Origin of the sequence: Pseudomonas sp. RA_5y_Pfl1_P24 (genome assembly GCF_963970945.1) — a bacterium.
In the GTDB taxonomy this organism is placed as follows: Bacteria; Pseudomonadota; Gammaproteobacteria; order Pseudomonadales; family Pseudomonadaceae; genus Aquipseudomonas; species Aquipseudomonas tritici.
In genome coordinates this window covers 1-114,533 of the sequence record NZ_CAXAOJ010000014.1, presented here as the reverse complement: position 1 = coordinate 114,533, position 114,533 = coordinate 1, and the positions used below count along the sequence as shown (strand labels likewise).

104 protein-coding genes and 1 pseudogene (1 of these 105 running past the window's edge) are annotated in these 114,533 nt (G+C 57.9%); 56 read left to right on the top strand and 49 right to left on the bottom strand.

The features are described 5' to 3' along the window. A protein-coding gene (znuB, locus tag AACY30_RS22285) for a zinc ABC transporter permease subunit ZnuB (RefSeq protein ID WP_339427756.1) crosses the window boundary here: on the top strand, positions 1–131 show its 3' end. Its footprint begins 658 nt before the window's first position; the window shows 131 of its 789 coding nt (coding positions 659–789); its start codon lies beyond the left edge, outside the window; it ends in the stop codon at positions 129–131. 37 nt (positions 132–168) lie between these two features. Continuing rightward, positions 169–888, top strand: a complete 720-nt coding sequence (locus AACY30_RS22280) for a PA5502 family lipoprotein (protein ID WP_339419193.1) — start codon at positions 169–171, stop codon at positions 886–888. Positions 889–987: 99 nt separating this feature from the next. On the opposite strand, the gene katE is transcribed toward AACY30_RS22280, so the two are convergent. Beyond that, positions 988–3,150 (bottom strand): catalase HPII, encoded by a 2,163-nt coding sequence (gene katE, locus AACY30_RS22275; protein WP_445261451.1) that lies wholly within the window; start codon positions 3,148–3,150, stop codon positions 988–990. 245 nt (positions 3,151–3,395) lie between these two features. On the opposite strand from katE, the gene AACY30_RS22270 reads away from it, so the two are divergent. Genes AACY30_RS22270 through AACY30_RS22260 form a run of 3 tightly spaced genes read left to right on the top strand, consistent with a single transcriptional unit; the run spans position 3,396 to position 5,897 of the window. Continuing rightward, on the top strand, positions 3,396–4,403 hold the full coding sequence (locus AACY30_RS22270) for a methionine ABC transporter ATP-binding protein (RefSeq protein WP_339541135.1): 1,008 nt from the start codon (positions 3,396–3,398) through the stop codon (positions 4,401–4,403). Further along, the gene (locus AACY30_RS22265) at positions 4,403–5,077 is read left to right on the top strand and encodes a methionine ABC transporter permease (protein ID WP_065875631.1); all 675 of its coding nucleotides are present in this window, start codon (positions 4,403–4,405) and stop codon (positions 5,075–5,077) included. The genes AACY30_RS22270 and AACY30_RS22265 overlap by 1 nt, the downstream gene beginning before the upstream one ends. A 49-nt stretch (positions 5,078–5,126) precedes the next feature. Continuing rightward, on the top strand, positions 5,127–5,897 hold the full coding sequence (locus AACY30_RS22260; RefSeq protein ID WP_339419198.1) for a MetQ/NlpA family ABC transporter substrate-binding protein: 771 nt from the start codon (positions 5,127–5,129) through the stop codon (positions 5,895–5,897). A gap of 161 nt (positions 5,898–6,058) precedes the next feature. Here the strand turns inward: AACY30_RS22260 and AACY30_RS22255 are convergent, their stop codons facing one another. From AACY30_RS22255 to AACY30_RS22235, 5 genes are read right to left on the bottom strand one after another with little or no spacing between them, the layout of a single operon-like run. After that, on the bottom strand, positions 6,059–6,694 hold the full coding sequence (locus AACY30_RS22255; RefSeq protein ID WP_339419199.1) for an SCO family protein: 636 nt from the start codon (positions 6,692–6,694) through the stop codon (positions 6,059–6,061). Beyond that, positions 6,691–7,590, bottom strand: coding sequence for a heme o synthase (gene cyoE, locus AACY30_RS22250; RefSeq protein ID WP_339419201.1), 900 nt, complete (start codon positions 7,588–7,590; stop codon positions 6,691–6,693). Before cyoE ends, AACY30_RS22255 begins: the two co-directional genes overlap by 4 nt. Then, positions 7,578–8,657, bottom strand: coding sequence for a COX15/CtaA family protein (locus AACY30_RS22245; protein WP_339470484.1), 1,080 nt, complete (start codon positions 8,655–8,657; stop codon positions 7,578–7,580). Before AACY30_RS22245 ends, cyoE begins: the two co-directional genes overlap by 13 nt. Before the next feature lie 10 nt (positions 8,658–8,667). Continuing rightward, positions 8,668–9,252 (bottom strand): hypothetical protein, encoded by a 585-nt coding sequence (locus tag AACY30_RS22240; RefSeq protein ID WP_339470485.1) that lies wholly within the window; start codon positions 9,250–9,252, stop codon positions 8,668–8,670. Next, entirely contained in the window at positions 9,218–9,982 is a 765-nt protein-coding gene (locus tag AACY30_RS22235; protein ID WP_339470486.1) for an SURF1 family protein, read from the bottom strand. Before AACY30_RS22235 ends, AACY30_RS22240 begins: the two co-directional genes overlap by 35 nt. A gap of 28 nt (positions 9,983–10,010) precedes the next feature. Between AACY30_RS22235 and AACY30_RS22230 the strand changes: the two genes are divergently transcribed. Then, complete coding sequence (locus AACY30_RS22230; protein ID WP_016978774.1) at positions 10,011–10,214, top strand: twin transmembrane helix small protein; 204 nt, start codon at positions 10,011–10,013, stop codon at positions 10,212–10,214. Between the two features lie 6 nt (positions 10,215–10,220). On the opposite strand, the gene AACY30_RS22225 is transcribed toward AACY30_RS22230, so the two are convergent. The 4 genes from AACY30_RS22225 to coxB all read right to left on the bottom strand — a co-directional run bounded on the left by AACY30_RS22225 (position 10,221) and on the right by coxB (position 14,612). Then, positions 10,221–11,108: a cytochrome c oxidase subunit 3 gene (locus AACY30_RS22225; RefSeq protein WP_339438458.1), complete on the bottom strand. Its 888-nt coding sequence runs from the start codon at positions 11,106–11,108 to the stop codon at positions 10,221–10,223. Positions 11,109–11,143: 35 nt separating this feature from the next. Beyond that, positions 11,144–11,695 (bottom strand): cytochrome c oxidase assembly protein, encoded by a 552-nt coding sequence (locus tag AACY30_RS22220; RefSeq protein WP_339470487.1) that lies wholly within the window; start codon positions 11,693–11,695, stop codon positions 11,144–11,146. A gap of 144 nt (positions 11,696–11,839) precedes the next feature. Continuing rightward, complete coding sequence (ctaD, locus tag AACY30_RS22215; protein WP_065875623.1) at positions 11,840–13,426, bottom strand: cytochrome c oxidase subunit I; 1,587 nt, start codon at positions 13,424–13,426, stop codon at positions 11,840–11,842. 58 nt (positions 13,427–13,484) lie between these two features. Then, positions 13,485–14,612, bottom strand: a complete 1,128-nt coding sequence (gene coxB, locus AACY30_RS22210) for a cytochrome c oxidase subunit II (RefSeq protein WP_339470488.1) — start codon at positions 14,610–14,612, stop codon at positions 13,485–13,487. A 368-nt stretch (positions 14,613–14,980) separates the two neighbouring features. On the opposite strand from coxB, the gene AACY30_RS22205 reads away from it, so the two are divergent. Beyond that, positions 14,981–15,628 carry a hypothetical protein gene (locus tag AACY30_RS22205; protein ID WP_339470490.1) on the top strand — a complete coding sequence of 216 codons (648 nt, stop codon included), beginning with the start codon at positions 14,981–14,983 and terminating at the stop codon, positions 15,626–15,628. Positions 15,629–15,756: 128 nt separating this feature from the next. Here the strand turns inward: AACY30_RS22205 and AACY30_RS22200 are convergent, their stop codons facing one another. From AACY30_RS22200 to prlC, 8 genes are all read right to left on the bottom strand, one after another. Beyond that, positions 15,757–17,304, bottom strand: a complete 1,548-nt coding sequence (locus AACY30_RS22200; protein WP_339470492.1) for a SulP family inorganic anion transporter — start codon at positions 17,302–17,304, stop codon at positions 15,757–15,759. An 85-nt stretch (positions 17,305–17,389) separates the two neighbouring features. After that, positions 17,390–18,121: a carbonic anhydrase gene (locus AACY30_RS22195; RefSeq protein ID WP_339419217.1), complete on the bottom strand. Its 732-nt coding sequence runs from the start codon at positions 18,119–18,121 to the stop codon at positions 17,390–17,392. Positions 18,122–18,348: 227 nt separating this feature from the next. Beyond that, positions 18,349–19,407: a PA0069 family radical SAM protein gene (locus tag AACY30_RS22190; RefSeq protein ID WP_339470493.1), complete on the bottom strand. Its 1,059-nt coding sequence runs from the start codon at positions 19,405–19,407 to the stop codon at positions 18,349–18,351. Positions 19,408–19,488: 81 nt separating this feature from the next. Next, on the bottom strand, positions 19,489–20,787 hold the full coding sequence (locus AACY30_RS22185; RefSeq protein WP_339470495.1) for a cytochrome c: 1,299 nt from the start codon (positions 20,785–20,787) through the stop codon (positions 19,489–19,491). Positions 20,788–20,799: 12 nt separating this feature from the next. Continuing rightward, positions 20,800–22,584 carry a GMC family oxidoreductase gene (locus AACY30_RS22180; RefSeq protein WP_339419223.1) on the bottom strand — a complete coding sequence of 595 codons (1,785 nt, stop codon included), beginning with the start codon at positions 22,582–22,584 and terminating at the stop codon, positions 20,800–20,802. Between the two features lie 2 nt (positions 22,585–22,586). After that, on the bottom strand, positions 22,587–23,339 hold the full coding sequence (locus tag AACY30_RS22175; RefSeq protein ID WP_339470497.1) for a gluconate 2-dehydrogenase subunit 3 family protein: 753 nt from the start codon (positions 23,337–23,339) through the stop codon (positions 22,587–22,589). A 276-nt stretch (positions 23,340–23,615) separates the two neighbouring features. Continuing rightward, the gene (locus AACY30_RS22170) at positions 23,616–23,891 is read right to left on the bottom strand and encodes a YheV family putative zinc ribbon protein (RefSeq protein WP_339470499.1); all 276 of its coding nucleotides are present in this window, start codon (positions 23,889–23,891) and stop codon (positions 23,616–23,618) included. Next, the gene (gene prlC / locus AACY30_RS22165) at positions 23,888–25,939 is read right to left on the bottom strand and encodes an oligopeptidase A (protein WP_339470501.1); all 2,052 of its coding nucleotides are present in this window, start codon (positions 25,937–25,939) and stop codon (positions 23,888–23,890) included. Before prlC ends, AACY30_RS22170 begins: the two co-directional genes overlap by 4 nt. 101 nt (positions 25,940–26,040) lie before the next feature. Between prlC and AACY30_RS22160 the strand changes: the two genes are divergently transcribed. Both AACY30_RS22160 and AACY30_RS22155 read left to right on the top strand, forming a co-directional pair. Next, positions 26,041–26,583, top strand: a complete 543-nt coding sequence (locus AACY30_RS22160) for a gamma carbonic anhydrase family protein (protein WP_339470503.1) — start codon at positions 26,041–26,043, stop codon at positions 26,581–26,583. Next, a complete protein-coding gene (locus tag AACY30_RS22155) occupies positions 26,580–27,239 on the top strand; it encodes an HAD family hydrolase (RefSeq protein WP_339470505.1) in 660 nt (219 codons plus the stop codon). The genes AACY30_RS22160 and AACY30_RS22155 overlap by 4 nt, the downstream gene beginning before the upstream one ends. Positions 27,240–27,325: 86 nt before the next feature. Here AACY30_RS22155 and AACY30_RS22150 read toward each other — a convergent pair whose 3' ends face one another. Beyond that, entirely contained in the window at positions 27,326–28,369 is a 1,044-nt protein-coding gene (locus AACY30_RS22150) for an aminopeptidase (protein ID WP_339470506.1), read from the bottom strand. Positions 28,370–28,511: 142 nt separating this feature from the next. Between AACY30_RS22150 and AACY30_RS22145 the strand changes: the two genes are divergently transcribed. Continuing rightward, positions 28,512–28,934, top strand: a complete 423-nt coding sequence (locus tag AACY30_RS22145; protein ID WP_339419235.1) for a PA0061/PA0062 family lipoprotein — start codon at positions 28,512–28,514, stop codon at positions 28,932–28,934. On the opposite strand, the gene AACY30_RS22140 is transcribed toward AACY30_RS22145, so the two are convergent. Together AACY30_RS22140 and AACY30_RS22135 are read right to left on the bottom strand one after the other, a co-directional pair. Continuing rightward, positions 28,935–29,174, bottom strand: a complete 240-nt coding sequence (locus AACY30_RS22140) for a DUF1161 domain-containing protein (protein ID WP_339419237.1) — start codon at positions 29,172–29,174, stop codon at positions 28,935–28,937. It lies immediately after the preceding gene. Between the two features lie 168 nt (positions 29,175–29,342). Beyond that, entirely contained in the window at positions 29,343–29,774 is a 432-nt protein-coding gene (locus AACY30_RS22135) for an OsmC family protein (RefSeq protein WP_065875609.1), read from the bottom strand. Between the two features lie 217 nt (positions 29,775–29,991). Between AACY30_RS22135 and AACY30_RS22130 the strand changes: the two genes are divergently transcribed. After that, positions 29,992–30,993, top strand: a complete 1,002-nt coding sequence (locus AACY30_RS22130; RefSeq protein WP_339470508.1) for an LLM class flavin-dependent oxidoreductase — start codon at positions 29,992–29,994, stop codon at positions 30,991–30,993. A gap of 58 nt (positions 30,994–31,051) precedes the next feature. Here the strand turns inward: AACY30_RS22130 and AACY30_RS22125 are convergent, their stop codons facing one another. Both AACY30_RS22125 and AACY30_RS22120 read right to left on the bottom strand, forming a co-directional pair. After that, positions 31,052–31,276 (bottom strand): DUF1161 domain-containing protein, encoded by a 225-nt coding sequence (locus AACY30_RS22125; protein WP_049710777.1) that lies wholly within the window; start codon positions 31,274–31,276, stop codon positions 31,052–31,054. Positions 31,277–31,389: 113 nt separating this feature from the next. Then, on the bottom strand, positions 31,390–31,605 hold the full coding sequence (locus AACY30_RS22120) for a dodecin (RefSeq protein ID WP_049710778.1): 216 nt from the start codon (positions 31,603–31,605) through the stop codon (positions 31,390–31,392). Between the two features lie 155 nt (positions 31,606–31,760). On the opposite strand from AACY30_RS22120, the gene AACY30_RS22115 reads away from it, so the two are divergent. Next, on the top strand, positions 31,761–32,087 hold the full coding sequence (locus AACY30_RS22115) for a DUF883 family protein (RefSeq protein ID WP_032885107.1): 327 nt from the start codon (positions 31,761–31,763) through the stop codon (positions 32,085–32,087). On the opposite strand, the gene AACY30_RS22110 is transcribed toward AACY30_RS22115, so the two are convergent. Continuing rightward, a complete protein-coding gene (locus AACY30_RS22110) occupies positions 32,084–32,980 on the bottom strand; it encodes a LysR family transcriptional regulator (RefSeq protein WP_339470509.1) in 897 nt (298 codons plus the stop codon). The genes AACY30_RS22115 and AACY30_RS22110 overlap by 4 nt on opposite strands. 111 nt (positions 32,981–33,091) lie before the next feature. Between AACY30_RS22110 and trpB the strand changes: the two genes are divergently transcribed. The 3 genes from trpB (at position 33,092) to AACY30_RS22095 (ending at position 35,704) form a co-directional block, all read left to right on the top strand. Beyond that, the gene (trpB, locus tag AACY30_RS22105) at positions 33,092–34,318 is read left to right on the top strand and encodes a tryptophan synthase subunit beta (protein WP_339419243.1); all 1,227 of its coding nucleotides are present in this window, start codon (positions 33,092–33,094) and stop codon (positions 34,316–34,318) included. Further along, positions 34,318–35,127 (top strand): tryptophan synthase subunit alpha, encoded by an 810-nt coding sequence (gene trpA, locus AACY30_RS22100; RefSeq protein WP_339470510.1) that lies wholly within the window; start codon positions 34,318–34,320, stop codon positions 35,125–35,127. The genes trpB and trpA overlap by 1 nt, the downstream gene beginning before the upstream one ends. A gap of 136 nt (positions 35,128–35,263) precedes the next feature. After that, entirely contained in the window at positions 35,264–35,704 is a 441-nt protein-coding gene (locus tag AACY30_RS22095; protein WP_339470511.1) for an anti-virulence regulator CigR family protein, read from the top strand. 146 nt (positions 35,705–35,850) lie between these two features. Here AACY30_RS22095 and AACY30_RS22090 read toward each other — a convergent pair whose 3' ends face one another. The 6 genes from AACY30_RS22090 to AACY30_RS22065 form a co-directional block, all read right to left on the bottom strand. Beyond that, positions 35,851–37,161 carry an MFS transporter gene (locus AACY30_RS22090; protein ID WP_339470512.1) on the bottom strand — a complete coding sequence of 437 codons (1,311 nt, stop codon included), beginning with the start codon at positions 37,159–37,161 and terminating at the stop codon, positions 35,851–35,853. A gap of 124 nt (positions 37,162–37,285) precedes the next feature. Next, positions 37,286–38,434 (bottom strand): galactonate dehydratase, encoded by a 1,149-nt coding sequence (gene dgoD / locus AACY30_RS22085; protein WP_012721479.1) that lies wholly within the window; start codon positions 38,432–38,434, stop codon positions 37,286–37,288. 48 nt (positions 38,435–38,482) lie between these two features. Beyond that, the gene (locus tag AACY30_RS22080; RefSeq protein WP_339470513.1) at positions 38,483–39,103 is read right to left on the bottom strand and encodes a 2-dehydro-3-deoxy-6-phosphogalactonate aldolase; all 621 of its coding nucleotides are present in this window, start codon (positions 39,101–39,103) and stop codon (positions 38,483–38,485) included. Position 39,104: 1 nt separating this feature from the next. Then, positions 39,105–40,064 carry a 2-dehydro-3-deoxygalactonokinase gene (locus AACY30_RS22075; protein ID WP_339470514.1) on the bottom strand — a complete coding sequence of 320 codons (960 nt, stop codon included), beginning with the start codon at positions 40,062–40,064 and terminating at the stop codon, positions 39,105–39,107. Positions 40,065–40,228: 164 nt separating this feature from the next. After that, the gene (locus tag AACY30_RS22070) at positions 40,229–40,555 is read right to left on the bottom strand and encodes a DOPA 4,5-dioxygenase family protein (RefSeq protein WP_339470516.1); all 327 of its coding nucleotides are present in this window, start codon (positions 40,553–40,555) and stop codon (positions 40,229–40,231) included. Positions 40,556–40,586: 31 nt separating this feature from the next. Further along, a complete protein-coding gene (locus AACY30_RS22065; RefSeq protein WP_339470517.1) occupies positions 40,587–41,537 on the bottom strand; it encodes a choline sulfate utilization transcriptional regulator in 951 nt (316 codons plus the stop codon). 103 nt (positions 41,538–41,640) lie between these two features. Here AACY30_RS22065 and betC point away from each other — a divergent pair, with 103 nt between their 5' ends. The 3 genes from betC (at position 41,641) to AACY30_RS22050 (ending at position 45,755) form a co-directional block, all read left to right on the top strand. Beyond that, on the top strand, positions 41,641–43,155 hold the full coding sequence (betC, locus tag AACY30_RS22060; RefSeq protein WP_339470518.1) for a choline-sulfatase: 1,515 nt from the start codon (positions 41,641–41,643) through the stop codon (positions 43,153–43,155). Positions 43,156–43,173: 18 nt separating this feature from the next. Continuing rightward, positions 43,174–44,088, top strand: a complete 915-nt coding sequence (gene choX, locus AACY30_RS22055; protein WP_339541134.1) for a choline ABC transporter substrate-binding protein — start codon at positions 43,174–43,176, stop codon at positions 44,086–44,088. Positions 44,089–44,186: 98 nt separating this feature from the next. Continuing rightward, entirely contained in the window at positions 44,187–45,755 is a 1,569-nt protein-coding gene (locus AACY30_RS22050; RefSeq protein ID WP_339470520.1) for a SulP family inorganic anion transporter, read from the top strand. A 39-nt stretch (positions 45,756–45,794) separates the two neighbouring features. Here the strand turns inward: AACY30_RS22050 and aroE are convergent, their stop codons facing one another. Continuing rightward, entirely contained in the window at positions 45,795–46,613 is an 819-nt protein-coding gene (aroE, locus tag AACY30_RS22045) for a shikimate dehydrogenase (protein WP_339541133.1), read from the bottom strand. After that, positions 46,613–47,545 carry an oxygen-dependent coproporphyrinogen oxidase gene (gene hemF / locus AACY30_RS22040; protein WP_339470522.1) on the bottom strand — a complete coding sequence of 311 codons (933 nt, stop codon included), beginning with the start codon at positions 47,543–47,545 and terminating at the stop codon, positions 46,613–46,615. Before hemF ends, aroE begins: the two co-directional genes overlap by 1 nt. A gap of 159 nt (positions 47,546–47,704) precedes the next feature. On the opposite strand from hemF, the gene AACY30_RS22035 reads away from it, so the two are divergent. Then, on the top strand, positions 47,705–48,682 hold the full coding sequence (locus AACY30_RS22035; protein ID WP_339470524.1) for a quinone oxidoreductase family protein: 978 nt from the start codon (positions 47,705–47,707) through the stop codon (positions 48,680–48,682). Positions 48,683–48,749: 67 nt separating this feature from the next. Here the strand turns inward: AACY30_RS22035 and AACY30_RS22030 are convergent, their stop codons facing one another. The 3 genes from AACY30_RS22030 to AACY30_RS22020 form a co-directional block, all read right to left on the bottom strand. Further along, the gene (locus AACY30_RS22030) at positions 48,750–49,307 is read right to left on the bottom strand and encodes an L-threonylcarbamoyladenylate synthase (protein ID WP_012721468.1); all 558 of its coding nucleotides are present in this window, start codon (positions 49,305–49,307) and stop codon (positions 48,750–48,752) included. A 54-nt stretch (positions 49,308–49,361) separates the two neighbouring features. After that, positions 49,362–50,456: a DNA-processing protein DprA gene (dprA, locus tag AACY30_RS22025; RefSeq protein ID WP_339470525.1), complete on the bottom strand. Its 1,095-nt coding sequence runs from the start codon at positions 50,454–50,456 to the stop codon at positions 49,362–49,364. 63 nt (positions 50,457–50,519) lie between these two features. Further along, positions 50,520–51,296, bottom strand: a complete 777-nt coding sequence (locus tag AACY30_RS22020; protein WP_339470527.1) for a peptidoglycan-binding protein — start codon at positions 51,294–51,296, stop codon at positions 50,520–50,522. Positions 51,297–51,431: 135 nt separating this feature from the next. Here AACY30_RS22020 and def point away from each other — a divergent pair, with 135 nt between their 5' ends. The 5 genes from def to AACY30_RS21995 all read left to right on the top strand — a co-directional run bounded on the left by def (position 51,432) and on the right by AACY30_RS21995 (position 55,993). After that, positions 51,432–51,938, top strand: a complete 507-nt coding sequence (def, locus tag AACY30_RS22015) for a peptide deformylase (RefSeq protein WP_339427736.1) — start codon at positions 51,432–51,434, stop codon at positions 51,936–51,938. A 69-nt stretch (positions 51,939–52,007) separates the two neighbouring features. Next, the gene (fmt, locus tag AACY30_RS22010) at positions 52,008–52,961 is read left to right on the top strand and encodes a methionyl-tRNA formyltransferase (RefSeq protein ID WP_339470529.1); all 954 of its coding nucleotides are present in this window, start codon (positions 52,008–52,010) and stop codon (positions 52,959–52,961) included. Then, positions 52,958–54,268: a 16S rRNA (cytosine(967)-C(5))-methyltransferase RsmB gene (gene rsmB / locus AACY30_RS22005; RefSeq protein WP_339470530.1), complete on the top strand. Its 1,311-nt coding sequence runs from the start codon at positions 52,958–52,960 to the stop codon at positions 54,266–54,268. Before fmt ends, rsmB begins: the two co-directional genes overlap by 4 nt. Positions 54,269–54,289: 21 nt before the next feature. After that, entirely contained in the window at positions 54,290–55,663 is a 1,374-nt protein-coding gene (trkA, locus tag AACY30_RS22000; RefSeq protein WP_339470531.1) for a Trk system potassium transporter TrkA, read from the top strand. Between the two features lie 18 nt (positions 55,664–55,681). Continuing rightward, on the top strand, positions 55,682–55,993 hold the full coding sequence (locus AACY30_RS21995) for a tetratricopeptide repeat protein (protein WP_339470532.1): 312 nt from the start codon (positions 55,682–55,684) through the stop codon (positions 55,991–55,993). Positions 55,994–56,123: 130 nt separating this feature from the next. Here AACY30_RS21995 and AACY30_RS21990 read toward each other — a convergent pair whose 3' ends face one another. Both AACY30_RS21990 and AACY30_RS21985 read right to left on the bottom strand, forming a co-directional pair. Then, on the bottom strand, positions 56,124–57,011 hold the full coding sequence (locus AACY30_RS21990; RefSeq protein WP_339470534.1) for a lysophospholipid acyltransferase: 888 nt from the start codon (positions 57,009–57,011) through the stop codon (positions 56,124–56,126). A 40-nt stretch (positions 57,012–57,051) separates the two neighbouring features. Further along, positions 57,052–57,609, bottom strand: a complete 558-nt coding sequence (locus AACY30_RS21985) for a DNA-3-methyladenine glycosylase I (RefSeq protein WP_339470536.1) — start codon at positions 57,607–57,609, stop codon at positions 57,052–57,054. Between the two features lie 81 nt (positions 57,610–57,690). On the opposite strand from AACY30_RS21985, the gene glyQ reads away from it, so the two are divergent. The 4 genes from glyQ to AACY30_RS21965 all read left to right on the top strand — a co-directional run bounded on the left by glyQ (position 57,691) and on the right by AACY30_RS21965 (position 62,086). Next, on the top strand, positions 57,691–58,644 hold the full coding sequence (glyQ, locus tag AACY30_RS21980; RefSeq protein WP_003170711.1) for a glycine--tRNA ligase subunit alpha: 954 nt from the start codon (positions 57,691–57,693) through the stop codon (positions 58,642–58,644). Beyond that, positions 58,641–60,695, top strand: coding sequence for a glycine--tRNA ligase subunit beta (glyS, locus tag AACY30_RS21975; protein WP_339470537.1), 2,055 nt, complete (start codon positions 58,641–58,643; stop codon positions 60,693–60,695). Before glyQ ends, glyS begins: the two co-directional genes overlap by 4 nt. Positions 60,696–60,700: 5 nt before the next feature. Beyond that, positions 60,701–61,234: a D-glycero-beta-D-manno-heptose 1,7-bisphosphate 7-phosphatase gene (gmhB, locus tag AACY30_RS21970; protein ID WP_339419284.1), complete on the top strand. Its 534-nt coding sequence runs from the start codon at positions 60,701–60,703 to the stop codon at positions 61,232–61,234. 81 nt (positions 61,235–61,315) lie between these two features. Then, positions 61,316–62,086, top strand: a complete 771-nt coding sequence (locus tag AACY30_RS21965) for a lysophospholipid acyltransferase family protein (RefSeq protein WP_339470538.1) — start codon at positions 61,316–61,318, stop codon at positions 62,084–62,086. 182 nt (positions 62,087–62,268) lie between these two features. On the opposite strand, the gene AACY30_RS21960 is transcribed toward AACY30_RS21965, so the two are convergent. After that, entirely contained in the window at positions 62,269–64,548 is a 2,280-nt protein-coding gene (locus AACY30_RS21960) for a CHASE2 domain-containing protein (protein ID WP_339470539.1), read from the bottom strand. Beyond that, entirely contained in the window at positions 64,545–65,486 is a 942-nt protein-coding gene (locus AACY30_RS21955) for a FecR family protein (RefSeq protein WP_445261450.1), read from the bottom strand. Before AACY30_RS21955 ends, AACY30_RS21960 begins: the two co-directional genes overlap by 4 nt. A gap of 283 nt (positions 65,487–65,769) precedes the next feature. Between AACY30_RS21955 and AACY30_RS21950 the strand changes: the two genes are divergently transcribed. After that, positions 65,770–66,492, top strand: coding sequence for a response regulator transcription factor (locus AACY30_RS21950; protein ID WP_339470541.1), 723 nt, complete (start codon positions 65,770–65,772; stop codon positions 66,490–66,492). A gap of 105 nt (positions 66,493–66,597) precedes the next feature. Here AACY30_RS21950 and gyrB read toward each other — a convergent pair whose 3' ends face one another. From gyrB to dnaA, 4 genes are read right to left on the bottom strand one after another with little or no spacing between them, the layout of a single operon-like run. Then, positions 66,598–69,015, bottom strand: a complete 2,418-nt coding sequence (gene gyrB / locus AACY30_RS21945; RefSeq protein WP_339418515.1) for a DNA topoisomerase (ATP-hydrolyzing) subunit B — start codon at positions 69,013–69,015, stop codon at positions 66,598–66,600. A gap of 4 nt (positions 69,016–69,019) precedes the next feature. After that, on the bottom strand, positions 69,020–70,123 hold the full coding sequence (gene recF, locus AACY30_RS21940; protein ID WP_339470544.1) for a DNA replication/repair protein RecF: 1,104 nt from the start codon (positions 70,121–70,123) through the stop codon (positions 69,020–69,022). A 20-nt stretch (positions 70,124–70,143) separates the two neighbouring features. Continuing rightward, complete coding sequence (gene dnaN / locus AACY30_RS21935) at positions 70,144–71,247, bottom strand: DNA polymerase III subunit beta (RefSeq protein WP_049710809.1); 1,104 nt, start codon at positions 71,245–71,247, stop codon at positions 70,144–70,146. A gap of 38 nt (positions 71,248–71,285) precedes the next feature. After that, positions 71,286–72,797 (bottom strand): chromosomal replication initiator protein DnaA, encoded by a 1,512-nt coding sequence (gene dnaA, locus AACY30_RS21930; RefSeq protein WP_339418519.1) that lies wholly within the window; start codon positions 72,795–72,797, stop codon positions 71,286–71,288. A 585-nt stretch (positions 72,798–73,382) separates the two neighbouring features. Between dnaA and rpmH the strand changes: the two genes are divergently transcribed. From rpmH to mnmE, 5 genes are all read left to right on the top strand, one after another. Next, positions 73,383–73,517 (top strand): 50S ribosomal protein L34, encoded by a 135-nt coding sequence (gene rpmH / locus AACY30_RS21925; protein WP_003213577.1) that lies wholly within the window; start codon positions 73,383–73,385, stop codon positions 73,515–73,517. Positions 73,518–73,533: 16 nt separating this feature from the next. Further along, positions 73,534–73,938 (top strand): ribonuclease P protein component, encoded by a 405-nt coding sequence (rnpA, locus tag AACY30_RS21920; protein ID WP_339470605.1) that lies wholly within the window; start codon positions 73,534–73,536, stop codon positions 73,936–73,938. Beyond that, positions 73,931–74,176, top strand: a complete 246-nt coding sequence (yidD, locus tag AACY30_RS21915) for a membrane protein insertion efficiency factor YidD (protein ID WP_083207160.1) — start codon at positions 73,931–73,933, stop codon at positions 74,174–74,176. Before rnpA ends, yidD begins: the two co-directional genes overlap by 8 nt. A 2-nt stretch (positions 74,177–74,178) precedes the next feature. Further along, complete coding sequence (gene yidC, locus AACY30_RS21910; RefSeq protein ID WP_339418520.1) at positions 74,179–75,882, top strand: membrane protein insertase YidC; 1,704 nt, start codon at positions 74,179–74,181, stop codon at positions 75,880–75,882. A gap of 79 nt (positions 75,883–75,961) precedes the next feature. After that, complete coding sequence (mnmE, locus tag AACY30_RS21905) at positions 75,962–77,332, top strand: tRNA uridine-5-carboxymethylaminomethyl(34) synthesis GTPase MnmE (RefSeq protein ID WP_339470545.1); 1,371 nt, start codon at positions 75,962–75,964, stop codon at positions 77,330–77,332. A gap of 17 nt (positions 77,333–77,349) precedes the next feature. Here mnmE and AACY30_RS21900 read toward each other — a convergent pair whose 3' ends face one another. The 3 genes from AACY30_RS21900 to AACY30_RS21890 form a co-directional block, all read right to left on the bottom strand. Beyond that, the gene (locus tag AACY30_RS21900) at positions 77,350–79,788 is read right to left on the bottom strand and encodes a TonB-dependent siderophore receptor (RefSeq protein WP_339470547.1); all 2,439 of its coding nucleotides are present in this window, start codon (positions 79,786–79,788) and stop codon (positions 77,350–77,352) included. Between the two features lie 91 nt (positions 79,789–79,879). Beyond that, a complete protein-coding gene (locus AACY30_RS21895; protein ID WP_339470548.1) occupies positions 79,880–80,824 on the bottom strand; it encodes a FecR domain-containing protein in 945 nt (314 codons plus the stop codon). Next, entirely contained in the window at positions 80,824–81,330 is a 507-nt protein-coding gene (locus tag AACY30_RS21890; protein ID WP_339470550.1) for a sigma-70 family RNA polymerase sigma factor, read from the bottom strand. The genes AACY30_RS21895 and AACY30_RS21890 overlap by 1 nt, the downstream gene beginning before the upstream one ends. A gap of 563 nt (positions 81,331–81,893) precedes the next feature. Between AACY30_RS21890 and mnmG the strand changes: the two genes are divergently transcribed. From mnmG to AACY30_RS21805, 17 genes are all read left to right on the top strand, one after another. After that, positions 81,894–83,786, top strand: coding sequence for a tRNA uridine-5-carboxymethylaminomethyl(34) synthesis enzyme MnmG (gene mnmG / locus AACY30_RS21885; RefSeq protein ID WP_339470551.1), 1,893 nt, complete (start codon positions 81,894–81,896; stop codon positions 83,784–83,786). Beyond that, on the top strand, positions 83,783–84,427 hold the full coding sequence (gene rsmG, locus AACY30_RS21880) for a 16S rRNA (guanine(527)-N(7))-methyltransferase RsmG (protein WP_339470552.1): 645 nt from the start codon (positions 83,783–83,785) through the stop codon (positions 84,425–84,427). Before mnmG ends, rsmG begins: the two co-directional genes overlap by 4 nt. A gap of 18 nt (positions 84,428–84,445) precedes the next feature. Then, the gene (locus AACY30_RS21875; RefSeq protein ID WP_339470553.1) at positions 84,446–85,243 is read left to right on the top strand and encodes a ParA family protein; all 798 of its coding nucleotides are present in this window, start codon (positions 84,446–84,448) and stop codon (positions 85,241–85,243) included. 9 nt (positions 85,244–85,252) lie between these two features. Continuing rightward, entirely contained in the window at positions 85,253–86,125 is an 873-nt protein-coding gene (locus AACY30_RS21870; protein ID WP_339470554.1) for a ParB/RepB/Spo0J family partition protein, read from the top strand. A 148-nt stretch (positions 86,126–86,273) separates the two neighbouring features. Then, complete coding sequence (locus tag AACY30_RS21865; RefSeq protein WP_003177069.1) at positions 86,274–86,681, top strand: F0F1 ATP synthase subunit I; 408 nt, start codon at positions 86,274–86,276, stop codon at positions 86,679–86,681. A 16-nt stretch (positions 86,682–86,697) separates the two neighbouring features. Continuing rightward, a complete protein-coding gene (atpB, locus tag AACY30_RS21860) occupies positions 86,698–87,567 on the top strand; it encodes a F0F1 ATP synthase subunit A (protein WP_339470555.1) in 870 nt (289 codons plus the stop codon). A gap of 133 nt (positions 87,568–87,700) precedes the next feature. Continuing rightward, entirely contained in the window at positions 87,701–87,958 is a 258-nt protein-coding gene (gene atpE, locus AACY30_RS21855; protein ID WP_002555987.1) for a F0F1 ATP synthase subunit C, read from the top strand. A 55-nt stretch (positions 87,959–88,013) separates the two neighbouring features. Next, the gene (locus AACY30_RS21850; protein ID WP_008439543.1) at positions 88,014–88,484 is read left to right on the top strand and encodes a F0F1 ATP synthase subunit B; all 471 of its coding nucleotides are present in this window, start codon (positions 88,014–88,016) and stop codon (positions 88,482–88,484) included. Between the two features lie 12 nt (positions 88,485–88,496). Continuing rightward, a complete protein-coding gene (locus tag AACY30_RS21845) occupies positions 88,497–89,033 on the top strand; it encodes a F0F1 ATP synthase subunit delta (protein ID WP_049710821.1) in 537 nt (178 codons plus the stop codon). A 21-nt stretch (positions 89,034–89,054) separates the two neighbouring features. Further along, the gene (atpA, locus tag AACY30_RS21840) at positions 89,055–90,599 is read left to right on the top strand and encodes a F0F1 ATP synthase subunit alpha (protein ID WP_003195831.1); all 1,545 of its coding nucleotides are present in this window, start codon (positions 89,055–89,057) and stop codon (positions 90,597–90,599) included. A gap of 50 nt (positions 90,600–90,649) precedes the next feature. Then, positions 90,650–91,510 carry a F0F1 ATP synthase subunit gamma gene (gene atpG / locus AACY30_RS21835; RefSeq protein WP_028618578.1) on the top strand — a complete coding sequence of 287 codons (861 nt, stop codon included), beginning with the start codon at positions 90,650–90,652 and terminating at the stop codon, positions 91,508–91,510. 27 nt (positions 91,511–91,537) lie between these two features. After that, on the top strand, positions 91,538–92,914 hold the full coding sequence (atpD, locus tag AACY30_RS21830; protein WP_003233564.1) for a F0F1 ATP synthase subunit beta: 1,377 nt from the start codon (positions 91,538–91,540) through the stop codon (positions 92,912–92,914). Between the two features lie 44 nt (positions 92,915–92,958). After that, entirely contained in the window at positions 92,959–93,375 is a 417-nt protein-coding gene (locus AACY30_RS21825) for a F0F1 ATP synthase subunit epsilon (RefSeq protein ID WP_003195825.1), read from the top strand. Between the two features lie 123 nt (positions 93,376–93,498). Beyond that, entirely contained in the window at positions 93,499–94,866 is a 1,368-nt protein-coding gene (gene glmU, locus AACY30_RS21820; protein ID WP_339541132.1) for a bifunctional UDP-N-acetylglucosamine diphosphorylase/glucosamine-1-phosphate N-acetyltransferase GlmU, read from the top strand. Positions 94,867–95,093: 227 nt separating this feature from the next. Beyond that, complete coding sequence (locus tag AACY30_RS21815; protein ID WP_314562196.1) at positions 95,094–95,861, top strand: DeoR/GlpR family DNA-binding transcription regulator; 768 nt, start codon at positions 95,094–95,096, stop codon at positions 95,859–95,861. A 10-nt stretch (positions 95,862–95,871) separates the two neighbouring features. Beyond that, positions 95,872–97,704 (top strand): glutamine--fructose-6-phosphate transaminase (isomerizing), encoded by a 1,833-nt coding sequence (gene glmS, locus AACY30_RS21810; protein WP_339470557.1) that lies wholly within the window; start codon positions 95,872–95,874, stop codon positions 97,702–97,704. Between the two features lie 235 nt (positions 97,705–97,939). Beyond that, positions 97,940–98,746, top strand: a complete 807-nt coding sequence (locus tag AACY30_RS21805; protein ID WP_339541131.1) for a TolC family protein — start codon at positions 97,940–97,942, stop codon at positions 98,744–98,746. A 16-nt stretch (positions 98,747–98,762) separates the two neighbouring features. Here the strand turns inward: AACY30_RS21805 and AACY30_RS21800 are convergent, their stop codons facing one another. Further along, on the bottom strand, positions 98,763–99,386 hold the full coding sequence (locus tag AACY30_RS21800) for a response regulator transcription factor (RefSeq protein ID WP_339418564.1): 624 nt from the start codon (positions 99,384–99,386) through the stop codon (positions 98,763–98,765). Positions 99,387–99,678: 292 nt separating this feature from the next. Between AACY30_RS21800 and AACY30_RS21795 the strand changes: the two genes are divergently transcribed. Next, positions 99,679–101,292, top strand: coding sequence for an ATP-binding response regulator (locus AACY30_RS21795; RefSeq protein WP_339470559.1), 1,614 nt, complete (start codon positions 99,679–99,681; stop codon positions 101,290–101,292). Between the two features lie 375 nt (positions 101,293–101,667). On the opposite strand, the pseudogene AACY30_RS21790 reads toward AACY30_RS21795, so the two are convergent. Continuing rightward, positions 101,668–102,438, bottom strand: a pseudogene (locus AACY30_RS21790) (IS630 family transposase). 456 nt (positions 102,439–102,894) lie between these two features. Between AACY30_RS21790 and AACY30_RS21785 the strand changes: the two are divergent. Further along, on the top strand, positions 102,895–103,320 hold the full coding sequence (locus tag AACY30_RS21785) for a hypothetical protein (protein WP_339418566.1): 426 nt from the start codon (positions 102,895–102,897) through the stop codon (positions 103,318–103,320). Positions 103,321–103,817: 497 nt separating this feature from the next. Here AACY30_RS21785 and AACY30_RS21780 read toward each other — a convergent pair whose 3' ends face one another. Next, on the bottom strand, positions 103,818–104,870 hold the full coding sequence (locus tag AACY30_RS21780) for a GGDEF domain-containing protein (RefSeq protein WP_339470560.1): 1,053 nt from the start codon (positions 104,868–104,870) through the stop codon (positions 103,818–103,820). A gap of 622 nt (positions 104,871–105,492) precedes the next feature. Here AACY30_RS21780 and AACY30_RS21775 point away from each other — a divergent pair. The 3 genes from AACY30_RS21775 to AACY30_RS21765 all read left to right on the top strand — a co-directional run bounded on the left by AACY30_RS21775 (position 105,493) and on the right by AACY30_RS21765 (position 114,263). Next, positions 105,493–107,955: a GGDEF/EAL domain-containing response regulator gene (locus tag AACY30_RS21775; protein ID WP_339470561.1), complete on the top strand. Its 2,463-nt coding sequence runs from the start codon at positions 105,493–105,495 to the stop codon at positions 107,953–107,955. A 78-nt stretch (positions 107,956–108,033) separates the two neighbouring features. After that, positions 108,034–113,325, top strand: coding sequence for a PAS domain S-box protein (locus AACY30_RS21770; protein ID WP_339541130.1), 5,292 nt, complete (start codon positions 108,034–108,036; stop codon positions 113,323–113,325). Next, complete coding sequence (locus AACY30_RS21765) at positions 113,322–114,263, top strand: diguanylate cyclase (RefSeq protein WP_339470563.1); 942 nt, start codon at positions 113,322–113,324, stop codon at positions 114,261–114,263. The genes AACY30_RS21770 and AACY30_RS21765 overlap by 4 nt, the downstream gene beginning before the upstream one ends. Positions 114,264–114,533: the final 270 nt, after the last annotated feature.

The following is a 114,533-nucleotide window of genomic DNA, read 5'->3' as shown; positions in this document are numbered from 1 at the left end:
TGGGGGTGTTTGCAGTGTGCGGGGGCTTGGCGCTGTCCTGGTTCAAGGACACGCCTGCCGGGCCATCGATTGTGGTCACGGCCGCCGCCCTGTTTCTGCTGAGTTTTGTCCTGCCCCGTCGAGGGGTGTAGACTTGCTCGCTTTTTGCGCAAATAGAGAGTCGCAGGAATGAAGCCGTTCACCGCCCGATATCTGCTCCTTGCCGCATTTTCCCTGCTGCTGGGCGCCTGTCAAAGCACACCGCCCGCCGCCCCACAGGCACAGGACGCACGTGCTGTGGCCATCACGCAACTGGAGCAAAACCTGGCCAGCAGCGAGCTGGCTACCGCCGAAGATCAGTTGGCCACTCTGCAAGCCCAGTCGCCCAACGACCCGACGCTTGAGGGCTACCAACGCCAATTGGCCGAGGCCTACCTGCAGCGCAGCCAGATAGTGTTGCAAAAAGGTGACGTCAACGCAGCTGCCACTGCGCTAAGCCGGGCGCGTGCGCTGATGCCAAAGGCACCGGCACTCACTGGCGGCGTTAACAGCGCCATCAGCCACGCCCGCAAAGCCGAGCTGGATAAAGCCGAAGCCGCCCTGAAAGCCGCTGAAACTCAGCCCGCCGCCAAGGTCATCGACCCGGCAGCGCCAAGCACCACCGTGGCACTGAACCTCACCGACATCGAAGCACTGCGCCATCAGCTGGATGCAATCGCCACCGACGTCGTGAATTACCAGTGCGACGTGAGCATCCAGGCGCCGCGCACCGAGGATTACCCGTGGCTGGCCACGTTACTGACCAAACGGGTGAAGCGTATTGATTCGGGGTATGACCTGAAGATTCACCGGCAGATTCTGAAGCACATTCCGGCGCAAGTTGTGTTGATTCCGCGCAAAGCGGACTAAAAGCATCGCGGGCAAGCCCGCTCCCACATTTGAACGGTGAACACTTCAAGTGGGGGAGCGGGCTTGCCCGCGATAGCGATCTAACAAACAACAGATGACTTAAGCCGGAATCGCCTTCGCCTTCACCTCACGATCCCAAACCCGATGCTGGCCAATCGCAGCAAAGAATGCCTTGAACGCTTTGGCATCCGACCCCACGATCAACCCCGCATCCGCCTCCAGCTTCAGCAGATCCAGCAAAGGCTTCACGTCACTGGCCACCGCAATCGCCTTCAGGTGCTTGTACGCCTCCAGCACGTAATGCAGTGCCACGCCGTCGCCGCTCAGCGCCTTCACCGACTCTTTCCCACCCGGGATAAACACCGCATCAAACGCAATGGACGGCATACCCTCCATCGACGCGTCGACTGGCAGGCTCTTGCCGTCAGCCGTCTTCACCGGCGCTGACGTCGGCCCCAGCAGCTTGGCATGTGCGCCTTCCGCTGCCAGTGCCTTCTTCAACGCGGCAATCGCCACGCCGTCCACACCATTCGCCGCCAGGATCGCCACCTTGCGGGTTTTGATATCACCCGGCAGCAAGTTCGCCTGGCTCAACGCTGGCGAACGTTCCGGCTTGGTTTGGTGCTCAGGCACAGTACCTTTGGTCGGTGCTGGCAGCCCCAGGTTATGCGCCACGCGCTTGGCCAGTTCCAAGTCGATGTTGGCCAGGATCTCATTGACCTGGCGCGCACGAATAAACTCACGCTCAACCTTACCCAGCTCAAAGCTGTAGGCCGCAATGATGTGCTCCTGCTCGTGCTTGCTCATGCTGCGGAAGAACAGGCGGGCCTGAGAGAAGTGATCGCCGAACGACTCGCTGCGCTCACGGATCTTGTGGGCGTCGATGCGCTCTGGGTACGTCTCGAAGCCGCCATCCTGCGCCGCTGGCGGGGTTTCTTTCGGCCAGCCGCCATCAATCGAGTTTGGCTCGTAAGCCGCACGACCTTTATCAATGGTGGTGCGGTGCATGGCATCGCGCTGGTTGTTATGGAACGGCACGACCGGCTGGTTGATCGGCAACTGGTGAAAGTTCGGGCCACCCAGTCGGCTGATTTGTGTATCGGTGTACGAAAACAGCCGACCTTGCAGCAATGGATCATTGGAGAAGTCGATACCCGGCACGATATGGCCGGGGCAGAACGCGACCTGCTCGACTTCAGCGAAGAAGTTGTCCGGATTACGGTTCAGCACCATTTTGCCCAGCGGGGTGATCGGCACCAGCTCCTCAGGAATCAGCTTGGTCGGGTCGAGAATGTCGAAGTCAAACGCATGCTCCTTATCCTCAGGAATCACCTGCACGCCCAATTCCCACTCAGGGTAATCGCCCATCTCAATGGCTTCCCAGAGATCGCGGCGATGGTAGTCGGTGTCTTTACCGGCGAGCTTTTGCGCTTCATCCCACACCAGCGAGCAAGTACCCGCGGTAGGACGCCAGTGGAATTTGACGAAGTTGGATTTACCCTCGGCATTCACCAAGCGGAAGGTGTGCACACCAAAACCCTGCATGCTGCGCAGGCTTTTTGGAATGGCGCGGTCAGACATTGCCCAGATCACCATGTGGGCAGATTCAGGCTGCAACGAGACGAAGTCCCAGAACGTATCGTGAGCCGAGCCGCCTGTAGGAATCTCGTTGTGAGGCTCTGGCTTAACGGCGTGCACAAAGTCAGGGAACTTGATCGCGTCCTGAATGAAAAACACCGGCATGTTGTTGCCCACCAGGTCGAAGTTGCCTTCTTCGGTGAAGAACTTCACGGCAAAACCCCGTACATCTCGCACCGTATCGCCAGAGCCGCGCGGCCCCTGCACAGTCGAAAACCGGGTAAATACCGGCGTCTTGTGGCCTGGGTCACGCAGGAACCCGGCCTTGGTCAGCGCCGAATGGTTCTCATACGTCTGGAAATAGCCATGAGCGCCAGTGCCACGGGCATGCACGATGCGCTCCGGGATGCGCTCATGGTCAAAGTGCGTGATTTTTTCACGCATGATGAAGTCTTCCAGCAGCGACGGGCCACGGGAGCCGACTTTCAACGTGTTCTGGTTATCGGAAATCTTGACGCCTTGGTTGGTGCGCAGGGCCTGGCCGGTCGCATCGGAACGGAATTCCTCCAAGGCCTGCAGCTTGGCGTTGGTGTTGCCACGGTCCAGGGTATCGGTGCCCGCGAGCTCACTCTTCGACGGGGTGGCTGGCTTCTTGGTACTCATCAGACAAAACTCCTTATTCAAAGTGGCCAGAGCGATCCCCGGCTCGTTTGAGCAAAAACCCCAGGCACGGCACCTGGGATATCGCGTTGCTTAAGTAGTGACTGATGAGGTTTTGGGCCGTTCCTTTTTTATGACCTTTGATCGCGTTATTGCCAAATCGCTGGTTGAATGCGAAATAAATGCTAAGAAACGCTATACGGACAGGCTAAAATGCGCGCCCGGCTAACCGCTGATCCCTTTTCCATGCGCCCCACAAGGTTCGCTACGTGATCGAGTTTCATAACGTCCATAAAACCTACCGCGTTGCCGGTAAGGATATTCCCGCACTGCATGCCACCAGCCTGAGTGTCGAAAACGGCCAGGTGTTCGGCCTGATTGGCCACTCCGGTGCAGGCAAAAGCACACTGCTGCGCCTGATCAACCGCCTCGAAGAACCGAGTGGCGGCCAGATCACGGTTGATGGCGAGGAAGTCACCGCCCTGGACGCCAACGGCCTGCGCCGTTTCCGCCAGCAGGTCGGGATGATCTTCCAGCACTTCAACCTGCTCGCGTCCAAGACCGTTGCCGACAACGTGGCGCTGCCTCTGACCCTGGCCGGCGAATTGTCGCGCAAGGAAATCGACCAGCGCGTCGCCGAATTGCTCGCACGTGTCGGCCTGTCAGACCACGCCAAGAAGTACCCGGCGCAGTTGTCCGGCGGCCAGAAGCAACGCGTCGGCATCGCTCGTGCCTTGGCGACCAAGCCAAAGATCCTGCTGTGCGACGAAGCCACCAGCGCCCTCGACCCGCAAACCACCGCTTCGGTGTTGCAACTGTTGGCCGAGATCAACCGCGAGTTGAAGCTGACCATCGTGCTGATCACCCATGAAATGGACGTGATCCGCCGCGTCTGCGACCACGTGGCGGTAATGGACGCCGGCGTGATCGTCGAGCAAGGCTCGGTCGCCGATGTGTTCCTGCACCCCAAGCACCCGACCACCAAGCGCTTCGTACAAGAATCCGAGCAGGTCGACGAAGGTGAACAGCGCGATGATTTCGCCCACGTCCCAGGCCGCATCGTACACCTGACGTTCCAGGGTGAATCGACCTACGCGCCGTTGCTGGGTACCGTCGCCCGCGAAACGGGTGTGGACTACAGCATCCTTGCCGGTCGTATCGACCGCATCAAAGACATTCCCTACGGGCAATTGACCCTGGCCATTACCGGCGGTGACATGGAAGCGGCCTTCGCCCGCTTTACCGCAGCCGATGTGCACATGGAGGTCCTGCGTTAATGGACGTTTTACTGCATTACTTCGACAAAGTTGACTGGGCTGACATCTGGGTTGCCACCGGCGACACCATGCTGATGCTCAGTACATCGCTGCTGTTCACCGTGCTGGTGGGCCTGCCGCTGGGCGTTCTGCTGTTTCTCTTCAGCCCTCGACAGTTGCTGGAGCAGAAGACCACCTACGCAGTACTGGCATTCGTGGTCAACGCCATACGCTCTCTGCCATTTATCATTCTGCTGATTGTGATGATCCCTACGACGATCTTTATCACAGGCACATCGCTTGGCGTGGCCGGGGCCATTCCACCGCTGGTGGTAGGAGCTTCGACGTTCTTCGCACGGCTGGTGGAAACCGCCCTACGCGAAGTGGACCGCGGCATCATCGAGGCGACTCAAGCAATGGGCGCCACCACCCGGCAGATCATCATCAAGGCGCTTTTGCCGGAGGCTAAGCCCGGTATCATTGCTGCAATCACAGTCACTGCGATCGCACTGGTAGGCTACACCGCGATGGCCGGTGTAGTGGGCGCCGGAGGCTTGGGTGACCTGGCCATTCGTTATGGATACCAGCGTTTTCAGGACGACGTCATGGTCGTCACCGTGGTGATGTTGATTGTGCTGGTACAAATTCTGCAGACCATCGGCGATAAGCTGGTGACGCACTATTCTCGAAAATAACGGCCATTGCCGGCCCCCGCCGGCTATGCCCGAACAAGGAGCTTGCTGGATGAAAAAACTACTGGTTGCTTTCGCCGCCGTTGCCGCGTTTTCCGCCCACGCCGAGACCATTACGGTCGCCGCTTCGCCGGTCCCGCACGCGGAAATCCTGGAATTCGTGAAACCTGCCCTCGCCAAAGAAGGCGTGGACCTGCAGGTCAAAGTCTTCACCGACTACGTGCAGCCGAACGTACAGGTCGCTGAAAAGCGCCTGGACGCCAACTTCTTCCAGCATCAGCCGTACCTGGATGAGTTCAACAAAACCAAGGGCACTCACCTGGTGAGCGTAGCCGGTGTACACCTGGAACCCCTCGGCGCTTACTCCAGCAAATACAAGAAACTGGACGAGTTGCCTGATGGTGCCAACGTGGTGATCCCGAACGACGCCACCAACGGCGGCCGTGCGCTGTTGCTGCTGGCCAAGCACAACCTGATCACCCTGAAGGATCCGACAGACATCCTGTCGACCATCAAAGACATCACCGCCAACCCGAAAAACCTGAAGTTTCGCGAACTCGAAGCCGCCACCCTGCCGCGCGTGCTGACACAGGTTGACCTGGCGCTGATCAACACGAACTACGCGCTGGAAGCCAAGCTGGACCCGTCCAAGGACGCGCTGGTCATCGAAGGCAGCGACTCGCCTTACGTGAACATCCTCGTCACCCGCGAAGACAACAAAGACTCGGACGCCGTGAAGAAGCTGGTCGCAGCCCTGCACACGCCTGAAGTGAAGAAATTCATCGAAGAGAAGTACAAAGGCGCGATCAAGCCGGCGTTCTGACCTGACTCGATCTCCCAAACACTGGAGATCAAAAAATGTGGGAGCGGGCTTTCTCGCGAATGCGGTGGACCAGTCAACATCTTCGTCGACTGATACACCGCATTCGCGGGCAAGCCCACTCCCACATTTGTTTTGTGGTGTTGGCTGGGTTGGCGTCCGGCCTATTTACGCTGTAGCAACACCGGCAGTTGCACCACCAGCTTCTGATTGTTCAACGGCGCCCGGATAAACCCACGCTGCGTCCCATCCGGCCCGATCAGCGCCAGGTTGCCGCTGTGGTCGACGGTGTAGTTCGGCTTGCTGGTATCCGCCGGAATGAACGGAATGCTCACCGCATTTGAAACCTTTTGCACATCCTCCACATTCGCGCCGGTCAGGCCCTGGAACTGCGGGTCGAAGTAGCCCAGGTACTGCTTGAGCTGAGTCGGCGTGTCGCGGTGCGGGTCGACGCTGACCAGGATCACCTGCAACTTATCCACAACGTCCTTGGGCAGTTCGCTTTTGATCTGGCGCAGCTGGGCGAGGGTCGTCGGACAGATGTCCGGGCAAAAGGTGTAGCCGAAGAACAGCAGGCTCCACTTGCCTTTCAACTCATTAACCTGCACCGGTTGGCCTTCCTGATTAGTCATGGTCACCGGCGGTAGCTGACGGCTTTGCGGCAGCAGGATGATACCGGCGTCGATCAAAGCGGTGGGGTCGCCCTGGCCTTTGCCCGAGAGCACTTTGTTGACGGTCAGGCCCATGATCAATGCCACCAGGGCCACCAGGATGAAGACAGTTTTTTGAGTTCGAGTCATAGATTCAACAGTAGGTAGTGGTCTACGAGCAGGGCGATGAACAGCAGCAGCAAGTACCAAATAGAGTACTTGAACGTGTTGATCGCCGCGTGCGGCCGAGCGCCACGGTACAACACCCAGGCCCATTGCAGAAAGCGCCCGCCCAATATCAGCGCGCACGCAAGGTACAACACGCCGCTCATATGGATCACATAGGGCATCAGGCTCACCGCCAGCAGGGCGAAGGTATAGAGCAGGATGTGCACCTTGGTGTAGTGCTCTCCATGGGTGACCGGCAGCATGGGGATATCGGCCTTGGCGTATTCCTCCTTGCGGTGGATGGCCAGCGCCCAGAAGTGCGGCGGGGTCCAGGCGAAGATGATCAGCACCAGCAGCAGCGGTTCGGCACTGACATGGCCGGTGACGGCGACCCAGCCCAATAATGGCGGCGCAGCACCGGCGAGGCCGCCGATGACGATATTTTGAGGCGTCGCACGCTTCAGGAAACCGGTGTAAATCACTGCGTACCCCAGCAGCGAAGCCAAGGTCAGCCATGCCGCCAATGGGTTGGTAAAGGCCAGCAATAGCGCCAATCCCGCAACAGCCAGGAACAATGCAAAGGCCAACGCAGCCAACGGCGACACACGCCCCTGCGCCAGCGGCCGCTTATGGGTGCGCGCCATCACCGCATCAATCCGCCGGTCCACCACGTGGTTCACCACCGCCGCGCCACCGGCACACAGGGCAATGCCCAGGTTGCCGAACACCAGCACTGTCCACGGCACACCCGCGCGCGTTGCGAGAAACATCCCCACCAGCGAGGTGATAAGCATCAGCACCACCACTTTCGGCTTGGTCAGCTCCAGGTAGTCACGCCAGATCGCCTGGCCGTGACGCGCGCCGCTCAAGGTCGCCATGGCATCTCTCCTTTAAGGGTGATGAGGCCCGATACGTGTTTGCGCGGGATAAAACGCCAGCCGAACGGCCGTTGATTACGCACCCGGACCAGGCTGGTGCGGGCGTGGTAATTGACCAGCACCAGGCTCAGCAACAACACGGCGCCTCCTGCGTTATGGCCTGCAGCTATTGCCAGCGGCAGCCCGAACGCCACATTGCTCAGGCCCAGGCAGATTTGCGCAGCCAGGGCGATCAGCAACAAACCCGCTAGCCGCGTCATGCCGACCGCGCGCAGTTGCCAGGCCAGGCCAAGCAATACCAGGCTGACGATCACGGCGCCGATGCGGTGGGTCAAGTGAATGGCCGTGCGCGCTTCGCTGTCCAACTGCCCGCCAAGGTAATTAGGGCCAATATGCTGGGTAAGATGAAAGCCATTGGCAAAATCCGCCGCCGGCCACCATTCGCCATGGCACGTTGGCAGATCAACACAGGCCACCGCCGCGTAGTTGGAGCTGACCCAGCCGCCCAGCGCAATCTGCCCGATCACCAGCACCAAGCCTGCCGTCGCCCAATACTGCAGGCGCTTGGGCACAATCAACGCAGGCAGCACGCCCGACAAGCGCAGGGTCAGCAGAAACAGCAGGCTCAAGGTCGCAAAGCCGCCGAGCAAATGCCCCGTCACCACCTGCGGCCACAGCTTCAACGTGACCGTCCACATGCCAAACGCCGCCTGTGCAAACACTACCGCCAATAGAAACAGCGGCAATTTCACCGGCTGACCGGGATCACGCCGATGGCTCCACGAGCGCGCCGCGAGCAACAAGATCAGTAGGCCCAAAGTGCCTGCGAAGTAGCGGTGAATCATCTCGCTCCAGCCCTTGTCCGCCTCAACCGGTGTAGCGGGGAAATGCAGTTCGGCATGGGCCAGCTGAGTTTCGCTTTGCGGCACGCTGATAAAACCGTAACAGCCGGGCCAGTCCGGGCACCCCAGTCCAGCATGGGTCAGGCGGGTATAAGCGCCCAGCAGCACGACGATCAGCGCCAGCAAGGTGGCAAACAACGCGAGGCGAAATCCAGGTTTGGCCATGACGATGCCCTTATCCGATATTCGACAGTTTCAGCAGATGGCGCAGGTCGTTGAGCACGTCCTTGCCCTTGACCTTGGCGTCGTAGCGCAGCACCAGGTTGCCGTGGGGATCGACGATCCACAGCTGTGCATCGCCCGGCGCGCCGGCGTCCTTGGTGAAGGTCGCCAGGTTCAGCGGGTAACGCTGCAGTTGCGGATATTGCGCCTTGAGCTTGGCCTCGTAGTCGGTGGTGACCGGCTGCGCACTGGCCAAGGCGTGGCTGGCACGGGAGGCGTCGCGGCCGAGGCCGATCTGCAACTGGCGCGCGAGGTACACCAGTTGCTGGCAATCTGCGGCACAGGCAGCGGGCGCGGTGACCAGCAGTTGCCAACGCTGTTCATCGGCTTGCACGCCAATATCGGCGCGGGTCTGGCCGTTGCCGATTATCTCGCCATGGTAGCTGCGGCTTTCCGGCACCCAGAACTGCAATTTGTACATGAAGGTCGCCAGCGCCATCGGGCCGATTACCATCATCAGGATCAGCAACAGCTGCCAACGGCCTTTGCGCCGATCAGGCACGTCAGACATGTTGAGTGGATTCATGGCCGCTCCCATGGGGCTTCTCCTTTTTGTTGTGCCATCCGAGGTAGAGGTAAAGCGCCAGCAGGGCCAGCGACATGGCGAACCACTGCACGGCATAAGCCAGGTGTTTTTCCGGCCCCATGGCCACGATGGCCCAGGTGGTTTCGTAGGTGCCGGGGCCTGCTTCGGCCCGTAGCTCGTAGGCGAAACCGCTGCGCCCCAGTTCAGCCCACAGCGCGGCCGGATGCAGGGCGGTCAGCAAGCGCGGCCATTGCGCGCTCGTCGGGTCAGCATGCAGTTGGAAGGTTTCGCCGGGGGCGACGTAAACCCAGGCATCCAGGTTCAAGGGCTGCTCAGGGGTGGCAAAGACGGGCGGCGTGCGCCGATCCGGCCAAGGCAGCCAGCCGCGATTGAGCAAGAGCCACAGGCCGCTGGCCTGGTCGTGGAAGGGTTGCAGCAGCTCTACGCCGGCCTTGCCGTCACGCAGGCGGTTATCGAGAAACACACTGTGTTCGGCGTCGAATTGCCCGCGCAGGCGCACACGACGAAAAGCCGGGTCAGCCAGTTCGTTAAGCTGTGCACTGCTGATCGGATCAGCCGCACGCCGCTCGGCATAACTGTCCACCATCAGCTGTTTTTCATGGCCGCGGGACAATTGCCAGAACCCCAGGCCCACCATCAACGGCAGCAGCACCAACACCACCAGCGTCGGCGCAATCCCAGGGCGAAAGCTTTTTATGGCGCTGGCTATACTTGTTTTCATTGCCCGCCCATCCAATTGGAGCCAGACCATGCTCAAAGCCGCTATTGCCCTGATGCTGATCGCGACTGTCGTGAGCCTGTTCAGTGGCTTGTTCTTTCTGGTCAAGGACGAGGGCAACTCCAACCGCCTCGTCACTGCCCTGACCGTGCGCGTGGTACTGGCCGTGATCACCGTGGCGCTGATCGCCTGGGGCTTTTTTAGCGGCCAGCTGGTTTCTCATGCGCCGTGGTAAGGCGCCTCACAGCACATAGACGAAGAAAAACAGCCCGATCCACACCACGTCCACAAAGTGCCAATACCAACTCGCCGCTTCGAAGCCGAACTGGTGCTCGGCATTGAAATGCCCCTTCAGGATGCGCATCAGCATCACGAACAGAATGATGGTGCCGATGGTGACGTGCGCACCATGAAAGCCGGTGAGCATGAAGAAGGTCGCGCCGTACACGCCCGAACCGAGCGTGAGCCCCAACTCTTTATAAGCGTGGATATATTCCTCGGCCTGGAACCCAAGAAATGCCAGGCCCAGCAGCACGGTGATCGCCAGCCAAATCTTCAGCGCGCCGCGATGGCCTTTGCGCAAGGCATGGTGGGCGATGGTGATGGTCACGCTGGAACTCACGAGCAGAATGGTATTGACCAGTGGCAGGCCCCAAGGACTGATGGTGCCTTCTGGCGCCGGATACAGTTTTGGATCAGGGTTGTTAAGCAACGGCCAGGCAAACTCGAAGTTCGGCCACAGCATATGCGCGATGCCCTTGTGGCCTTCCCCTCCCAGCCACGGGCCGGACATGTGCCGCACGTAAAACAGCGCACCGAAGAACGCGATAAAAAACATCACTTCGGAAAAGATGAACCAGCTCATGCCCCATCGGAACGAGCGGTCCATCTGCGAACTGTACAAACCGGCGCGGCTTTCCTTGATCACCGCGCCGAACCAGCCAAACATCATGTAGGCCAACAGTAGGCCACCGACGAAAAAGATCCACGGGCCGTGGGATTCCGGGCGCGCCGCCTTCAAGTCGTTAAACCACACACCCAAGCCATACACAGTGATCAACAGGCCAAAGGTGGCAATTATCGGCCATTTGCTTTGCGCTGGTACGTAGTACGTATCATGAGTCGACATGTATTCGCTCTCCTGATTGAGCGGGCAAACAGTAGCTAGCCGCCGGTATGGACAGCCACGGGCGGTTGGCGCGCAGTGATGTCAAACAGCGTGTACGCCAGGGTCAAATGCTTCACATCCTTGGGCATGTCGCGGTCGACAATGAACCGCACCGGCATCTCAATGCGCTGGCCTGGCTGCAGCACTTGCTGGGTGAAGCAAAAGCACTCGGTCTTGTGGAAGTACATCGCCGCTTCAGCCGGCGAAATACTCGGCACGGCTTGGGCAGTCATCGGTTTGTCGGTAGGGTTGTAGGCCACGAACAGCATCTCGGTCACCGCACCCGGGTTGACCACCACTTCGTCAGCCTTGGCATAAAAATCCCAAACCATGTCGATGGCATTGGTGGACAAGAACTGCACCCGCACCTGGCGTGAGGCGTCCACCACCTGCGAGCCCTCGTACTGTCCGGCCGTCTTGCCGTTAATGCCGAACGCCTTGCACATCACGTCATAGATCGGCACCAGCGCAAAGCCAAAGGCGAACATCGCCACCACCAGGATCAGCAGGCGGGTGACCAGGCGTTTGAGTGGAACTGACTCAGCCATCACACCACCCTCGCTTTTGACTTTCTGTGGGAGCTGGCTTGCCTGCGATGAGGGCTTGGCAGCCAACATATTCGGCGCCTGATACACCGCTATCGCAGGCAAGCCAGCTCCCACAGGAGTTCGGGGCCATGGCCACCAGCGTGTTCATTTGACCTCCGGCGGCGTAGTGAACGTGTGGTACGGCGCAGGCGAAGGGATGCTCCACTCCAGGCCTTCGGCGCCATCCCAAGGCTTGGCCGGTGCGGGTGTACCGCCACGGATGCACTTGATCACAATGAACAGGAAGAAGATCTGCGTGGCGCCGAACATGAAGGCACCAATCGACGAGACCATGTTGAAGTCGGCGAACTGCAGGTTGTAGTCCGGCACCCGCCGCGGCATGCCCGCCAGCCCGACGAAGTGCATCGGGAAGAACGCCAGGTTCATGCCCACGAAGGACAGCCAGAAGTGCAGCTTGCCCAGGGTTTCGTCGTACATGTGGCCGGTCCATTTCGGCAGCCAGTAGTAGGCCGAGGCAAAAATGCCGAAGATCGCGCCGGGCACCAGTACGTAATGGAAGTGCGCCACCACGAAGTAGGTGTCGTGGTACTGGAAGTCGGCCGGGGCAATCGCCAGCATCAGCCCGGAAAACCCGCCGATGGTGAACAAGATTACGAAGGCCACCGCAAACAGCATGGGCGTCTCAAACGTCAGAGAGCCTTGCCACATGGTGCTGACCCAGTTGAACACCTTCACCCCGGTCGGCACGGCGATCAGCAGCGTGGCGTACATGAAGAACAGCTCGCCCACCAACGGAATACCGACCACGAACATGTGGTGCGCCCATACGATGAACGACAGGAATGCGATGCTCGCCGTGGCGTAGACCATCGAGGTGTAGCCAAACAGTGGCTTGCGAGAAAAGGTCGGGATGATCGAGCTCACGGCACCAAACGCCGGCAGGATCATGATGTACACCTCGGGATGGCCGAAGAACCAGAACACATGCTGGAACAGCACTGGGTCACCGCCACCGGCCGCACTGAAGAAGCTGGTGCCGAAGTGGATATCCATCAGCATCATGGTCACGCAGCCTGCCAGCACCGGCATTACCGCGATCAACAGGAACGCGGTGATCAGCCAGGTCCAGACGAACAGCGGCATTTTCATCAACGTCATGCCTGGAGCGCGCAGATTGAGGATGGTGGCGACCACGTTGATGGCGCCCATGATCGAACTGATGCCCATCAGGTGAATGGCGAAGATAAAGAACGTCACGCTTTCCGGTGCATAGGTGGTGGAGAGCGGCGCGTAGAAGGTCCAGCCGAAATTCGGCCCACCACCGGGGGCGAATAGGGTCGATACCAGCAGCAGGAATGCCGCCGGCAGCAGCCAGAAGCTGAAGTTGTTCATGCGCGGCAGGGCCATGTCGGGCGCGCCGATCATCAGCGGAATCATCCAATTGGCCAGGCCGACAAACGCCGGCATGACCGCGCCGAACACCATGATCAGCCCGTGCATGGTGGTCATCTGGTTGAAAAACGCCGGCTCCACGATCTGCAAGCCGGGCTGGAACAGTTCGGCACGGATCACCATGGCGAACGAACCGCCGAGCAGAAACATGGTGAAGGCGAACCACAGGTACAGTGTGCCAATGTCTTTATGGTTGGTGGTCAGCACCCAGCGCATCAAACCCTTGGCGGGGCCGTGGGCATGGTCAGCGTGACCATGGTCATCAATCACAGCGCTCATGGCCGTTCTCCTGAGAGCAAGTGGGCAGGGCAGGTCGAGGTAAACGCCATGAAAGAGTTCATGGGCTTTCCGCCTGCTTGATGGCCAGCACGTCTTTAGGCGTGACCATGTCGCCTTTGTTGTTGCCCCACGCGTTGCGCTCGTAGGTCACCACGGCGGCGATATCCACTTCAGAGAGCTGCTTGCCGAACGCCGCCATCGCGGTGCCGGGCTTGCCGTGATAGACGATGCTCAGGTGGCCGTCTTTCGGGCCGGTGGCGATTTTCGAGCCTTTGAGCGCCGGGAACATCGGCGGCAGGCCTTGGCCTTCAGCCTGGTGACACGCCACGCAGGTGGTGTGGTAGACCTTGTCGCCACGCGCCACGAGCTCTTCCAGGGTCCACTCTTTGGAGGTCAGCTCCTTGAGCTTGGCGGCCTCTGCCTTGCGCTCGCCGAGCCAGGTTTCGTAATCGGCCTTGGACTTGACCTCGACCACGATGGGCATGAAGCCGTGGTCCTTGCCGCACAGTTCGGCGCACTGGCCACGGTAGATGCCGGGCTTCTCGACACGCGTCCAGGCCTCGTTGACGAAGCCAGGAATGGCGTCGCGCTTGACCGCAAAGGCCGGCACCCACCACGAGTGGATCACGTCCGCGGCCGTCACCAGGAAGCGCACCTTGGCCCCCACCGGTAACACCAGCGGCTGGTCGACTTCCAGCAGGTAATGTTCGCCCTTGGTCGCCTGGTTGTGGATCTGTTCGGCGGGCGTGGCCAGGTTGCTGAAGAACTCCACGTCCTGGCCCAGGTATTTGTAATGCCACTTCCACTGGTAGCCGGTGACCTGGATATCGATATCCGATTCACTGCTGTCGTAGATATTGATCAGGGTCTTGGTCGCAGGAATGGCCATCGCGATCAGGATCAGCAAGGGCACTACGGTCCAGAGGATCTCCACGGTGGTGCTCTCGTGGAACTTCGCCGCGACCTGGCCCGTGGACCGGCGATGAACGATCATCGACCAGAACATCGCGCCAAACACGATGATGCCGATCACCACACATATCCAGAAAATGGTCATGTGCAGGTCGAACACAGCGTGACTGACTTCTGTCGCCCCTGGCGCCATATTCGTTGTCCAGGCGGCATGTGCCTGGCCGAATACTGACCACAACAGGAGGCCCATCCAAACGTGTGGATGTCGCATCATTGCGGGTTCCCCTTATCGTTCTTGTTATCCCGCCGGTTTGCACCTGCGTCGAAGGGAGCGGCTTCCATACTGCTTACAACCGCTTAGCCTTGCCTGCTTATGCAGTCTGGCGTCATCAGCTAATCGCGTACAAATCCGAGTATAGACAGGCTCTGCAACCCCGCAATGTGTAGGGGTAAATGAGCTGAAATGAGGCACTTGGGCTTAATGAAACAGGCTGCGGAATCGTTTATGCGGTGCGCTATCGCGATTCGATATAACGCCTGCGCATAACCATGAAATAATTATGACAAATGCGTCTGAGGCGCTCGTATAAACGAGCTACCTTATCCTCTCCCTTTTCCTACGCCTGCATCACTGGAGCCTTCATGAACACCGCCGCATTGCGCGAGCAGATTTCCCGTGCCCACCAACACGAAACCAGCACGGGCCAGCTTGCCCAGCAACTGGAAAAACAATTGCCGCACCTGCATTCGGCCATTTCCCTGGCTGACGGTGATCGCAACGTTGTCATGACCCGCTTTGTCACCGCCTACATCGACCTCGTCCCGGATTTGCTCGACGCTGCCAACGACGTAGCCCGCGAGGCCGGTATCGAAAGCCAGATCAAGCCGGTGCTGAAGATCGCCGAGCATTTCTTCCTGCAGCCGCCTGCGATCCTGGCAGGCCACGAGGGGCTCGACGGCCTGCTGGATGAGGCTTACCTGGCCCATCGCCTGGTGGAAGAGGTCAACGATCTGTATATCAAGCATTTCGGTCAGCCGTTGATTCCGGCGGATACCACTGTGGCTAACGTGATTGCCCACCAACTGATTGGCGAAACATTCGCTAATCAACTGGATGAGGCGGTGCATCAAGCAGTGGATGAAATGCTGAACGAAGAGAGCTTTGCGCTGGAGTCGGTGGAGGCTTACCGCGAAACGCTCAAGAGCCCGAACACCGAGGCCGCGTGGAAGCGCTGGCCGTGCCTGTCGCGGCAGTTGGGGGTTGAGTTGGCGTTGGATCAGCCGGCCTAGATCTTAGATCTAATACAAAACCCATGTGGGAGCGGGCTTGCTCGCGAATGCTATGGTTCAGTCAACACTTCCGGTGACTGACACGCCGCCTTCGCGAGCAAGCCCGCCCACATTTTGATCCGGTTTCGTCAGCTTACAGATGGCGCCGAACCTATCCCCGTCGTCATTCGCACCCGCCCTTCCAACCGGCGCTTCAACCCACGCGCCTCGATCACCAGCGTCGAACCCTTCGCCGCATTGGCTCGCCCCCATTCTTCCAGTAACTCCAAGCAAGAATGGTCAATATAATTCAGGTTGTTCAGCGGTACGTGCAAGGTCGTCCCAGCGGGCACTGTCGCCAGCACTTGGGTCAATGCCGGCACTTTCAGGAAGGTCGCAGCCCCCGTCAGGCGCAGCTCCATCTCACCGACCTGGGGCAAGTCGATCAGGCTGACTTTAAGCCGTGACGCCTTGAACGCCAGCTTGACCAACGTCAACCCAAAGCCCACCAGCACGCCGGTCAGCAGGTCGGTAAAGATGATCGCCAACGCCGTGGCCGCATAGGTAAACATTGGCATCCGCCCATAGCGCCCCAGCGCCTTGAACGCCTTGATGTCCACCAGCTTGATCCCGGTATACACCAGCACACCCGCCAGGCTCGCCACCGGAATGCTCTGCAGCACACTCGACAACAACAGTACGAACCCCAGCAGCCAGAGGCCATGGAACATCGCCGACAAGCGCGTAGTTGCACCGGCCTGCACATTGGCCGAGCTGCGTACGATCACGCCAGTCATCGGCAAGGCGCCGACCAAGCCGCAGAGCATGTTGCCTACACCTTGAGCGGACAATTCCCTGTCAAAATCAGAACGCTGACCGCTGTGCATGCGGTCGACCGCCGCAGCGGAGAGCAGGGTCTCGGCACTCGCGATAAACGCCACGGCGAACGCGGCGATCAACAGTTGCGGATCAGCGAGGTTCAGCAAGTCGCTGGGACGCAGCCAGTCGATGGCATCGGCGAGATTTTCCGGCACCTCCACACGTTTGACCTGCAACGCCAGCACCAAACTGACAACGGTGGTCAGGCCCACGCCCAACAAGGCGCCCGGCACAAAGCGCAGGCGTTGCGGGCGTAATTTGTCCCAGGTGTACATCACCAGCATTGTCGATAAACCGAGCAACCCCGCCTGCCAGCCCAGGCCGCCGCCCAGGGTCGGGATCGCTTCAGCCAACGCCGCAGGGAAGCCTGCCAGGTTATCCAGCCCCGAAGGTTTGGGCGCGCCGTCGAGCATCACGTGGATCTGCGACAGCACGATCAGCACGCCAATCCCTGCCAGCATGCCGTACACCACCGCCGGCGCCGTAACACGGAACCAGCAGCCCAGACGCAAACGCCCGGCGACCAGTTGCAGAAAGCCTGCCAGCAACAGGATTGGCCCAAGCATCAGCATGCCGTGCTGGCGTACCAGTTCGAACACCAACACCGCCAAACCCGCCGCCGGGCCACTGACCTGCAACGGTGAACCCGCCAACCAACCCACCACCAAGCCACCGATGATCCCGGTAATCAGGCCTTTGGCCGGCGGCATGCCGGAGGCGATCGCAATACCCATGCACAAGGGCAGGGCGACCAGAAACACAACCACCGAAGCGAGCAGCTCCCGTGGCAAAACAGCTTTCAATTGAGCAGCACGCATGATGACTCTCCCGAGGCATTGGCCGGGCGCGGTAAAGCCTGGCTGCATCCATGGCAGCCACCGCTAAACCCGGCAGGGAAGTGTTTTAGAAGCGCGCTTTAGGCGTCGCTGAAGGAATCGGCCCTTCGCCGCCCAACGGCAGGAACGTCGACTGGTCCGCATCGTAGGCACGGATTTCGCTGGTCTCGATGTTGTAGATCCAACCATGGATAAACAAATGACCATTGGCCATGCGCGAAGCCACGGAAGGGTGGGTGCGCAAATGTTGCAGCTGGGCGATGACGTTTTCTTCGGTCAGCACCTTCATGCTCTCGCCTTCGTTGGCGCAGTCGCAGTTGTCATGGACCATGGCCTTGGCGACCTCGGCGTGCCGCAGCCAGGCCCTGACCGTCGGCATCTTCTCCAGGCTATCGGGGTTGAGTACCGCGCGCATGGCGCCGCAATCAGAGTGCCCGCAGACAATGATGTGCTGCACGCCCAGGGCGAGTACGGCGTACTCGATGGCAGTAGAAACGCCGCCATTCATCTGGCCGTAAGGCGGAACCACGTTACCGACGTTACGCGTCACGAACAGGTCGCCCGGAGAGCTTTGGGTGATCAGCTCGGGCACGATGCGCGAGTCGGCGCACGTAATGAACATCGCTCGTGGGCTTTGGGCCGTGGCGAGTTTCTTGAAGAGTTCTTCCTGTTGGGGAAAGACGTCGTGATGGAAATGCAAAAAGCCGTCAACAATATGTTTAAGCGCTGCATCGGCGGTTTCCGCCACCTGAGGGGCTGAAGCCGACGCAGCCAACGGCTGTTTATCCTGGTCACTCATGATTCATCCTCTTGATTAAATACAGGGGAGCTTTCAGGTCAGTTCGACGCCGGGCGTGTGGAACAGTTGCAAAAGCCACAAAGCGGGACGCCGACTCATCAGTCACTCGCAGAACACGTTAACCGCCGAAACTTAACTCAAACTGAATGAACCGCTCTAGTCCGCGGGTTTCAGTGATGTCAAAAAGCGACTATTCCTACACGGACTTCGCAAATCGCCTCTTCAGTCTACAACAAAGCCATCTGCCTGCCTGGCGGACAGAACGCCGTGCAATCCAGATTGAAGCCCTCCCGCTGGTTGAGCCCCAAGCGCTTGATCGCCTTGCTGAAGCGCTGCGCCAGCAGATCGGCAAATGGCCCTTCACCACGCATGCGCACGCCGAAGCGGCTGTCGTATACCTCACCGCCGCGCACCTGGCGTACCAGGCTCATCACATGGGCCGCACGCTGCGGGTAATGCGCCGCCAGCCACTCCTCGAACAGCGGCGCCACCTCCAACGGCAGGCGCAGCATCATGTACGCCGCACTCTGCGCGCCAGCGGCGTGGGCTTCGGTCAGCAGGCTTTCCAGCTCACTGTCATTGATCATCGGAATCATGGGCGAACACAGCACGCCCACCGGGATCCCCGCCTCGCGCATTACCCGAATCGCTCGCAACCGCGCCTTCGGCGCCGCCGTGCGCGGCTCCAGGATGCGCTTGAGCTCGTCGTCCAGGCTGGTGAGGCTGATCATCACCGCCACCAGCCGCTGACGCGCCAACTCAGTGAGCAAATCCAGATCGCGCAGAATCAATGAGCCCTTAGTGATGATGGTCACCGGATGCCGGTAGCGCAGCAACACTTCAAGGGTTTGCCGAGTGATCGTGTACTCGCGCTCGATCGGCTGGTACGGGTCGGTGTTGGAACCCAGGTTGATCGGCGCGCACACATAGCCCGGTTTCGACAGTTGCTGCTCCAGCACATAGGCGGCGTTGGTCTTGGCAATCAATTTGGTTTCGAAATCGAGCCCCGGCGACATGTCCCAATAAGCATGGCTGGGCCGCGCATAGCAGTAAATGCAGCCATGCTCGCAGCCACGGTACGGGTTGATCGAACGGTCGAACGGCAAGTCCGGCGAGTTGTTGCGGGTGATGAGGGTCTTGGCCGTTTCGATACGCACTTCGGTGCCCTGGGTCGGCGGCACTTCCTGATACCAGCCGTCGTCCTCGACCACGCTGACGGTGGGCGCAAAGCGGTTATGCAGGTTAGTGGCCGTGCCACGGCCACGGGGCGGCAGCGGAGTAGACATGAAAACGCCTCGATGCTGTTTTTATATACAGTATCGAGGCGCAAGGTTTCTGACCAGTGCCGTTTGGCGGTCAGGGAAGGATCAGTGCTTTTGCGTGACCTGTCCCAAGTCATCGCCTGAAGTGGTGCGCAGATCTTTCTCGCGCAGGTCCGCCACATCGCTGGCGTTGACCGGCGCGCCCTTATTGCCCCAACTGCCGCGGATGAAACTGACCACATCCGCCACTTCCTGGTCCGACAGGCGCCAGGCAAATGCTGGCATGGTGAAGGTCGACGGCGCCGCGTGCGTGGCCGGCAACGTGCCGCCGTTCAACACGATGTTGATCAGCGACGTGGCATCCGCCGTCTGCAACACCGGGTTGCCCGCCAGCGCCGGGAACACCCGCGTATAGCCATGGCCGTCAGTACGGTGGCAGGCCGCACAGTTGTCGATGTACACCGACGCACCTGGCTTGCTGTCATCACCTTTCCACAGGGCATCAGCTACCTGCTTGTCGTACTGATGCGGCTGGTCCTTGGGGTCCACCGCCGGCAGGCTCTTGAGGTAGCGGGCGATAGCCGTCAGGTCATTTTCCGACATGTACTGCATGCTGTGGACCACAACATCGCTCATGCCACCAAACACCGCACTGCGATCACTGCGGCCGGTCTTGAGGAATTGCACCAGTTGCGCCTCGCTCCAACTGCCGAGGCCGTCCTTGTGGTCGCCGCGCAGGCTCTTGGCGATCCAGCCCTCCAACGGCGCGCTGCCAGACAGGAACGCGTTGCCATCAGTGGCACTCAGGGCTTTTTCCTGCATGGTCAAAGCCCGTGGCGTATGGCAAGCGCCGCAGTGGCCAAGGCCTTCCACCAAATAAGCACCCCGGCTGATCACCGGATCAGCATTAGCCGGCGCCTGGTAGTCTGCCACCTCGGGCGCAAACATCCAGCGCCATGCCGCCAACGGCCAGCGCATGCTCAGTGGCCAGGGAATATCGCTGTCCTTGTTCTCCTGGGCGACCGGTTCAACACCCTTCATGAAATACGCATACAACGCCTGCATATCGTTTTCGCTGACACGTGCGTAAGACGGGTAGGGCATCGCCGGGTAAAGCGTACTACCGTTCTTGGCGACGCCATGGCGCACGGCCTTGTCGAAGTCTTCAAAGCTGTAGTCGCCCAGGCCGGTCTTGTCCGGGGTGATGTTGGTGGAATAGATCACGCCGATGGGGGTTTCCATCGGCAGGCCACCGGCAAACGGCTTACCGCCCTTGGCGGTGTGGCAGGCCACGCAGTCACCGGCGCGGGCCAGGTACTCGCCCTGCTTGACCAGGTCGGTTTCAGCCGCGCTGATCGAGCAACTGCTCAATAGGGCAAACGTCGCGATAACAAGTGCTTTCATGGTCATCGCTCCTTATGCCTGAACCAGTGGGCCGGGGTTTTTCAGGTACTGCTCGCGGATCGCCCGGGCCGACCAATAGGTCAGCGCCGCCACCAGACCGGTAGGGTTGTAGCCCAAACCTTGTGGGAACGCGGATGCGCCTGGCACAAACACGTTGTGTACATCCCAGCACTGCAGGTAACGATTCAAGGCACTGGTTTTCGGGTCGGTGCCCATGATCGCGCCGCCGTTGAGGTGGGTGGTCTGGTACGACGCGGTGTTGAAGTGCTCACCGACCTTTTTGCCCAGCACGGCAATTGCCTTGGGGTTCATCGCTTCGGCGACTTTGCCCATTTTCTCTACCATGAAGCGGTTCATCTTGATGTCGTTTTCTTGCCAATCGAATGTCATCCGCAGCAGCGGCTGGCCGTAGGCATCACGATAAACCGGGTCCAGATCCAGGTAGTTGCCCCGGTAGGATTGATGAGCGCCATGGGCATCCATCGACACCTGGTGGGTGTAGTAATCGGCGGTCGCGCGCTTCCACGCGCTGCCCCAGGCCGGGGTTCCCGGCGGATTCGAGGTGCCCGCAATAGGCCGACTTCCCGCCTGGTTGACCCACATCGGCGAGCCGCCCACAAAGCCGTGAGGCCCATGGTCGAAGTTGTCGGCATTGAAGTCATCAATGGCCACGCCATTGCCGCCCGCACCGATGAAGTTGTTGGTGTGGGTGTCCTTGTCGAAGAACGCCTTGATGGTCGCCATGTTCTGGTAGGCGAAGTTCCTGCCCACCACACCTTCATTGGTAATCGGGTCGTAAGGCTTGCCGATACCGGACAGCAGCATCAAACGCACATTGTGGAACTGGAACGCGCCGAGGATCACCAGGTCCGCCGGCTGCTCGCATTCCCGGCCCTGGGCGTCGATATAAGTCACGCCGGTGGCCTTGCTCTTGGTGCTGTCGAGGTTGACCTTGAGCACGTGAGAATTAGGCCGCAGTTCGAAATTCGGCACCTGGCGCAACGCTGGCAGGATGTTCACGTTCGGCGAGGCTTTGGAATACATGTAGCAAACATAGCCACTGCAAAACCCGCAGAAATTGCACGGGCCCATCTGCGCACCATAGGGGTTAGTGTAAGGCCCCGAGGTATTGGCCGACGGCAGGTTGTAGGGTTTGTAACCCACATCGCTAGCAGCTTTCTGAAACAGCTGTGCGGAAACGGTGATTTTCTGTGCTTCCAACGGGAACGGATTGGAACGGTCCGGTGCATATGGGTTGCCGCCACGGCCCTCACCAACGACTTGACCTTTCACCGTCCAGGCCTGGCCGGAGGTGCCGAAGACTTTTTCCGCGTAGTCGAAAAACGGCTCCAGCTCTTCATAGCTCACGCCGAAGTCCTGGATTGTCATGTCCTTGGGGATAAAGTTTTTGCCGTAACGCTCTTCGTAATGGCTACGGATGCGCAACTCCATCGGGTCGACGCGAAAATGCACGCCGGACCAGTGCAGGCCTGCACCGCCGACGCCATTGCCCGGCAAGAACGCACCCAACTGACGGTTAGGCAGGGCCACGTCATTCACGCTATGGCGAATGGTCACCGTCTCTTTGGAAATGTCCTGGAAGAGTTTTTTACGCACGCTGTAGGTCAATTCGTCGATGACCTGCGGATAGTTGCCGTCTGGGTAAGTGTCCTGCATCGGGCCGCGTTCCAGCGCGACCACGTTTAGACCCGCTTCCGTCAGCTCCTTGGCCATGATCGCGCCGGTCCAGCCGAAGCCGACGATCACTGCATCTACTTTTTTCATGATGGTCGCCACGTTTATGCCCTCTCGCCGCGGATGGAAACTGCCGGGAAGGGGTATTGCTCGTTGCGTTCAACCCAGTCCATGAAGTCGGCGCGAGCGCCGGGGAAGCCAATCATGGTCCAGCCGACCATGCCTTTGTTGCCGCCGTGGATCGGGTCGCAGAAGAAGCCTTCCTTGGTGTTTTGCAACAGCAGGTTGAAGAACATCTTCGGCGGCACCGTCTCGAAATGCGCAGCAACTTCGCTACCGCCAGCCTCGAGGCGGCGCAGCATATCGTCTTGGGTAGCGCTGTCTTGCGCAGCAAAAGCTTTACCGTTGAACGCCTTCGACCATGCATCCGTCGCGGCAATGCCCAGACGATAGATTTCTTTGGGTACCAATTTGCTCTGCCAGCCCATCTCAGGCGGTGCGTCAGCGTTGAAAGGGCCTTGCATGAACCACAGGGCACCACTGGCGTAAGGCGTGTTCATCTGCCGGTCGATGTATTCCGGTGCACCCGCTTCCAGGGCACCTGGGCCTTGGGCATCGGCGGGAATCAGGCGCTCGACGGCGGCATTGATAAACGACCATTCCTCGGCGGTGAAATACGTAGGCTCATAGGCTTTGTCGCTGGCCGCAGACTTGGCGGGCGCGGCCTGCGCTGGCTCTGGCGTAGCCATCAGCATCGAGCCGCCGAGGCCGGTGCTGGCAACCGTGACCACCGGGATCAAGGTCAAGGATTTGCGCAGAAAGTCACGCCGGGGGTTGTCTTGATCTTGATCAGACATGGTGGCACCTCATCATGTGGTCACGGGTTATCAGCTTCTAGTGAGCTTTTTTTGGCAATCAATAGTTACAAAGGATAGCAGGCTAAGGATGAGGGGAATCGATTCAGCGACCTAAGTCGAGTAAATGCGGGCAAAAAAAGTGGGCGCTGCTTGTTTGGGGGGCTGGCTTGCCTGCGATGCAAACACCTTAATCGTCCTATCAGGCCGAGGTGATGCTATCGCAGGCAAGCCAGCTCCCCAAACAAGCAGCGCCCACACTAGATCAGCGAATAACGCCTAGTCTTTTTTCAGCTTCGGGTTGGGGAAAAACTGTACGGCTTGAATGTTAGGATCAGCCGGCGCTTTCAGCGCTGAGGTGTTGACCCGCGTACCCAATTCCTTGGGCACCGACAGACCCTGGTCATTCAGTGTGTCGGTATAACCGCAGGCCACGCACTCGCGATGCGGCACGTTGTCCTCGGTCCACATTTTCAACTTGTCCGGCTCGCTGCACGCCGGGCAGACCGCCCCGGCGATGAATTGCTTTTTGGTCATCACAGGCCCTTCGCTCATGCTGCCGCGTCCTCACTCAGGCCGCTGTGGCGCAAGAGTGCGTCAATCGACGGCGCACGTCCGCGGAAGTCGACGAACAGCACCATCGGCGCCTGGGAACCGCCACGGGCCAGGATCGCCTCGCGGAAAGCACGGCCGGTTTCGGCATTGAGTACGCCGTCTTCTTCAAACTTGGAGAAGGCATCCGCCGAGAGCACTTCAGCCCATTTGTAGCTGTAGTAACCCGCCGCATAACCACCAGCGAAGATGTGCGCAAAGCTGTTGGGGAAGCGGTTGTAGGCCGGCGGACGCATCACCGAGACTTCATCGCGCACGCCTTCCAGTACTTGCGCCACGCTGCGGCCATCACCGTGGGTGGCGTGCAGTTCGAAGTCGAACAGCGAGAATTCCAGCTGGCGCACCATCATCAGGCCGGACTGGAAGTTCTTCGCCGCGAGCATTTTTTCCAGCAGGTCTTGGGGCAGCGGCTCGCCGGTTTCGTAATGGCCAGAGATCAGCGCCAGGCCTTCCGGCTCCCAGCACCAGTTCTCCATGAACTGGCTAGGCAATTCCACCGCATCCCAGGCCACGCCGTTGATGCCGGACACACCGGCATGCTCGACGCGGGTCAGCAAGTGATGCAGGCCGTGGCCGAATTCGTGGAACAGCGTGGTGACTTCATCATGGGTCAGCAGGGCAGGCTTGCCGCTGTCGGCCGGGGTGAAATTGCACACCAGGTTGGCCACCGGGCTTTGCAGCACGCCATCAACCGTGCGGCGACGGTCGCGCGCGCCGTCCATCCAGGCACCGCCACGCTTGTTGGCGCGGGCGTACAGGTCGAAGAAGAAGCGACCGACGTGCTGGCCGCTTTCCTTGATTTCAAACAGGCGGACATCCGGGTGCCAGGTGTCGAAGCCTTTTTGCTCGGCGATCTCGATGCCGTACAGGCGCTGGACGATGGCGAACAGACCACCGAGCACTTTGTCGATGGGGAAGTAGGCGCGCAGGGCTTCCTGGGACACGCTATAGCGCTGCTCACGCAGTTTCTCGCCATAGAAGCCGCTGTCCCAACTTTGCAGGTCGGCGCAGCCTTGTTCAGCGGCGTAAGCCTTGAGCTGTTGCAGGTCTTGGGCGGCAAACGGTTTGCTGCGCTTGGCCAGGTCACGCAGGAAGCTGAGCACCTGGTCGCTGGACTCGGCCATTTTGGTGGCCAGGCTCAGTTCGGAGAAGGACGCGTAGCCCAGCAGTTGAGCCAGTTCCTGACGCAAGTCGAGGATCTGTTCCATCACCGGGCCGTTATCGTTCTGACTGGCATTCGGGCCTTGGTCCGACGCGCGGGTGCAGTAAGCCGCGTAGACTTCTTCTCGCAGCGCGCGATCCTCGGCGTACGTCATTACCGCGTAGTAGCTGGGGAATTCCAGGGTGATCAACCAACCGTCGAGGCCCTTGGCCTGGGCAGCGGCAGCCATTTGCGCCTTGGCCGAGTCGGTCAGGCCGGCGAGGGTGGCTTCCTCGGCAACGTGCTTGGTCCACGCCTGGGTAGCATCCAGCAACTGGTTGGAGAACTTGCTGCCCAACTCGGACAGTTTGCTTTGCACTTGCGCGTAGCGCTTTTGCTGTTCCGGCGGCAAATCGATGCCCGACAGGCGGAAATCACGCAGGGCGTGTTCCAGGATGGTTTTTTGCGCCACGTCGAAACCGGCGGCTTCCGGGCTATTGGCGAGGGCTTCAAAAGCCTGGAACAGCGCGCGGTTCTGGCCCATCTCTGTGGAATAGGCGCTCAACGCGGGCAGGCAGCCTTCGTAGGCTTCGCGCAGTTCAGCGCTGTTGCACACGGCGTTGAGGTGGCTGACCGGGCTCCAGGCGGCACCCAGGCGGTCATTCAGTTCATCCATCGCCAGGACCAGGCCGGCCCATGTCGGATTTTTCCCCTGGCTTTGCAGGATGCCTTCGATGGCAACGCGGTTATCGGCAAGGATCTGTTCGATGGCCGGCTGGACGTGCTCGGCACGGATCGCCGAGAACGGCGGCAGGTCGTAGGACTGCAGAAGAGGGTTGTTCGCGCTCACGGTTGGCACCTTGGCTGAAGAAACTGATAAGACAAAGATGGGGCCATCTTAATTACAATCAACACCCACCGCAGCTATCAGCAGAAGAGAGAGAGGCTATCGTGACCCTTCGCACCTATCAGAACCACACGCCAACCCTGTGCGCCGGGGCTTTTGTCGATGTTTCGGCGGTGGTGATCGGCGATGTCGAAATCGGCGCCGACAGCTCGGTTTGGCCGCTGACCGTGATTCGTGGCGACATGCACCGCATCCGCATCGGTGCACGCACCAGCGTGCAGGATGGCTGCGTATTGCACATTACTCACGCCGGGCCGTTCAACCCGGACGGCTTCCCGCTGTTGATCGGCGACGATGTAACCATCGCCCACAAAGTCATGTTGCACGGCTGCACCGTGGGCAACCGCATCCTGATCGGCATGGGCAGCATCGTGATGGACGGCGCGGTGGTGGAAGATGACGTGATCATCGGCGCCGGCAGCCTGGTGCCACCGGGCAAGAAGCTCGAAAGCGGTTTTTTGTATGTTGGCAGCCCGGTTAAACAAGTCCGCGCATTGACTGACAAGGAGCGCGCCTTTTTCACCTACAGCGCCGCGAACTACGTGAAGCTCAAAGACCTGCACCTGGCTGAAGGATTCGACCGATGAGCCTGCCCTACCAAACCGTCCTGTTCGACTTGGACGGCACCCTCACCGACCCGCGCGAGGGCATCACCCGTTCGATCCAGTACGCCCTCGGCAAGCTGGGTATCGACGAGCCGGACCTGACAAAGCTGGAACATTTTATCGGCCCGCCGTTGCTGCAAGCCTTTATGCAGTTCTACGACTTCGATGAAGCCAAGGCCTGGGAGGCGGTGAATTTCTATCGCGAGCGTTTCAAAGTGACCGGTTTGTATGAGAACCGCGTGTTCGACGGCGTGATGCCGCTATTGGATGACCTGAATAGCCAGGGCCGCCAACTGTATGTGGCGACGTCCAAGCCTTGGGTGTTTGCCCGCGAGATCGCCCGGCACTTCGATTTTGCCAGGCATTTTAACGTGATCTACGGCAGCGAGCTGGACGGCACGCGCACCAATAAAGTCGAGTTGATCGCCCACCTGATCAGTGAGGAAGGCCTGGACCCGGCCACCACCTTGATGATTGGTGATCGCAAGCATGACCTGATCGGCGCGCGCAGCAACGGGCTGGATTCGGCGGCGGTGGGGTACGGGTTTGGCAGTTTTGAGGAGTTGAATGCCGAGGCGCCGACTTGGCATTTTGAGACATTGGCCGAGATGCATCAGGCGTTTATGCAGCGTTCTTGAGATAGCGTTCGCAGGCAAGCCAGCTCGCACATTTTGACCGGTGTACAGAGGACCCATGTGGGAGCTGGCTTGCCTGCGATGAGGCCCTAAAGCCCAACACCTTCCAACTGTTGCAACGCCGCTCTACGCTGCTCCACCGGCAACCCGCCCATCTTCTCCACCGCCGCATAAAACCTCACCCAATCCCCACCCTCCTGCGCAAACAACGCCGCAAACGCCGGTACCCACCTGTCATACAACCCAAACGGCAACAGCCGCGCATTGTTCATCGGCTGGTTGATCCAGGCGTCATACCGCTTATCACCGCCCCACTGGCTATCGCGCAATTGTCGGTAATCACTGCGCAAGCGCTCGAACTGCGCGGCCTTGGCCTGGCGCATCACGGCGGCCGCCAAGGGCTTGGCGTAGAGCGCTTCCAGGCGTTTACGGGTATCGAGAATCAGGCGGATAAATTGGTCGCGCTGCTGCAGTATTGCACTGCTGAGCGGTGCCAAACCTCGCACGGCTCGCCACTGGCGAGTGCCTTCCTGCTCAACGAAGTTGGCAAATGATTCATTGAACTCGGTGTCGTCCTTCACATAGAAGCGCTGGTGCGCCAGCTCATGAAAAATCAGCGTGGCCAGGCGTTCATCCCCCCAGTTCAACATCGAATTCATGATCGGGTCATTAAACCAACCCAATGTGGAGTAAGCCTCGACGCCGCCAATCGACACATCCATGCCACGCTGCCTCAACAACGCCGCTTCGCCCCGCGCCGCGCCCTGGTTGTAGTAACCGCGATAGGCCACGCAACCGGCAATAGGGAAGCAATGGGTTTCAGGTGAAAGGGAAAATTCTTGCGTGGCGAAGACATTCCAGACCACATAAGGCCGGCCGATATCGGCGTACAGCCTGTAACTCTGGTTGTCAGGCAGGTGCAGATGTTCACTGGCGAACGTTCGCGCTTTTTGTGATTGCGCCAGGTGCTCGCGCAGCAGCAGTGGGCGGGAAGGGTCAGCGATGACCTGCGCCACCGGCTCCCGGGCCCGCAGCAATTGCCACTGGCCACTCGCCAATTGGCTGTAATAGCTCACGCTCGAGCAGCCGCTGAGCACCACCACCATCAGCCCTGGAAGAAAACGCCTGACCATGCCCCGACCGCTCCTGGGAAATTTGCTCGCCAGACTATCGTGCCGGCGTGGAGTTTTTCCATGGCATGACGTGTTTATACTCACAGGGTGTCTGTTGCCGTCGGCGCCAGGCTTAGTTCTTTCATCCTGTTGAGTGCCTGCCATGCGTCAGCTCTTGCTTCCCGTCGCCGCCCTATTCCTCAGTGCCTGCACCACAACCCCTGTGCCACCGGCAGACCCGCAACAGGCCTGGGTCGATTTCACTACGCCGACGCCGGGATCCAGGCTGGTGATGGCACAGCGTTTGGACGGTAAGAACCTCAATGATGGGCGTTACTTCCAAATGCCGCCCGGCAGTCACGAATTAATGGTGCGCTTCGATTTTGAAGTGCCGGCAGGCGGTGGTCTGGGCGGACTCAGCTCGATGATGTATCGCACCTGCTTCATGACCCTGCAATACGACCACTTCCAGGCTGGCCAGCGCTATGTGCTGGAAGGGCGCTCGCTGGCCTTCACACCTAATATCCGGCTGTATGACTCGGCGCGTCAGTTGCTCGCGCAAGAACGTAGCGTCAACTGCATCTGATCAGTCGTTGTTCTTCTGGTAGAGGATACGCTTGGTACCGTTTTCGCACGAACCGACAAGCATCGCCCTGTCGTGATTCTTGGCTTCTTCGGCGGTAATGATTTCCAGGGTGTAGGAGGGGATAGCCTTGGCCTGGATCTTTACCTCGATCTCTTTCCTGAGCTCTTCACAATCTTTCGGAGCGGCCACAGCCGATGTGGCCAATACACCGCAGAAGATCGCCAAGGCAAAACGTTTCATGTGTGAAGCTCCCTGAATGCATTGCGCACGAGTATGTGGCTAAGGCTGCAATGGCTATAGGACCACATTTGTGAAACACGAGTTCTGATTTAACGCATAACTAAGTGTGGGAGCTGACTTGTCGGATCGACGATTCGACAAGCCAGCTCCCACATTGGATCTGCTGTGTCAGTTAACCAGCGTGCCATCCAGGGTGATGGTTGCATTCAACACCTTGGACACCGGGCATCCTTCCTTGGCCTTCTTGCTCAGCTCATCGAACTGCGCCTGGCTCGCGCCAGGGATCTTGGCCTTGAGGGTCAAGTGCACGGCGGTGATCGCAAAACCACCCTCGACCTGATCCAGAGTGACGTCAGCCTGGGTGTCGATGCTGTCAGCCTTGAGCCCGGCGTCGCCGAGAATCATGGAAAACGCCATGGAGAAACAGCCAGCGTGGGCCGCGCCAATCAATTCTTCAGGGTTGGTGCCTTTGCCGCCTTCGAAACGGGCCTTGAAGCCGTAGGGCGCTTCACGCAATACCCCGGTCTCCGTAGAAATGGAACCCAGGCCAGTCTTCAGGTCACCTTCCCAATGCGCGGATGCTTTTTTAACAATACTCATAGCGGTCTCCTCGAACGGTGGTTTTGCTTCAGTAAGGGTTCTGAGGATAGTTGGCGTGGCAAAGTTCATCTTGTCGGAGAAACCTAGCAATTTAGTAGGAAATTTCCATTCCGCTATTGAATCTCGGGTATATGCCCTCATTGCATAGACCATGCACATGAAGCGGCAGGTTTTGGTTCGTCTAAGAAGCCTGCGCCCCCATTGGAGAAGCAGGCTTATGAAATCGCTGTCCGACGTAAAATTCTCGACCCTTGACCTCGTGCCCGTGCGCGCCAACGGCAGCCCGGCGCAGGCGCTGCGTAATTCCCTGGACCTGGCCCAGCATGTGGAGAAGTTTGGCTATAACCGTTTCTGGGTGGCCGAACACCACAACATGGACGGCATCGCCAGCTCTGCCACCTCGGTATTGCTGGGTTACCTGGCCGGCGGCACCTCGACCATTCGCGTCGGCTCCGGCGGCATCATGCTGCCCAACCACGCGCCATTGGTGATCGCCGAACAGTTCGGCACCCTGGAAAGCCTCTACCCCGGGCGTATCGACCTGGGCCTGGGCCGCGCGCCCGGCTCTGACCAGATGACCGCCCGCGCGCTGCGCCGTGAACGCTCCGGCAGCGCAGATGATTTCCCGGACGATGTGGCCGAACTGATGGCCTACCTGGGCCCACGTACGCCCGACCAACGGGTTATTGCGGTGCCCGGCAGCGGTACCAATGTGCCGGTCTGGCTGCTCGGTTCCAGCCTGTTCAGCGCACAACTGGCTGGCGAACGCGGTTTGCCCTACGCATTCGCCTCGCATTTCGCACCGCGCTTGATGCATGAAGCGATTCGCGTCTACCGCAACCACTTCAAGCCTTCAGCCGTGCTGGACAAACCCTACGTGATGCTCGGCATTCCGCTGGTCGCCGCAGACACTGATGAGCAGGCCGACTACCTGGCCACTTCGGTGTACCAACGCATCCTTGCACTGATGCGCGGCCAGAGCCTGGTGCAGCGCCCACCGGTGAACACCATGGATGGCCTGTGGCTCCCTCACGAGAAAGACGCGGTCGGCAGCTTCCTGGGCCTGGCGATGGTCGGCGGCCCGGCGAAGATTCGCGCCAAGCTGGAGGTGTTGATCGAGCAGACCGGCGCCGATGAGCTGATTTTCACCAGCGACCTGTACGAACACGCTGACCGGATTCATTCCTACGAGCTGCTCGCGCAAGTAATGAAAGGCTAAAACCGAGGCGAAAAAAACCGACGCACCCGCGTCGGTTTTTTATGTCTGGAGCACGAGGTTAACCGCGCTTGTAGACGATTTCCTTGGTGCCGCCTTCGCAGCTGCCGACCACTTGAGCGTCGGTAGAAGCGCCTTTATCCACCACTTCGAGGGAATAACCTGACGCGCCCTTGGCGTCGATTTTCGCTGCGATTTCGCTTTTCAGCTCTTCGCATGGCTTGCCCGCCGCCAGGGCAGTACCTGCAATGCTCAACAGACCGACTGCTAACAGAAACTTCTTCATCCGTTACTTCCTTACGCTGATCGAATAGAACGTGCCGAGGCTGTCGCCTCGGCACCCCAACGTTGTAGCGCAGGTTATGGCAATCGGCCAGTCAGCAAGTTCAACTCACAGGATCAACTGCTGGCAATTCGGAACCCTACCTTGAGCGTGACCTGATAGTGCGCGACCTTGCCATTCTCGATATGGCCGCGGGTTTCAGTCACCTCAAACCATTCCAGGTGCTTGATGCTCTTGTTGGCTTCAGCCACCGCATTGTTGATGGCGTCTTCGATGCTGGTGGTGGACGAACCCACCAATTCGACTTTCTTGTAGGTGTGATGATCAGACATGGCGTTTCTCCTGAGGTCTCTAGTGAGCGTAGCAGTCAATGTTCCTACTGCTTCTGTCGACGATTCGTCCTCGAAAGTTCAGATTTACTGCACTTTTTGAATAGGCCGCAGTCGGTATCTACACACGCCACTCAATCACTTCAGGAGATGTCCACATGGCCAACACTTCTTTACGCAAAGCATCGCTGGAAAGCATGGAAGCCGAGATTTCGAGCCTACTCAAGTCCCTTGAGAGCCTCAAGGACGATGCGTCCGACGAGTCGCGCAAAACGTTGAAGGCCCTGAAAAGCAATGCCGAGAATGCCCTCAAGCATTCCCGTCATCTGATCAGCGATGCCTACGAAGAAAGCAAAGTCAAAATTCGCGAAACCAGTGTTGCTACCCGTGATTACGCGCAAGAGCACCCATGGACTACAGCCGGCGTTGCTGTAGGCGCATTGGGTCTGCTGGCGGCCTATCTGCTGTGCAAACGTGGTGACTAAATAGGCTGGCGCAACAGCTCAGCCTTGAGCCACTGCGCCAGTTGCCCGGCGCGCCCGTCTGCGGCGCGCTTGGGTAGCCACAACGCCAGGTGCGCCGGGGTTTCGCTGAACCCCCACGGCGCCACTAGGCGACCCGCCCGCAAGTCCTCTGCTACCAGCGGTTGCGGCGCAATCGCCACACCCAGCCCAGCCACCGCCGCCTCCAGTAAATAGTACAAATGCTCAAAACCCTGGCCGTGTTTCAACGCGTCCGGCTTGATGCCGTGTTGCTGCGCCCAACTGGGCCAAGCTTGCGGGCGCGATGTGGTGTGCAGTAACGCCTCATCGCACAACGCAGCGGCGGGCGCCTCGCGCATCCGCTCGTAGCCGGTAAAACGCGGGCTCATCACCGGGCCGATGCGTTCACTGGCCAGTTCATACACCTGCATATCCGCCGGCCAAGGCGGTTCGGCAAACACCAGCAGGGCGTCCAGGCCCGGGCGGCGAGGATCAAGATCACCGTCACCTGCCGACAGGTGCAGGCGCAAATCCGGAAGGTCCGCATTCAAGCGACCCAGGCGCGGGATCAACCAACGCGCCAGCAGGCTACCTGAACAGCCAAGCACGAAGGGCGCGTCAGCGCTGGCCTGGGTCAGCTCTGCACATGCATCCCTTAATCGCTCGAAGGCTTCGGCGCTGGCATCCCGAAGCCGCACGCCGGAATCTGTGAGTTTAAGGCCGCGCCCATCCTTGACGAACAAGCTGACACCGAGGTGCTCCTCCAACACCTTCAACTGCCGACTGACGGCACCGTGGGTCACGTGCAATTGCTCAGCCGCTTGGCTGACGCTGTTCAACCGCGCGGTGGCTTCAAACGCGCGAAGGGCATTGAGGGGTGGAAGGTCTCGGCTCATCTGTGAGTTTTCCTGACAGGTTACGGCGATCTTATCGGTTTTCAGCATAGGCCGTCAGGGGTAGAGTGGCCCTCATTGTTTCTCACACCGATTCTTTTCCTGGAGCGTCCCATGACTCAGTCCCAGACCGATCTACGCAACGGCCCTGACGCCAACGGCCTGTTTGGCGCGTTCGGCGGCCGCTACGTAGCTGAAACCCTGATGCCGTTGATCCTTGAGCTGGCCCGTGAATACGAAGCGGCCAAGATTGATCCGGCATTCAACGAGGAATTGGCCTACTTCCAGCGCGACTACGTCGGTCGACCAAGCCCGCTGTATTTCGCCGAGCGGCTGACCGAGTTCTGCGGCGGCGCCAAGATTTACCTCAAGCGCGAAGAGCTAAACCACACCGGCGCGCACAAGATCAACAACTGCATCGGCCAGATCCTGCTGGCGCGGCGCATGGGCAAAAAACGCATCATCGCCGAGACCGGCGCCGGCATGCACGGTGTGGCCACCGCCACCGTGGCTGCGCGCTTCGGCCTCGACTGCGTGATCTACATGGGCACCACCGACATCGAGCGCCAACAGGCCAACGTGTTCCGCATGAAACTGTTGGGCGCCAAAGTGATCCCGGTAGTGTCCGGCACCGGCACGCTCAAAGACGCGATGAACGAAGCCCTGCGCGACTGGGTGACCAACGTTGATGACACCTTCTACCTGATCGGCACCGTGGCTGGCCCGCACCCGTACCCTGCAATGGTGCGCGACTTCCAGGCAGTGATCGGCAAGGAAACCCGTGACCAGATGCAAGCCCAGGAAGGTCGCCTGCCGGACAGCCTGGTGGCGTGTATCGGCGGTGGCTCGAACGCCATGGGCCTGTTCCACCCGTTCCTGAATGACACCAGCGTCGAAATCATCGGCGTTGAAGCGGCAGGCTATGGCATCGAAACCGGCAAGCATGCCGCCAGCCTCAACGGCGGCGTACCGGGTGTGCTGCACGGCAACCGCACCTTCCTGCTGCAGGACGACGACGGCCAGATCATCGACGCCCACTCGATTTCCGCCGGCCTCGACTACCCCGGCATCGGCCCGGAACACGCCTGGTTGCATGACATCGGCCGCGCCCAGTACACGTCGGTGACCGACCACGAAGCCCTGGAAGCGTTTCACAAATGCTGCCGCCTGGAAGGGATTATTCCCGCTCTGGAAACTGCCCACGCCCTGGCCGAAGTATTCAAACGCGCACCGACCCTGCCGAAAGATCACCTGATGGTGGTGAACTTGTCCGGCCGTGGCGACAAAGACATGCAGACCGTGATGCACCACATGGAACAGTCCCAGCAGGAGAAACACTAATGAGCCGCCTGCAAACCCGCTTTGCGCAGCTGAAAGAACAAAACCGTGCCGCCCTGGTGACCTTCGTCACCGCCGGCGACCCCGGTTATGACACCTCGCTGGCGATCCTCAAGGGCTTGCCCACCGCTGGCGCCGACGTGATCGAGCTGGGCATGCCTTTCACCGACCCGATGGCCGACGGCCCGGCGATCCAGCTGGCTAACATCCGTGCGCTGGAAGCCAAGCAGAACCTGGCGAAAACCCTGCAAATGGTCCGCGAGTTCCGCAAGGACAACAACGACACGCCGCTGGTATTGATGGGCTACTTCAACCCGATCCACAAATACGGCGTGCCGCAGTTCATCGCCGACGCCAAGGAAGCCGGCGTGGATGGCGTGATCGTGGTCGACATGCCGCCTGAGCATAACGGCGAACTGTGCGACCCGGCCCAGGCCGCCGGTATCGACTTTATCCGCCTGACCACGCCGACCACCGATGACGTGCGCCTGCCGACCGTCCTCAACGGCAGCTCCGGCTTTGTGTACTACGTGTCGGTGGCTGGTGTGACCGGTGCCGGCGCCGCTACCCTGGAGCACGTCGAAGAAGCCGTGACCCGCCTGCGTCGGCATACCGACCTGCCGATCAGCATTGGTTTCGGTATTCGTACACCGGAACAAGCAGCGGCTATCGCGCGGTTGGCGGACGGTGTGGTGGTGGGTTCGGCGCTGATCGATCAAATCGCCAATGCCAGCAATGACCAACAAGCCATCGACGGTGTGTTGACCCTCTGCGCGGCGCTGTCGGAAGGCGTACGTAACGCCCGTAAGTAAAGGCCCCGTAACCAGTAGGTAAAGTTCCTGATACAGAGGAATCAACCCGCTCGGACACAGCCTAAACAGCAAGACCAAGGGATCTCGAACCTCGTTCGAGATCCCTTTTGTGTGTGTGTGCCCTGAGGAATACCCGATGAAAATGCCCAAATCCGTGATTGCAGGCCTTGGCGTGCTAGTGCTCGGCGCCAGCGCCCTGGTGCAAGCCGCGCCATATGACCAAGGCGGCCCTGACCGTGGCGGCCCACAAGGCCAGCACGAACAACGTGGCGACGAGCATCGCGGTCCTCAGGACAACCGTCGCGGCGGCCCACCCAAGGACTTCGGCCCGGTGCGGCAGATCATCCACGACAATCACGGCCAGTTCTCCCGTGGCACACCGCCTCCGCCGAACGTGCGCCTGGTACGTGGCCAGCCATTGCCGCGTGGTTACTACGGTGAACGCCTCGACGGCCGTGCCCTGGCACGCCTGCCGGTGTACCCGGGCTATGAATGGCGCCGTTCGGGGCCGGATGTGGTACTGATCGCCGTGGGTACGGGCGTCGTCTACGAGATCTTGGATGGTGTGCTCAACTAACGCCGAGTAATAGCTTTGAGCGGGCTTGACCCGCGATGGATGGCGAAGCCGCCCCAATGAAGACACCGCTTTCTGCCTGACAGAATATGGTGTGTGGTTTTGGGCTGCTGCACAGCCCAGCGCGGGTCAAGCCCGCTCACTACGCGCTACTCATTCAATTCGATCCGCTCGACCTTGCCGACCAGCAAGATATAGGAAAGCGCCCCAAGCAACGCCAGCACCGCAATATAGGTAATCGCCGGCGCGAACGAATCACCGCTGGCCAAAAAGCCAATCACGATCGGTGTAGCAATCGCCGACAGGTTGCCGATGAAGTTGAACACCCCACCGGTCAAACCCAGCAACCGTGCAGGCGCGAGAGTCGAGACCAGCGACCAGGTGATCGACGCCAGGCCATTACCAAAGAACGCCACGGCCAGGAACGCAATTACCCACGCGGTCGAGTCCACATAGTTGGCGCCGATGATCGCCGTGGAAATCAACAGCCCACTGATGATCGGCAACTTGCGTGCGAAGCCCACCGACGCACCTCGGCGAATCAGCCAGTCGGAAAAGATCCCGGAACACAGCACACCAACAAACGCCGCTAGAAATGGCAAGGACGCCAGCAGGCCGGACTTGATGAAGTCCATGCCGCGATACTTCACCAAATAGGTCGGGAACCAGGTCAGGAAGAACCACAGCGTGGAGTTGAGGCAGAACTGCCCCAGGTAGATCCCCCAGAGTTTGCGTTTGCTCAACACGATGCCCAGGTCGACCCAACTGAACGGCGCCTTGACGGTTTTTTCCTGCATGTCCACCAGCCCGCCGCCTTCACGGATCAGCTCGATTTCCGCAGCGTTCGCGCCTTTGAAATCCTTGGGCTCGCGGTACACCGCGTACCAGATCAGCGCCCACACAATGCCCACGCCACCGGTCGCGACAAACACCATGTGCCAACCAAATGCGTGCTGCAGCCAAGCCAGTACCGGCGTGAGAAACGCCAGCCCGACAAACTGGCCCGAGGTGTAGACGCCAATCGCCGTGGCGCGCTCGCGCTCGGGAAACCAAGTGGTGACCACACGGCTGTTGATCGGGTAGGCCGGCGCTTCCAGCGCGCCCACCGCCATGCGCAGCACGAACAACGCGATAAAGCTGGCGGCGAAGCCGAGCATCACGGTGGCGATGGACCACAACAGCAGCGCAGCGGTGTAGAGGATGCGCGGTGGCACGCGGTCGACCAGCCAGCCACCGGGGATTTGCATGGCGGCGTAGGTCCAGCCGAAGGCCGAGAAGATCAGGCCGACGTGCACCGGGTCGATCCCCAGTTCACTGGTCAGCGCCGGGGCGGCGATCGACAGGTTGCTGCGGTCGAGGTAGTTGATCACCACGGTGATGAACAGCAGCACCATGATGAAAAAACGCTTTCTGGTAGGCGTGACTAAAGACGCCTGCCCGGTGGAGGATGCAGGGTGCATGAGGGGGTGCCTCTTCTTATGTTTATTGAGGTCTGGAATGGCGCTGACTGAAGAAACCGGATCAAAAATGTGGGCGCGAGCAAGCCGGCTCCCACATTTCTGACCGCGCGCCTTCAGTCAGGACTCACCACTCGGCGAAGCTGCCGTCGGCATGGCGCCAGATCGGGTTGCGCCAGCGATGGCCGATGGCCGCGCGTTCGATCACGTATTCCTCGTTGATCTCGATACCCAGGCCCGGTCCGTTAGGGATTTTCACGAAGCCTTTGTCGTAATCGAATACACGCGGGTCCTTCACATAGTCGAGCAAGTCGTTGCTCTCGTTGTAGTGAATGCCCAGGCTTTGCTCCTGGATAAACGCGTTGTAGCAAACCGCGTCCAGTTGCAGGCAAGCCGCCAGGGCAATCGGGCCCAGCGGGCAGTGCAGGGCCAGGGCCACGTCGTAGGCTTCGGCCATGTTCGCGATCTTGCGGGTTTCGGTGATGCCGCCAGCGTGGGAGGCGTCCGGCTGGATGATGTCGACGTAGCCTTCGCTGAGCACGCGCTTGAAGTCCCAGCGCGAGAACAGGCGCTCGCCCAGGGCAATCGGGGTGCTGGTCAGTGGCGCCAGTTCCTTGAGGGCTTCGTAATTTTCGCTGAGCACCGGCTCTTCGATAAACATCAGTTTGTACGGGTCCAGTTCTTTCATCAGCACCTTGGCCATGGGCTTGTGCACCCGGCCATGGAAGTCGACGCCAATGCCGACGTTCGGGCCGACGGCATCACGCACGGCGGCGACGTTGGCCAAAGCCAAGTCGACTTTTTCGAAGCTGTCGACGAACTGCAATTCCTCGGTGCCGTTCATTTTCACCGCAGTGAAGCCACGGGCCACGGCTTCCTGGGCAGCACGAGCGGTGTCGGCCGGGCGGTCGCCGCCGATCCACGAGTACACGCGGATCTTGTCGCGCACCTGACCACCGAGCAAGTCGCTGACCGACACGCCAAGAGCCTTGCCCTTGATGTCCCACAGCGCCTGGTCGATACCGGCGAGGGCGCTCATGTGCACGGCGCCGCCGCGGTAGAAGCCACCGCGATAGAGCACAGTCCAGATGTCTTCGATGTTGCGTGGGTCTTTGCCGATCAGGTAGTCGGACAGTTCTTCGACGGCAGCCGCCACGGTGTGGGCGCGGCCCTCTACCACGGGCTCACCCCAGCCGGTCACACCTTGGTCGGTCTCGACCTTGAGGAAGCACCAGCGCGGCGGGACGATAAAGGTCGTCAGTTTGGTGATTTTCATCTGTTATCTCTCTTATAGATGCAGCGCCTGTGGGCGCGGAACTTATAGTCAGCTCAGGGCTTTCCAGGCGGCGACATAAGCCTGGGCGCGGCTCGCTACCTGATCCACTGTCATGCCCGGTTTGAACAACCCGGAACCCAGCCCGAAGCCTTTAGCGCCGGCGTCGATGAACACCTGCATGTTGTCCGGGGTGATGCCACCCACCGGCAGCAGCAAGGTGCCTGCCGGCAATACCGCCAGCCACGCCTTGATCACAGCCGGGCCCATTTGCTCGGCCGGGAACAGCTTCAATACGTCGGCGCCTTCGGCCAATGCGGCGAAGGCTTCGGTCGGCGTCGCCACACCCGGCGACAGGAACAGCCCCGCCGTTTTCGCGGCACGCAACACCTTGGCATCGCTGTGAGGCATCACGATCACCTGGCCACCCGCGGCTTTTACCTGCTCGACCTGCTCAGGCAGCAACACCGTACCGGCACCGATCAGGCAATCGGCGGGCAGGCTGTCGCGCAGAGTACGAATGCTGGTGTAAGGGTCAGGCGAATTCAGCGGGACTTCGATCACCCGAAACCCGGCCTCGTACAGCACCTGGCCAACGGCCTTGGCTTCGTCCGGGCGGATGCCGCGCAGGATGGCGATCAAACCGTTTTGCGCGAGTGCTTGCTTGAGCATGTCAGGCCTCCGATACAGGTTGAGTGAGCCCGGCCGCCACTGCCAGTTGCCACAGGCCGCGTTCGCTGGCTTCCTGCGCCAGGCTGACGTGGGCGAAGCCGCAGAGGGCGAGGGCGCGTTGATAGCGGGCGCAGAGCGGCGCGGCACCGACCAGAATGATCGGCGTGTGTTTGGCTTTGCCGGGCAAGCCGGCGAGTTCATGGCCGATGAGCAAACCCGAGAGGTAATCGGGCTGTTCGTCGGGGGCGAGTTGGGCGGTGAGCCCAAGGGTGCGCGCGCTGAACAAGGTGGACAGCACGCCGCGCAGGCCGTCTTTGGAGAGCGCCACTTGCACGCCTCGGTCAAACGCTTCGGCCTGGAATATTGCGGACGGTTGCTGGGTACGGCCAAGGATGCTGTGCTTGCTCAGCACTGCAAACAGCTCACCGGTCATGAAGGTATCGAAGTGAGTGATGCAGCCATCGACCACCTCGACCCACTTGGAATGGCTGCCGGGCAGGCCGATCAATACATCGGCGCCCAACCCTTGCAGCACGCCCAATACTTGGGTTTCTTCGCCGCGCATCACGTTGGGCAAACCGCTTTGCTCGATCACACCGGGCACGATATGCACATCAACCCCGCGCTGGCTGCGCACCTTATGAAGCGCCTGACCCAAGCGGGCGACGTCGACGGGCGTATTGCGATAAGCCGCTTCGCTCCAACCCTGGGCGCTGCCGACCATACCGCAGGCGATCACCGGGAGGTCGGGTTGCGCCTCGAGCCAAGCCCCGCATGCCGCGTCGAACGCCAACTCGAAGCCATCGCTGCAGCGCACGCCGGCGATGTCGCGGGGCTCGCTGGGCAAATGCATGATGCCCCACGCCAGCGAGCGCTGTTCCAGCACTACGCCTGCGGGGCCGAGTTTATAAGCACGAAGGGAACTGGTTCCCCAATCGAGCGCGATCAATTGCGCCTGCATCGCTTCACCTGAAATGAGTGGGTGCTGAAAAAAGCAGATGGGCGAATATAAACCTATGATCAGGAATATCTCAATATATAAATAACAGTCCCACATATTGGGAGTTAAGCACGTAAAATCCCACAACCCTTTAAGGCAGCAGGGGGTTGCGGATTAGAAAGAGGTTACAAAACAGACAGATCCAGCTCGCGCACCGCCCCCATCCACACCGCGTAGTCGGTGTGATCCTTCAGCTCATCGCCGGTATCGGGGTGCAGGAACACCACCAGCCCATTGCGATGGATCACCAACCACGGCAACACCACGCCAATGTATTCGGCGTCGAACGCCAGCTGGCAGCTCCAGTCCGGGTGCGGGCCCACGGGCCGTTCGTGTACACGGCCCATGCGCAGCGGGAAGAGTTTGGCGGCGTCTTCGCACAAGGTGCGCGCCTGCTCAATGGTGCTGGCGTCAAAGTAGATATGGGCGTGATAGCCCTTGATACGTTGCATGACCGACTCCGGATCCAATGTGCGCAAAATCCTAGACCGCAATGGACGGCAGGGCCAGCCCGGTCAGCGACTGCGCGCTGCTGGCCTGCTCGGCCACCAGCCAGTCGACAAACCGCTCGACCAATTGCCTCCGGCGTTTGCGCTGGGGCTGCACCACGTAATAGCCGAAACGCGAGATCACCGTGCCGCTCACCGGCCGGCACAACCAGCCCTGCTCCAGCAAGTTATCCACCAGGTGGCGCCAGCCGATGGCTACGCCCTGGCCGGCAATCGCGGCCTGGATAAGCAGGGTGTAATTATCGAAGCGCAGTTGGCCGGGAGTGGGTGCAGTGGTGATACCCAGCTCGCGAAACACACCGCTCCAGTCGAACCACTGGCTGTTGTTTTCCTGACGCAGGTGCAGCAGAGGAACATCGTGCAAATTTTGTACAGTCAGCGGTGTCGCCTGGTTCTTCAGCCATTGCGGGCTGCACACCGGGAACACTTCTTCGTTGAACAGCCACAGGCTGTCGCCCTGCTTGAAACGGCCATCGCCAAACAGCACCGCCACATCGATATCGCTGCGCAGGGTGGCGTGGTTGCGTTCGCTGGTCACCAGGCTTACGTCTACCTGGGGATTGGCGCGGTGAAAGCGGTGCAAGCGCGGCATCAACCAGTAGGCGGCAAACGCAAAGTCCGTCGCGACTTGCAGCACTTCATGTTGATCCTGTTGGGTGATCGCGCTCAGGCCTTGGTTGATGGCCTGCAAGCCACCTTGCACATGCTCGAACAACAGGGCGCCGGCGTCGGTCAGCTCAATGCCACGGTAGATCCGATCAAACAAGCGGATCGCCAGTTGCTCTTCCAGGCGCTTGATCTGCTGGCTGATGGCCGGTTGGGTGGTGCCCAGCTCCATCGCGGCGGCGGTGAAGCTGCGGTGGCGCGCTGCGGCTTCGAAGGCACGCAGCAAATCGAGGGACACGTCACCGAGGGCTTCATACATAAGCTGTGCTTATCCTAGACATTGCTTTTCATGGGCTTTACCCCAGTTTTCATGGGCTGCATGCTCATTCGCATAAACATCGCCTATGGAATGCCGAGAACCCATGAAGCGCAAGAACATTCTTTTTATCATGGCCGATCAAATGGCCGCGCCGTTGCTTCCGCTCTACGGTTCTTCGCCTATCAAGCTGCCTAATCTAAGCCGCCTCGCTACGCAGGGCGTGGTGTTCGACGCGGCGTACTGCAACAGCCCGCTGTGTGCACCGTCGCGTTTCACGCTGGTCAGCGGCCAGTTGCCGAGCAAGATAGGCGCCTACGACAACGCCGCCGATTTCCCCGCCGATATGCCGACCTATGCCCACTACCTTCGGCGCCTCGGCTACCGCACCGCGTTGTCGGGCAAGATGCACTTCTGCGGACCAGATCAACTGCACGGTTATGAAGAACGCCTGACCAGCGACATTTACCCCGCCGACTACGGCTGGGCGGTGAACTGGGATGAGCCGGACGTACGACCCACTTGGTATCACAACATGTCCTCGGTGCTGCAAGCCGGCCCGTGCGTGCGCACCAACCAGCTGGATTTCGACGAAGAAGTGGTGTTCAAGGCGCAGCAATACCTGTTCGATCACATCCGCGAGGACGGCGACCAGCCGTTCTGCCTGACCGTGTCGATGACTCACCCACACGATCCGTACACGATTCCCAAGCCATTCTGGGACCTGTACGACGACGCCGACATCCCGTTGCCTGCAACACCCGCGCAAGGTGATCTCGACCCGCATTCCCAGCGCCTGCTCAAGGTCTACGACCTGTGGGACAAGCCGCTGCCTGTGGATAAGATTCGTGATGCGCGCCGTGCCTACTTCGGCGCGTGCAGCTACATCGACAGCAATGTCGGCAAGCTCATGCAAACCCTGGAAGACACCGGCCTGGCCGACGACACGATCATCATCTTCTCCGGCGACCACGGCGACATGCTCGGCGAGCGCGGCCTCTGGTACAAAATGCACTGGTTCGAAATGGCCGCCCGCGTGCCACTGCTGGTGAGTGCGCCGGGGCAATTCGCGGCAGGCCGCGTGTCCAAAGCCGTGTCCACCGCCGACCTGTTGCCGACCCTGGTGGAACTGGCCGGCGGCGAGCTGGACCCGCGCCTGCCGCTGGACGGCCGTTCGCTGGTCCCACACTTGCAAGGGCAGGGGGGGCACGACGAGGTGTTCGGCGAATACATGGCTGAAGGCACCATCAGCCCGCTGATGATGATTCGCCGTGGCGCGTACAAATTCATCTACAGCGAAGACGACCCTTGTCTACTGTTCGATGTACACAATGACCCTCGGGAACAGGAAGAACTCAGCCAGTCGCCGCAGCATCAGGCGCTGTTTGCAGCCTTCCTTGACGAGGCGCGGGCCAAATGGGACATCCCGGCGATCCACCAACAGGTGCTCGTCAGCCAACGCCGCCGCCGTCTGGTGTTTGAAGCACTGACCCAAGGCAAGCTGAAGAGCTGGGATCACCAGCCATGGGTGGACGCCAGTCAGCAGTACATGCGCAACCACATCGACCTCGACGACCTGGAGCGCAAGGCACGTTATCCACAACCCTGCCAAAACCAATAAATAGACTGAGGGAAGGCCATGCAAAAGTTGACTGTAGTGCTGGGTATGTTGGTGTTGAGTAGTGCCAATGTGTACGCGGACGCCAGCTGCGAAACGATAAAGATGGCCGATCCAGGCTGGAGCGATATTGCGGCCACCAATGCCATCACCGGTTTTTTACTGACCGGCATGGGCTACAAGGCCAAGGTCGACACCCTCGCGGTCCCGATCATCTTCGGCGGGCTCAAGGACGGCCAGGTGGATGTGTTCCTGGGTAACTGGATGCCGGCGCAGCAAGGCTTCTACGACAAGTTTGTGGCCAACGGCGATGTGGCGCAACTGGCGAAAAACCTCGACGGCACCGAGTTCACCCTCGCCGTGCCCGACTACGTATGGGACGCCGGGGTGCATGACTTCGCCGACTTGAACAAGTTTACCGACAAGTTCGGCAAGAAAATCTATGGCATCGGCTCCGGTGCGCCGGCGAATATCTCGCTGCAGGAAATCATCAAGAAAAACGACTTTGATCTCGGCCAGTGGAAGCTGGTGGAGTCCAGCGAACAGGCGATGCTCGCCGAAGTATCACGGGCTGTTAAGAAGCAGAAATTCGTCACCTTCCTTGGCTGGACCCCGCACCCGATGAACGTGCAGTTGAAAATGCACTACCTCAAAGGAGGCGAGAAATACTTTGGCGACACCGGCAGCGTGTACACCCTGACCCGCAAGGGCTATGCGCAGGGCTGCCCGAATGTAGGGAAATTGCTGACCAACCTGAGCTTTACTCAGGAGATGGAGAACGCAATCATGGCGCAGGTGGCCAATAACAAGGTCAGCAACGCTGAGGCGGCGAAGGCGTGGATCAAATCCAACCCAGCGGTGTTGGACAAATGGTTGGATGGTGTAAAAACACTGGACGGCAAAGACGCACTATCTGCAGTTAAAGCCAAACTCTAAGGCTTGATGCAATCCAAATGTGGGAGGGGGCAAGTCCCCCTCCCACGGGAACTAATCAGTACTGATATTCTGCGCCAAACCTTTAAACCGAGTTCGCGATGCCCCGGCCCAACCGCCATACACTCTTCCCCTTCCTCGCCTGGCTCCCGCGCCAGACCCGCGCCAGCGTCGGTCGGGACGCACTGGTCGGCCTCAGCGGCGCCGTGCTCGCCCTGCCACAGTCGATTGCCTACGCACTGATCGCCGGTCTGCCCCCCGAATACGGCCTGTACGCTGCGATCATCCCGGTGCTGATCGCGTGCCTCTGGGGTTCATCCTGGCACCTGATCTGCGGGCCCACGGCGGCGATTTCCATTGTGCTGTATGCCAGCGTCAGTCCCTTGGCCGTGCCGGGCTCCCAGGACTACATCACCCTGATTTTGCTGCTCACCTTCCTCGCCGGGGTTTTCCAGTGGCTGCTGGGCATGCTGCGCTTCGGCGCGCTGGTGAATTTTGTCTCCCACTCGGTGGTGCTCGGTTTCACCCTGGGCGCCGCCGTGGTGATTGCCGTGGGGCAATTGCCCAACCTGTTGGGGCTGGATCTACCGAGCCAGGCCACGGCGATCAATAGCCTGCTGGCACTGATCCACCACAGCGGCGAATGGGACCACGCATCCCTTGCCCTGGGGCTGGGAACTCTACTGGTGGGCGCACTGCTCAAGTACCTGGTGCCCCGTTGGCCGACGCTGTTGATCGCGCTGGCTTTGAGCAGCCTGGTGGCGTGGTTGTGGCCGGCGATGTTCGGGCATGTGGCGCTGGTCAGTTCGTTTATTGGCAAGCTACCGCCGTTCAGCCCGTTGCCGATGGACCTGGACATGATCCTGCGCCTGCTGCCCAGCGCCGTGGCGGTGGGCATGTTGGGGCTGGTGACCAGCCTGTCGATTGCCCGCTCGCTGTCGGCGCGTTCGCAGCAATTGCTTGATGCCAACCAAGAAGTTCGTGCGCAAGGTCTATCCAATATCGTTGGCGGATTTTTCTCTGGTTATCTGTCGGCAGGCTCCTTTACACGTTCGGGCCTCAGCTATGAGGCGGGCGCCTGCTCGCCGTTGGCCGGCGTGTTTTCTGCGCTGTGGGTGGCGTTGTTCGCCTTGTTTGGTGCGGCGCTGATCGCGCACATTCCAATCCCGAGCATGGCCGCGAGCATCCTGCTGATTTGCTGGGGGTTGGTGGACCATCGCGGCATTCGCGCGTTGTTCCGCGTCAGTCGCGCAGAGTTTGTGGTGATGAGCCTGACGTGCGTCGCCACCTTACTCCTGGAGCTGCAAACCGCGATTTACGCCGGGGTGCTGGCATCGCTGTTTTTCTATCTCAAACGCACGTCGCAACCTCGGGTTCAGCAATGGCGAGACGGGGATGAGGATGTGCTGCGGGTGGGCGGCTCAATCTTTTTTGGGGCCAGCCAGTATCTGCAAGTACGCCTGCAAAGTTTGCAGGGCGAGCGGGTGGTGATTGAGGCGCAGCAAATCAACTTCATCGATTATTCGGGGGTGGAGATGCTGCACCAGGAAGCGCGGAGGTTGAAGGGGTTGGGGCGAAGTTTGACGTTGCGCCGGGCTAGGCCGCAGGTGGTGGATGAGTTGAAAAAACTAGAGGGGCCCGACAAGTGCCCCCTCCATTTCGAAGACTGAGCCCGCACACACATTGACTGTGCCCACCTTAGATTTGAGTTAAGCCAACTGCCGGCGCAGCTCGGCCAACACCGGCGCCGACTCCGGGCGCACACCGCGCCACAGGTAGAACGCTTCCGCCGCTTGCTCCACCAACATGCCCAACCCATCCATTGCCAAGGCTGCGCCTTGTTCAGTCGCCCAGCGGCAGAACGGGGTAGGTTCCTTGGCATACATCATGTCGTAGCAAAAGGTGTTACCCGGCTCGATCAGGCTGCCAGCAATCGGCGGTACATCGCCTGACAGGCTGGCCGACGTAGCGTTGATGATCACGTCTACCGGCTCGCGCAGCCAGTCGAACCCACTGGCAGATACGGGGCCCAGATCGTCAAACAACTCGGCGAGCAACTCAGCCTTTTCCACCGTGCGGTTGGCGATGATCAGCGAAGCCGGCTGTTCGGCCAGTAACGGTTCCAGCGCACCGCGCACCGCCCCACCGGCGCCCAGCAGCAGGATGCGTTTGCCTTGCAGCGTCAACCCGGCGTTTACCTCGAGGTCGCGCACCAGGCCGGCGCCGTCGGTGTTGTCGCCGAGCAAGGTGCCGTCGGCGAGTTTACTCAAGGTGTTCACCGCGCCTGCGCGTTGGGCGCGCTCGGTGAGGGTGTTGGCCAGGCGGTAGGCGTCTTCCTTGAACGGCACAGTCACATTGGCGCCACGGCCTTGTAGGAAAAACTCACGGGCGCAGCCGGTGAAATCCTCCAGCGGCGCAAGCAAGGTGCTGTAGTCCAAGTGCTCGCCCGTCTGCTCTGCGAACATGCGGTGGATCAGCGGCGACTTGCTGTGGCCGATGGGATTGCCGAACACCACATAACGGTCCATCAGACCGCCGCCTTGGGCGCAGCAAGGCCCAGCCAGTCGCGGTCTTGCAGGAAATAATCGGTAAGGCGCGCTTCTTCGCTGCCAGCCTCGGCCTTCCAGTCATAGCTCCAGCGCACTTGCGGTGGCAGCGACATCAGGATCGACTCAGTGCGCCCGCCCGATTGCAGACCAAACAGGGTGCCACGGTCGTAGACCAGGTTGAATTCAACATAGCGGCCGCGGCGGAATTCCTGGAATTCGCGCTGTTGCTCGGTGTAGGCGATGGACTTTCGGCGCTGCACGATCGGCAGGTAGGCGTCGATATAAGCGTCGCCGATGGCGCGGATAAAGGCGAAGCAGGTGTCGAAGTCCCACTCGTTCACGTCATCGAAGAACAGGCCGCCAATGCCACGCGGTTCATTGCGGTGCTTGATATGGAAATAACTGTCGCACCAAGCCTTGTAGCGCGAATACACGTCCGGGCCGAACGGCGCGCAGGCCTGCTCGGCCACGCGGTGCCAGTGGATGCAGTCTTCTTCGTTGCCGTAGTAGGGCGTGAGGTCGAAACCGCCGCCAAACCACCACACCGGCTCTTCGCCTTCTTTTTCGGCGATGAAAAAGCGCACGTTGGCGTGGGAAGTCGGTACGTGGGGATTATGCGGGTGGATCACCAGCGATACGCCCAAGGCCTCAAAGCCGCGACCGGCCAACTCTGGGCGATGCGCACTGGCGGACGGTGGGAGACCGCTGCCAAATACGTGGGAGAAGTTAACGCCGCCTTTTTCGATCACCGAACCGTTTGTAATCACACGGGTGCGACCGCCGCCGCCGGCAGGCCGGGTCCAGGCGTCTTCGATAAAGCGAGTGTCCGTCTCGAAGGTTTCCAGGGCGCTGCAAATGCGGTCTTGCAGATCAAGCAGGTAGGCCTTTACGGCCTCGGTGCGGGTAGTCATGGCATCACCTTGAATCGGGCAAAGCTACGCGAAGCCATTGGGCGTCGGCGGCAAATGGGCGCACAGGATAACACCGCACCCCATTGCGCCGCAGTTGACGAAGATCAAGCTTAGGAGTTCGATAGGCGGCTACGCGAGTTCGAACCAAGGAGAAGGCAGATGGCAAAACGTATCCAGTTCAGCGCCCATGGCGGTCCCGAAGTGCTTGAGTATGTCGACTACACGCCAGCGGAGCCTGGCCCGCAGCAGGTTCGCGTGCGTAACGAGGCGATCGGCCTGAACTTCATCGACACCTATTTCCGCAGTGGTCTGTACGCGCCGCCAGCATTGCCTTCAGGGTTGGGCGCAGAGGGCGCCGGCGTGGTCGACGCGATCGGCAGCGAAGTCACCCAATTCAAGGTCGGCGACCGTGTGGCCTACGGCAGTGGTCCGTTGGGTGCCTACAGCCATCTGCACGTGCTGCCCGCCGCCAACCTGGTGCACCTGCCGGACGAGATCAGCTTCGAACAAGCGGCCGGCGCCATGCTCAAGGGCCTGACCGTGCAGTACCTGCTGCGCCAGACCTATGAAGTGAAAGCCGGTGAAACCATCCTGTTCCACGCCGCTGCCGGTGGCGTGGGTTCGCTGGCCTGCCAATGGGCCAAGGCCCTGGGCGTGAAGTTGATCGGTACCGTGAGCTCGCCGGAAAAGGCCGCACTGGCCAAATCCCTCGGCGCCTGGGAAACCATCGACTACAGCAAGGAAAACGTCGCAGAGCGCGTGTTGGAATTGACCGACGGCAAAAAAGTCCCGGTGGTGTACGACGGCGTCGGCAAGGACACCTGGCTGACGTCGCTGGACAGCGTGGCGCCGCGTGGGCTGGTGGTGAGCTTCGGCAATGCGTCAGGCGCGGTGGATGGGGTGAACCTGGGGATTCTGTCGGCCAAGGGCTCGCTGTACGTCACCCGGCCAACCTTGGCGACCTATGCCAACAACCCGCAGAACTTGCAGGCGATGGCTGATGACCTGTTCTCGATGATCAAGAGTGGCAAGGTGCGTATTGATATCAACCAGCGGTATTCGCTGGCGGATGCGGCAAAGGCGCAGACCGAGTTGTCGGGGCGACGGACGACTGGGTCGACCATTCTCCTGCCGTAAAGCAATGGATATCTGGAGTCTGTAAGGGCCTCATCGCGGGCAAGCCCGCGATGGCCATGAGGCGGTCTCAGGAAGGCCGCACCACCTCACCCGTCACCAAATCCCGAATCAAGCTTGGGTTCTTGCGCCCACCCAGCGCACCACCCAACACCAGATCCACCTGCCCACGGAAGTACTGCTCAACGCGGATCCGCGTGCGCGCAGCCGGGCGCCCCTGGGGGTTGGCCGAGGTGGAAATCAAAGGCCCTACCAACGAGCACAAATCCCGCACCAGCGGATGGTCAGTGACCCGCACCGCGACGGTGTCGTGCACACCTGTCACCCATTCCGGCAGCAACCCCTGATGAGGCACCAGCCAGGTGTTCGGGCCAGGCCAGGTGCTGGCCATGCGATCGATCCAATCCTGGGGGAAGTCTTCGAACAGAAAGTCGAACTGGCGGATATTGTCCGCCACCAGGATCAGGCCCTTGTCCACCGAGCGGTTCTTGATGGCGAGCAAACGGTCCACTGCTTCTTCATTCCACGGGTCGCAGCCAAGGCCCCAAACCGCTTCTGTTGGATAGGCAATCACCGCGCCTGCGCGAATTTCTCGTGCGGTTTCCAGCACACGCCACCGGTTGACCATTGTTTACTCTCCAGACTAAAGCTCTGCGCAGTTTACCGATCTTCTTTACAAAACCTAGCAGCGCGCAAGCCAGCGCCCATTTTCACAGATAACCTGGCCTTCCAGCTCCAACTCGGTCAGCGTCGCCAGCACTTGGGACAACGGGCGCCCGCTGGCAATCACCAGGGCCTCGCTGGTCTGGGGTGCTGCGTGCAACAGCGCCACCAGCGGATGGACGACAGGCATCGGCGCCGGGCGCGACAGCGCTTGCCAGCCACGCAAACCTTCAAGGATATGCTCGATGGTCTCCACCAGCACCGCGCCGTCGCGGATCAACTGATGACAGCCCTTGGCGCCGGGATGATGGATGGAGCCCGGGATCGCATACACCTCACGCCCCTGCTCGGCCGCCAGCTTCGCGGTGATCAGCGAACCACTGGCCATGCCGGCTTCCACCACCAGTACGCCCAGGGACAAACCACTGATGATCCGGTTACGCCTGGGAAAGTTGCTGGCCTGGGGCGGGGCGTTCAGTGGAAACTCGGAAACCACGGCGCTGCCCTGGTCAATCATCGCCTCCGCGAGCCGTCTGTGGCGTTGTGGATAAAAATTTTCGAGCCCGGTGCCGAGGACGCCGATTGTCTGACCGCCCACCTCCAATGCCGCTTGATGGGCTGCGCCGTCGATGCCTAATGCAAGGCCACTGGTGATGACGAAACCAGCGCTCGCCAGACTGCGCGAAAACGCAGCGGCGGTGTCCATGCCAGGACGAGACGCGCGACGACTTCCGACCATCGCCAGTTGCGGTCTTTCCAGGATTGCAGGGTCACCGGCGACGAATAAAAGCGGCGGCGCATCATCAATCTCGGCGAGCAGAGCGGGGTACTCCGGTTGGTCCCACATCAGCAAATGCTGGGCCGGGCACGCCAGCCAGGCCAATGCCGCACTGGCGCCGTCGCGTACTTCATGACTGCGCCGGGCATCGGCGCTAATGGCTGGCAACCCCAGCGAACGCCAGGCACTGGCAGGCGCGCTGATGGCCTTTGACGCAGAGCCGAACGCTTCGATCAGTAAGCGAAAACGCTTCGGACCCAGTTCCGGCAGCCTGTGCAAGCGTAGTCGGGCTTCCAGTTCTGACGGGGAGATTTCTTGGTTGTGTATCGGGTGCATTTGATCGTCCTTGACCGGAACAAGCTGTGGATAACTCTGTTGGTAACTTATTTAGCAGGCTATTTATTGTGTTTGATGGGCAGTCTCGAAACTGTCCATGACCGCCAGCGGCCGTGAGGCACTGAGCACCAGGGCGTAACTGAGCTTTTCGTAGGTGCGAAACACCAGCAGGGTGCCGGCGCGTTCATCAGGAAGTTGCGTCGACGCGCCACTAAGGCCATCGCGGACGGTGGCGCCGGTCTTGATCACGCTGAGCAGTTGGCCTTCGACCAGACCATCGCGACGCCCTTTGTTGAGGGTTACGGCGTCGAGCACGCCGATGTGCGTAACACCCTTGGGGATATCGATGATGTGTCCTTCGACAAAGGGCACGGTGGGCGCGGTCGCAAGGGTTGTCGGGACGATAGAAGGTTGTGCACGCAGCAAGCGGTCTCCGGGGCGCACCTCCTGCGTGACTCGCTGTAAGGTCAGGGTAGTAAGGTCGCCCGCCACGACAAATCGCGCAGTGCCAATATCGTCGGCGTTGACGCCCAACAGCTCTTTAGTCACCGGGTCGGTGTAAACCTTGCCTCGTCGGAATATTCCGTAATTCGGCTGGGAAGGCTCCAAGTCGCCCCTGGCATATACCCGCTCGCCATTGGCACCCAGCACTCGGCCAGCATCGGCGGCAACGATGTACGGCGCGTTGTCCAGGTCTCGAGGCGAATCAAGAAGGCGGTTATGCAGTAAAAAGCGCTGGATAGCCTGTTGCGTTGGCTGATCCAGCCGCTGCACGGGCGGCGGCAGCAGGGCCATGGCGAACGGGGCCCACAACAGCAAGACGAGTAGCGATTTCCTCATGGGGTGAATCTCCTTTATTATGTGCGTTCGCGTGAAATGCCAGAGCCTTCGTGGCTTTTGGGTGTTTCACACCGGCGGTCTGGGTCCATCCCAACGCCGATTTGCCTCTACCTCACATGTGCAGCAATTACGCTTATGGCTATTTTGAACATCCTCGAATTCCCCGACTCGCGCCTGCGCACTGTCGCCAAGCCGGTGGCCGTAGTGGACGACAAGGTTCGTCAGTTGGTCGATGACATGTTTGAAACAATGTATGAAGCCCCGGGCATCGGCCTCGCCGCGACCCAGGTCAACGTGCATTTGCGTGTCGTGGTCATGGACCTGTCGGAAGACCGCAGCGAGCCGCGGGTGTACATCAACCCCGAGTTCGAACCGCTGACTGAAGAGATGGGCGAATACCAGGAAGGCTGCCTGTCAGTGCCGGAGTTCTATGAGAACGTCGAGCGCCCGATGCGCGTGAAGATCAAGGCCCTGGGCCGCGACGGCAAGCCGTTCGAGCTGATCGCCGAAGGCCTGCTGGCGGTGTGCATCCAGCACGAGTGCGACCACCTCAATGGCAAGCTGTTTGTCGATTACCTGTCGACGCTCAAGCGCGACCGAATCAAGAAGAAGCTGGAAAAAAAGCATCGCCAGCAAGCTTGATGCCCTCCTTCCAAAGGCTTGCTGCGGCAAGCCTTTTTCTTTTGTGACTGCTTTTAACCGAGACCACCCATGACCGAGCCACTGCGCATTGTTTTTGCCGGCACGCCTGAATTCGCGGCCGAACACCTGAAGGCACTGCTTGCCAGCCCTTATGACATCGTCGCGGTGTACACCCAGCCGGATCGCCCGGCCGGTCGTGGGCAAAAACTGATGCCGAGCCCGGTCAAGCAACTGGCGCTGGAACACAACCTTGCCGTGCTGCAGCCGCCAACCCTGCGTAACGCCGAGGCTCAGGCCGAGCTGGCTGCCCTGAAGCCGGACCTGCTGGTGGTGGTGGCCTACGGCTTGATCCTGCCGCAAGTGGTGCTGGATATTCCACGCCTGGGTTGCATCAACAGCCATGCGTCGCTGCTGCCGCGCTGGCGCGGCGCGGCGCCGATCCAACGCGCAGTGGAGGCGGGTGACAGCGAAAGCGGCGTGACCGTGATGCGCATGGAGGCGGGTCTGGACACCGGCCCGATGCTGCTCAAAGTCACCACCCCGATCACCGCCCAAGACACTGGCGGCAGCCTGCACGACCGCCTTGCCGAGCTGGGCCCGCCCGCCGTAATCCAGGCCATCGCCGGCCTGGCTGCCGGCATCCTGGAAGGCGACGTGCAGAATGACAGCCTGGCCACCTACGCCCACAAGCTGAACAAAGACGAAGCACGCATCGACTGGAGCCGCCCGGCCGTGGAGCTGGAACGCCTGGTACGCGCCTTCAACCCGTGGCCGATCTGTCACAGCACCCTCAACGGCGAAGCCTTGAAAGTACTGGCCGCGACCCTGGCCGAGGGCACAGGCGCTCCGGGTGAAATCATCGGCGCCAGCAAGGACGGCCTATTGGTCGCTTGCGGCGAACAGGCGCTGTGCCTGACCCGTCTGCAATTGCCCGGTGGCAAGGCGCTTAATTTCAGCGATGTGTTCAACAGCCGTCGTGAGAAGTTTGCCCTGGGCACCGTTCTCGGGATGGTCGCCCAATGAACCCGCGACTGGCCGCCGCCAAGGCCCTTGCCGCCGTGCTCAATGGCAAGGCATCGCTGAACAGTTCGTTGCCCACGCAGATGGATAAGGTTGAAGACCGTGATCGCGGCTTCACTCAGGACCTGGCCTTTGGCACCGCCCGCTGGCAGCCACGCTTGTCGGCGTTGGCGGCCACGTTGTTGCAAAAGCCGTTCAAGGCTGCGGATGCTGACGTCGAAGCGCTGCTGCTGGTAGGCCTCTATCAGTTGCTCTACACCCGCGTGCCCGCTCACGCCGCCATCGGTGAAACGGTCGGTTGCGCCGACAAGCTGAAAAAACCTTGGGCCAAGGCCTTGCTCAATGCCGTGCTGCGCCGCGCCCAGCGCGAGAGTGAAGCGCTGCTGGCCGAACTGGAACATGATCCGGTAGTGCGCACCGCTCACCCACGCTGGCTGCAAAAATCGTTGAAGGCGTGCTGGCCTGAGCAATGGGAAGCCATTTGCGCAGCCAACAATGCGCACCCGCCGATGATCCTGCGGGTCAATCGCCGTCATCACAGCCGCGACGCCTACCTGCAGTTGCTCATCGACGCCAGCATCAACGCCACGCCGTGCGTGTACAGCATCGACGGTATCGTGCTCGAAGCGGCCGCCGATGTGCGCAGCCTGCCGGGCTTTGCCGAAGGCTGGATCAGCGTGCAGGATGAAGCCGCGCAATTGGCTGGCGACCTGCTCGACCTGGCGCCCGGCCAACGCGTGCTAGACGCCTGCTGCGCACCTGGCGGTAAGACCTGTCACATTCTGGAAGTCGAAAACGACCTCGCCGGTGTCGTCGCTGTCGACCTCGAAGCCAAGCGCCTGGTGCGCGTGCGGGAAAACCTTGCACGCCTGGGCCTCAGCGCCGAGCTGATCGCCGCCGACGGCCGTGACACCGCCACCTGGTGGGACGGCAAACCGTTCCAGCGCATCCTGCTTGATGCGCCGTGCTCCGCCACCGGTGTGATCCGCCGCCACCCAGACATCAAGCTCACCCGCCAACCCGACGACATTGCCGCCCTGGCCGTGCTACAAGGCGAGCTGCTCGACGCGCTGTGGCCGACCCTGGAAGTCGGCGGCATCCTGCTCTACGCCACGTGTTCCACCTTGCCGACTGAAAACACCGAGGTGATCGAAGCCTTCCTCGCCCGCACCAGCGGCGCCCGGGAGCTGGACCTCGCCACAACCGCCGGCATCAAGCAGCCCCACGGTCGCCAACTGCTGGCGCAAGAAGGCGGACACGATGGCTTCTACTACGCCAAACTGATCAAGATTGCCGCCGAGCGCGGCTAAATGGTTTAAGGGAGTGACCGGATGAAAATCATCATCCTAGGAGCAGGGCAGGTCGGCGGCACGCTGGCTGAACATTTGGCCAGCGAAGCCAACGACATCACCGTGGTCGACACTGATGCCGAGCGCCTGCGCAACCTCGGCGACCGCCTCGACATCCGCACGGTACAAGGCCGCGCGTCGTTCCCGACGGTGCTGCGCCAGGCGGGTGCCGATGACGCGGATATGCTGGTGGCCGTGACCAACAGCGACGAAACCAACATGGTCGCCTGCCAGGTCGCCCACACCCTGTTCCACACCCCGACCAAAATCGCCCGTGTGCGCGAAGCGGCCTACCTGACCCGCGCCGGTTTGTTCGACAACGACGCGATTCCGGTGGACGTACTGATCAGCCCGGAACAGGTGGTCACCCACTACATCAAGCGCCTGATCGAAATTCCAGGCGCCTTGCAGGTGATCGACTTTGCCGGCGGCAAGGCCCAACTGGTCGCGGTGAAGGCCTATTACGGCGGCCCACTGGTCGGCCAGCAACTGCGCCAGTTGCGTGAGCACATGCCCAACGTGGAAACCCGCGTCGCGGCGATTTTCCGGCGTGACCGGCCAATCCTGCCCCAGGGCGATACGGTGATCGAGGCCGACGACGAAGTATTCTTCATCGCCGCCAAGGCGAATATTCGTGCCGTCATGAGCGAAATGCGCCGCCTCGACGAGACCTACAAGCGCATCGTCATCGCGGGCGGCGGGCAGATCGGCGAGCGATTGGCCGAGGCCATCGAAAGCCGCTATCAGGTGAAGATCATCGAGATGAGCCCGACACGCTGCCGGCATTTGTCCGACACCCTAGACAGCACCGTCGTACTGCAAGGCAGCGCCTCGGACCGCGACCTGCTGATGGAAGAAAACATCGCCGACGCCGATATCTTCCTGGCCCTGACCAACGATGACGAAGCCAACATCATGTCCTCCTTGCTGGCCAAACGGCTGGGCGCGAAGAAGGTGATGACCATCATCAACAACCCGGCCTATGTCGACCTGATCCAGGGCGGCGATATCGACATCGCCATCAGCCCTCAGTTGGCAACCATCGGCACCTTGCTGGCCCACGTGCGCCGGGGCGACATCGTCAGCGTGCACTCCCTGCGCCGTGGCGCGGCGGAAGCCATCGAGGCAATTGCCCACGGTGACTCGAAGTCGAGCAAGGTGATCGGCAAGGCCATTCGCGATATCGGCTTGCCGCCGGGAACGACCATCGGCGCGATTATTCGTGACGAAGAGGTGATCATTGCCCACGACGACACGGTGGTCGAAACCGGGGACCATGTGATCCTGTTCCTGGTGGATAAGAAACATATCCGCGATGTGGAGAAACTGTTCCACGTGGGGTTGAGCTTCTTCTGATCAAGCGGAGTGACCGACATGCTCGAATCCCTGGAAAAAATGCTCGCCAAAGGTGTGGATAACTCGCTGCTTCGGTTTGGTTTGGGCAAGGGTTATCTGGACGTGAAGGAAAACGCCAAGGCGGCGGAGCATCTGCAGAAGTGCGTCGAGTTTGATCCGAAGTATTCAGCGGCGTGGAAGCTTCTGGGCAAGGCGCAGTTGGGGTTGGAAGATCGTTCGGCGGCGCGGCTGGCATGGGAGAAGGGCATTGAAGCGGCCCAGGCCCATGGTGATAAACAGGCCGAAAAAGAGATGACGGTGTTCCTGAAGAAACTCGACCGCCAACCTTGAGCCCATCTCCTGTGGGAGCTGGCTTGCCGGCGATGTCGGCAACTCGGTCTTTCAGTTAAACCGAGTTGATGCCATCGCAGGCAAGCCAGCTCCCACAGGAGATCTTCATGAGTCTTGAGTCAGGGGTGGCTCAGTACCACCGCGCCTCACCCGGCGGGCGTTTCTTGAAGCGCTTCATGCTCCACATGTATTGGCTCGGGTAAGCACCGACATACCGCTCCACCACCTTGCTCATCGCCGCGCAGGACGTGGCGGTGTCGGTGCTGTACATATCTTCCGGCGCCGCTTCCAGGATCACTTTGTAACCCGAACCGTCGGGCAGCCGCAGCGCATGCAGGAACACGCCGACCGCTTTGTGGCCCGCCAACATATTTGGCACAAACTTGCTGGTCAGCGCCTGGGTGGCGAAGAACGGTACGAAGATCCCCGCAGATTCCGCCGGCTCCGGGTCGGCGGGGATACCCACCTGGCCGCCCTTACGCACTTCCTTGATCACACTGAGGATGCCTTCCTTGGTCGACGCCGCCACTCGATTACCCAGTTGCACCCGCTGCTTGCGCAGCAACTCATCCACTGCCTTGAGCTTGGGCGGACGGTAAAAAATGATGGGTTTGCACTGGTTGCAATAGAAATGGTTCAGCACTTCCCAGTTGCCCAAGTGGCTGGTGATGCCGACCACGCCTTTGCCCGAAGCCAGGGCTTCGTGCAGCACGTCCAAACCTTCGACTTCGCGCACCAGGTCGATTGAGCGTTGGGCTGGCCAGATCCAGGCGCAAGCGCTTTCGGTCAGGGACTTGCCGATGTCCATCAGGCTGCGGCCGACTAACGCTTCGCGCTCGACGGGGTCCATGTCGGGGAAGCACTTGGAGAGGTTGATCCGCACCGTCTCGCGGGAACGGTTGGGGGTTTTCCACATGACCCAGCCAATGGCCGTGCCGACGGCCTGCACAGCGCGCCAAGGCAGCAGGGCGAACAACCGGAGAGCGCCTACCAGCAAGGCGCCTTTAAACTTTTCCACAGGTCACTCCTGTTCGTGTGTGGTGCGCAAAGCCGGCATTCTAACCGGCGTTGGCCAAGTCCGCGTAACGGTCGCAGTCTTGGGTGTGGTCCATGACCATGCCGCAGGCCTGCATGAACGCGTAGCAAATGGTCGGGCCGACAAAGGTGAAGCCGGCTTTTTTCAGGGCTTTGCTCATGGCTTCGGCCTCGGGCGTGATCGCCGGGACTTCGCTGCGGTCCTTGAAATGATTGACCTTGGGTTTGCCACCGACGAAGGACCAGAGCAAGTCGACCGGATCTTCCAGCGCCAGCCAGGCGGCGGCATTGCGGCGGGTGGCATTGAGTTTCAGGCGATTGCGCACGATGCCAGGGTCCTGCATCAGTGCTTCGATCTCGCCATCGCTCAACTGCGCCAACCGTTGCGCATCAAACCCGAACAAGACCTTTCGATAATGCTCGCGTTTGCGTAAAACGGTGATCCAGGACAGGCCCGCCTGGAACCCTTCGAGCAAAAGCAACTCGAACAAACCCTGCGCATCGCGCAGCGGCGTTCCCCACTCCTGATCGTGATAAGCCATGTACAGCGGATCTTCAGAACACCAAAAGCAGCGTGGCATAAGGCTCCAGGGGATGGTGGCGCGGCCGAATCGGGTATACTCCCGCTCTTTAAATCGCAGCCCAAGTAACAGGTGAATTTCGTGAGCCAGCCTACGCCAGCCGTGCGTACCTTCCAAGACTTGATCCTCGCCCTCCAGCAATACTGGGCCGAGCAAGGTTGTGTGGTACTTCAGCCCTACGATATGGAAGTAGGCGCCGGCACTTTCCACACCGCTACATTCCTGCGGGCCATCGGCCCGGAAACCTGGAACGCCGCTTATGTGCAGCCCAGTCGTCGCCCGACTGACGGCCGCTACGGCGAAAACCCGAACCGTCTGCAGCACTACTACCAGTTCCAGGTGGTATTGAAGCCGAACCCGGACAACTTCCAGGAACTGTACCTGGGCTCGCTCAAACACGTCGGCCTGGACCCACTGGTGCACGACATCCGTTTCGTCGAAGACAACTGGGAATCGCCAACCCTGGGCGCCTGGGGCCTGGGTTGGGAAGTCTGGCTCAATGGCATGGAAGTGACGCAGTTCACTTACTTCCAGCAAGCGGGTGGCATCGAGTGCTACCCGGTGACCGGCGAGATCACCTACGGCCTCGAGCGCCTGGCCATGTACCTGCAGGGCGTGGACTCGGTCTACGACCTGGTGTGGGCTGACGGTCCGTTCGGCAAGGTCACCTACGGCGATGTGTTCCACCAGAACGAAGTGGAGCAGTCCACCTACAACTTCGAACACGCCAACGTCGACAAGCTGTTCGAACTGTTCGACTTCTATGAAAGCGAAGCCAAGCGCCTGATCGAGCTCGACCAGCCGCTGCCGTTGCCAAGCTATGAAATGGTGTTGAAGGCGTCCCATACCTTCAACCTGCTGGATGCGCGCCGTGCTATCTCGGTGACCGCACGTCAGCAATACATCCTGCGTGTGCGCACGCTGGCGCGTTCCGTCGCCCAAGCCTACCTGCTGGCTCGCGCCAAGCTGGGCTTCCCGATGGCAACCGAGGATTTGCGTGATGAAGTGTTGGCTAAGCTGGAGGCTGCACAATGAGTGCTCAAGATTTCCTGGTTGAACTGGGCACCGAAGAGCTGCCACCCAAGGCCCTCAACACACTGGCCGACGCGTTCCTGGCCGGTATCGAAAAAGGCCTGCAAAGCGCTGGCTTGAAGTTCGAAGCGAAGAAGGTCTACGCCGCGCCACGCCGCCTGGCCGTACTGCTGACCGCACTGGAAACCCAGCAGCCGGACCGCAGCATCAACATCGACGGCCCGCCACGCCAGGCTGCGTTCGACGCCGAAGGCAACCCGACTCAAGCCGCCCTTGGCTTCGCCAAGAAGTGTGGCGTCGAGCTGAGCGAGATCGACCAGAGCGGCCCGAAACTGCGGTTCAGCCAGGTCATCACTGGCAAACCGACCGCCAGCTTGTTGCCGACCATCGTTGAGGACTCGCTGAACGATTTGCCGATCCCGAAGCGCATGCGCTGGGGCGCGCGCAAAGAAGAGTTCGTACGTCCGACCCAGTGGCTGGTAATGCTGCTCGGTGACCAGGTCATCGACTGCACGATCCTCGCCCAAAAAGCAGGTCGTGATTCGCGTGGTCATCGCTTCCACCACCCGCAAGCCGTGCGCATCACTTCGCCGGCCAACTACGCGACAGACCTGCGTGCTGCCTACGTGCTGGCCGACGCCAATGAGCGTCGCGAATTGATCAGCAAGCGCACCGAGGAGCTGGCCCGCCTGCAGGAAGGTACCGCCATCGTGCCGCCAAGCCTGCTCGACGAAGTAACCGCGCTGGTCGAATGGCCGGTGCCGTTGGTGTGCTCGTTCGAAGAACGTTTCCTCGATGTGCCGCAAGAAGCGCTGATCACTACCATGCAGGACAACCAGAAGTATTTCTGCCTGCTGGACGTGGAGGGTAAGTTGCTGCCGCGCTTTATTACCGTGGCCAACATCGAGAGCAAAGACCCGCAGCAGATCATCGCCGGTAACGAGAAAGTCGTTCGCCCGCGCCTGACCGACGCCGAGTTCTTCTTCAAGCAAGACAAAAAGCAGAAGCTCGAAGACTTCAACCTGCGCCTGCAAAACGTGGTGTTCCAGGAAAAACTCGGCAGTGTCTACGATAAGGCCGTGCGGGTTTCCAAGCTTGCCGCTTATATTGCGCCACGCATTGGCGGCGATGCTACGTGGGCTGCGCGTGCGGGCATGCTGTCCAAGTGCGACCTGGCCACCGAGATGGTCGGCGAGTTCCCGGAGATGCAAGGTGTTGCCGGCTACTACTACGCTCTCAACGACGGCGAGCCGGATGACGTTGCCTTGGCGCTGAACGAGCAGTACATGCCGCGCGGTGCTGGCGCTGAATTGCCAAGCACCCTGACCGGTGCAGCCGTGGCCATCGCTGATAAGCTCGACACGCTCGTTGGCATCTTCGGTATCGGCATGCTGCCCACCGGCAGCAAAGACCCGTATGCCTTGCGCCGTGCGGCCCTCGGCGTGTTGCGCATCCTGATCGACAAGAAGCTGGACCTCGACCTGACCCAGGCCGTGGCGTTTGCGGTCGGCCAGTTCGGTGCCAAGGTCAAGCAAGCGGGCCTCGCCGAGCAAGTGCTGGAATTCGTGTTCGACCGCCTGCGCGCGCGCTATGAAGATGAAGGCGTGGACGTGTCCGTGTACCTGTCGGTGCGTGCCCTGCAACCAGGGTCGGCGTTGGACTTTGACCAGCGCGTACAAGCCGTGCAGGCCTTCCGCAAACTGCCGGAAGCCGACGCATTGGCCGCCGTGAACAAGCGTGTGTCGAACCTGCTGAGCAAGGCCGAAGGCCTGGGCAACGCTGACGTCGACCCTGGCCTGTTCGCCGATGCCAAGGAGTTCTCGCTGAACTCGGCCATCGCCAAGGCTGAAAACGCAGTGAAACCGCTGATCGCTGAGCGTAACTACGCCGAAGCACTGGCGCGCCTGGCGACCTTGCGCGAGCCGGTGGATGCGTTCTTTGAAGCGGTGATGATCAATGCCGAAGATGCAGGCGTGCGGAAAAACCGCTACGCCATGCTCGCGCGTCTGCGTGGATTGTTCGTCAACATCGCTGACATTTCGACGCTGAGCTGACCCTGTTGAAACTTCTGATTCTCGATCGGGACGGGGTGATCAATTACGACTCCGACGCTTACATCAAGTCGGTGGAGGAATGGGTTCCACTGCCCGGCTCGATCGAGGCCATCGCGCAGTTGAGCAAAGCCGGCTGGACGGTGGCCATCGCCACCAACCAGTCCGGCATCGCCCGTGGCTACTACGACATCGCAACCCTGGACGCCATGCACGCGCGCCTGCGCACCATGGTGGCCGAGCAGGGTGGCGAGGTGGGGTTGGTGGTGTATTGCCCCCACGGGCCGGATGAGGGCTGCGATTGCCGCAAACCCAAGCCCGGCATGTTGAAAATCATTGCAGAACATTACAAGGTGCCCTTGGCTGGGATATGGTTCGTCGGGGACAGCCTCGGTGACCTGGAGGCGGCCAAAGCCGTCGACTCTCAGCCAGTTTTGGTTAAGACCGGAAAAGGCGAAAAGACCCAGGCGAAAAACCTGCCGGTAGGCACTTTGATTTTTGACGATCTGGCGGCCGTGGCCGCAGAACTTATCAACAACTAGCCGCCCTCGACTTCCTGACCAAGGATGTGCGGGAGAGCGCTTTTAACAGGCGGGCGTTGTCCCGCAACGGTAAATGCCGCCATGTCGATTTTGCAGGCCATCAGAACCTTTTTCTTTTACCTGCTGCTGGGCACCAGTTCGTTTCTCTGGTGCACCCTGAGCTTTTTTATTGCACCGTTCCTGCCATTCAAAGCGCGTTATCGCTTTATCAATGTCTATTGGTGCCGTTGCGCGTTGTGGTTGACCAAGGTGTTCCTGGGCATTCGCTTCGAGATCAAAGGCGCGGAAAATGTCCCGGATCAGCCCTGCGTGATTCTGTCGAACCACCAGAGCACCTGGGAGACGTTCTTTCTTTCGGCGTACTTCTCGCCGTTGAGCCAGGTGCTAAAGCGTGAGCTGCTGTACGTGCCGTTCTTCGGCTGGGCGATGGCCATGTTGCGTCCCATCGCTATTGACCGTGACAACCCCAAGGCAGCGCTCAAGCATGTGGCCAAGAAGGGCGACGAGCTGCTCAAGGATGGCGTTTGGGTACTGATCTTCCCCGAAGGTACACGTGTGCCCTTCGGCACCGTAGGCAAGTTCTCACGCGGAGGTACGGCTTTGGCGGTCAACGCCAACCTGCCAGTGCTGCCGATTGCCCATAACGCTGGCAAATTTTGGCCTAAGACTGGCTGGGCCAAACGCGCGGGGACTATCACGGTGGTCATTGGCGAACCGATGTACGCCGAAGGTGAAGGACCACGTGCAATTGCCGCGTTGAATGACCGCGCCCAGGCATGGAATCAAGCGCAGCAACGGGCGATGGGTTCGCTGCCGCCGGAGCCGATTGTGGTCGACACACCCGCGATCTGAGCATCTGTGGATAAGCTGTGCACGGATTGTTGGTGAATTGCCATTTTTGTCTTATAAGAATCTGATTTTATTAGATATTTCCAGAGCTCATAAAATCAAGAAAAACGTGCATAAGTTTTTTCAGCATAAAAAAACCGGTCCTTGTGACCGGTTTTTTATGCACAGCGGCAAAGTCGAATTTTTCAGTCTTCCAGCAGCGGCAGTTGCAGGCTGAAAGTGCTGCCTTTACCCACCACGCTTTCGCAACGGATGCGCCCACCGTGGCGCTCCACCACGGCTTTGACCATGGTCAGTCCCAATCCTAATCCCTCGCTGCCCTGGGCTGAATCGAAGCGACGGTATTGACTGAACAGTTCCGGCAAGTCCTGTTCGGCAATCCCTGGACCTTGGTCACTGATGCGACATTCCAACCAGCCTTGCGCACTGCTGTGCCTCAACCTCACGGTCGTACCGGAGGACGAATACTTGATGGCGTTCTCAAGCACGTTGAACAACGCACGAGTAAGCAGTGACTGGTCAGCCGAGACCATCCCCTCATCGGCTTCATCCAGGTCGTGAACCAGATGGATCCCCTTCAGTTGGGCGATCACTGCGACTTGATCAAAGGCATCCATTACCAACATGGCGAACAACGTTGGCTGGAACTGGTAACCGTCAGCTTCGGCTTTCGCCAGCTGCACGAAGGATTCGGTGAGGCTCAAGGCGCGACGAACTTGTTGTTCGATCTGAGCGAAAACCGGTGACTCGCCGTTATGCACATCCAGCAGCGCGAGGATTGCCGAATGCGGTGCGCGCAGGTCGTGGGAGAGGAACCGCAACATGGTCTCGCGGTGTTGCTGGGCTTCGCGTTCTTTACTCAAGTCCGTCAGGCTAAGCAGCCATCCAAGTGCAACATCGCCCTCGGCCGGTAGCAACGGCGCAAGCTCCATGCGCAGGCTGCGCTGGTGGATATCCCGGAACTCGACGAGCTCCAGCATTGGGAGGGCAGGGCGGACGCCATTGTGCAGCGGCGGGTAGCCGAGATCTGCCAGTTGCTCCAACAGGTTTTCATTGACCAGGACACTACCGAACACTTCCCGGGCGATGCGGTTGGCCAGCAGGATATTGCCCTTGGGATCGGTAATCAGCGTCGCTACCGGCAAACACTCCAGACCATCGGACATGAAGCGTCGTGTGTCGCGAGTGCGGCTTACGGCTTGTTCCAGGGCAAAGATACGCGCCTGTAATACGTCGCCTTTGCTGGCGGGCGCACGGCGGCGCTCGGGCAATACTTTGGGTTCGTTATCAAGGCGTGTGAGTTCCCAGCCGAAATAGGCGATGATCACGCTGAGACGACGCCAGTTCCAGATCAGGTAGCTGAGCAACAAGCCGATCAAACAGGCAGCGGGCGACCACCAATGGCCGAGGCGCAACAATGCCCAGGAACCCAGCAGTGAGGTGGCCATGCAGCCCAGGGTCATCCAGAGCGCATAGCGCGGTCGGTAGAGCAGAAGGCCCAGCAGCAACGCCACCAGGGAGGTCGCCATCAGCGCCGCGAGCCAGGACGGCAGATCAACGATGCTGCGGCCTTGCAGCAAGCCATTCAGCACGTTGGCCTGGATCTCCACGCCCGCCGTGTTGCCCACCGTGGAGGAGAGTGGCGTGACGAACCGATCGCCCATCCCGGAAGCCGTCGAGCCGACAAGGATCAGGCGATTGCGCAGCTGCTCAGGAGGTACTTCACCGCGCAGGACACTGACATAGGACACACTGGGAAAACGCGCATGTGACGCGATAAACGGGATACGAATTGCATGTTCACGATGCCAGTGTTGGGTGATCGACCGCTGAGGTTCACCCGGCATCTCTGACAACTCGCCGCTCATCTCGTAGGCCAGCCAGGCCAGTTGCGGCGCCGTGGCATCGGGTGGGCCTTCACGCATATACAACCTGCGGACTACGCCATCACTGTCCGCCTCCACATTGATATGGCCCAAGCCCTTGGCACATTTGAGCAACGGCAGCATCTGCGCGCCGGGTTGGCTGTAGCTCGCCGTACCCTCTCGCACCAGCGGCAACAAGACATTGCCGGCGTTGCAGACCGACTCGGCCAGGCGCTTATCCTGTGTGGGATCGCCGGGTTCACTGAAGATCACATCGAACAGAATACCCATGGGCTGGGCGGCACTCAGGCGGTCGATCAGATCCGCGTGCAGGCTTCGCGGCCAGGGCCATTGGCCGAGCTTTTTCAGGCTGGGATCATTGATGGTCACCAGTAGGATACGCGGGTCGACCGGCAGGGGAGTGAGACGGCGCAGGCTGTCGTACAACGGGTTATTCAGAGCCAGGCCTGGGCTCAATGAGAGGTAAGCGGTGAAGGGCAGCAGCAGCAAACCAATCCATAACCACTCACGCACCAAGCCATGGAACAGGCGTTGAGCATGGGTAGGTTGACGTTTCTCGGTCTTGTGCCAGAGCATCATTGGTTATGTGCCTGAGGGGTGGGCGGGTAGTAAAAGATGTCATAGACCCCGGTTTCTCCCTCCAGGCCGTTTTCATCGTATGCCGACAGGCGCACGTGATAAAACGAGGCTTTGAGCCCAGTGAAGCTCATTTTCGGCACGCTGGAATAATTTTCCTGCTTGATGTTCAGAAAGGCTTTATCGGTGGCGACCTGGGCACGGTATCGCTGGGCACCGGGTAAAGACCGAAGGTACAAACTCCAGACGGGAGCGTCGCCTTTCTGACCGTCCTGCCCAACAAGCTTCGGTGCGGCGAGCAGTTTCTTGGGTTTCAGTTCACCCTGTGTCTTGAAAAGCAGACCTTGCCGGGCGCCCACTTTTACCTCGTTTTCCACTGTCTTGGTTTTCATCTCGCGCTTGACTGCTACCTGGCCTTCCAACACCTCAAGCACCGATTGCTCCGCATCATTGCGCACCCGAAAGTGCGTACCTCGCACGCCCAGTACCCCCACCGGCGTGACGATCTGAAAGCGGTCGTGGTCACTGGCGCGCTTGATCACATAGGCCTCGGCTTGGCCCTGTTCAAGCACGACCTGGGGAATCGACAGCTTTTCATCCAGATGCAATCGCACTTGGGAGCTGGCGGGCAACACCACCCGGGAACCATCGCCGAGCATCAGGCTGACAAACGCCGTCGCCGACGTCTTTACGCCTTCCTGTTCATCAATGGTCATGCCTTCAAGCAAAGGGCTCGCGTTGCCCTTGGAATCGAGCTTCCAGGCGCCCCCGGTGAGGTGCAGCACGACTGCAGGCAACGGCTGGGCGCGGCACAGTTGGTTGTCATCAATGTAAGGTGAGCGAATCTTGGCGGCAGCATCCACAGAACCGACCGCCATGATCAACAATGAGGGGAGGGCGAGGCGCAAGCAGTTGGGGGAAAGAATCATGGTGCTCATCATGCTTGGGATTCCAGAGGGCATCTGACATCAGCACACGCAAGTTTACGACAGCGCATGCGTCGGCTGATCCTTTTCCTTACGGTCGGGAGCCGGTATCTTTCCCCATCGGATTAAAGACTTTCAATGGGTTAATCGCTCATTGATGTCAGCGTACCGAGAGATCCAAGGGGTCGACGAATCTGAGCACAATTATTCAGATTCAAAGACCAGCATCTGCGCTGTATGTGCCTGTAAATAAACCGGCCAACGGCTGCTGTACTCTTCAAGAAGAAAGGACCCACCCATGCGTGTCGCAATACTGGATGACGAGCCCGCGGAATTGCGACGGGTGGAACAGACACTGCGACAGATCCCCAGTACCGCCGAACAGCCCTGGACCCTGCATTGCTTCGAACGCGGTGAAGACCTGTTACGCCAACTGCGTCGGGAAACCTTCGACCTGTTGATACTCGACTGGCACCTGCCGGACATCACCGGTATCGCGTTGCTGCGCTGGACCCGTGAACACATGGAGTCGCCACCAGCGGTAATCATGCTCACCAGCCGTGATGCCGAGAGCGATATCGTCACCGCACTGAACAGTGGCGCCGATGATTACGTCAGCAAACCCTTTCGTCCCAATGAGTTGAAAGCACGGGTCACCGCGGTTCTACGTCGCCACGGCCTGCAGAAGTCAGCAACTCACGAAGTACAGAGCTTTAATGACCTGACCTTTGACGATGCTGAACTGACCGTGACGCGCGCGGGTAAACCGATCAACCTCACCGAACGTGAGTATCGTCTGGCTAGCTGCTTGTTTGCCAACCTGGCGCGGCCACTGTCCCGAGAGTATCTCTACGAGCGGTTCTGGACCCATGAAGAAATGGTCTCGTCGCGGCCGCTCGATACCCATATCTATCGGCTGCGCAACAAGCTGGGGTTGACCGCAGACCGAGGTTGGCAGTTGCTGACGATCTACGGGTATGGGTATCGGTTGGAGAGTGTGGCAGCGGTATCTCAAGACTGAAAATGATGGTGTTCCACGTGGAGCATTTGGAAAGTCACCAATCTGCACTCAATAAAAAAGGCCAACGCTAAGCGTTGGCCTTTTTTGTGTTTGCGATTATCTGAATCAGAAGTCCAGGTTAGAAACCGCCAACGCGTTGCTCTCGATGAAGTCACGACGAGGTTCGACCGCATCACCCATCAGGGTGTTGAAGATCTGGTCTGCGCCAATGGCGTCTTCGATGGTCACACGCAGCATACGACGCTGGGCGGGGTCCATGGTGGTTTCCCACAGCTGATCGGGGTTCATCTCGCCCAAACCTTTGTATCGCTGGATGGTGTGGCGCTTGGTGCTTTCAGCCATCAGCCAGTCAAGGGCTTCCTTGAATTCCTTGACCTGCTTCTTGCGTTCGCCACGCTGAATATAAGCGCCGTCATCCAGCAGAGTGCTCAACTGCGCGCCCAGGGTAACCACTGTCTTGTAGTCATTGCTGCCGAAGAAGTCGCGGTTGAAAGTGACGTAGTTGGAAAGGCCGTGGGAGATCAACTCGACCTCCGGCAGCCACACGTTACGTTCACGGTCTTCACGCAGGCTGGCTTTGTACACCAGGCCAGACTTCTCGACGGTGCGCAGGCGCACTTCGTACTGGGCCAGCCAATCCTGCATGTGCGCATGATCGCCCAACTGTTCCAAGCTCACGGCTGGCAGGTAGATGAAGTGCTCGGTCAGCTCCTGAGGGTACAGGCGCGACAAACGCTTGAGGGTCTTCATCACCATGCGGAAGTCGTTAACCAGACGCTCCAACCCCTCACCGGAGATGCCCGGCGCTTCGTCGTTCAAGTGCAAGCTGGCGTCTTCCAGAGCCGACTGCGTCATGTACTCTTCCATGGCGTCGTCGTCTTTAATGTATTGCTCTTGCTTGCCCTTTTTCACTTTGTACAACGGCGGTTGGGCGATGTAGATGTAACCACGCTCGATCAACTCCGGCAACTGACGGAAGAAGAAGGTCAGTAGCAAGGTACGGATGTGCGAACCGTCGACGTCAGCATCGGTCATGATGATGATGTTGTGATAGCGCAGCTTGTCGATGTTGTACTCGTCACGGCCAATACCGCAGCCCAACGCCGTGATCAAGGTGCCGACTTCCTGAGAGGAAATCATCTTGTCGAAGCGAGCCTTCTCGACGTTGAGGATCTTACCCTTCAACGGCAGGATGGCCTGGGTACGGCGGTTACGACCCTGCTTGGCGGAGCCGCCAGCAGAGTCACCTTCCACCAGATACAGTTCGGAGAGGGCAGGGTCTTTCTCCTGGCAGTCAGCCAGTTTGCCCGGCAGGCCGGCGATATCCAGCGCACCTTTACGACGGGTCATCTCACGGGCTTTACGCGCGGCTTCACGGGCGCGTGCAGCATCGATCATCTTGCCGACAACCAGCTTGGCTTCGTTCGGGTTTTCCAGCAGGAAGTCGGAAAAGTACTTACCCATCTCCTGTTCCACTGCGGTCTTCACTTCTGAAGACACCAGCTTGTCTTTAGTCTGGGAACTGAACTTAGGATCTGGCACTTTCACCGAAATGATCGCCGTCAGGCCTTCGCGAGCATCGTCACCGGTAGTGGCGACTTTATGCTTCTTGGCCAAACCTTCGGCTTCGATATAGGTGTTGAGGTTACGCGTCAGTGCGGACCGGAAACCCACCAGGTGAGTACCACCGTCGCGCTGAGGAATGTTATTGGTGAAGCACAACAGGTTCTCGTTGAAGCTGTCGTTCCACTGCAGGGCGATTTCCACGCCGATGCCGTCTTCACGCTGGATGTTGAAGTGGAACACCTGGTTGACCGCAGTCTTGTTGGTGTTCAGGTATTCAACGAACGCACGCAGACCGCCTTCGTATTTGAACAGCTCTTCCTTGCCGCTGCGCTCGTCCTTGAGGACGATACCCACACCCGAGTTAAGGAAGGACAGTTCGCGAATACGCTTGGCCAGGATGTCCCAGCTGAAGTGGATATTCTTGAAGGTTTCGTCAGACGGTTTGAAGTGAATCTGCGTACCGGTAGTTTCGCTGTCACCGACAATTTTCATCGGTTCTTTTGGAACACCGTGCACGTAGGTCTGTTCCCAGATCTTGCCGCTACGGCGAACAGTCAGGATCAGCTCTTCGGACAGCGCGTTCACGACTGACACACCTACGCCGTGCAAACCACCGGAGACTTTATAGGAGTTATCGTCAAACTTACCGCCGGCGTGGAGCACAGTCATGATGACCTCTGCCGCCGAAACGCCTTCTTCTTTGTGCACATCTACCGGAATGCCGCGACCGTTGTCGCGCACGGTAATAGACTCATCCGGGTGGATGATGATGCTGATGTCGTCGCAGTGACCGGCCAGAGCTTCGTCGATGGAGTTGTCGACCACCTCGAACACCATGTGGTGCAGACCGCTACCGTCATCAGTGTCGCCAATGTACATACCGGGACGTTTGCGTACGGCATCCAAACCTTTCAGCACTTTAATGCTGGTCGAGTCGTACGTGTTTTCTTCGCTCATGCCTTCACTCCCGATGGTCGTGGGTCTGGGTGATACGGCCTTGTTCCACGTGGAACAAAGCGACTGGCGTTTCCGTCTGCCAGCCTTCCCTCAATAATTCGTGGTCTACACAGGTGATAAACACCTGGCAGCGTAATTCTTCCAACAAGCGGCATAACGCGCGGCGATGTTGCTCGTCGAGTTCGGACGGCAAGTCATCCACCAGATAAATACACTGACCGCGCCGGGCCTGGCTAACCAAATGGCCCTGGGCGATTCGCAGTGCACACACCACCAACTTTTGCTGACCACGGGACAAAATGTCCGCAGCATTGTGAGCGCCTAATCTAAGACGCAAGTCAGCCCGTTGGGGTCCAGCCTGGGTATGGCCAATTTGCTGATCCCGCTGCAAGGACGTCGCGAGCACAGCACTCAGCTCACGCTCTTTGTCCCAACCACGGTAGTAACTCAACGTCAGGCCCTCGAGGTCCAACAACTCACTCAAGGTCTGCTCAAAGACTGGTTTCAAGGCTTTGATATAGGCACGGCGGTATTCATCTATTTCGTCGCTGGCCAGGCACAGTTCCCGGTCCCAGGCCGCTTGCGAAGCGGCGTCAAGTGTACCATGCCGCAGCCATGAGTTCCGCTGCCGCAGGGCCTTCTGCAGGCGCTGCCAAGTGGCCATGAAACGCGGTTCCACGTGGAACACTCCCCAATCGAGGAATTGCCTACGGATTTTCGGCGCGCCTTCCAACAGACGAAAGCTGTCAGGGTTGATCAGTTGCAGTGGCAGGATTTGCGCCAACTGCGCAGCACTGCGAGCATTTTGCCCATCAATGCGAATCTGGAACTCTCCGCCGCGATCACGGGATATCCCAAGACTGCTGTGCCCCCCCTCAGCCAATTCGACCTGGCCAAACACCGTGCACGCCAATTGTTCATACTGGATGACCGGTAATAGGCGGGCACTGCGAAAGGAACGGGCAAGCCCCAACAAGTGAATGGCTTCCAGCACGCTGGTTTTGCCACTGCCATTGGCGCCGTGGAGGATATTGATGCGGGGAGAAGGGGAGAAGGTCACCGGGTGCAGATTGCGCACCGCGGTGACCGAGACGCGACTGAGGGACATCTAGCTTCTGCTGAGCATGATTACAGGCGCATCGGCATGACAACGTAAGCCGAGTCGTCGTTATCGGATTCCTGCACCAGGGCGCTGCTGTTGGAGTCCGACAAGATCAGGCGAACCTGCTCGGTAGTCATCACACCCAGCACATCCAACAGGTAGCTCACGTTGAAGCCAATTTCCAGCGAACCGCCGTTGTAGTCGACGCCCACTTCTTCTTCCGCTTCTTCCTGCTCTGGGTTGTTGGCCTGGATTTTCAGCTGACCATTGGCCAGTTGCAGACGAATACCACGGTACTTTTCGTTGGAAAGAATCGCGGTGCGGCTGAAGGCTTCACGCAGGGCCTGACGGTCACCGATCACCAGCTTGTCGCCACCTTTGGGCAGCACGCGCTCGTAGTCCGGGAATTTGCCGTCGACCAGTTTGGAAGTGAAGGTGAACTCGCCTGTGGTCGCGCGAATATGGTGCTGGCCCAGCACGATGCTGACATTACCTTCCGGCTCAGTGAGCAGGCGCGCCAGTTCGAGGATACCTTTACGCGGCACGATCACCTGGTGACGGTCTGGCTGACCGATATCGGCGCGCATCGAGCACATCGCCAGGCGGTGACCGTCGGTCGCTACGGCGCGGATGATGCCTTCAGACACTTCCAGCAGCATGCCGTTGAGGTAGTAACGCACATCCTGCTGCGCCATGGCGAAACTGGTGCGCTCGATCAAGCGACGCAGTTTGCTCTGCTCCAGGCTGCAGGTTAGCGAACCAGGGCCTTCTTCTACGGTCGGGAAATCATTGGCTGGCAAAGTAGACAGGGTGAAACGGCTACGACCCGCTTTGACCACCAACTTCGCGTCATCAACCTTGATGTCGATCAGCGCATCGTTCGGCAGGCTTTTGCAGATATCCATCAGCTTGCGCGCAGGCACAGTGATCTCGCCAGGTTCGGCAGGCTCTTCCAGCTGCACACGACCGACCAGCTCGACTTCCAGGTCGGTACCGGTCAGGGACAACTGCTGGCCTTCGACGACCAACAATACGTTGGAAAGCACCGGCAAGGTCTGTCGGCGCTCGACGACGCCTGCGACCAGTTGCAGGGGTTTCAACAGGGCTTCGCGTTGAATGGTGAAATGCATGGTCTAGTCCCTTGCCTTAATAAGCTGCGCTGGTGTCATCAAGTTGTCAGTGTACGCAGCAGGTTCTTGTAGTCCTCGCGAATATCCGCGTCGGATTCCTTAAGTTCATTGATCTTGCGGCATGCGTGCAAGACCGTCGTGTGGTCACGCCCGCCAAACACATCACCGATTTCCGGCAGGCTGTGGTTGGTCAGCTCCTTGGAGAGCGCCATGGCCACCTGACGGGGACGCGCTACCGAACGCGAACGGCGCTTGGACAGCAGGTCGGAAATCTTGATCTTGTAGTACTCGGCCACAGTGCGTTGGATGTTATCCACACTCACCAGTTTGTCCTGCAGTGCCAACAAGTCTTTGAGGGATTCGCGAATCAGCTCGATGGTGATGTCGCGACCCATGAAGTGCGAGTGCGCGATAACCCGCTTGAGCGCGCCTTCCAGCTCACGTACGTTGGAACGAATGCGTTGGGCGATGAAGAACGCCGCGTCGTGCGGCAAGTCGACCTTGGCCTGGTCGGCCTTTTTCATCAGGATCGCGACACGGGTTTCCAGTTCCGGCGGCTCTACAGCTACGGTCAGGCCCCAGCCAAAGCGCGACTTCAGGCGTTCTTCCAGGCCTTCGATTTCTTTCGGATAACGGTCACTGGTCAAGATGACCTGTTGGCCGCCTTCTAGCAGGGCGTTGAAGGTGTGGAAAAACTCTTCCTGGGAACGTTCCTTGCGGGCGAAGAACTGAATGTCATCGATCAGCAAGGCATCAACCGAACGGTAGAACCGCTTGAATTCGTTGATGGCATTGAGCTGCAAGGCCTTGACCATGTCAGCCACGAAGCGCTCCGAGTGCAGGTACACGACCTTGGCATTCGGGTTCTTCTTTAATAGGTGGTTACCCACAGCGTGCATCAAGTGAGTCTTACCCAAGCCAACGCCGCCATAAAGGAAGAGCGGGTTGTAGCCGTGCTTGGGGTTATCGGCTACCTGCCAGGCAGCTGCACGAGCCAGTTGGTTGGATTTACCCTCAACGAAGTTCTCGAAGGTAAACGTGCGGTTCAGGTAACTCGTATGCTTGAGCGCACCTTCGACCTGCACGGTGCGCTGTTCAGCGCGAACCGGTGCTTGCTGAGAGGCGGCACCGGCCATAGGGTCAAAACTGTCACGGGACGGCTCTTCATGCTGTGCTGCATTCTTTTGCGCAGAGGACTTGGAGGCTGTCGGCGCAGGTGCACTGGGGGCCGGTGCAGCAGCGGCCTGAGCGTGCGACGCAGCAGCGGCCAACGGCGCATTCGGCGCAGCACGAGGTGCGGAGCTACGTTTGCTGCCTATTAATAAGGAAAGCACAGGCGCAACGCCATTACCCTGTTCGTCGAGCAATTCGAGAACGCGGCTCAGGTACTTCTCGTTGACCCAGTCGAGGACAAAACGATTGGGCGCGTAGACACGCAACTCGTCGCCTTCGGCTTCGACCTGTAGCGGACGGATCCAGGTGTTGAATTGCTGGGCAGGCAGCTCATCGCGCAAAAGCTCCACGCACTGCTGCCAAAGTTCCACTGACACGGATATCCCCTAAGTTGAAAGCCGGTGAGGCAAAAACAGCCGCCATTGTAGCGGCGAGCCGCCCACTTATCCACATGTAGGTTGATCAGAGGCCAGCCAAAATCAACGTCTTAACGGTAAAAAAGTCGACCAATGGTCTGTGCATAAGCTCTGTGGATAAGCGTACCTAAGGTCGTTGTACAAGTGGGGGCTAAAGTCTGTGGGTAACTGGCCTGTGGATAACAAGCCATTCCACACACAGCTTATCCGACAGCGCAGCACAGGCAGAGCACCGTTTCTCCCCCGTGTTGTCATTCTCTGTACATCACGTGGAATATGGGCTAAAGGTACTTATCCACAGAGGATGGCCTGCCTAGCTTTTATAAGCTTTACAGAAAAGCTTTAAATAACTTCCTTCTTTATTTTTATATCTATGCCACTGCCCTTGAAGGCCAAGCAGACAGAAAAGGCCAAATGGCGCCTAGAGATCTAATTGAAGGAAAAGCTGGTTGGAAATTGACCTAGAGGCTTGCTTTCTCTAGAATCGCCGGTCTCTTAAAACGGGGGCCATTCCGGCCCGTTGTGGACGAACCAGGTAACAACGCCATGAAACGTACTTTCCAACCAAGCACCATCAAACGCGCCCGCACTCACGGCTTCCGTGCTCGCATGGCTACCAAGAACGGCCGTGCTGTCCTGTCGCGTCGTCGCGCCAAAGGTCGTGCGCGTCTGGCAGTTTGATAATCCGGTACTGGTGGTGAGTCAGGACTTCAGTCGGGAAAAGCGTTTGCTGACCCCCCGGCATTTCAAGGCAGTCTTTGACTCCCCCACCGGCAAGGTTCCGGGGAAAAATCTCCTGCTCCTTGCGCGTAACAACGATCTTGATCACCCCCGTCTTGGGTTGGTGATCGGCAAGAAGAGCGTAAAGCTCTCCGTTGAGCGCAATCGCCTCAAGCGTCTGATGCGCGAATCGTTTCGCCTCCACCAGGACACTCTGGTTGGTTGGGATATTGTTATCGTCGCGCGCAAAGGCTTGGGGGACGTAGAAAACCCCGAATTGATTCAGCATTTCGACAAGCTCTGGAAACGTTTGGCGCGTACCCACAAGCCAGTACCAGAAGTCAGCACCGAAACTGTAGGGGTAGACAGCCTTGATGCGTAAACTGGCAATCGTTCCGATCCAGTTTTATCGCTATGCCATTAGTCCTCTGATGGCCAGCCACTGTCGTTTCTACCCCAGTTGTTCCTGCTACGCGTTAGAGGCCATAGAAAATCATGGTCTTCTGCGCGGTGGCTGGCTGACCTTTCGTCGTTTAGGTCGCTGTCATCCGTGGAATCCCGGTGGTTATGACCCGGTTCCATCTATCCCTACCTCCCGTTCTTCTTCGATGGCCGAGTAATCATGGATATTAAACGCACGATCCTGATCGTCGCCCTGGCAATCGTGTCCTACGTCATGGTTCTTAAGTGGAACCAGGACTACGGCCAAGCTGCCCTGCCGACTCAGAATGTTGCTGCCAATGCTGTTCCTGCGGGGCTTCCCGACACAGTAAGTGGCAACAAAACTGCCGCCAGTGACGACATTCCACGTGCACCGGGCGAGACAAACGCACCTGCCGAAGTTCCAGTTGCCGCCAGCACGGACCTCATCCAGATCAAGACGGATGTATTGGACCTGGCTATCGACCCGCAAGGTGGCGATGTTGCCAAGCTGACGCTTCCGCTGTATCCGCGCCGTCAGGATCACCCGGAAATTCCATTCCAGCTGTTCGATAACGGTGGCGAGCGTGTTTACCTGGCTCAAAGTGGCCTGATCGGCACGAACGGTCCCGATGCAAGCGCTACCGGTCGTCCGGTTTTCTCTTCGGAGAAGAAGAGTTACCAACTGGCCGACGGCCAGGACCAACTGGTTGTTGACTTGAAGTTCAGCAAGGACGGTGTCAACTACATCAAGCGGTTCACCCTCAAACGTGGACTGTACGACGTTGTCGTCACCTATTTGATCGACAATCAGAGCGCTCAGCCATGGACCGGCGCGATGTTTGCGCAGCTCAAGCGTGATGCCAGCTCCGATCCGTCTTCCAGCACCGCCACTGGCACCGCGACTTACCTGGGCGCTGCCCTGTGGACAAGTTCGGAGCCGTACAAAAAAGTGTCGATGAAAGATATCGACAAGGTCAACGAAGACAAACAAAAGGCGCCGATCACCTATAACGTGAATGGCGGCTGGGTTGCTTGGTTGCAACACTACTTTGTGACCGCTTGGATTCCTCAGCCTGGCCAGAACAATGTGGTTGCGGCTCGCAAGGACACCAAAGGTAATTACATCATTGGCTACACTGGCCCGGCATTGACCGTTGCTCCAGGTGCCAAGGCAGAAACCAGCGCTACCCTGTACGCCGGTCCTAAAAGTCAGGCTGTACTGAAAGAGTTGTCCCCAGGTCTCGAACTGACTGTGGATTACGGCTTCCTGTGGTTCATTGCCCAGCCGATTTTCTGGCTGCTGCAACATATCCACAGCATCGTCGGTAACTGGGGCTGGTCGATTATCTTCCTGACCATGCTGATCAAAGGGATCTTCTTCCCTCTGTCGGCAGCCAGCTACAAGTCGATGGCGCGCATGCGTGCCGTGGCTCCGAAACTGGCGGCACTGAAAGAGCAACATGGCGATGACCGGCAGAAAATGTCGCAGGCCATGATGGAGCTGTACAAGAAAGAGAAGATCAACCCGCTGGGTGGATGCTTGCCGATTCTGGTACAGATGCCGGTATTCCTGTCGCTTTACTGGGTACTCCTAGAAAGCGTGGAAATGCGCCAAGCACCGTTCATGCTGTGGATAACTGACCTGTCGATCAAAGACCCGTTCTTTATCCTGCCGATCATCATGGGCGCAACCATGTTTATCCAGCAGCGTCTGAACCCGACTCCGCCGGACCCGATGCAGGCCAAGGTAATGAAAATGATGCCAATCATCTTCACCTTCTTCTTCCTGTGGTTCCCAGCGGGTCTGGTGCTGTACTGGGTAGTCAACAACGTGTTGTCGATCTCTCAACAGTGGTACATCACACGTAAAATCGAAGCGGCTACCAAAAAAGCCGAGGCGTAATTTACTCTGTGGATAACCACTCAAGACGCCCCCTAGTGGGGCGTTTTGCTTTCCGTCACTTTTGTTCTGGAACCTGCTGATGAGCGCTCCTCGTGAAACCATCGCTGCTGTCGCTACCGCTCAAGGTCGCGGTGGTGTCGGTATCGTTCGAATTTCCGGGCCGCTCGCGGGCTTGGCAGCGAAGGCCATCAGCGGTCGTGAGTTGAAGCCGCGCTATGCGCATTACGGCGCGTTCCTGGATGCTGACGAAAGCGTATTGGACGAAGGCCTGGCAATTTATTTCCCGGGCCCAAATTCCTTCACCGGCGAAGACGTCCTCGAGTTGCAGGGCCATGGCGGCCCCGTCGTGTTGGATATGTTGTTGCAGCGCTGCCTGCAATTGGGCTGCCGATTGGCCCGCCCAGGAGAATTCAGCGAACGCGCGTTTTTGAACGACAAGCTCGACCTGGCTCAGGCCGAAGCGATCGCTGACTTAATCGAAGCCAGTTCTGCACAAGCGGCGCGCAATGCATTGCGCTCGCTGCAGGGGGCGTTTTCCCTGCGTGTGCATCACTTGACCGAGCAATTGATCAGCCTGCGTATCTACGTCGAGGCGGCGATTGATTTTCCCGAGGAAGAAATTGACTTTCTTGCCGATGGCCACGTATTGGCGATGCTGGATAAGGTTCGCGACGAGTTATCCACAGTGCTGCGCGAAGCCGGGCAGGGCGCTTTGTTGCGTGATGGAATGACGGTAGTGATCGCTGGACGGCCCAATGCGGGCAAATCCAGCCTGCTCAACGCACTGGCGGGACGTGAAGCAGCCATCGTCACTGAGATCGCCGGCACGACCCGGGATATCCTGCGCGAACATATCCACATCGACGGCATGCCACTGCACGTGGTTGACACTGCGGGTTTGCGCGATACCGATGACCAGGTCGAAAAGATCGGCGTGGAACGCGCCCTTAAGGCCATCAGCGAAGCGGATCGGGTGTTGCTGGTGGTGGATGCGACGGCGCCCGAAGCTGTGGATCCTTTCGCCCTATGGCCGGAATTCCTCGAGCAACGCCCAGACCCGGCCAAGGTCACGTTGATTCGCAACAAAGCCGATTTGACGGGTGAAGCCATAGCGATGGAAACCAGCGCGGATGGCCATGTCACTATCAGCCTCAGCGCAAAGTCAGCAGGTGATGGCTTGGAATTGCTGCGTAATCACCTCAAGGCCTGCATGGGCTACGAGCAGACCTCGGAAAGCAGCTTCAGTGCGCGCCGCAGGCACCTGGAGGCGTTGCGCCACGCGAGCGCAGCCTTGGAACACGGTCGGGCACAATTAACCCTGGCGGGCGCAGGGGAGTTGCTGGCTGAGGATTTACGTCAGGCGCAGCAGCTGTTGGGGGAAATCACCGGCGCATTCAGTTCCGATGATTTGTTGGGCCGGATCTTCTCCAGTTTCTGCATCGGTAAATAACCGAGTTATCCACAACCTTACCAAGTGTAAGACACCGTACCGAGCAAGGTACGGATGTCCCCCCAATAGCAACGCCCTGCATCGTTGCAACCAGACACATATTCCTTGTCGAACAGGTTCTTGGCGTTTAAATCGACTGACCAGTTTTTGTCGATTTGATAGCCAACTGCAGCGTCTACGAGCGTCACGCTGCCGGCATCCAGTTTTCCGTAAAGGCTGGGTGCCGTGTAGGAAAACGTACTGTCGAAGTAGCGCACGCCACCCCCCAGGGACAGACCTTTGAGTTGATTGTCGAGGAAGCGATACTTGCCCCAAATCGACGCTTGGTTACGTGGCACGCCAGTCATCTGGTGCCCCTCAACCAGAGAGGTGGCCGAATCCTTGGTAATCCGCGCGTCAGTGTAGGTGTAGGCAGCAGTCACATTCAGGTTAGGCCTGATGGCGCTGTTCACTTCAACTTCCACGCCCTTGGCCTGGCTTTCGCCGACTTGGCGATAGCTGTTGGTGGTGGCATCGAGGTAAGTGTCGTCCTGCTTGCGCAAGTCATACACCGAAACCGTCATCGCCGTATCCCATCCGATCGGCTCGTATTTCACGCCCACTTCGTATTGGCTGCTGGTGATCGGTTTTAACGGTGAACCCGCGTTGGAAATCTGCTGCACCGGGACGAACGCAGTGGAGTAGCTGACATAGGGCGTCAGCCCATTGTCGAACTGGTACATCACCCCACCCTGGTAGGTGAACTTGCGGTCCTCGGAGCCTGTGTTGCTGGCCTTGCTCACCTTGTCGCGAAAATCGCTGTCGACCCAGTCCTGACGGCCGCCGAGCAAGAATAACCAGTGGTCATACTTGCTCTGGATCTGTGCATAAACCCCTTTCATCTGTTGTTCGAGCAAGGTGTTTTGCACAGCCACAGGGGTCAGCGGGTCTCGCAGGTACACCGGGTTATACACATTGATGGTCCCGGCAAAGCCCGCGTCCCAGTCCTGGTTGAACGAGGTGCGGTCATAGCTCGCGCCGAACAGCACGGTATTTTCCAGCTCGCCGACCTGGAATTTGCCTTCCAGTTGGTTATCCAGGGAGTAGACCATCGACTTGTTGTAGCGGTCGTAGGCGGTCATGTTCAGTTGAGTGCCGAAGCCACGGTTATTCAACGCACCAGGCCAGGTTTCATGACGGTTTATGCGCGACTGCATATAACGCGAATTCTGGCGGAACTGCCAATCGTTGTTGAAGCTGTGGCTGAATTCGTAGCCAGTACTCCAGGATTCGCGTTCAAAGGTGTTCCAGTCCGTGTTACCGAGCATGGTGTGCTTGGACAGCTTGCCATTGGGGTTTGTAAGCAAGGTACCTGCGGCTGGTAGGCCAAGTTCGAGGTTGGTGTGGTCCTTTTGGTAATTCGCCAACAGGGTGAGGGTGTTGTAGTCGTCGAAATTAAGGGTCAGGGAAGGCGCAATGTAGAGTCGATCGTCCGGGACGTGATCGGTCTGTGTATCGGACTTGCGGCCAAGCATCACCACCCGTCCAAGAATGTTGTCGCTGTCATTGAGAGGGCCAGAGATATCCACACCCACTTGGCGTCGGTTATTTGAGCCGTAACCCAGTTGCACCTCACCTTGCGGCGTGGCGGTCGGGTGTTTACTGACCAGGTTCACCAAGCCACCTGGTGCGTTTTCACCGTAGAGCAGAGAAGACGGGCCGCGGAATACTTCGACTCGTTCTAGGCCGTAAGGCTCGCTAGTGGTGTCGTACCGGTTGCCTTGTACGCGTAGGCCGTCTCGCAGTAGGCCGTAGCCGTAATCCGTGGCGTTGAAACCGCGGATGAAGAACAGGTCACCTGCCAAGCCATCGCCGGCCGCAAAAGGGGGGGCGAAGATGCCAGGCACATAGCCCAATACTTCAGTCAGCGTCTGCGACTTCTGGTCCTTGATGCGTTGGCCGGTGACAACCGAAACCGAACGCGGTGTTTCTGACAAAGGCGTGCTGGTCTTGGTGCCGATACGACTGTTTTGCGCCTTGTAGCCCACGTCACCGGCGATCTCCTGATTGAAACCAGCCTGTTGATAAGTGCTTACCGTGGTGGGCGCCAGTGTGAGTTCACCAGCAGGTATGGCCTGCAGGACATAACTGCCGGGCGCCTGGACTACCGCCTGCAATCCTGAGTTTTGCAGCAGCAGCGCAAAGCCTTGATCCACCGAATAGTCACCTTCCAACCCCGGCGTGTTCAAACGCGTGGTTTGCTGGGGCGAAAAAGACAGAATCACATTCGCCCTGGCTGCAAATTGGCTCAAGGCATTATCCAGCGGGCCTGCCGCAATAGCGTAGTGTTGCACCGCGCTGGCAGCCATGGCGCCGGTTGATAGCAAAACACCGGCCGTGGCTGCAGTACTGAGCAGTAGGCTGCCGGTCAAACTGTGGTAGGAGAGCCGCTGGCGAAACTTGGTAGGGAGGCGCATAGGTGGGTTAGCCCTGAAGGTTGCGTCGTGATTACCTGAAGGGCCGCGCCAGGCAAAAAAAAGATAACCCCCTTACGGATAATTTTTCCAGTCAGCCGATTCGCTTCACCGAAACCCAATAGCGAGTGAAATACTTCACTTTGATCGGCAAGGTCGCTTGCAGATTGGCCAGTACCGCTTCCGTTGAATCCAGGCGAAAAGTACCGGAAACGCGCAGACGTGCCGAAGCCAGGTCGCATTGCAATACGCCGGGTCGATAACGCGCGAGCTCGTCGAGTACATCCCCGAGCCGAGCATCCAATACGATCAACTGGCCATCCACCCAGGCAGCCTGGGAGCCGCGATACGCAGTGTTTGGCCCTACGTTTTGGCGATCTAAGTCAGCGCTTTCACCTGCTCCGAGCAAGCGGCCGTGACTGGGCTGGTCACCTGGCGACACGCTCACGCGATCCTCTAGCACTCCGACACGTGTGGTGTCCGAGAGTTGGCGCACGGTAAATCGGGTACCTAATGCCTGGACTCGCCCTTGGCGGGTTTCGACATAAAAGGGCGTGTGCCCACCGAATTTTCCCGTGTGGATAAGTACTTCACCTTCGCGCAGGCGGATCAAACGTTGACGCCCGTCGAACACCACATCAATCGACGTGCCGGTGTTGAGATCAAGCCGCGTGCCATCGGCCAATTCGATACGCCGGCGTTCACCCACGGAGGTCCTGTAGTCGGCCAATACATCGCCCAGAGACGTGTGTTGCTGAACATTCCAGCCCAAGTACCCGGTACCGCCCAACACCAACATCCACTTCAGTACCTGGCGACGTTGCTGCGTGGTCGACAATGCACGGCGGGTTAAATCCTGGGGCAGGGCGCCAAGACTGCGCTGTAACTGTTCTATCTGGTTCCAGGCCGCCTGATGGGCCGGATCATCGTTGAGCCATTGCTGCCAGGCCAGGCGTTCTGCGGGTGTAGCCGGTTGGGATTGAAATTGCACATACCAACTGGCTGCGGACTCGAAGGTCTTGCGATCGGGAATAGCCATTACAAGCTGGCCATGATCAGCGAACACTCAGTCAATGCCCGGATCATGTGCTTCTTCACTGTCGTCAGTGACACCTGCAGTTGATTGGCGATCTGTTGATAAGTCAGCCCCTCGATCTGCGACAACATGAAAATCCGCCGCGCCCGCTCGCCGAGTCTGAACAGGGCTTTATCCACCGCCACCAGCGTCTCGATGATGATGGCCTTGTCTTCTTCACTGATGGCGGTGGCTTCAGGCCGTTCAGCCAGTGTTTGTCTGTAGGCCTGTTCGATGGCGTGCCGGCGATAACGATCAATCACTAGGCCCCTGGCGATGGTCGCCAGATAGTCCCGTGGTTCAACGATCTGCGACGCATGCCGTCCGCCTAGTATCCGCACGAACGTATCGTGCGCCACATCGGCCGCATCGCACGCGTTATGCAACTTCCCTTTGAGCCACCCGTGCAACCAGGAATGGTGCTGCTCATAGATGTGCTGGACTGCAACCGTGTGTGAAGAAGGGGACATAGGGCATGACGAAGTAGGTTAATGATAATCGCTATTATTAACTGCTCTACGGTGTTCTCACAATAGATCTCTACTTTCTGCGCTTACCAACGAATTTGAGGATTGGGTTGGCCTCCATGTGGGCGAAATTCACACTGTTGCTCCGATTTCTGTGGATTAAGCCCTGTGAATAACCGCCCTTGTGCCCAGTTGATAACAGGGCCTGAAACCTGAGTAAAAACTTGCCTGTGGATAACCACCTGTTTAATCCACAGGCTTAAGCCGCTTATCCAAGGGCCTCACTGGCACATGACCACAGACTTTTGAATCTCTGTACACACTGTAAATAAAGGCTTATAGAGATCTATCCACAGAAAAGGTGCTCAGTAGAAATAAACATAAAAACAAAGATTTAATAAATCTCTCTCTTTTAATTTCTATTGTCTGTGATTCATCCACAGCTGGTTAAATTTTGTGCAAAGGGTTCTTTAGCAAGGGCTAAGTCCCTATACTTGCCGGCATTGCTCCAATCTCTTTCAACAGACAATTCCTGATTACCTACATAAGCAGGCACGAGGTGCGTGGTGGATTTCCCTTCCCGTTTTGAAGTGATCGTCATCGGCGGCGGTCATGCCGGTACCGAGGCAGCACTGGCGTCAGCACGCATGGGTGTCAAAACCCTGTTGTTGACGCATAACGTGGAAACCCTCGGCGCCATGAGCTGTAACCCCGCCATTGGTGGGATCGGTAAAAGCCATCTGGTCAAGGAAATCGACGCCCTTGGGGGCGTGATGGCCATGGCTACTGACAAAGGTGGCATTCAATTTCGCGTGCTCAACAGCCGCAAAGGCCCGGCCGTACGCGCTACCCGGGCTCAAGCCGACCGCATCCTGTACAAGGCCGCGGTACGCGAAACCCTGGAAAACCAGCCGAACCTGTGGATATTTCAGCAGGCAGCGGATGACCTGATCGTCGAGCAAGACCAGGTACGCGGTGTTGTCACGCAGATGGGCCTGCGTTTTCACGCAGAATCCGTGGTGTTGACCACCGGTACGTTCCTCGGCGGACTTATCCACATCGGTATGCAGAACTATTCCGGCGGCCGTGCGGGTGACCCACCCTCGATCGCCCTGGCTAAACGCCTGCGTGAATTGCCGCTGCGCGTCGGCCGTTTGAAAACCGGGACACCGCCGCGTATCGACGGGCGTTCAGTGGATTTCTCGGTGATGACCGAGCAAGCCGGCGATACACCGATCCCTGTCATGTCGTTCATGGGCTCCAAAGAACAGCACCCCAAACAGGTCAGCTGCTGGATCACCCACACCAACGCGCGCACCCACGAAATCATCGCGGCGAACCTCGACCGTTCGCCGATGTATTCCGGGGTGATCGAAGGCATCGGCCCGCGTTATTGCCCGTCGATTGAAGACAAGATCCACCGCTTTGCCGACAAGGAAAGCCACCAGGTCTTCATCGAGCCCGAAGGCTTGACCACCCACGAGCTTTACCCGAACGGGATTTCCACTTCACTGCCGTTCGACGTACAGATCCAGATCGTGCAGTCGATTCGCGGTATGGAAAACGCACACATCGTGCGTCCGGGCTACGCCATCGAGTACGACTACTTCGACCCGCGTGACCTGAAGTACAGCCTGGAAACCAAAGTCATCGGCGGTTTGTTTTTCGCCGGGCAAATCAACGGCACCACCGGTTACGAAGAAGCCGGCGCCCAAGGTTTGCTGGCCGGGACAAACGCGGCACTGCGCGCGCAAGGCAAAGACAGCTGGTGCCCGCGCCGCGATGAGGCGTACATCGGCGTATTGGTCGACGACCTGATTACCCTGGGTACCCAGGAGCCGTACCGAATGTTCACTTCCCGGGCGGAATACCGATTGATCCTGCGCGAAGACAACGCCGACCTGCGCCTGACCGAAAAAGGCCGTGAGCTAGGCCTGGTCGATGATGCACGCTGGGAAGCTTTCTGCAAAAAACGCGAAAGCATTACGCTTGAAGAGCAGCGCCTGAAAAGCACTTGGGTTCGCCCGGGCACCGAGCAGGGCGACGCGATCGCCGAAAAATTCGGCACGCCGCTGACCCACGAATACAACTTGCTGAACCTGCTATCGCGCCCGGAAATCGACTACACAGGCTTGGTCGAAGTGACTGGCCAAGGCGCGGAAGACCCGCAGGTTGCCGAGCAGGTCGAAATAAAGACCAAATACGCCGGTTACATTGACCGCCAGCAGGACGAGATCGCTCGGTTGCGCGCCAGTGAAAACACCAAGCTGCCTGTGGATATCGACTACACCGGGATTTCCGGGCTGTCGAAAGAAATTCAAAGCAAGCTGGGGATAACTCGGCCAGAAACCTTGGGGCAGGCGTCACGTATCCCCGGTGTCACCCCGGCAGCCATTTCGCTGTTGATGATTCATTTGAAAAAACGCGGCGCGGGCCGTCAGTTGGAGCAAAGCGCTTGAGTTCGTCTGTTACCTCGCAACACGCCGAAGAGTTATCCACAGGGGCGCTCCAGTTGGGCGTCGACCTGACCCCGGCCCAGCACGAATTGCTGCTGGGCTACCTTGCCCTGTTGATCAAGTGGAACAAAGCTTACAACCTGACTGCCGTGCGTGATCCTGATGAAATGGTGTCGCGTCACTTGCTCGATAGCTTGAGCGTGATGCCATTCATCGAAAACGGTCGCTGGTTGGACGTGGGCAGTGGCGGCGGCATGCCTGGCATCCCGCTAGCCATCCTGTTTCCTGAGTCGCAAGTGACTTGTCTTGACAGCAACGGCAAGAAAACCCGCTTCCTGACCCAAGTCAAACTTGAACTCAAACTGGACAACCTGCAGGTTATCCACAGCCGCGTCGAAGACTTCACGCCTGAGCGGCCCTTCAACGGAATTGTTTCCAGGGCGTTCAGCAGCATGGAGAACTTCAGTAACTGGACCCGCCACCTTGGCGACCGTGACACGCGCTGGCTGGCAATGAAGGGCGTTCATCCCAGCGACGAGCTGTTAGCATTGCCGGCAGACTTCCACCTCGATGGCGAACACGCCTTGGCCGTACCCGGTTGCCAAGGCCAACGCCATCTGCTGATACTGCGCCGCACGGCATGATTGGGAACACAAGCAAGAATGGCTAAGGTATTCGCGATAGCGAACCAGAAAGGTGGCGTGGGTAAAACCACCACCTGTATCAACCTCGCAGCATCCCTGGTCGCAACCAAGCGCCGGGTGCTGTTGATCGATCTCGATCCACAGGGCAACGCCACAATGGGTAGCGGTGTGGATAAACACGGCCTGGAGAACTCAGTCTACGACTTGCTGATTGGCGAGTGCGACCTGGGCCAGGCCATGCACTACTCCGAACACGGCGGTTATCAACTGCTGCCGGCGAACCGCGATTTGACCGCGGCGGAAGTGGTGCTGCTTGAAATGCAGATGAAAGAAAGCCGTCTGCGCAGCGCATTGGCGCCGATCCGCGAGAACTACGACTACATTTTGATCGACTGCCCACCTTCGCTTTCGATGCTCACGCTCAACGCGTTGGTGGCCGCCGATGGGGTGATTATCCCCATGCAGTGCGAATACTTCGCACTGGAAGGTTTGAGCGACCTTGTGGATAACATCAAGCGTATCGCCGAGTTGCTCAACCCGAACCTGCAGATCGAAGGCTTGCTGCGTACGATGTACGATCCGCGCCTGAGCCTCATGAACGATGTGTCCGCGCAGCTCAAGGAACACTTCGGCGAGCAGTTGTACGACACTGTGATTCCACGCAACATCCGCCTTGCCGAAGCGCCAAGCTATGGCATGCCCGCGTTGGCCTATGACAAAACGTCGCGCGGTGCCATTGCTTACCTGGCACTGGCCGGCGAGATGGTTCGTCGCCAACGCCGCAACTTACGCACCGCTGCAGCCCAGCCAACTTAAGGAATCCCCATGGCCGTCAAGAAACGAGGTCTCGGACGTGGACTGGATGCACTGCTGAGTGGTCCGACCGTCACATCGCTTGAAGAACAAGCGGTGCAGGCCGACGAGCGCGAGCTGCAACACCTGCCCCTGGACCTGATCCAGCGCGGCAAATACCAGCCACGCCGGGACATGGACCCCCAGGCGCTAGAGGAGTTGGCCAATTCGATAAAGGCCCAGGGCGTGATGCAGCCAATCGTGGTGCGCCCGATTGGTGACGGCCGTTTTGAGATCATCGCCGGTGAACGCCGCTGGCGCGCGAGCCAACAGGCTGGCAAGGAAACCATCCCGGCGATGGTGCGCGATGTGCCGGATGAAACCGCCATCGCCATGGCGTTGATCGAGAACATCCAGCGTGAAGACCTCAACCCGATCGAAGAAGCGATCGCTTTGCAGCGTCTGCAGCAGGAATTCCAGTTGACCCAGCAACAAGTCGCGGACGCGGTGGGTAAGTCCCGCGTGACCGTGTCCAACTTGCTGCGCCTGATCGCATTGCCGGAAGTCATCAAGACCATGTTGTCCCATGGCGACCTGGAGATGGGCCACGCGCGTGCCTTGCTCGGTTTGCCGGAAAATCAACAGGTTGAGGGGGCGCGACACGTTGTCGCACGCGGGCTCACCGTTCGTCAGACCGAGGCGCTGGTTCGCCAGTGGCTCAGCGGCAAACCTGCACCGGTCGAAACGGCCAAACCTGATCCGGATATCGCGCGTCTTGAGCAGCGCCTGGCCGAGCGGCTGGGCTCTTCGGTGCAAATTCGTCACGGCAAGAAGGGCAAAGGGCAACTGGTTATCGGGTATAACTCGCTGGATGAGCTTCAGGGTGTTCTTGCTCACATCCGCTGAAACATTTGCTCATGTAGCGCGCGATCGGAAATCACTACCCGGCAGTTGAATAGGGGCTGAACCGCCCCTATACTCTGCGCGCATTTTGTCGGCACAAATTATGCCAAGTTATTGATTTCCGGCAGCCGACCATTGAGGAGCAAAAGTGATGGAAACCCGCACGCCAAACACGTTGCCGTTCCATCGCTTGGCCGTTTTTCCGGTTTTATTGGCTCAATTTGTGATTTTACTGATCGCCGCTTTGGCGCTTTGGTACGGGCATGGAGTCGTAGCCGGATATTCAGGACTCTGCGGAGGCCTGATAGCCTTGCTGCCCAATATGTATTTTGCTCACAGGGCCTTTCGGTTTTCCGGCGCCCGAGCAGCTCAGGCTATCGTCCGGTCTTTTTATGCTGGCGAGGCGGGGAAACTGATTTTGACGGCAGTGCTGTTTGCACTGACCTTTGCAGGTGTGAAGCCATTGGCGCCGCTGGCTGTATTCGGCGTCTTCGTGTTGACCCAACTGGTCAGCTGGTTCGCTCCCCTGCTAATGAAAACAAGACTTTCGAAACCTTAGGGCGTTTGAGGCAACCATGGCAGAAACAACCGCTTCGGGCTATATCCAGCACCACTTGCAGAACCTGACCTTCGGCCAGCTTCCTAATGGCGGCTGGGGCTTCGCCCACTCCGCAGCAGAAGCCAAAGAAATGGGTTTCTGGGCTTTCCACCTGGATACTCTGGGCTGGTCGGTCGCATTGGGTCTGATCTTCGTTCTGATTTTCCGCATGGCGGCAAAGAAGGCAACTTCCGGTCAACCAGGTGCTTTGCAGAACTTCGTTGAAGTATTGGTCGAATTCGTCGATGGCAGCGTGAAAGACAGCTTCCATGGTCGTAGCCCGGTGATTGCACCGTTGGCACTGACCATCTTCGTCTGGGTGTTCCTGATGAACGCCGTCGACCTGATCCCGGTTGACTGGATTCCTCAGTTGGCCACCCTGATCTCGGGCGATCCGCACATCCCATTCCGCGCGGTATCGACCACTGACCCGAACGCTACCCTGGGCATGGCCCTGTCGGTGTTCGCGCTGATCATTTTCTACAGCATCAAGATCAAGGGCATCGGCGGCTTCATCGGCGAACTGACCCTGCACCCTTTCGGCAGCAAGAACATCTTTGTTCAAGCCCTGCTGATCCCGGTGAACTTCCTGCTGGAATTCGTGACCCTGATCGCCAAGCCGATTTCCCTGGCTCTGCGACTGTTCGGCAACATGTATGCCGGCGAGTTGGTGTTCATTCTGATCGCTGTGATGTTCGGCAGCGGCCTGCTCTGGCTTAGCGGCCTGGGCATCGTTCTGCAGTGGGCGTGGGCTGTGTTCCACATCCTGATCATCACCCTGCAGGCCTTCATCTTCATGATGCTGACCATCGTCTACTTGTCGATGGCGCACGAAGAGAACCATTAAGGCCAGTCTCGACTAGTCTGATGTCCTTCCCGGTGAAACGGGAAGGTGGCCCACCAGGGCTATGAAACGATTTGTTTTACCGCTTTAAAATCTAAAAAACCTAAACCATACGACGTAAAAGTCGGGAGGAAAGATGGAAACTGTAGTTGGTCTAACCGCTATCGCTGTTGCACTGTTGATCGGCCTGGGCGCCCTGGGTACTGCCATTGGTTTCGGCCTGCTGGGCGGCAAATTCCTGGAAGGCGCCGCGCGTCAACCAGAAATGGTTCCAATGCTGCAAGTTAAAATGTTCATCGTCGCCGGCCTGCTCGACGCCGTGACCATGATCGGTGTTGGTATCGCTCTGTTCTTCACCTTCGCGAACCCTTTCGTTGGTCAACTCGCCGGTTAATCACTCGTTTTTCGAGTGATTGGTGTGTTGTGCAACGAATGAGCGAGGTATTGGCGTGAACATTAATGCAACCATTATTGGTCAGTCCTTAGCGTTCTTGATTTTTGTCGTTTTCTGCATGAAGTTCGTATGGCCTCCGGTCATCGCAGCTCTGCACGAACGTCAGAAGAAGATCGCGGATGGACTGGACGCTGCAGCCCGAGCAGCTCGCGACCTGGAGTTGGCCCAAGATAAAGCGGGTCAGCAACTGCGCGAAGCGAAAGCCCAAGCAGCCGAGATCATTGAGCAAGCCAAGAAACGCGGTAACCAGATTGTTGAAGAGGCTGTTGAAAAAGCCCGTATCGACGCTGACCGTGTGAAGGTTCAGGCTCAGGCCGAGATCGAGCAGGAACTGAACGGTGTCAAAGATGCGCTGCGTGCCCAACTGGGTGCTCTGGCCGTCGGCGGTGCTGAGAAGATCCTGGGCGCCACAATCGATCAAAACGCGCACGCGGAGCTGGTTAACAAACTGGCTGCTGAAATTTAAGCGAGGGCGATCATGGCAGAATTGACCACGTTGGCCCGACCTTACGCTAAGGCAGCCTTCGAGCACGCCCAGGCCCACCAGCAGCTGGCCTCTTGGTCAGCCATGCTCGGCCTGGCTGCAGCAGTGTCGCAAGACGACACAATGCAGCGCGTGCTCAAGGCCCCGCGACTGACGAGCGCAGACAAGGCCGCCACGTTTATTGACGTGTGCGGCGACAAGTTTGATGTGAAAGTGCAGAACTTCTTGCACGTCGTTGCCGAAAACGACCGTCTCCTGCTTTTGCCGGAGATTGCCGCTCTGTTCGACCTGTACAAGGCCGAGCAAGAGAAGTCGGTAGACGTTGAAGTGACCAGTGCTTTCGCATTGAACCAAGAACAGCAAGACAAACTCGCCAAGGTTCTCAGTGCACGACTCGACCGGGAAGTGCGCCTGCAAGTTGCGGAGGATGCCACCCTGATTGGTGGTGTCATCATTCGCGCCGGCGACCTGGTTATCGATGGTTCGATTCGCGGCAAACTCGCGAATCTTGCCGAAGCATTGAAATCTTGAGTTTGAAGGGGCAGCAGAGCAATGCAGCAACTCAATCCTTCCGAAATAAGTGAAATTATCAAGGGCCGCATCGACAAGCTCGATGTGACCTCCCAAGCCCGTAACGAAGGCACTGTCGTCAGCGTATCTGACGGCATCGTGCGGATTCACGGTCTGGCCGACGTAATGTACGGCGAGATGATCGAGTTTCCGGGCGGCGTCTACGGTATGGCCCTCAACCTGGAGCAAGACTCCGTAGGTGCCGTTGTATTGGGCGCGTACACCAGTCTGGCTGAAGGCATGAGCGCCAAGTGCACAGGCCGCATCCTGGAAGTTCCGGTGGGTAAGGAACTGCTGGGTCGCGTAGTCGACGCACTGGGTAACCCTGTTGACGGTAAAGGTCCACTGGGCAACACCGAGACCGACGCGGTCGAGAAAGTTGCTCCAGGCGTGATCTGGCGTAAGTCGGTAGACCAGCCTGTACAGACTGGCTACAAGGCTGTCGATGCCATGATCCCAGTCGGCCGTGGCCAGCGTGAGCTGATCATCGGTGACCGTCAGATCGGTAAAACCGCTCTGGCCATCGACGCGATCATCAACCAGAAAGACAGCGGCATTTTCTGCGTCTACGTAGCGATCGGTCAGAAGCAATCGACCATCGCCAACGTGGTTCGCAAGCTGGAAGAAAACGGCGCCCTGGCCAACACGATCATCGTGGCTGCCAGTGCTTCGGAATCTCCTGCGCTGCAATTCCTGGCACCGTACTCCGGTTGCACCATGGGTGAATTCTTCCGCGACCGCGGTGAAGACGCGCTGATCGTTTATGACGATCTGTCCAAGCAAGCAGTGGCTTACCGCCAGATTTCCCTGCTGCTGCGCCGTCCACCAGGCCGTGAAGCTTACCCAGGCGACGTGTTCTATCTCCACTCCCGTCTGCTGGAGCGTGCATCCCGCGTTTCGGAAGAATACGTAGAGAAGTTCACCAACGGCGCAGTGACCGGCAAAACCGGTTCCCTGACCGCACTGCCGATCATCGAAACCCAGGCTGGCGACGTTTCCGCGTTCGTTCCGACCAACGTGATTTCCATCACCGACGGTCAGATCTTCCTGGAATCGGCCATGTTCAACTCCGGGATCCGTCCTGCTGTGAACGCCGGTGTTTCGGTATCCCGTGTGGGTGGTGCCGCTCAGACCAAGATCATCAAGAAGCTCTCCGGTGGTATCCGTACCGCTCTGGCTCAGTACCGTGAACTGGCGGCATTCGCCCAGTTCGCTTCTGACCTGGACGAAGCGACCCGTAAGCAACTTGAGCATGGTCAGCGCGTTACCGAGCTGATGAAGCAGAAGCAATACGCCCCAATGTCGATCGCTGACATGGCGTTGTCGCTGTATGCCGCTGAGCGTGGGTTCCTGACCGACGTTGAAATCGCCAAGGTTGGCAGCTTTGAACAAGCGCTGATTGCTTACTTCAACCGCGATCACGCCGAATTGATGGCGAAGATCAACGTGAAGGGTGACTTCAATGACGATATCGACGCTGGCATGAAAGCCGGTATCGAGAAGTTCAAGGCCACCCAAACCTGGTAAGCCGCAGCGGGAGCCGCAAGGCTCCCGCTTGCTAACCTGATAGGTGTTACATGGCAGGCGCAAAAGAGATTCGCAGTAAGATTGCGAGCATCAAAAGCACGCAAAAGATTACCAGCGCCATGGAAAAAGTGGCGGTCAGCAAAATGCGCAAGGCACAAATGCGTATGGCTGCTAGCCGTCCTTATGCGGAGCGTATCCGCCAGGTAATTGGGCATTTGGCCAACGCCAACCCGGAATACCGCCACCCATTCATGATCGAGCGTGAAGTCAAGCGCGTCGGTTATGTGGTTGTGAGCAGTGACCGTGGTTTGTGCGGTGGTCTGAATACCAACCTGTTCAAGGCCCTGGTCAAGGACATGGCGGTAAACCGCGAAAACGGCGTCGAGATCGATCTGTGTGTTGTTGGTAGCAAGGGTGCGGCCTTTTTCCGCAACTTCGGCGGTAACGTCGTTGCAGCTATCAGCCACCTGGGTGAAGAGCCGTCGATCAATGATTTGATCGGCAGTGTGAAGGTGATGCTGGATGCATACCTGGAAGGCCGGATTGACCGCCTCTCCGTGGTATCCAACAAGTTCATCAACACCATGACCCAGCAGCCAACCGTGGAGCAATTGATTCCACTGGTGGCGACTCCGGATCAGGAACTCAAGCACCACTGGGACTACCTCTACGAACCAGACGCCAAAGAGCTGCTTGACGGCTTGATGGTGCGCTACGTGGAGTCGCAGGTGTACCAGGCGGTGGTCGAGAACAACGCAGCTGAACAAGCAGCGCGGATGATCGCGATGAAAAACGCTACCGATAACGCCGGTGATCTGATCAGCGATTTGCAGCTGATCTACAACAAGGCGCGTCAGGCTGCGATCACCCAAGAGATCTCGGAAATCGTCGGCGGCGCTGCCGCGGTTTAACGGTTCAAATATTCAGAGGATCCAGCTATGAGTAGCGGACGTATCGTTCAAATCATCGGCGCCGTTATCGACGTGGAATTTCCACGCGACAGCGTACCGAGCATCTACAACGCGCTGAAAGTACAAGGCGCGGAAACTACTCTGGAAGTTCAGCAGCAGCTGGGCGACGGCGTAGTTCGTACCATTGCGATGGGTTCCACCGAAGGCTTGAAGCGCGGTCTGGACGTAATCGACTCTGGCGCAGCCATCTCCGTACCGGTCGGTAAAGCGACCCTGGGCCGGATCATGGATGTACTGGGCAACCCGATTGACGAAGCTGGCCCGATCGACACCGAAGAGCGTTGGGGCATTCACCGTCCAGCACCTTCGTTCGCCGAACAAGCTGGCGGCAACGACCTGCTGGAAACCGGCATCAAGGTTATCGACCTGGTTTGCCCGTTCGCCAAAGGCGGTAAAGTCGGTCTGTTCGGTGGTGCCGGTGTAGGCAAGACCGTAAACATGATGGAACTGATCCGTAACATCGCCATCGAGCACAGCGGTTATTCCGTGTTCGCCGGTGTGGGTGAGCGTACCCGTGAGGGTAACGACTTCTACCACGAGATGAAGGACTCCAACGTTCTGGACAAAGTGGCACTGGTTTACGGTCAGATGAACGAGCCGCCGGGTAACCGTCTGCGCGTAGCACTGACTGGCCTGACCATGGCCGAGAAGTTCCGTGACGAAGGTAACGACGTTCTGCTGTTCGTCGACAACATCTACCGTTACACCTTGGCCGGTACTGAAGTATCCGCACTGCTGGGCCGTATGCCTTCCGCAGTAGGCTACCAGCCGACCCTGGCTGAAGAGATGGGCGTTCTGCAAGAACGTATCACTTCGACCAAGGAAGGTTCGATCACTTCGATCCAAGCGGTATACGTACCTGCGGATGACTTGACCGACCCGTCGCCTGCGACCACCTTCGCCCACTTGGACGCCACCGTCGTTCTGTCCCGTGACATCGCTTCCCTGGGTATCTACCCAGCGGTCGATCCACTCGACTCGACTTCGCGCCAGCTGGACCCGAACGTGATCGGCCAGGAGCACTACGACACCGCTCGCGGCGTTCAGTACGTGCTGCAGCGTTACAAAGAACTGAAGGACATCATTGCGATCCTGGGTATGGACGAGCTGTCGGAAACCGATAAGCAGTTGGTAAACCGTGCTCGTAAGATCCAACGCTTCTTGTCGCAGCCGTTCTTCGTGGCTGAAGTCTTCACCGGTGCTTCGGGTAAATACGTTTCCCTGAAAGACACCATTGCTGGCTTCAAAGGCATCCTCAACGGTGACTACGACCACCTGCCAGAACAAGCGTTCTACATGGTCGGCGGCATCGAAGAAGCGATCGAGAAAGCCAAGAAACTGTAATCCAGGCGCCCGGAAACGGGCGCTCATCAGGTTGAGGCAATCAGATGGCTATGACAGTCCATTGCGATATCGTCAGCGCGGAAGGGGAAATTTTCTCCGGTCTGGTCGAGTTTGTTACAGCGCACGGCGACCTGGGTGATCTTGGTATCGCCATGGGTCATGCCCCGCTGATCACAAGCTTGAAACCAGGCCCGATCACGCTGACCAAGCAAGGCGGGGAACGTGAGGTGTTTTACATCTCCGGTGGTTTCCTCGAGGTTCAGCCGAACATGGTCAAGGTACTTGCCGACACCGTGCAACGTGCTGGCGACCTGGATGAAGCCTCCGCTCAGGAAGCCGTCAAGGCTGCCGAGAAGGCCCTGAACGAAAAGGGTGCCGACTTCGACTACAGCGCTGCTGCTGTACGTCTGGCCGAGGCTGCAGCTCAGCTGCGCACGCTCCAGCAGATCCGCAAGAAGTAAGCGGCCATGCCGTCATGCTTTATGCGCGATTGATTAAAAAGGGTAGCCTCGGCTACCCTTTTTCTTTTTTTGCAAAACACTTCTCTGGTCTGAAGTCGGACCGCCCAGGATTGGTAGCCACTCATGTCTCTTGAAATCGTCATTCTCGCCGCTGGCCAGGGCACCCGTATGCGTTCGGCCTTGCCCAAAGTGCTGCACCCGGTGGCCGGCAATTCCATGCTTGGCCATGTTATCCACAGCGCCCGGCAACTCGACCCGCAACGCATCCACGTGGTGATTGGCCACGGTGCCGATGTGGTCCGTGAACGCCTGGCCGCGGATGACCTGAATTTCGTTTTGCAGGACAAACAACTCGGCACCGGCCATGCCACCGCACAAGCCGTGCCCTTCATCACTGCCGACACCGTGCTGATTCTGTACGGCGACGTACCGTTGATTGAAGTGGAAACCCTGCAACGCCTGCTCAAGCATGTCGTGCCAGGCCAGATGGGTCTGCTGACCGTTGAACTGGATGACCCTACCGGCTACGGGCGCATCGTGCGCAATGCCGACGGTAAGGTCGCGGCCATCGTTGAGCACAAGGATGCCAGCGAAACTCAGCGCGCCATTACCGAAGGCAATACCGGGATTCTGGCGGTCCCTGCCAATAAGCTCGCCGACTGGATGAGCCGTCTGTCGAACAACAACGCCCAGGGCGAGTACTACCTCACCGACGTCATCGAGATGGCCGTGAGCGATGGCCTGCTGGTGGCTACCGAACAGCCCCACGACCCCATGGAAGTGCAGGGCGCCAATGACCGCAAGCAGCTTGCAGAGCTTGAACGTCACTATCAACTGCGCGAAGGCCGCCGCCTGATGGCCCAGGGTGTGACCCTGCGCGACCCGGCGCGCTTTGATGTGCGTGGCGAAGTCACTGTCGGCCGTGACGTGCTGATCGACATCAACGTGATCCTCGAAGGCCGAGTGATCATCGAAGACGACGTGGTGATTGGCCCGAACTGCGTGATCAAGGACAGCACCCTGCGCAAAGGCGCGGTGGTCAAGGCCAACAGCCATATCGACGGCGCTTTGATGGGCGAGGGCAGCGATGCTGGGCCGTTTGCGCGGTTACGTCCAGGAAGCGTATTGGGAGTTAAAGCCCATGTGGGTAACTTTGTTGAATTGAAAAACGCCAAGTTGGACGACGAAGCCAAAGTCGGACACCTGACCTACTTAGGTGATGCCAACGTAGGTGCGCGAACTAACATCGGTGCCGGCACCATCACCTGCAACTACGATGGCGCCAATAAGCACCAGACCAGCATTGGTGCGGATGTATTTATCGGTTCAAATAATTCGTTGGTCGCTCCGGTTACCCTCGACGATGGCGCCAGCACAGCCGCGGGCTCAACCATCAACCAGGATGTGGATAAGTCCCAACTGGCTGTCGCACGTGCCCGCCAGCGCAACATTGATGGCTGGAAACGCCCGGTCAAAATCAAAAAGACCTGAGTTATCCACACGCTGATCAGCGATAAATATCCAATGTGCGCGGGCTTGCTCGCGAATGCGGTCGTTCAGTCGACATCTCCCGTGACTGACACTCCGCATTCGCAAGCAAGCCCGCTCCCACATTGGTTTTGTGTTGATCTAAAAATTGTGTACGCCCCACTTGACGACGTTTCGCCAATAGGTTTTGATTGCCTTCGTTATCTTTCGAAACGAAACTTACCATCACCATGTCGAAACGAAATACCCCTCAACGGCGCCACAACATCCTGACCTTGCTCAATGAACAGGGCGAAGTCAGCGTGGACGAATTGGCCAAGCGTTTCGAAACGTCGGAAGTGACCATCCGCAAGGACTTGGCTGCCCTCGAAAGCAACGGCCTGCTGCTACGCCGTTACGGTGGCGCAATTACCATGCCCCAGGAACTGGTCGGCGACGCCGCCCAACCCATCTCGATCTACAAGCGCGCCATCGCCCGTGCCGCCGTGATGCGCCTGCGCGAACACGCGCGCATCATCATCGACAGCGGCAGCACCACCGCCGCGATGATCCCCGAACTGGGCCACCAGCCCGGCCTGGTGGTGATGACCAACTCCCTGCACGTGGCCCGCGCCTTGAGCGAGCTGGAGCACGAGCCGGTGCTGTTGATGACCGGCGGCACCTGGGACCCGCATTCGGACTCGTTCCAGGGCCAGGTCGCCGAGCAAGTGCTGCGTTCCTATGATTTTGATCAACTGTTTATCGGCGCCGACGGCATCGATCTGCAGCGCGGTACCACCACCTTCAACGAACTGCTGGGCCTTAGCCGCGTAATGGCCGAGGTCGCCCGTGAAGTGGTGGTGATGGTCGAATCCGACAAGATCGGTCGCAAGATTCCCAACCTGGAACTGCCCTGGAGCAGCGTCCATACCCTTATCACCGATGATCGCCTGCCGCTTGAGGCCCGCGACCAGATCCAAGCCCGCGGCATTACGCTGATATGCGCGGCAATCATCTAGGAGAAACACCATGTGTGGCATCGTAGGCGCAGTCGCTGAACGCAACATCACTCCCATCCTGCTCGAAGGCCTCAAACGCCTGGAATACCGTGGCTACGACAGCGCCGGTGTGGCCGTCTTCTCCAACGCCGGCAAGCTTGAGCGCATGCGTCGCCCGGGCAAGGTCAGTGAACTGGAGCAAGCCCTGGCCGGTGAGCCGTTGGTTGGCCGTCTGGGCATCGCCCATACCCGTTGGGCTACCCACGGTGCGCCGTGCGAACGCAACGCCCACCCACACTTTTCCGGCGACCTCGCGGTGGTGCACAACGGCATCATCGAAAACCATGAAGTGCTGCGTGAGCAACTCAAGGGCCTGGGCTACGTATTCACTTCGGACACCGACACCGAAGTCATCGCCCACCTGCTGAATCACAAGCTCAAAGACCTGGGCGACCTTACGGTCGCCCTCAAAGCCACCGTAAAAGAACTGCACGGCGCATACGGTCTGGCCGTGGTCAGCGCCACCCAGCCCGATCGCGTGGTTGCCGCCCGCAGTGGCAGCCCGTTGGTGATCGGCCTGGGGCTGGGGGAAAACTTCCTCGCCTCCGACCAGTTGGCCCTGCGCCAGGTCACCGACCGCTTCATGTACCTGGAAGAAGGCGATATTGCCGACATCCGCCGTGAAAGCGTGCAGATCTGGGACGTTAACGGTCAGTCTGTCGAGCGTGAAGCTGTGCAATACCGCGACGGCGCCGAAGCCGCCGACAAAGGCGAATACCGCCACTTCATGCTCAAGGAAATCCACGAGCAGCCGGCCGTGGTGCAGCGCACCCTGGAGGGTCGTCTGGGCGACAAGCAAGTGCTGGTCAACGCCTTTGGCCCACAAGCCGCCGAGTTGTTCGCCAAAGTGCGCAATGTGCAGATCGTGGCTTGCGGCACCAGCTACCACGCCGGCATGGTTGCCCGTTACTGGCTGGAAGAACTGGCCGGCATCCCATGCCAAGTCGAAGTGGCCAGCGAGTTCCGCTACCGCAAAGTGGTGGTCCAGCCTGACACCCTGTTCGTGACCATCTCGCAGTCGGGCGAAACCGCCGACACCTTGGCCGCCTTGCGTAACGCCAAGGAGCTGGGCTTCCTCGCCAGCCTGGCGATCTGCAACGTCAGCATCAGTTCCCTGGTGCGCGAATCCGACCTGACCCTGCTGACCCAGGCCGGTCGCGAAATCGGCGTGGCCTCCACCAAAGCCTTCACCACCCAGCTGGTCGGCCTGTTGCTGCTCACCCTGTCCCTGGGCCAAGTACGTGGCACCCTCGCCGCAGGTGTTGAAGCCACCCTGGTCGAAGAACTGCGCCGCCTGCCAACCCGCCTGGGTGAGGCCCTGGCCATGGACAGTATCGTGGAAAAAGTCGCCGAGCTGTTCGCCGACAAAAACCACACCTTGTTCCTCGGCCGTGGCGCGCAATACCCGGTGGCAATGGAAGGCTCGCTCAAACTCAAGGAAATCTCGTACATCCACGCCGAAGCCTACCCGGCCGGCGAGCTCAAGCACGGTCCATTGGCCCTGGTGGATGACGACATGCCAGTCGTCACGGTAGCGCCAAACAACGAACTGCTGGAAAAGCTCAAGTCCAACCTGCAGGAAGTACGTGCCCGTGGCGGCCAGTTGGTGGTATTCGCCGACGAGAAAGCCGGCATGACCAACGCTGAAGGCACTCACGTCATCAACATGCCGCATATCAACGACACCCTGTCGCCGATTCTCTACACCATCCCGCTGCAACTGCTGTCTTACTACGTCGCCGTGCTCAAGGGCACTGACGTTGACCAGCCGCGCAACCTGGCGAAGTCGGTGACGGTGGAGTAATACGGCACGCGCCTTGAGCGCCCTTCGAAGCTACGAAATAAAGTCTGTCGGAAATAAATAAAGTCTGTCGCTGGCGCATTCGACCCCCCGATTGAGTAGCCGGTGACGCTTTTTCCGGGCCACCGTGCTCGGGACGCACTGAGTATTCGTTAAGAGAGGTTTTTAAAAATATTCAATATATTTCCTACTCTAGGGACGAATACATAGGTCATTCGATGTTGCCGCTGATGCAGAATTGACCCATCTGCCGACTTGGCGTTGCCCCACAAGCATTCAGCCCAAAGTCAGACCTGCTAACGCTTTACAAAGTAGAAGCCTGGGTCAGCGAAATTTCGGCAGCAGGGTCAATTCTGCATCAGCGGCAACAGCGTGGCTGACGGAGCTGGATCGTCAGGCGGAAATGGAGGCTGAGCACTCAGCCAACTACCCGACTGTGGAAGGGCTGTTTCAAAAAGGTCGGGCTGCCAAGACCACCCGGTATCCGGGCTTCTCCGAAGCCAATTCCAGGCTGAACGCCAGTACCAGCATCTACGACCTCAATATGAGCTGGGTGCTCTTCGACTTTGGGCTTCGCGCCGCAAAAGTCGAAAGTGCCCGCCAGTTACTGAACGCCGCCAGTGGCAGCCGAATTGAAGAATTGCAGAAGTCGATGCTTACCACCGCCAGAGTCTTTTACCAAGTGCAGGCCAACACCGCGCTGTTGCAAGCCAAAATCAGTGCTGAACGTCTCGCGCACAACAGCCTGAAAGCCTCTAACGCAAAATATCATGCTGGCGCCGGCCAGCAGACATATCGTCTGCAGGCGCTGGAATCCAGAACCCGGGCATTGGCAATCAGTCGTCTTTTTGTCGAGAGTGCGAGCAAGTCTTATGACATTGCTCAGGGCCGTTACAAGGCTGGGGAGGGCAGTATTCTTGAGCTTCTGCGTTCGCAGAGTGACCTGGCCTCAGCGAGGCAGAAACGTTTGGAATCCTTGGTAAGCTGGCATAAGGCTAAGCTGCAATTGGCACCTGACATTGGCAGTCTGAACATTGGAGAATGAATGTTGTTTCCGCCGCCTACTTGATGGCCTGCGTAGCGAACTGCGCTGCAGCGGCTGCCCGGGTCGATACCCCCAGAGCTTTTAACAGGCTTGAAACGTGTATGCGCACGGTAAAGGGGGAAATACCCAAATCTTTGGCTATTTCCTTATTAGTTTTGCCTGCGGCGATCAGACTCAGTACCTGTTTCTGACGTGTAGTAAGAGGGCTTAGTGCGTTAACCGCTGATTCGTTGAAAAGCGAACCTGCGGACTTGTAATTGACGACGACGTCGCCCTGTCGGATAGAGACGATAGAGTCGGTTATTTCCTGTGGATCGATGTTCTTGCCAATAAAGCCATCAGCACCATTCGACATGACTTGGGAGATGGTTTCCGGGTCATCGATCATCGAGACCACGATGATCGAGGTACGTCGGAACTCATTGCGCAGTTTGGCAATGGTGTGAATCGAGTCCAGTCCGGGGAAGCGCAGGTCCAGAATCAGAGTGTCAACTTCTTCACCGGAGCGTGCCAAGGTCAGCACTTCATTGAAATTGCCTGCCTGCTCAATGATAGCTTCTGGCAACAGACGTTCGATGGTACGCAACATGCCTTCACGAAATAGGGGGTGGTCGTCAGCCACTATGATTCTGCACGCCATGCCTCTGCTTCCGAATTTTAAGTCGGGTCATCATACTCGATAGGCGCAATGCGTATCGCCTGTGAGAAAAATCTAGAGTGATTATTTATGCTCTCGACATCATGGAAGAGCAGGTTCGCATGACCCTAGTCAGATGATGGTGGTCGCCAAGTTAATTAAGTTATCGCGAAAATGGCACGGGAGAAGCATTTACCGCGCTCGATCTGGAGTAGAAAGCGAAAGTGGGTATGTGAGCGATAGCCACTAGCCGCTCGTCGAGCGGAACGAGTCCGCAGTAAAACGAGGTGCCTTGATGAAATACCGGAAAAACGCTGAACTGGATCAGGCGAATCTGAGGCTGATAGTGGCGACGTTCGCGGTCACCTACGTGGCGCTGTTAGGTTTCCTGCCTGGGCTCGACATAGCGAAGTATCAACCGATCATTCTCTACTATGCCGGCTTTCTGGTGGTATCTCTGATCCTGCGCCAGCACATCACCAGGTTCCCCGGCGTCTTTCCGGTCCGCCTTGTATTCGGGATGGTCCATGACTACACCGCAATTTCCGTCGGTTTGGTCGTAGGCGGAGAGGCAACGCTGCCGATTTTCAGTGTGATGGTCTGGGTGACCCTGGGCAATGGGATGCGCTTTGGCTCGCGTTACCTGTCGATTGCTGCGTCGCTGGCGCTGCTGGCCATACTGATCATTTATAAATTGACGCCGTACTGGCAAGCGCAACCATTCATGGTACTGATGCTGGTCGCTATCACGATTCTGGTGCCTGGCTACGCCCACATTCTGTTGGTGCTGGCTCGCCAGGCATCGGAGCAGGCAACCGTTGCCAACCGCGAAAAAGAGCGTTTTCTGGCCCAGGCAAGCCACGATCTGCGCCAGCCCATTCACTCGATCGGCATGTTTACCGCGTGCCTGCGTTCAAGCCCGCTAGGTGACTATGAGCGTCAGCTGGTCGACAACATCGATCGTTCCCTGCACAACGTATCGCAGTTGTTTCGCTCGATTCTGGATATATACACGCTGGACAGCGGCAAGGTTTCGGCCAAGTCAGACGTGGTCAACCTGGGTGACATGCTCAATGAAATAGCTCAGCAAAACACGGCTGCCGCCCGATGGGCCGGCGTGGAACTGAGAGTCCGGCCGTGTCGGCGCTGGGTAAGAGTCGATGCCACACTGCTTGCCACGATGGTGCAGAACATTCTGTCCAACGCACTCAAGTATGCCCCCGAGCACCCGGTGCTGATCGGTGTACGTCGCCACAAAGGTAGCTTGTCAATCAGCGTGCATGATCAGGGGCGAGGCATCGCGGCTGAACATCTGCCCAAAGTCTGTGACGAGTTCTATCGGATTCGCCATGTTCGCGATAAGGACGTTGAGGGCGTAGGGCTGGGGCTATCCATCGTCAAGCGGCTCAGTCAGCTTCTTGGCGTACAGATTGATATCAATTCCCGTGTTGACCGCGGCACGACAGTTACTATCCATGGGCTTGAAGAGGTGAGCGCGCCTGTAAAACCGGCCCGCAAAAAAACATTGGGCGACAGCCTGCTCAAGGGCGTCAGGATCTGCCTGGTGGAAGACGACAAAAATGTGCTGATGGCAACCGCCGCGCTGCTGGAAAGGTGGGGATGCGAAGTCCAGGTCGCCCGATCTGTTGAAGGGTTGACCACCGACTGCGACATTATCGTAGCCGATTACGACCTAGGCACCGAGGCCAATGGCCTTGACTGCATTGCGAGTATCAGAGCAGCCCGCGGCTGGGATGTACCGGCTTTGATCCTTACCGGGAGGGAGGTGGAAGTGGTCATTGAATCAATGCAGGGTACCGAAGTGTCCGTGCTCTCCAAGCCGCTGCGCCCTTCGGAGTTGCGCCTGAACCTGTTGTCGCTTCACGAGAGGCGGGTGAATACGTCCTGACCTGAGTGCTGCTGGTCAGGGCGCAACGGACATAAACCAACAAACGGCCCGCGAATGTCTGACGGTGGAGGCACATCAGGGAATGGATAGATGCAGATCGGATCAGGTTTGATCACACCAATGCGGGTACCGGCATGATGGTGAAATCGGCGCCGCCGGAGACGCAGTGCAGCCCGGTGTCAGTCAGTTCATGAGCCTGAGCCCAGCAGATAGCTGCTGTAGTTTCGGTGGTTTTCTGATGGCGGATAATTATGTCAAACCTCTCCATGTTGGTAGGGACACGCTTTTTACGTAGTAGGTTATAAACAGGACTGCCTGACCCTCATCGACTATTCACCTCATGCCCAGACGCTAATGTTCTGTTTTCGAAATAATTTACTTATTGGCTACGGCTTCAAGTGCCTCACGCGCCCGCTTGATTTTGTTCAAGATATCCTCTCCCTTTGCGTTCCTAACGTATCGGGTCGGCTGAGCATTGCGTAACGCCATTAACGCTGTAATGGAGCTTTACAGCTCGCGAACCGAGGTAAAACTGCCGTCGCGAAGATACACCGTGACGTCTCGAAAGAAGCGCTCAACCATGTTCATCCATGAGCTGGAGGTCGGCGTGAAATGAATATGAAAGCGAGGATGTTTCGCCAGCCAGGCTTTCACTGCCGCATGCTTGTGCGTCGCATAGTGATCGACGATCAGGTGTGGCTGGAGGTGTTTGGGCGTCTCTTTATTGATCTTCTTGAGAAAGGCCAGCCACTCTTGATGCCGGTGCTGACGCTCGATGCTGCTGATCAATTTGCCCTGAAGATAATCCAGTGCGGCGAATAAAGTGACCGTGCCGTGTCGGGTGTAATCATGGGACTTAGTCTGGATATGACAGATGCCCAAAGGCAAGCCCGGCTGCGTCCGCTCCAGCGCTAGAACCTGGCTTTTCTCATCGCAACACAACACCAAAGCCTTGTCCGGCGGGGCCAGAATCGTCGGGCAGGAAAAGCCAGTCAGCCGTGCGATGTTGTCCCGGGTTTCGCCCTCGGCAGCCAGCAGGATAATGCGTGCTCGACGGCCTTCTCTCTGGGGGAGAGTCGCAGAGCGAACGCGCCGTTTCAGTTCGGCCTTTTCTTCGGGGCTAAGCGTGATGTCCAGAGCACTCACTGTCAGCTCTCCAAGGCAGGGGTGACGTTTGAAGTGTAGACGAATTAATCAGTAATTTATTTCGCGAACAGCACACTAGTGCGCACCTAAGGCGTCTATGCTTAGTCAATTTTTCAGGCATGTCTTAGTTCAATAGCTCATCTGTACTATAGAAGTTCGTGGCTGGAGTCACCATTATCGTGCGAATGCTTTCGTCTGCTCACTAAAAGTGCCAAAGGCGCAAAGAGTTTAATATGAAGTACTCATAGTTACCGGATGTGTTTTATGAAGGATTAAGGCGCTCAGGGGTAGGATTAGTTTAACGTTGTTGCCACTGATGCAGAATTGACCCAGCTGTCGAAATTCCGCTGCCCCTAAAGCGTTAGCCCGTCTGACTTTGGGGGGACTTATGGCGCAACGACAAGTCGGCATATGGGTCAATTCCATAATTATCAATTCTGTTAGTGAGGCAAGAAAATGATAAAGATTCAACAAGCTTTAATACTACTGGGCGCTCTGACGCTAGCAGGTTGTGCCGGAATGACGACGGATGACAAATATAGCACCAGCTATGTCGAATCCCACATAATTGAGGGTAAAACCACGCAAGCCGACGTTCAACGCCTATATGGCGTTCCTGATAGTAATGAAAAGTCAAGCAACGGAACAACTTGGGTCTACCGTAAAGGTGGTACCTTGAGCGATGTTTCAAGTTTGGTTGGTTATATCCCCGGGGCTGGCTCTGTTTCTAGCGCATTAGCCATGGGAAGATCTACCTCAGCAGCTGTATCGAGTGTAAATAAAGTAGCTGGTAAAGCCAATGGTAATACCGAGATTCATGGTGATCGTTTTTATGTGACATTTACCAATAAGGGAATTGTTGATTATTGGAGCCTTGAGTAATATAAATCGGACTGAACCGTGTAAGAGTATGGCCGCTTATGCAGAATTGACCTGGCTGCCTAAATGTTGGCTTGACTTTGGGCTGAGTGATTATGGGGCAACGTCAAGTTGGCAGACGGGTCAACTCTGTGTCAGCAATAACAGATAGATATCTGTATGCAGTCTTTTTAAATCTGTACCAGCATTTGTATGTCATTCTTCAAAACTCATCCGGATAGATAGGCTGATCACCTCTACTGTGGCGTTAGTGAAATAGCTCTTCGTTATTTTCGGCTACGCTGCGGATGTCATTCCTGCCGTTGATAGCTGACAGTGAGTGCTCTACCGGAGGTATGCTGATGTTTTCAATAGTAGTTGCCTAATGGCTTATTGGTTAGCCTCTCCATCGAGCGAGATGGCGTGGAGTATTTTCCGCGATATGCCTTCAGCGCGTCCGACTATAGCTGCGTCGAGGCGCTGGAGATGATTATTGTCAGAACTCGATTAAAAGCTGATACCTAAGCCTCGGCTACCTCTACCCTGTTTCGTCCCGCTAACTTACCTTCGTAGAGCGCGTAATCCGCCCTTGCAATTGCGTTGCTGAGAACCTCATCAGCACGATATTGAGTGACACCAATAGAGAGAGTTACGCTTACTTTTTTGCCATTGCTGTCAATCTCCAATGCCTGGACCGCCTTGCGTATACGTTCTGCGCTATCAGTTGCATTGCTAAAATCCGTATCCGGCAATATGGAGAGAAATTCTTCGCCGCCCCAGCGTCCGATAAAGTCTTGCTCTCGCATTGAACATTTGAGTAATAGGCTCACTGCCTCGAGTACACGATCACCGGTATCGTGACCGTATAGATCATTGACCTGCTTGAAGTGATCTATATCCATCAACATCAAGGTGAGATTGCGGGGACGTCTATGATGCCGTGCCAAAATTTTCTCGGTCAGAGCAATCATGTGCCGACGGTTGAATAACCCGGTTAATGAGTCCGTCGTTGCCATACGCGCCAGGCTCTTGTGAGCGCGGGTTACCGTGATCACATAGAACAACGCAAGATAGCTGAACATGCAGAAAACTACTGTCAGGTTAAAAACATGCACACCCAACAGGGCATTGGAGGAGATGGGTTGCAGAGGACTTACGAACCACATTAGTACATCTAAGCCTACATAGTAAGCCCAAAGGCAGCCTGCGTATATCCAGGCGCTACGGGCACGCATGCTGACGAACAGGGCCGGAATAAACATTAACAAGAAGTAGTGAAAACCACTTCCCCAGCCGACCAGAACTGTGCCCAGCCCAGCGTGCACAAGCACTTCAATACGTATAAGGAGAACTGCAAACTGATTTCGTCGTTGCTTGAACGCGTGATAGGCATAGACATACATGGCCACGCTGACCACGTTTATCCACGCCAAAATGGGTGAGCCCAGAATGAGGAAAATGAAAAAAAACGCAACGTCTACGCTGCCCGCCAATTGGCAGCAACGCATGGAAAGTTGCCAAAATTCTGGTCGAGCGTCGCGCTTGGGTAGGCTTTCAGAGCGTGTCCCTTGCATCAAACCTGTTACCTCAATATCCGGGTATACGTCGGTTTTTTAGGTTGGCTTTCTCAAGCCAGCAAATGAGGCGTAAAAAAGGTTTCGCAGGGCCTTCAGGTTTAAGGTACGAGGCTAAGCATCAGTTGTCTAGTGGCTACTGGCCGCTTTTTAGCGGGAAAGGGGGCCCGGAAAAGACGCGAAGGGTACGTCGTGTGCGTTGCCCACGGCGCGCTGTTCAACCCGCTGATGGTTCTTCTTGGGGGCTCGGGGCCGCTCCGCCAGTCGGGCCTGCACTTTCTCCCAATAGCTTCATGCTTATGATCGCTTCCGTTTAAATCTAGATGGACTCCATGCCACAAGCGGCGTTGTAAGACCGTGTGTTCCTCGGACGGCTACCCTTTTCCTGCAAGGTTTTTGGTTCAATTTTGAAATGCGGGCAACCATGGGGTTTCAGAGCATAGGAGGCAGAAGGAAACGTGAATGACAGTTCGATTTGATCTGCTATCGTGGAGGAAACACATTTCATCCCTGCTGAAGCTGAGTGGCTGCTGAGATGCGATGTCAAGGAGTTGGACCTGCCTTATCTGTTCGATAGCCCAAAGGCGCGGGCGTATAGAGGGGCAAATGTGGGGATAAAAAGTTGCTCGACGATCTCAAGCTAGAGCCGTTAACTATTCTAATTGTCGATGATCAGCCTATGAGTGTCCGGATCATCCGAGACACGGTTAGTGGTCTTGGAAAAGTTATATTTGCCACATCGGGGCTGGCGGCTATTGAAATAGTAAAGAGGTCACCGCCTGATGTTGTGCTACTCGACATTGAAATGCCTGGCATGGATGGATTTGCTGTATGTAAAGCTATCAAAAGCGATCCCGCCACAAAAGACGTTGCTATCATCTTCATTACCGCGCACGACCAAGATACTCGACAGATTGAGGCGCTTGATATGGGCGGCGTTGAATTCCTGAACAAGCCGCTGAATATTCCCATCGCGCGCGCCCGAATCAAAATGCACCTGGTCCTGCGGTTAAAGAACAAGCAGTTGATCGAAGCAAGACGAAGTCTGGAAAACGTAGTTCAAAACCTGCCCGCCTTTATTTCCCAGTGGGATAAAGAACTGCGCAACGTGTTTACTAACGATCCGGGCGGCAAATGGTTTGGTCTGCGCGGCAGCCAAATGGCGGGGCTGCACCTTTGTGATGTATTAGGAGAAACCAATTTTTTTGCCATTGAACGGCATCTTGACGCAGAGCTTAAGGGAGATAATACGTCTTTCGATATCAGTCTAATCCGCCCTGACGGAGACATGTTGCACGGTCAAGCTTCCGTGGTTTACCGCGATGTCGAAAATCGTGATGCTGGTTTTCTGCTGCTGATCACTGACGTCACGGACCGCAAACGTGCAGAGACGGCGCTATTTCGTGAAAAGGAGCGTATTCGAATTACCCTCAATTCAATTAGCGATGCCGTCATAGCAACCGATGTAGAGGGGCTGATAAGCTTTTTGAACCCGATCGCTGAAGAGATGACGGGATGGAGGGGCGCAGACGCGCTTGGTCAAGCGATCGAGAAGGTGATGCCACTGCGTGAAGCCAGTACTGGGCTCGAACTGCAAAATCCAATTCGCCTTGCGATACGCGAAAAACGAACTGTTGGTATGAAATTGAGTTCTAGATTGGTCTGTCGTGATGGCAGCACAATAGAGATTGAGGACTCCGCGGCACCCATTTTCGCTTCGGATCAGGAGCTCACAGGCGCAATTACCGTATTCCATGACGTTAGTGAAGCTCGGGCGTTGGCTATCAAGATGGCGCATTTAGCAAATCATGATGCACTGACCAACCTGCCAAATCGGATTTTACTGCGCGACCGTACTGAGCAAGCGATTCGCGACGCCAAGAGCGTGGGCGGAAGGGTCGCCTTCCTCTTTTTTGATTTGGATCACTTTAAAAGCATCAACGATTCGAGCGGTCACTCGACCGGTGATCTACTGCTCCAGCAAGTCGCTACCCGGCTTAAAAAAAGCATGCGCGGTAATGATACGGTCAGCCGCCAAGGCGGAGACGAATTTATAGTTCTATTACATAACATTCAGAAAGTTGAAGACGTCGCGTCAAAAGCAGAATATTTGCTTGGTTTGCTGTCAGAGCCTTATTGGATAGAAGGTAACCGTTTCAATCTCACTGTGAGCATAGGCATAAGCCTTTTCCCTGATGACAGCGATGATATGGCGACTCTACATCATCAAGCAGATGCGGCCATGTATCGTGCCAAACAGGATGGTCGTAATCGTTTCCAGTTTTTTTGCGCGGAAATCGAAGATACCTTGCGGTCTCGCCACCTGCTGGAAAAGCAAATGCGTGTTGCCTTAGAAAATCAGGAGTTTGAGGTCTATTACCAGCCTAAGGTGAATGCCAAGCACTCGACTATTATCGGAGCGGAAGCCTTAGTTCGCTGGAGGCGGGCTGATGGTCAACTGGTTTCTCCAGCTGAATTCATACCGATGGCGGAAGAAACCGGACTTATAGTGCCTATCGGTCTTTTTGTGCTTCGCCAAGCGTGCCTGGATGGTGTCAGGTGGCATGCAGAGGGCTTTCCCATCCTTATTGCCGTTAACGTCTCCTTGGTGCAGATGGAAGAGGTCAACTTCGTTGACTCAGTAAAGGCCGTGCTCGTAGAGACAGGTATTGCTCCAGAACTTTTGGAGCTTGAGATCACCGAGGGCGTGTTTGCCAGCAATATGATACGCACTCGTGATTCGTTGTTTGATTTAAAGGCGCTGGGAGTTTCTATTGCACTTGACGACTTTGGAATCGGTTATTCGAGTCTCGCCTACCTCAAGCGCTTCCCAATCGACGTACTCAAAATTGATCAAAGCTTTGTGCGCGATATGCTGATAGACAGCAGCGATGCTGGGATTGTGGAGGCGATAATTCAGATGGCGCAAAGTCTCAATCTCAGACTGGTCGCAGAAGGGGTTGAGCAAGAAGTTCAAGCTCAAGCACTGCTTGCTCTCGGCTGCCAGGTAATGCAGGGATATTTATATGCAAGACCGATTCCCTCGCTAGATTTTGAGGCATTACTGTTCCGAGGACTTGGTTAAATGCCCAGAAAACGCGACGACCCGAAGACCAGTTCAGCATAAGTTTTTAAGCTGTTTGTCATAAGTTAAGGATAATGAATGTCCGATTTTATTGACTTAAGTGCGATAACATCAGAGAGGCGTCTGTCCCTCGGGACATTGCCCGCTCTGCTGTTCATTCTCGGCGTGCTTTTCACAGCGGCACTTTGTTTATGGGCTTCACAGCGCAACCAAGCTACTACACATGAGGCAATGGTTGACGCCACTCAGAGGGCTCTTTCAGCCATTCAATCCCAGCTCCAGCTTTATCAGTACGGCCTTCGAGGAGCGCGAGGTGCGGTGCTCACGAAAGGCGAGCAAACAGTCACACGCGAGCAGTTCAAGCGTTACAGCGACAGTCGCGACCTTATCAGCGAGTTTCCCGGTGCGCTTGGTTTTGGGTTTATAAGACGAGTCCCTCGTCCTGAGCAAGCTAGTTTTCTAGAGGCAGCACGTCGCGACGGCATGCCTGATTTTTCGATCAGAGAGCTCTCCCCAAATGAAGGAGAGAGATATGTGATCCAATATATTGAACCGTCCGGACTGAACCGACCAGCGATTGGCCTGGACATCGCTTCGGAGGCCAACCGTAAGACGGCAGCACAAAGCGCTATGCTCAGTGGCAAAGCAACGCTGACCGGTCCAATCACGTTGGTTCAAGCGACCGGCCAGCCCAATCAATCTTTCCTTTTTTTGATGCCGATTTACCGCACAGCTAAAACGCCTGAAACAGAAGCAGCAAAAATAGACCAAGCCTATGGTTGGAGCTATGCTGTTCTCAGGATGCAGGACGTGCTGGGCGACAGCGGAGTCAATCTTGCGCACGTAGGTTTAGAGTTGCAGGATCAAACAACACCGGGTCAACCAGTAGTGTTTTACTCAACCGTGACGCCAGAAAATCTAGCGCGAGCCATCGACAGCTACTCTGTCACACAAGAGGTCTATGGCCGGAAATGGCAACTCAAACTGAGTATTTATCCAGAGTTCATTTACACACTTCCTTTGATGTCGGTGAATGCTTTGGCCTTGAGTGGCGCATTGACAAGCCTATTCATTGCTGCGTTTACCTTGTTATGGAGCAATACCCAGCGCCGCAAGGAGCTGTTGATAATGGCGAGACTACAACTTGCCAACGTGATAGAGAATTCAGTTGATGGCATTATTGTAAAAACACTCTCGGGTACGGTAGTCGGCTGGAACAAAGGTGCGGAACATCTTTTCGGCTATACGGCACCTGAGGCAACGGGTCAGTTGCTTTGCTCATTGATCGTACCTCTAGATCTTCAAGATGAGGAAATAAACATCTTAGAGCGTATTCGAGGCGGTCATGCAGTTGAGCATTTTCAAACCCTTCGGCAACATAAGGACGGCCATCTGATCCATGTGTCTGTGTCCGTATCCCCAATGTGCGACTCCGTAGGCAACATTATAGGAGCCTGCAAGACCATCCGCGACATCACTATAGAAAAGGCAGCTGAAGCGCAGGTATTGGCAAGTAATCTTTGGCTTGAGGGGGAGGTCCAAAAACGTACTTCTGAGCTGGAGAGCGCACGGCGCGCGTTGCGCACCGTTTTGGATGGCGTCCCGTCCATGATTGGCTATTGGGATACGCAACTCATCAACCGCGTCGCCAATCATGCTTATCAGGTCTGGTTTGGGCTCGATCCAGAGACGTTACCGGGACGTTCAATGCAGGCTGTATTGGGTGAACAGTTATTTCACGCCAATCGCGGTTATATAGCGGCTGTGCTGCGTGGAGAACCGCAGAGCTTCGAACGAGCGATCCCTGGACCAGATGGAAAGATCCGACATTCGCTTACCCATTACATCCCGGACACCGTCCAAGGTGACGTTAAAGGGTTTTTTGTGATAGCACATGACGTGTCCGAGATCACCGAGAGCCGCCTCAAACTGGCACAGGCACTCCGTGAAAACGACCTGTTATTGCAAACTATAAACGAGCAGCTACTTTATTCCTTAACCGATACAAACGGCCTGATTCTGGATGTGAACGAACGCTTCTGTGACGCTCACGGTTTTGCGCGAGATGGGTTACTGGGCAAGACTCACCAGTTACTTAAGTCGGGCGTTCATCCCGAATCATTCTGGCAATCGATGTGGTCCACGCTCCAAGAGGGCAAAGCGTGGCGTGGCGAAATTTGCAATCGTACGTGCGAGGGCAATCTGTGTTGGTTTGATACCGTTATTGCGCCCCGCATTGAGAGTGACGGCAGCATAAACAGTTATATTGCCTTGTGCATCGACATCACCCATCGACGCGCTGCCGATGAAGAAGTGTCGAGACTGCATTTGTTGTTGCACACTGTGTTGCAAGCGGCATCAGAAGTATCGATTATCGCAACTGATAGAGCTGGCGTCATTAGCGTATTCAATGTGGGCGCTGAGAATATGCTTGGTTATAAGGCGAGCGAAGTTTTAGGCTTTTTGACGCCCGCCAACTTTCATCTTCAGGATGAGATCTTAGCTCGTGGTCAGGTACTGACCAAAGAGTTTAATCAAGTCATTGAAGGATTCCGCGTTTTTGTGCATATTCCCGAAGTCGCTGGCGCTGAGGTGAGGCAATGGACTTACGTGCGCAAAGATGGTGAGCATCTAACCGTTTCGTTAATCGTTACTCCCATGCGCGATTTTCAGGGATGCATCACGGGTTATCTGGGCATCGCCACCGACATTACCCAGCAAGCACTACATCGACGTGAGCTTGCTGCTGCACGTGATCAACTTTTGCTTGCCGCAGAGGCGGCGCAGCTAGGGATATGGAGTTGGATTCCCGCGCAAGATCTGATGGAGTGGAATGACCGTATGTTCAGCCTCTATGCAACGCCTAGAGACTTGAAGGGTGGTGATCAACTCTACAATCATTGGCGATCGCGTATACACCCAGAAGATATAGAGGCGACTGAGACCAGTTTACTTGCTGCAATAGAGGGCCACGGGAAATATGATCCCGTTTTTAGAGCGCTCCGGCCTGACGGTTCTATTCGTTATGTGCAGGCAGGTGCTTACGTTGAGCGCGACCAAGATGGCAAAGCCACACGTATAACGGGTATTAACCTGGATATTACTGAGCGCAAGGAGGTTGAGGCCGAACTGCGTGGCGCTATAGAGCGCGCAGAACAAGCCAGCCAAGTCAAAGGCCAGTTCGTGGCCAACATGAGCCACGAAATCCGTACCCCCTTGAATGGGGTGCTGGGCATGCTACAGCTGCTGCGCAACGGTGGGTTGGATAGACGACAAGACGATTATGCGAGGAAAGCCCAGACGGCAGCTGAGTTGCTTCTCGGTCTTCTGAACGACATCCTCGACTTTTCGAAAATGGATGCGGACAGACTAGAGCTTGAGCAGCATCCATTCAGCCTTGAAACACTCCTGCGTGACCTGGCGGTTATCCTGTCAGGCAATATTGCCGATAAGCGCGTCGAGTTGCTATTTGATGTTGCCCCTCAACTCCCCAGTGCTGTTATTGGGGATCAACTTCGTTTACAGCAAATTTTGATTAACCTAGCGGGCAACGCGATAAAGTTTACCCCTGAGGGGCATGTTGTGGTGAAACTAACCGAACTGTCGCGCAATGACGAGCAGGTCGTGTTGCGCATTTCTGTTGCGGACACCGGTATAGGTATAAGCCAATCACAGATTAGCGGAATTTTTGAAGAGTTCACGCAAGCGGAAACCTCCACAACCCGACGCTTTGGTGGTACTGGTTTAGGCCTGGCAATCAGCAAGCGCCTGGTTCAGATGATGGGAGGTCAGCTACGCATTGACAGCGAGCTGGGAAAAGGCAGCACGTTTTGGTTTGATATCGCACTTGCTATTGATGATTCCGCGCCGCTCACGTCCATTCAGATTTTCACTGAGCACAGGCGTCGCGTATTGGTTGCTGATGACAACGTTTTATCAGGCCAGATTTTGGTACAGGCACTTGAAGCGTTCGGCTGGGATGTCGTTTTTGTCAGTGAAGGCTGCGCGGCTGTTCAGTTGGTTAATCAATCCATCTCTCTGGGCGTCCTCTTCGATGCCGTGATTATGGATTGGCGAATGCCCGATATGGATGGCTTGACAGCGGCAAGATTAATAAAAAATATCCCGGATCATCCAAAGCCTCCGGTGATTGTTATGGTGACAGCATTTGGCCGCGAAGAACTGGCTGACGCGGTCAAGGATCAAGACGCACCATTTCAGGACTTTCTTACCAAACCGGTTACCCCTCAACAACTTTACGCTTCCATTGAATATTCATTAGGGGTGTCAGGTCCTTCAGGTATTGTTCAAGGAGTACAGACTACGGCTGGGGCACTTGAAGGCCTACGCCTGCTCGTGGTTGAAGACAATGCGCTTAACCGACAAGTGATCAGTGAGTTGCTGAGTGCAGAAGGCGCTGAAGTGACCCTAGCAGACTGCGGACTCCTAGGCGTCGAACTTGCCATCCACGAACAAGGCGAGTTTGATGTCGTAATCATGGATGTACAAATGCCGGATATCGACGGCATGGAAGCTACTCGCCGTATTCGGTCCACTGCTCACTTTGCGTCACTGCCCATTGTCGCAATGACTGCAAATGCATCCCCTGCTGATCGTGAATTCTGCCTCGCTTCAGGCATGAACGAGCATCTAGGCAAACCTATCGATATGGCCGAAGTTATTTCCGTATTACAACAGCTGACTGGGAGAGAGCGTGAGCCCCTGTTGACGGCGAACCAATCATCGCCTTTCTATCAAAATAACTTAATCGAACCGTTTGACAAAATTTTACTCCGCCTCGGAGGACGGGCTGACGTATACGCCATGGCTCTAAGCAGTTTTGGCGATGAGTGTGAACGTCTGCTCGCTGAGCTGGAAAAAAACGCTCAGATTTTTGATGCAACGAGTGTTGCGGACACATTGCACGCACTTAGAGGTGTCGCTGCAACGGTAGGAGCCACAGCGCTAGCAAAACAGGCGGGCGAATGGGAGGCCTTAGCAAGGCAATCGCCGCCGAACAAGCCTGCGCTAGGGCTGCCCTCTGATGGAATTTCTGTGCTCCGAAATTTGATGAGGGACAGCATTGAAAAGTTGCAGAGTGCTTTTGATGCTGAGAACATTTCAAATTTGCTTGACGGGCGAGACGAGTCGCTTTGGTCATCAGAACGAAGTATTGCTTCGCTGGAGAATCTTTTGATAACCCTGGTGGCAGGTGATATGCGAGCGTTGGACGATGTCGCTGAGCTAGAAGCGCATACCCCTATCTCCCAACGGGCCGCGATTACTAGTCTCGTTAAGCTGATCCAAGACCTAGAGTTCTATGAGGCGATTGAAAGGATCAAACACTTACTTACGGAAAAGTACAAATGAAAGAACTTCTCAATCAGCTAGTCGCCACTCGGGGATTCAAGCCAAAAGTTCTTGTGGTCGACGATCAGCCTGTGAATATTCGACTAATAAACGAACTATTAAAAGTTGAATACGAAATTATTATGGCGATGGACGGTAAACAGGCCCTCCTCAAATGCCAAACACAACACCCGGATTTGATACTGCTGGATGTATTGATGCCTGGCATGTCAGGCCATGACATATGCCGTAGCCTTAAAGCCAGCGAAGACACACGCAATATACCCGTAATTTTCCTGACCTCCCAGGATGAGGTGGCCGACGAAGAACTGGGGTTCGAATTAGGCGCGGTGGACTTCATTACCAAACCTGTCAGGTCCTCGGTTATCATTGCACGTGTTAGAGCTCATCTAGCCTTGAAGTTACAATCTGACTTGCTGAAAACGATTGGGCTGACAGATGGTCTTACAGGAATTCACAATCGCAGAATGTTCGATGAAAACCTACAGCGTGATTGGCTGCAGTGCGCAAGATACGGGCAATACATTTCAATATTGATGATCGATATTGATCATTTTAAGCTATACAACGATCACTACGGCCATCAAAAGGGTGATGAATGTCTACGTGCAGTTGCCAATGCGGTAAAACATGCTCTTAGACGGCCTTACGATTCGGTCGCAAGGTACGGGGGTGAAGAGTTTTCTTGTATTTTGCAAAATACGGACGTTACCGGAGCTATAAGTGTCGCCCAAGCGATGCTTGAGGCAGTACGCGCAGTGGGTATCGAACATGTTGACTCACCTGCCCATGAAATTGTGACTGTCAGTATAGGTATTGGGACGACAATTCCGACTCGGGGTGCTTTGGCTGAGGAGTTGCTCAACGCAGCTGATAAAGAGTTATATAAATCTAAGCAGGCCGGGCGTAACAGGCTTAGCTTCATCGAGCTTAAGTAGTCTCTAACTCGTAAAAAGGTTTAAACGTCTATCCTGTCAATAGGAGAGTAGGAAGTACCTCTTTGCTGCCGTAATGTGTTAAGCGACATAAACTATACCGGGGGCAAGTTGGCGGTGTAGATGACTAACTTGCGTATCGTACAGTAAGCGCTCCATAAACCCCACATTCAAAGCGCTGATCTGATCCCGGATGCTGTGCTCCCGATTCCCTCAGGAGCCAGCTCGCCATGATGCGACCCGATGCCAAAGTCGAAAAAGTGTATCTGTACC

Bases quoted from the DNA above. Each gene is read 5' to 3' on its own strand.
- AACY30_RS22030 (WP_012721468.1), bottom strand. From the start codon at position 49,307: ATGGTCAACCGGTGGCGTGTGCTGGAAACCGCACGAGAAATTCGCGCA.
- AACY30_RS21955 (WP_445261450.1), bottom strand. From the start codon at position 65,486: ATGATGAGCACCATGATTCTTTCCCCCAACTGCTTGCGCCTCGCCCTC.
- AACY30_RS22200 (WP_339470492.1), bottom strand. From the start codon at position 17,304: ATGCGTGCTGCTCAATTGAAAGCTGTTTTGCCACGGGAGCTGCTCGCT.
- atpA (WP_003195831.1), top strand. From the start codon at position 89,055: ATGCAGCAACTCAATCCTTCCGAAATAAGTGAAATTATCAAGGGCCGC.
- AACY30_RS21890 (WP_339470550.1), bottom strand. From the start codon at position 81,330: ATGTCCCCTTCTTCACACACGGTTGCAGTCCAGCACATCTATGAGCAG.
- AACY30_RS22225 (WP_339438458.1), bottom strand. From the start codon at position 11,108: ATGTCGACTCATGATACGTACTACGTACCAGCGCAAAGCAAATGGCCG.
- cyoE (WP_339419201.1), bottom strand. From the start codon at position 7,590: ATGGCGACCTTGAGCGGCGCGCGTCACGGCCAGGCGATCTGGCGTGAC.
- AACY30_RS22125 (WP_049710777.1), bottom strand. From the start codon at position 31,276: ATGAAGAAGTTTCTGTTAGCAGTCGGTCTGTTGAGCATTGCAGGTACT.
- AACY30_RS21985 (WP_339470536.1), bottom strand. From the start codon at position 57,609: ATGCCACGCTGCTTTTGGTGTTCTGAAGATCCGCTGTACATGGCTTAT.
- AACY30_RS21815 (WP_314562196.1), top strand. From the start codon at position 95,094: ATGTCGAAACGAAATACCCCTCAACGGCGCCACAACATCCTGACCTTG.
- rsmB (WP_339470530.1), top strand. From the start codon at position 52,958: ATGAACCCGCGACTGGCCGCCGCCAAGGCCCTTGCCGCCGTGCTCAAT.
- trkA (WP_339470531.1), top strand. From the start codon at position 54,290: ATGAAAATCATCATCCTAGGAGCAGGGCAGGTCGGCGGCACGCTGGCT.
- AACY30_RS22235 (WP_339470486.1), bottom strand. From the start codon at position 9,982: ATGAAAACAAGTATAGCCAGCGCCATAAAAAGCTTTCGCCCTGGGATT.
- AACY30_RS21895 (WP_339470548.1), bottom strand. From the start codon at position 80,824: ATGGCTATTCCCGATCGCAAGACCTTCGAGTCCGCAGCCAGTTGGTAT.
- ctaD (WP_065875623.1), bottom strand. From the start codon at position 13,426: ATGAGCGCTGTGATTGATGACCATGGTCACGCTGACCATGCCCACGGC.
- mnmE (WP_339470545.1), top strand. From the start codon at position 75,962: ATGAGCGCTCCTCGTGAAACCATCGCTGCTGTCGCTACCGCTCAAGGT.
- AACY30_RS22170 (WP_339470499.1), bottom strand. From the start codon at position 23,891: ATGAGCGAAGGGCCTGTGATGACCAAAAAGCAATTCATCGCCGGGGCG.
- fmt (WP_339470529.1), top strand. From the start codon at position 52,008: ATGACCGAGCCACTGCGCATTGTTTTTGCCGGCACGCCTGAATTCGCG.
- dnaN (WP_049710809.1), bottom strand. From the start codon at position 71,247: ATGCATTTCACCATTCAACGCGAAGCCCTGTTGAAACCCCTGCAACTG.
- AACY30_RS22120 (WP_049710778.1), bottom strand. From the start codon at position 31,605: ATGTCTGATCATCACACCTACAAGAAAGTCGAATTGGTGGGTTCGTCC.
- AACY30_RS22195 (WP_339419217.1), bottom strand. From the start codon at position 18,121: ATGAGTGACCAGGATAAACAGCCGTTGGCTGCGTCGGCTTCAGCCCCT.
- rpmH (WP_003213577.1), top strand. From the start codon at position 73,383: ATGAAACGTACTTTCCAACCAAGCACCATCAAACGCGCCCGCACTCAC.
- AACY30_RS21795 (WP_339470559.1), top strand. From the start codon at position 99,679: ATGAAATACCGGAAAAACGCTGAACTGGATCAGGCGAATCTGAGGCTG.
- AACY30_RS22150 (WP_339470506.1), bottom strand. From the start codon at position 28,369: ATGGTCAGGCGTTTTCTTCCAGGGCTGATGGTGGTGGTGCTCAGCGGC.
- atpD (WP_003233564.1), top strand. From the start codon at position 91,538: ATGAGTAGCGGACGTATCGTTCAAATCATCGGCGCCGTTATCGACGTG.
- AACY30_RS21870 (WP_339470554.1), top strand. From the start codon at position 85,253: ATGGCCGTCAAGAAACGAGGTCTCGGACGTGGACTGGATGCACTGCTG.
- glyS (WP_339470537.1), top strand. From the start codon at position 58,641: ATGAGTGCTCAAGATTTCCTGGTTGAACTGGGCACCGAAGAGCTGCCA.
- AACY30_RS22260 (WP_339419198.1), top strand. From the start codon at position 5,127: ATGAAAAAACTACTGGTTGCTTTCGCCGCCGTTGCCGCGTTTTCCGCC.
- AACY30_RS22020 (WP_339470527.1), bottom strand. From the start codon at position 51,296: ATGAGGAAATCGCTACTCGTCTTGCTGTTGTGGGCCCCGTTCGCCATG.
- trpB (WP_339419243.1), top strand. From the start codon at position 33,092: ATGACTCAGTCCCAGACCGATCTACGCAACGGCCCTGACGCCAACGGC.
- atpE (WP_002555987.1), top strand. From the start codon at position 87,701: ATGGAAACTGTAGTTGGTCTAACCGCTATCGCTGTTGCACTGTTGATC.
- AACY30_RS22185 (WP_339470495.1), bottom strand. From the start codon at position 20,787: ATGAAAGCACTTGTTATCGCGACGTTTGCCCTATTGAGCAGTTGCTCG.
- gyrB (WP_339418515.1), bottom strand. From the start codon at position 69,015: ATGAGCGAAGAAAACACGTACGACTCGACCAGCATTAAAGTGCTGAAA.
- AACY30_RS22280 (WP_339419193.1), top strand. From the start codon at position 169: ATGAAGCCGTTCACCGCCCGATATCTGCTCCTTGCCGCATTTTCCCTG.
- AACY30_RS22140 (WP_339419237.1), bottom strand. From the start codon at position 29,174: ATGAAACGTTTTGCCTTGGCGATCTTCTGCGGTGTATTGGCCACATCG.
- AACY30_RS22135 (WP_065875609.1), bottom strand. From the start codon at position 29,774: ATGAGTATTGTTAAAAAAGCATCCGCGCATTGGGAAGGTGACCTGAAG.
- AACY30_RS22035 (WP_339470524.1), top strand. From the start codon at position 47,705: ATGGCAAAACGTATCCAGTTCAGCGCCCATGGCGGTCCCGAAGTGCTT.
- AACY30_RS22110 (WP_339470509.1), bottom strand. From the start codon at position 32,980: ATGAGCCGAGACCTTCCACCCCTCAATGCCCTTCGCGCGTTTGAAGCC.
- AACY30_RS22070 (WP_339470516.1), bottom strand. From the start codon at position 40,555: ATGCAACGTATCAAGGGCTATCACGCCCATATCTACTTTGACGCCAGC.
- AACY30_RS21995 (WP_339470532.1), top strand. From the start codon at position 55,682: ATGCTCGAATCCCTGGAAAAAATGCTCGCCAAAGGTGTGGATAACTCG.
- yidD (WP_083207160.1), top strand. From the start codon at position 73,931: ATGCGTAAACTGGCAATCGTTCCGATCCAGTTTTATCGCTATGCCATT.
- betC (WP_339470518.1), top strand. From the start codon at position 41,641: ATGAAGCGCAAGAACATTCTTTTTATCATGGCCGATCAAATGGCCGCG.
- AACY30_RS22050 (WP_339470520.1), top strand. From the start codon at position 44,187: ATGCCCCGGCCCAACCGCCATACACTCTTCCCCTTCCTCGCCTGGCTC.
- aroE (WP_339541133.1), bottom strand. From the start codon at position 46,613: ATGGACCGTTATGTGGTGTTCGGCAATCCCATCGGCCACAGCAAGTCG.
- yidC (WP_339418520.1), top strand. From the start codon at position 74,179: ATGGATATTAAACGCACGATCCTGATCGTCGCCCTGGCAATCGTGTCC.
- AACY30_RS22205 (WP_339470490.1), top strand. From the start codon at position 14,981: ATGAACACCGCCGCATTGCGCGAGCAGATTTCCCGTGCCCACCAACAC.
- AACY30_RS22255 (WP_339419199.1), bottom strand. From the start codon at position 6,694: ATGACTCGAACTCAAAAAACTGTCTTCATCCTGGTGGCCCTGGTGGCA.
- AACY30_RS21800 (WP_339418564.1), bottom strand. From the start codon at position 99,386: ATGGCGTGCAGAATCATAGTGGCTGACGACCACCCCCTATTTCGTGAA.
- AACY30_RS22240 (WP_339470485.1), bottom strand. From the start codon at position 9,252: ATGGGAGCGGCCATGAATCCACTCAACATGTCTGACGTGCCTGATCGG.
- AACY30_RS21780 (WP_339470560.1), bottom strand. From the start codon at position 104,870: ATGCAAGGGACACGCTCTGAAAGCCTACCCAAGCGCGACGCTCGACCA.
- AACY30_RS22080 (WP_339470513.1), bottom strand. From the start codon at position 39,103: ATGCTCAAGCAAGCACTCGCGCAAAACGGTTTGATCGCCATCCTGCGC.
- atpB (WP_339470555.1), top strand. From the start codon at position 86,698: ATGGCAGAAACAACCGCTTCGGGCTATATCCAGCACCACTTGCAGAAC.
- AACY30_RS21785 (WP_339418566.1), top strand. From the start codon at position 102,895: ATGATAAAGATTCAACAAGCTTTAATACTACTGGGCGCTCTGACGCTA.
- AACY30_RS21960 (WP_339470539.1), bottom strand. From the start codon at position 64,548: ATGATGCTCTGGCACAAGACCGAGAAACGTCAACCTACCCATGCTCAA.
- AACY30_RS22265 (WP_065875631.1), top strand. From the start codon at position 4,403: ATGGACGTTTTACTGCATTACTTCGACAAAGTTGACTGGGCTGACATC.
- atpG (WP_028618578.1), top strand. From the start codon at position 90,650: ATGGCAGGCGCAAAAGAGATTCGCAGTAAGATTGCGAGCATCAAAAGC.
- dprA (WP_339470525.1), bottom strand. From the start codon at position 50,456: ATGCACCCGATACACAACCAAGAAATCTCCCCGTCAGAACTGGAAGCC.
- AACY30_RS22145 (WP_339419235.1), top strand. From the start codon at position 28,512: ATGCGTCAGCTCTTGCTTCCCGTCGCCGCCCTATTCCTCAGTGCCTGC.
- AACY30_RS22075 (WP_339470514.1), bottom strand. From the start codon at position 40,064: ATGCAGGCGCAATTGATCGCGCTCGATTGGGGAACCAGTTCCCTTCGT.
- AACY30_RS22245 (WP_339470484.1), bottom strand. From the start codon at position 8,657: ATGGCCAAACCTGGATTTCGCCTCGCGTTGTTTGCCACCTTGCTGGCG.
- AACY30_RS22175 (WP_339470497.1), bottom strand. From the start codon at position 23,339: ATGTCTGATCAAGATCAAGACAACCCCCGGCGTGACTTTCTGCGCAAA.
- AACY30_RS22095 (WP_339470511.1), top strand. From the start codon at position 35,264: ATGAAAATGCCCAAATCCGTGATTGCAGGCCTTGGCGTGCTAGTGCTC.
- recF (WP_339470544.1), bottom strand. From the start codon at position 70,123: ATGTCCCTCAGTCGCGTCTCGGTCACCGCGGTGCGCAATCTGCACCCG.
- AACY30_RS22090 (WP_339470512.1), bottom strand. From the start codon at position 37,161: ATGCACCCTGCATCCTCCACCGGGCAGGCGTCTTTAGTCACGCCTACC.
- AACY30_RS22190 (WP_339470493.1), bottom strand. From the start codon at position 19,407: ATGTCTACTCCGCTGCCGCCCCGTGGCCGTGGCACGGCCACTAACCTG.
- AACY30_RS21875 (WP_339470553.1), top strand. From the start codon at position 84,446: ATGGCTAAGGTATTCGCGATAGCGAACCAGAAAGGTGGCGTGGGTAAA.
- AACY30_RS22130 (WP_339470508.1), top strand. From the start codon at position 29,992: ATGAAATCGCTGTCCGACGTAAAATTCTCGACCCTTGACCTCGTGCCC.
- choX (WP_339541134.1), top strand. From the start codon at position 43,174: ATGCAAAAGTTGACTGTAGTGCTGGGTATGTTGGTGTTGAGTAGTGCC.
- AACY30_RS21825 (WP_003195825.1), top strand. From the start codon at position 92,959: ATGGCTATGACAGTCCATTGCGATATCGTCAGCGCGGAAGGGGAAATT.
- AACY30_RS22230 (WP_016978774.1), top strand. From the start codon at position 10,011: ATGCTCAAAGCCGCTATTGCCCTGATGCTGATCGCGACTGTCGTGAGC.
- AACY30_RS22220 (WP_339470487.1), bottom strand. From the start codon at position 11,695: ATGGCTGAGTCAGTTCCACTCAAACGCCTGGTCACCCGCCTGCTGATC.
- def (WP_339427736.1), top strand. From the start codon at position 51,432: ATGGCTATTTTGAACATCCTCGAATTCCCCGACTCGCGCCTGCGCACT.
- coxB (WP_339470488.1), bottom strand. From the start codon at position 14,612: ATGATGCGACATCCACACGTTTGGATGGGCCTCCTGTTGTGGTCAGTA.
- AACY30_RS21765 (WP_339470563.1), top strand. From the start codon at position 113,322: ATGAAAGAACTTCTCAATCAGCTAGTCGCCACTCGGGGATTCAAGCCA.
- trpA (WP_339470510.1), top strand. From the start codon at position 34,318: ATGAGCCGCCTGCAAACCCGCTTTGCGCAGCTGAAAGAACAAAACCGT.
- AACY30_RS21845 (WP_049710821.1), top strand. From the start codon at position 88,497: ATGGCAGAATTGACCACGTTGGCCCGACCTTACGCTAAGGCAGCCTTC.
- AACY30_RS22065 (WP_339470517.1), bottom strand. From the start codon at position 41,537: ATGTATGAAGCCCTCGGTGACGTGTCCCTCGATTTGCTGCGTGCCTTC.
- glmU (WP_339541132.1), top strand. From the start codon at position 93,499: ATGTCTCTTGAAATCGTCATTCTCGCCGCTGGCCAGGGCACCCGTATG.
- AACY30_RS22155 (WP_339470505.1), top strand. From the start codon at position 26,580: ATGAGCCTGCCCTACCAAACCGTCCTGTTCGACTTGGACGGCACCCTC.
- AACY30_RS21965 (WP_339470538.1), top strand. From the start codon at position 61,316: ATGTCGATTTTGCAGGCCATCAGAACCTTTTTCTTTTACCTGCTGCTG.
- hemF (WP_339470522.1), bottom strand. From the start codon at position 47,545: ATGACTACCCGCACCGAGGCCGTAAAGGCCTACCTGCTTGATCTGCAA.
- AACY30_RS21770 (WP_339541130.1), top strand. From the start codon at position 108,034: ATGTCCGATTTTATTGACTTAAGTGCGATAACATCAGAGAGGCGTCTG.
- AACY30_RS21950 (WP_339470541.1), top strand. From the start codon at position 65,770: ATGCGTGTCGCAATACTGGATGACGAGCCCGCGGAATTGCGACGGGTG.
- AACY30_RS21865 (WP_003177069.1), top strand. From the start codon at position 86,274: ATGGAAACCCGCACGCCAAACACGTTGCCGTTCCATCGCTTGGCCGTT.
- glmS (WP_339470557.1), top strand. From the start codon at position 95,872: ATGTGTGGCATCGTAGGCGCAGTCGCTGAACGCAACATCACTCCCATC.
- AACY30_RS21900 (WP_339470547.1), bottom strand. From the start codon at position 79,788: ATGCGCCTCCCTACCAAGTTTCGCCAGCGGCTCTCCTACCACAGTTTG.
- dgoD (WP_012721479.1), bottom strand. From the start codon at position 38,434: ATGAAAATCACCAAACTGACGACCTTTATCGTCCCGCCGCGCTGGTGC.
- AACY30_RS22115 (WP_032885107.1), top strand. From the start codon at position 31,761: ATGGCCAACACTTCTTTACGCAAAGCATCGCTGGAAAGCATGGAAGCC.